We start from the raw sequence: 110,209 nt of genomic DNA on the forward strand, positions 1-110,209 counted from the left end.
CCCTCCGTGAGGCCGCCGGCCGGTGTGCCCAGCGGCTGTGGTGGACCCAGCCGGTCGAGCACCGCCGGCAGCCCCGGGTGCAGCCGCTGCAGCAGGGCCGCGGGCGGATAGCCCTCGCCCGGCTGCCAGTGCGCTTTGTAGCCGGCCTGGCAGGCGCTGCGCACCTCGTGGCCGACAAGCTGCCAGACGATCCAGTCCCCGCCTTCGATGAAGCGGTCGGCGGCAGCGAAGACCTCCGGGGCCTCCTCCAGGACCTGCCAGGCCTTCGCCCACAGCCACTCCGACGATGTCCGGCCCCCGTACCAGCGCAGGCCCTCCCACCCTGAGGCATTGATCCTCTCCGCGTAGGGCTGGGCGGCGTGGTGCTTCCAGAGCATGGGCCAGGCGTGCGGCCGGTCTCGGAAGGTCTCCTCCAGGGCCAGCGGCGTGCCGTCGGCGCGGACTGGCAGCAGCGTGCACGAGGTGAAGTCCACGCCGATGCCGGTAACCTCTTCGCCGCCGCCGGCGGCCATCTGCCGCAGCAGCACCTCCAGTGCCTCCAGCCAGTCGCCGGGGTGCTGCAACGCCCAGTCGGGACCCAGGCGGGTTCCGGTAGGCAGGGCACGGTCGATGACGCCGTGGCGGTAGGGATGGACCGCCGTGGCCACCTCGCGGCCGCTGGCAACGTCCACCAGCACCGCCCGCGCCGACTCGGTGCCGAAATCGATGCCGATGCTGTAGCGGGCCACCGGCGTACCTCAGGCGAAGACGCGCGGCTCGATTCCGCTCATCCGGCAGAACCAGACCAGTTCCGCCACCCAGTCGCCGTAGACCCCGTGGATGTGGTTGGAGTCGTATTCTGCCAGGAACTGCTCGGCGGGAACGCGGAAGCGGGCGAACGCGTGCGGCCACTGCGGGGTGGTGGCCGCCACCTTCTCTGCCTCCACTTCCGGGGGGAACTCGACGAACTCTGCCGGGACGATGGCCATCCAGTACTTCCCGTTGCGCCGGGCCAGCCGGGCCAGCGTCACCTGTCCCGGGGCGGCCACGTGCATGACCGACGCTCCGCCAGCGGGGAAGTAGATGATGGCCGGGTAGAGGTGGACGCGCTTCAGGTTCACCGCCGGGTCGAAGGAGCGGCCGGCGAAGTAGGTGGCATGCTGCCCGGAGTTGCACAGGTCCCAGACGTCGTCGGCGGTGTCGTAGTGCCGCACGTCGGCGAAGAGCACGGGTGTCCCGGCCAGGTGCTTGAAGATCTGCATGGTCAGGGCGCCGTCGCTGTCCGCCTCGGTGGCGCAGACGATGGGCTCGTGCGGCCCCTCCCAGTCGTAGGGGTCGTTGAGGAAGGCCTCGGCCACGTCCACGGTGGCGAAGTGGGTGGTCATCTCCGGCTGACCCTTGATGCCGCAGAAGTCCAGCCGCCACTCGGCGACGAGCTGGCGCACGGCGTGGTAGGCCTTGATCTGGCGCCGCAGCAGCTCCGGCGTCAGCTTCTGGCCGTCGTAGTGGATGGTGGCCCCGTGGCGCTGCAGCCAGGCTATGGCCGCCTCGGCGCGGGCGTCGGGGACCTGTTCCGCCCGGCGCACGATCTCGAACTGGTCGATGTGCTCGATGTCGATGCCGAAGTCCCGCCGCCACTGGTCCAGGGCGGGGACGGCAGTGTACATGCCCATGGACCGCCCGCCCATTACCCCGTAGACCTGGCCGCGCAGCCGGTTCCGCGCCACCGCCGGGCGGAGGAACTGCTGGACCCGCCCGAAGACTGCGTCGTCGTCAATGTCACCCGAGACGCGGCCGTGGAAGACCCCTACCTGGTCCAGGCTGCCCGCCGCCGAGAGCATGGCCACCAGCCCCGGGTACTGCGGGTTGACATTGGAGAGGAGCAGGATCGGCCCGGGGACGAACTGGGCGGCGATGGCCGAGTAGTGCGGCCAGGCCCAGATGGCGTAGTTGAAGATGGTGGCCTCGACGCCCTGGGCCGCCAGGTACCTCCCTTCGCTCTGGGCCAGGTCGGTGGTCCAGACGATCTCCCGGCCCGTCACCACCTCCCAGCCGGCGGCGCGCAGCCGCGCCGCCAGGCGGTCCTGGAACTGCCGGGTGAGGGGGAGAAGCTCCTCGTGGACGTGGGGCCTGCCGTCGGAGAAGGTGAGGATGCCGACCTTCGGAGACCTCATGGCTGCCCTCCGCGGCTGCGCCCGACCGGCGGGAACGCATTGCTTGCCCCCGCCTCCAATCGCCGGGCCCGATTGTGATAACGATCTCATATTCCCATTCTGCCGCCGGGCCGCCGATTCCTTCCTCAAGAGTGTAATTCCCCGGACATGATGAGGATTGCATGCGATACAGCCTGCGGGGAGCAGTGCGGGAGGAAGCGGGCCGAAACGGGCAGAATATGAATGCTGATAGCGCTATCTGATCCTTCGATGGCCACCCTGAAGGACGTCGCGCGCAAGGCCGGGGTGTCCGTGGCCACGGCCGCCCGGGTGCTGGGCGGCTACGGCTACGCCAGCCTGCGTGCGCGGGAACGCGTGCTGCGCACGGCCCGGCAGCTGGACTACACCCCCAACGCCCTCGCCCGGGGGATGGTGAAGAAGCGGACCCACGCCATCGGGGTCATCGTCTCCGACAACGCCAACCCCTTCTTCGCCGCGGTGGTCCGCGGTGTGGAGGATGTGGTGCGGCGCCACGGCTACGCGGTCATCCTGTGCAACAGCGACGAGAGCCCCGAGAAGGAGGACCTCTACCTGCGCATCCTGCGGGAGAAGCAGGTGGACGGGCTGCTCCTGGCATCCAGCGGCCAGGCCACCCCCCACCTGCGCCGCTGGCTGCGCACCGGCCTCCCCCTGGTGTTGGTGGACCGGCGTCTGGAGGGGATCCGGGCGGATGCCGCCCTGGTGGACAGCGTGGAGGGGGCGCGCACCGCGGTGAGCCACCTGATCGCGCTGGGCCACCGCCGTATCGGCATCATCAGCGGCCCGGCCCGTGTCTTCACCGGGCGGGAGCGACTGGCCGGCTACCGGGCGGCGCTTGAGGCGGCGGGCCTGCGCGCCGATCCGGCCCTGGTGCGGGAGGGCGACTTCAAGCAGGAGAGCGGGTATCGGCTGGCGCGGGAGTTCCTGGGGATGAAGCGTCCACCCACGGCCCTTTTCGTGGCCAACAACCTGATGACCATCGGGGCCATGCTGGCCCTGAAGGAGGCCGGGGTGCGCATCCCCCAGGAAATGGCTATCGTGGGCTTCGACGACATGGACTGGGCGCCGATCCTGACACCCACCCTGACCGCGGTGGCCCAGCCGGCGTACACCCTGGGGACCAGCGCGGCCCAGTTGCTGATGCAGCGGCTGGAGAACCCTGCGCGGCCGGTGCAGGAGATAGTCCTCAAGACCCGCCTGGTGGTCCGCGAGTCCTGCGGCGCCGTCCTGCAGCGGCACTGACCGGGTGTACCGGCGCCGCCTCCAGCCCTGGCGGTGGAGGAGGCGCCGCAGCTGGGGCTCCTCTGGGAGGGTCAGGCGGAACTGGCCGCGGGAGTCGTGGAGCGGTCGGCACACCGCTGCCGGCAGGCCGCGGGCCTCTTTCGGCGATTGAAGGTCCCGCACTGGACGGCCCTGGCCCTCCTCCGTGCGGCTGCGCTGGCACGCGGCGAGGACCTCCCGCCATCCCGTCAGGAGGCGGCAGAGGCCCTGCGCGCGCTCCCCGCGGACTGCGCCGCGTCCTGGAACCCGAACGCCCGCCCCAAACGCGATTGCGGAGGTGACAGAGATGAGACGGCTCCTCCTGCTGGGAGGGCTCACGGCACTCCTGGTCTTCGGCTGGGCTGACCAGACCACGGCGTCCCATACCGGCCTGCTCTTTGGCGCGCCTGCCCGGGTCAATCTGACCATGACCGAGTACAGGTTCTCCCCGCAGACGATCACCGTGGAGGCGGGGGCGCCCGTCGACCTGGTCCTGGAGAACAAGGGGCTCCAGGCCCACGTGTTCATGGTCTATCCTCAACCCAAATCGCTCCCCAAGGGGACCGGCGCGTGGTGGGACTACGTGCTGGCCAACACCTACCTGCGGGACATGGGGGAGGTCATGGTCCACGTCCGCGGCGAGTTTGCCGTGGCCGGGACGCGCCTGTCCGAGGTGGCGGTGGAACCGGGAAAGAAGGTCACCCTTACCTTCACCCCGACCAGGAAGGGGACGTTTGAGATCGGATGTCACCTGGCCACGGGTGGCGGGGGCAGCCACTACACCGCGGGCATGAAGGGGACCCTGGTGGTGAAGTAGGCGCGATGCGCATCGCCTACGACGCCCAGGCGGATGCCCTTACGCTGGCGCTGACCGACGGAGAGGTTGTCACCAGCCGGGAGCTGGCTCCCGGCCTCATCGTGAACCTGGACGGACAGGGTCGTGCGGTCGCCGTGGAAGTGCTCGACGCCTCGAGACGGATCGGGCGCCAGGGCCTCCGGGAGATTGTGATCAACTTGCAAGATCTCTAGCCGGGGGAGAGGGCCTGCCGCGCGGCGTGCAGGTTGGCGGCGGGCGAGTCCACAAAGGTCACGCAGCCCGCGGCGATGATGAGACGGACGCCGCCCGTCTGGGCCACGGCGTCCTGCACCTGGACCGCCACGGCCGCGGGCGTCCCGCGGGAGAGGGTCTCCTGGTCCAGCCCGCCGGCCAGGCAGCCGGAGTAGCGCTGGCGGGCCTCGGCCAGCGTGGGCGGGGTCTGGCGGTCGTGCCAGTTGAGGGCGTCCACAGGGTAGTCGGTGACCAGGTCGAACATGACGTGGACGCCGTGCAGGTGCAGCAGGCGCAGCTCCGCCTGCGCGGCGGCATCCAGGACCTGCAGATCGTAAGGGCGGCCGAACTCCTCGTATTCCTCTTCTGTGAGGTAGTCTGTGGTGGCGCACTGGGTGGCGAAGAAGATGCCGTCTGCCCCGGCGTTGAGCGTCTCGGCGGCGAAGCGCTGTGTCACTTCGGTGATGGTGGTCAGCCCCTGGTGCAGCACCTCTGGCTGCTCGCGCAGGTAGCGCAGCAGGGCCTGGTCGCCGCACAGCGTCCGGGCGATGGTCAGCGGGCTGAACACCGTGGCCAGGATGACCTCCTCGGGCAGCGCCTCCCGGATCAGGTGCAGCGTGTGCAGCTCCCGGCCGTATACACCTGCGGTCACGTCCAGCGACCGCAGGCTGGCCCAGTCCGCGGCCTTCCTCACCGGCCGGTGGGTGTAGTGGCGCGTGCCTTCCCGGTTGGGACGGTAGCCGGCATGCAACCCCCAATCGTCGCCGTAGTATCCGCTGGCCGGCGTCACCTTGAGGAAGTCCCAGTCGTAGGTGGCGTAGAAGCGGACGTGTGCCGCCGCCAGCGTCTCCGCCCTGGTGTCCTCCCGGGGGAAGTGGCGCCACAGCGCCACGGGCGGCCGGTCCACAGCCTCCCCGCGCAGTGCGGCCCGCAGGCGCTCGCGCTTGGTCACGAATGTGCGCCGTAGCGGCGGCGCAGGTAGTGCAGGACCTCCCGGTCCACCAGGTGGTCCTGGCGCCACCGCTCCTCGAAGTTCTCCACGCTGCAGAAGCGGCGGAAGGCCTCCCGGGTGGCGTCGTCGTAGATCCCAGTCACCTCGCCCTTGTAGTAGCCCAGACGCCGCAGGATCCGCTGGACTTCACGGGCGGTCTCCCCGGCAAGCTCCGTGAACGTCCGCTGTGCCGCGGGAAAGTAGAGGCGGTGCAGGGTGAGCAGGCGTTGCAGCTCTTCCACCGGCGCCGGGTGGTCGTCCACCCGCAGGTCGATGTAGCGGTCGAGGTACCCGCCGTAGGATCCACCTTCCTTGACCACCAGCAGGGCGGCGGACTGCTGCCCGCGGCTGTCTCCGCCTGCGCGCTGTCCCGCGGCCAGTGCGGCCAGCAGCCGTTCCGGCAACGGCCCGGGCGTGCGGGCAAACGTCCCGGCCATGGCCTCGACCACGTCCGGGCCGACCAGGATGTTCCCCTGGCAGGTGAAGCCCTCTCCCAGCCGATGGCCCGCCCAGGGCAGACACTCCCTGCCGGTCCATGCCGCCGTCCGGCCGCGGGCGTCCACGATGCCCACCTGGCGGTGTTCGCGATTCCCGTCCGGGCCGACCAGTTGCTGCAGCGCCGCCTCCGCAGCCTCTCCTGAGGCCAGCAGGCGCAACCCCTGCGGACCGTAGCTCAGGTTGGCCCAGGCCTGCGTGGCGATGCCGCCCGCCCCCGCCTGCGCCCACGGGACCGCTGCGCCCACCGCCAGGAACTTGCTGGCCACAGCCACGCCGATCTCCCCGCTCTGTGGGTCGAGGGCGACGATGGAGAAGGTCCCCGGGCGAGCCTCAGCCGACAATCAACGACTCCAGATCCCTGGGATAGGCAGTAAGCACCTGGCAACCGTCCTCGGTGACGACGATGGTGTCGGAGTGGCGGAACCCGCCCACCCCAGGGATGTAGATACCTGGTTCCACCGACATGACCATGCCGGGTTGCAGCACGGTCTCGTCCCCCGGGGCGAAGAAGGGAAGCTCATGGTAGTCGATGCCGATGCCGTGGCCTGTGCGGTGGATAAACGCTTCGCCCAAGCCGGCCTCGGCGATCACGCGGCGCGCCGCTTGGTCCACCTCCCGGCAGCGCACCCCGGGACGGATGGCCGCCAGGGCCGCCTCCTGCGCCTGGCGCATCACCTCGAAAAGACGACGTTGCTCGGCGCTGGCCTTCTCCACGAAGATGGTCCGTTCGTCTTCGCTGTAGTACCCGTTGACCGAGCACCCGGTCCCGTGGATCACTACGTCCCCGGAGCGCAGGGTGCGACCGCTGGGAATGGCATGGGGGAGCGCGGTCTTCTCCCCGGAGACGGGGCGGGAGCTGGCGGCGACCTCATCCTCGGGGAAGCGTTTTGCCGCCTCTCGCAGCATCGCCGCGTTCCCCTCAGCCATGATGGTTACTTCCACGGCCCCCACGGTGCTGGCGTCCACCTCCACGGCCATGCCGTGCTCGGCCAGGGTGCATCCTTTGCGGATCAACTCCAGCTCCTCCTGATCCTTGACCATCCGCGCCGCCTCCACCAGCCCGCCGCCTGGGTGGACCTCACCGGCGGCGTCGCGCAGATAGGCGTAGCCCTCGTAGCTCAGCCCCGCCGGCTCGAAGCCCACCGCTTGCGTGAGTCCTCGCTCCCGCAGCACCTCTACGGCCAGGTCCAGTGCCAGGTGGAGGGGCGACTTCCCGCGCAGCCCGCCCAGGTGCAGATCGGAATAGATGCGGATGTCCCGCACGCGGGCGCGGGCCCTGGCGTGGGCAGCCTCGAGCTCGGGTACGATCAGCACCGGGTCCTCGCTAAGCACCAGCAGAACCGGCCGGCTATAGGTGACGGCGCGGAACCCGCTGAGGTAGTAGGTATTCGCCGGGGTGGAGACCAGCAGCGCCCGCAGGCCGCGCTCCCGGGCGCTTCCGTATACAGAGGCCAGACGATCGACCACGAGCAGTCTCTTCTGCCAGCAGCGGGTCTCCCCCTCTTGCTTCTCTCCGGCTCCGGGCGGATGGGGCCGGGCTCGAGGGGGTGGCTATAGACCCCGCTTAAAGTGCTGCATGTAGGGCCGGAAGCCCAGGCTCTTCCACAGGAGAATGGCTTCCGTATTGTTAATGGCTACCGTCAGTTCCACTGTCCTGACGTCTTCCTCGCGCAACCAGGTCAGCAGGTCGGTGACCAGGCGATGGGCGATCCCGCGGCGGCGGTACCCCTGCCTGGTGAATACGTCCTGAATGAAGCCCCGCCGCCGCTCGGCGAAGAAAGGCGGCAGCAGGGTGATCCGGGCGACGCCGTAGCCGACGATGCGGGCCTGCTCCCGGGCTACCAGCACGCGGGCGTCGGGCCGTCCCAGTAGCGTGCTCAGGTACCCGGCATAGGCGGGCCGCCAGCCCGCAGCCGGAGTAAAGGCCGGGTCGAGCTGGGCGTGAAAGGTAGCCAGCTCGCCCCAAAGGTCCAGGATCCCGTCGATGTCCTGCGGCCGCGCCGGTCCGATCTCCATGCGTGGCTGGACTTCGCGCGGACGCTGGGCCTTCCTGCCGCTACAGCCATGCCCGGGGTCGCTTCCCCGGGATGCGTCCGGGGGCCGGTCTGCGGCCGCGGCCCGGGTCCTCCCTCTGGCCCTGCAATCACATGTGCAAACAGCCACGGACCGTGGGTGCATACACACGTGAGCGCGAGACTAAACCTTTTGCCCCGACCGGAGGGTCTAGATGTACAAAGTAAGCTGTGGGCCGGAGGCCAGGCTCTGCAGCACGTCAGGAGGAAGCCGATGGCTGAGCCTTTACTGCGGGCGTTTCGTCCCTCAGCCGCCAACCCGTGGGATGCGGCCAAGGCGGCACACCTGCTGCATCGGGCCGGGCTGGGCGGCCCGCCGGAGGAGGTCCAGCGCCTGCTCGCCCTTGGCGTCGAGGCCGCCGTAGACGAGCTTCTGAACTACGAGCGCATCCCCGACCTCACCGAGGCGGTGGAGTTCAGCGAGCTGCGGCGGGCCTACGCCGACGCCTTCGCCCTCCGTCGCGCCGGCGGCAGCGACCAGGCACGGCGCGACCTGCAGGGCCGGATCAACCGGCTGCAGCGGGAGAAGCTGCAGGAGGTTCGGATATGGTGGATGGCCCGCCTGGTGGCCACGCCGCGCCCACTGCAGGAGAAGATGGTGCTTTTCTGGCACGGTCTGCTCGTCTCGGGGTTCCCCGATGTACAGAATCCAGAGTTCCTCTACATGCAGAACCACCTCTTTCGCCGACAGGCCACCGGCAACTTCAAGCAGCTCGTCCTTGAGGTCAGCCGTGACCCGGCCATGCTCACCTACCTGGACAACAACAGCAACCGCAAGGGGAAGCCCAACGAGAACTACGCCCGCGAGCTGCTGGAGCTGTTCACCCTGGGGGTGGGCCACTACACGGAGCAGGACATCAGGGAAGCGGCGCGGGCCTTTACCGGGTGGACGCTGCGGCCCACACCGAGCGGGGAGTTTGAGTTCTTCTTCAATGCGGGGCAGCACGACGACGGGCCGAAGACCTTCCTGGGGCGGCGAGGCCCCTTCGACGGGGCGGACATCATCGACATCATCTTCGAGCAGCCGGCCGCGGCCCGCTGGTTGCCGCGCCGCCTCTTCGAGTACCTGGTCTACCTCCAGCCGGAGGAGCACCTGGTGGACGAACTGGCCCGCATTTTCCGCCGCGAAAACTTCGAGGTCCGGCCGCTGCTGCGGGCGCTGCTCACCTCAGAGGTCTTCTATTCTCCCCGGACCCGGCGCAGCCAGGTGAAGAGCCCGGTAGAGCTGGTGGTGGGGACAGCCCGGGCGCTGCGTATGCCTCCCACTGCCGCTGCCGCGTTGTTGCTGGCTGCAGACCGGATGGGGCAGATGCTGCTTATGCCGCCTAATGTGGGCGGATGGCCGAGGGGTCGTGCCTGGGTGACCACCGCCACGATCCTGGAGCGGTACAACTTGGGCAGCCTGATCACCGAAGGCCGCATGCCCGGCCTGCCTCCGCGCCTCCTGGAGACCATTCGCCCGGTGGAAGTGACCGGACTGGTGCCGCCCACCGCGCGGACTGCCGGCGAGGTCCTGGCCGCCATCATGGATCGGTTGCTGCCCGGCGCGGCAATGGACCAGAAGCGGCAGTTTGCCCTCTGGCGTGCGCTGGGGGCTAACCGGGCCTCCGATCCAGTGGAGGCGACGCCCCAACGGGTGCGCAGCGTGCTGCACCTGCTGATGAGCATGCCGGAGTATCAGCTCACCTGAGGGCTGCGCGTCAGGCGCACCTTGCTGGCGCGCTTCGCAGCTGGGCAGGGAAAGGAGGAGGGACCGTGCGTCAGGGAATGACCCGCCGCGAGTTCGTCAAGAAGGGACTGACCATCGTCGCCATGGGGGCGACCGCCCCCTCGTTCCTCGCCCGCACCGCTCTGGCGTTGAACAATCCATGGGACCTGGCACAGGTACAGAGCCGGCCGGGGGTGCCGGATGAGCGCATCCTGGTGGTCATCCAGATGGGAGGGGGAAACGACGGGCTGAACACGGTGATCCCATTCTCCGACGACGCCTACTACCGGGCGCGGCCCACGCTGGCCGTACCGGCTAAAGACGTACTCCGTCTGACGGAGGCCACGGGATTTCACCCCAGCCTGGCTGCCCTGCGGGACCTCTACGACCGGGGAGCGGTGGCGGTGATCCAGGGAGTCGGCTACCCCAACCCCAGCCGCTCCCATTTCCGATCCATGGAGATCTGGCACACGGCGGATCCGGAGGGCCGGGTTGTGCGCTATGGATGGATCGGCCGCTACTTCGACAGCAAGTGTCCCGTCTGTGAGCAGCCCACGGTGGGGGTGAACGCGGGGCCGTCGCTGCCGCTGGCCATGCAGGCCTCCTCCGGTCAGGGCATCGCCCTGCAGACCCCCCAGACCTTCCAGTGGATGCCAAGTCAGCGCGGGATCGGGGCTGAGCAGGAGTGGGACCTCTTCCGCCTGCTCAACGCCCCCGGGTCCTCGGCTTCCGGCGAACCCGACACTATCGACTTCCTGCGGCATACGGCGATGAATGCGGTGCTCTCCTCGGAGCGCGTGCGCGAGGCCGTGGGGAAGTACCGTGGGGGCGTGGAGTATCCGAACAGTCGTCTGGGCGCCAGCCTGAAGCTGATCGCCCAGATGATCGCCGGCCACCTGCCGACGAAGGTCTACTACGCGCACATGACCGGCTTCGACACTCACGCGGCCCAGCGTGGGGCGCACGAGGCCCTCCTGCGCGAGCTGGCCGAGGCGGTGGCAGCCTTCCTGCGTGACCTGGAAGTGCAGGGCAATGCCTCCCGGGTGCTGGGGCTGGCCTTCTCGGAGTTCGGTCGGCGGGTGGCGGAGAACGGCAGCGGCGGCACGGACCACGGCACGGCCGCCCCCCTTCTTCTCTTCGGCCAGGGGCTGAAGGGCGGGCTGTACGGCCAGCAACCCAGCCTGACCGACCTGGTGGACGGGGATATGAAGCACGCCATTGACTTCCGCTCGGTCTACGCTACGGTGCTGGAGCGATGGCTGGGCGCCGATCCGGCGGCAATCCTGGGCGCCCCCTTCGAGCGGGTCCCGTTTGTCTGAACAGTTGACTCCGGGCGAGACCTGTGCCCTAACCGGATGACCCCCGGCGGCGAGACCTGTGCCCTAGACGGATGAGTCCCGCGGCGGGAGATGCGCCCGCTGCCGGGAGGGGAACCGCCCTGGCGCGCCCAAGAATGGTGAGTGTGACCTTCTCCCCTCTTGCCACCTTCGCCATGGACGTGGCCCGGCGCGGCGGCGCACACCTCCTCTCACTGCTGCCAGCCGCGCCCGATGCCAAGGGCATCGAGTACAAGGGCCCCACCGATCTGGTCACGCGGGCTGACAGGGAGGTGGAGGCCCTGATCAGCGAACGGGTGCGCGCCGTCTATCCGGATCATGGCCTCCTGGGGGAGGAGGGGACGGTGCGGGCGGGCGAGGACTACCGCTGGATCATCGACCCGCTGGACGGTACCACCAATTTCGCCCACGGCTTACCGTGGTTCGCCGTTTCGCTGGCCGTTGAACACCGGGGGACGATCGTCATAGGGGTGGTCTATCACCCGGCGACAGACGAGCTCTTCTGCGCCGAGCGAGGGAAAGGCGCATGGTTGACCACGCGGGGCGGGGAGCCAGTGCGGCTGGCCGTCTCCGCCACCGAGGATCTGGGGGCGGCGCTGCTGGCCACGGGGCTGCCCGGCCGGGAGCGCCGCCCGGCGCACCTGCGGACGATCCCAGTATTCCTGCAGCGGGCGCGGGAGGTGCGGATGACAGGCTCCGCCGCCATCCACCTGGCCTACGTTGCCGCCGCCCGCCTGGACGGGTTCTGGGAGCCGGGGTTGAACCTGTGGGATGTGGCCGCGGGGATGCTCCTGGTGGAGGAAGCCGGGGGCCGGGTCACCGACCTGCGGGGCGGGCCCTTTGGCGCGGGAGACATCCTGGCCACCAATGGGCGCCTGCACGGCGCCATGCTGGAGGTGCTGACTACCGAGGCCTGAGGGCCGTGCGCTACACTGGAGCTACGTCGGGCCCGTGAGGTGAGGACGATGGCCCTTCATCCGCAGGCTGTGGAGCGGCCGTGGGTCAGGTTTTATGACGACGGGGTGCCCGCACAGCTCACCTACCCCGACCTCCTGCTGCACCAGGTTCTGGAGGAAAGTGCCCGCAGGCACCGGCGCCTGACCGCGCTGCTCTTCTTCGGCCGCCGCATGACCTACGCGGAGCTGGATGCGCTGGTCGCGCGGTTCGCCGCGGGGCTGCAGCGGTTGGGCGTGCGCCAGGGGACACCCGTCTCCCTGCACCTACCCAACTGTCCTCAGTTCGTCATCGCCTACTACGGGATCCTCAAGGCGGGCGGCGTGGCCGTCCCGCACAACCCCCTCTACACGGAGCGGGAGATCGAGTACCAGCTTCGGGACGCAGGCGTGGAAGTGGCGGTGACGCTCACCCAGTTCTACCCGCGGGTGGCCGCAGCAGCACAGCGGGTAGGGGTGCGTCACGTGATCTACACCCCCATCCATCAGTACATGCCGCCGCACCTGCGGCTGCTCTACCCCCTCAAGGCCCGCCGCGAGGGACAGTGGGTGCAGGTGCGGCCTGCCCCCGGAGTGCTGCCGTTTGCCGCCCTGCTGGCGGAGGGGCGGCCGCAGCCGGTGACGGTAAGCCCCGATGACCCTGCGCTTTACCAGTACACCGGAGGGACCACCGGGGTGCCCAAGGCCGCCGTGCTCACGCACCGCAACCTGGTGGCCAACCTGCTGCAGGCCGTGGCCTGGTACGGCGGAGGTGAACATGCGGGGCAACGGGCCATGGCCGTTCTCCCCTTCTTCCACATCTACGGGATGACCGCGGTGCTGAACTTCTCCCTCCGCCTGGGGATGACCATCATCCTGATCCCGCGGTTCGACCCGGAGATGGTCCTGCGTGCAATTGACCGCTGGCGGCCCACGGTCTTCCACGGCGTGCCCACCATGTACGCGTCCCTGCTCAACCACCCTCGCCTGGTCCGCACCGACATGCGCTCCATCCGCACCTGCATCAGCGGTGCCATGGGCCTCCCCCAGGAGGTGCAGCGCCGCTGGGAGGCGGCTACGGGTGGCCGGCTGGTGGAGGGGTACGGGTTGACGGAGGCGTCCCCCATCACCCACTGCACGCCGGTCTACGGCCACCGGAGGGTCGGCAGCATTGGGGTCCCCTTCCCCGACACGGACGCGCGGGTGGTGGATGCGGAGAGCGGGCGAGTCCTTTCTCCGGGGGAGGTGGGCGAGCTGGCGGTGCGCGGCCCCCAGGTGATGCGCGGGTACCTCAACCGACCGGAGGAGACCGCGGCCGCCCTGCGCGAGGGCTGGCTCCTGACCGGGGACATGGCCCGGATGGACGAGGATGGATTCTTCTACATCGTCGACCGGAAGAAGGAGATGATCAACGTCGGCGGCCTGAAGGTCTTCCCCCGGGAGGTGGAGGAGGTACTCTACGAGCACGCCGCCGTGCGCGAGGCGGCGGTGATCCCCGCGCCCGACCCGCTGAAGGGCGAGGTGGTCAAGGCCTATGTGGCGCTGAAGACGGGCGCTACGGCCACAACCGACGAGCTCATCGCCTTCTGCCGGCAGCGGCTGGCGCCCCACAAGGTCCCGCGGGCCGTGGAGTTTCGCGACGCCCTGCCCAAGACGCTCATCGGCAAGATCCTGCGGCGGGCGCTGCTGGAAGAGGAGCGTCGCGGGGTAACGTAAGGCCTGCATGGCCGAGCCGAACCCACCGGGGTGGTCGCGGCTGGCGGTTGCGCTTGGCGCCCTCCTCCTCTACGCTTGCGGCCCGCCTGCGACCGCACCACCTGCCGCCCACAGGCGCCCCGTTTCCCCGGTTCTGCAGGCCACCTTTGTCACCGCCTGGGGAGGCGTCCCTCCCACCAGTCTCTTCAGCCACCCGGCCGGCGTGGCCGTGGACGGCACAGGCGCCCTCTACGTGGCCGACACAGGCCGAAACCGTATCCTGAAGTTCAGCCCATCGGGCGCACCGGCGGCGACGTGGAGAGGGGCCGGCGATGGGTCACTCCTGCACCGGCCGTCGGGGCTGGCCGCAGACGGGGCGGACAACATCTATGTCGCCGATACCGGCAACCACCGGATCATCAAGTTCACCCCGGCGGGGAGCGCCCTGGCCGTCTATGGCGGCCCGGGCGGGGAAGCGGGCCGGTTCAACGCGCCCGCCGCTGTGGCCGTTGATGCGGAGGGCAATCTCTACGTCGCTGATACGAAGAATCACCGCGTCCAGAAGCTAAGCCCCGCGGGGGCCGTCCTCAAGGTCTGGGGCGCGTACGGTTTCGCGCCGGGGCAGTTCAACGCTCCAGCGGGGGTGGCGGTGGATAGGGCAGGGCACATCTACGTGGCCGACACCTGGAACCACCGCGTTCAGAAATTTGCCCGGGACGGCGTGCTGCTGCGGCAGTGGGGGGCTCTTCCCGCCCAGGTGCTGAAGCACCCCCAGGCCCTGGCCGCCGACGGCAGCGGGCACCTCTTCATTGCAGACCAGGGTAACTTCCGCGTGGTCCGGGTGGACCGTCAGGGCGGGGTCGCCGCCGTCTGGCGGGTATCTCCGGCGGCGGTGTTGGAGGATGTGGCTGTGGACCCCGCTGGGGCGATCGCTGTGGCTCTGACTGAGCGCGGCGTGCCGCTCGTGCGCAGAATCAGTGCTGTTGGTGTTGCCCGCCAGGAACTGCGGGGGTTCGCGTCGGTCAGGGGCATCGCGGTGGACTCCGCGGGGACCCTCTACGTGGCCGACTGGCGAAACCAGGAGATCCGTCGCTTCGATGCTGCGGACCAACCCGCTGGCCGCTGGCGTGTCGAATTCCCCGGTGACCTCGCCGTCGACAGCCAGGGTCGCGTCTACGCCGTAGAGCGGGGACGGCACCGCATCGTCAGCTTCGATGCCACAGGACGGGTTCTGCAGGCCTGGAGGGGGCCGGCCGCCCTGGAGAGCGGCTTTCAAGACGGTTCCATCGCGGTGGACGGCAGGGGCCGTCTGTACCTGGCGGATCCCCTCTATCACCAGGTGCAGGTGTTCGCCCCCGGGGGCTGCTACCTCGGCCGGTGGGGCGTCTGGGGTCCGGCGACGGGACAACTCTACCAGCCTCGTGGGATCGCCGTCGATCAGGCCCGGAATGTCTATGTAGCTGAGCCTCTCCTGGACCGCGTGCAGGTGTTCAGGTTGAGGGGATTGCCCGAGTAGCTGCCGGTCAAGCTGGGGGAAGAACGGCCCGGGCATGGAATTGTATCAGCGGTGACCTCTTCCGTTGCGGCGTGCCATCTGGATCTTCGCACCCATCCTCCTGCTGCTGGTCGTCATTTCCCGCACCGCGGAGCTGAACACGCTGGCACGCATCTTACTCACCGCCCACCCGGGCTGGCTGGTGGCGGCACTTGGCCTGCAGGTGGTGTTCGCCCTCAACCAGGGAGCGTTCTACCAGGCGGTCTTCCGACTGCTGGACACGGCGGTGTCGCTGGGGACGGCGGTCTGGCTGGCGCTGGTGATGGCCTTCGGGAGCCTGGCCACGCCCGTGGGTGCCACGGCGGGGGTGGCCTTCTTCGTGGTGGCGGCCCGCGACCGCGGGCTGTCGCCGTCGCGCGCGTTGCTGGCGAGTCTGAGCTACTACTTCTTTGATTATGCTGCGCTCCTGGTCGTCCTTCTCGCCGGGGCGGCGGTTCAGCTGGTGCAGCGCGACCTGCAGCCGTCGCAGCTCACAGCCCTCGTGGTCTTTGCGGCGGTGATGGCGAGCGGCACGGGTCTGGCCATCCGCCTGATCGCCGTCCCGACGGCCCTCTCCCGCTGGATGATGCGCATGGCCGGCGTGCTTAACTGGGTGAGCCGGGGGCTGCGGCGCCCTCCCGCCATCTCCCGCGAGCGGCTAGCGCGGTGGGTGCACGAGGTGCAGGAGGTAGTGGCCGCAGTGCGGGCCCGTCCCCGCCACGCCCTTCGCCCCGCCCTGCACGCGCTGGGGGTGCAGGCTGTCGGCCTTGCTACCCTGAGCGTGGTCTTCCGGGCCATCGGGGAGGCGCTTCCCCCAGGGGTGCTGGTCGCCGGCTACGCTGTGGGTACCTTTCTCATGATCGTCTCCATCACCCCCTCCGGCGCGGGAGTGACGGAGGGAGGTATGATTGTTACCTTTAGCTCGCTGGGGGTCCCCCTGGAGACGGCGGTGGCCGGCGCACTGCTGTTCCGCCTGGTCGCCTTCTGGTTGCCCATGGTGGCAGGGTTCCTCTCCCTGCACGCCTACCCGGCCCGCGCCAGCGGTGGGGGTTCGGCCTAGGCGGCCGTTTCCGGGGAAGTCGGTACCTGTGGCGCCAGGTGGGCGTGGGAGAAGGCTCCGCTCTCTCTGGTTGGGACGCGGACCGCGTGCAGGCTGACGGTCCCTCTGCCAGCCCAGGAGATGCCGTGCAGGCCCGCGAAAGGGTTCCCGGGCCCCCGGCGGGATAGACGCCGGTTGCCCTCGAGTGCAGTGAAGACGGAGTGGTGACGATGACGTGGCTGCGCAGGCTGGGAGGGCTGTTCCGCGGCGGTGGGGGTGAAGAGGGCAATACCGGCGCCCTGGTCTTCTACGTCCGCTGTGACCACTGCGGCGAGGTCATCCGCGTTCGCGCCGATCGGCGCTCCGAGCTCCTTCAAGAGTTCGACCAGGGGGTCTCCGGCTACAGCCTGCACAAGGACGTCCTGGGGACGCGCTGCAATCGCGTGCTGCGGATGCACGTGGGGTTCGACCTCCAGTACCGGGTGATCTCGCAGGAGATCGAAGGGGGCCGCTTCGCCACGGCGGAGGAGTACCGTGCGGCGGCTGGAGGCAGGCCGGGCTGACAGATCCGGCCCAGCGGGCATCTGACACTCACAAGCGGCCTGGCTGACCACACCTGCAGGCTGAAGAAAGAAGGGAAGGGTACATGCCTCGATGGGTCGTCCTTCTCGCACTTCTCGGGATAACGGCTCTGCTCATCCCAATGGCGCCCCAGCCTGCGACTGCGCAGGCGGCGACCACGTTGATTCAAGGCCTGGGTGAAGAGCCCGAAAATATCGATCCCCAGCGGACGAACCGCTTCCACTCGCTCATTGTGCTCAGTTATGTCGTCGAACCGCTTTTTACGCTGGACAAGGACTTCAAGGTTGTGCCGCTGCTCGCTGAGTCCTACGCTTGGTCTGCAGACAAGAAGACGCTGCGCGTCGTTCTGAAGCGAGACCTGACATTTCACAACGGTGCTCCGGTGACCTCAGCCGACGTCAAGGCTACGTTCGAGCGGTATATCACCGTATCGCCGCTGTCGTCGTATCTCCGCCCTCGCACGGGCGGTATCGTGGGTATGGATACTCCTGATCCGCGCACCATCATCTTTCGCTTCGCCCAGCCCAAGCCGCTAGCCATGATCTCTGATCTGGCCGACGCGCACACGGGTATTCTGCCCGCATCGTTCATTGCCAGCACACCGTCCACAGACATCGGCATCCGGGCGCTCATCGGCACCGGACCGTTCATGTTCAAGGAGTGGATCCCGGGAGACCGAATCGTCCTGGAGCGGTATGACAAGTACCGCTGGGGTCCGGCCTTCTCCCCCAACCGCGGGCCGGCGTACTTCCAGCGAATGATCTTCCGCATCATCCCCGAGGATGCCACCATGACGGCGGAAGTTGAGGCCGGCAACGTGGACCTGACCTTTGACGTAACTCCTGCGGGACTGCAACGCCTGCGTGCCAACCCCAATGTGGTCGTGATGCAGGCGCCCACCTACAGCGTGCAGTACCTGGTTCTGAACATGGAGCGCTGGTTCTTCCAAAACGCCAAGGTACGTCAGGCCATCGCGCACAGCATCGATAAAGAGGCGATCGCCCGCGCTGCCTGGCTAGGAGTGGGCCGGCCGGTGGATGGGCTGATCAACGAGGCGACCATCGGCTACTGGCCGGGAGTGAAGCAATATGCCTACAGGTACGATGTAGAACGCGCCAAGGCGCTTCTTGCGGAGGCAGGATGGCGCCCGGGACCCGACGGGATCCTGCGGAAGGATGGAGACCGCTTCGAGGTTACGCTCATCACCTTCTCGAACATCGACCAGTGGCGCCGGGCGGGAGTTATTGTGCAGAGCCAGCTGAAGCAGGTGGGCATCGATGTGAAGGTGGAGACGGCGGAGGTGGGCGCGACCTACGACCGCGCCCGCGCGGGGGCCTTCGACATAGGCATCTTCCGGAACACCTGGTGGCTGGGCCAGCCGTACCTGTACTTCCTGACGCATTCGTCGAACATCCCCTCCAGCAATTTTTCACGTTGGCCCAACTCCTTGTTGGACAGGCTGCTGGAGACCGCCGGAAATGCCGTCGATGATGCGGAGAGAGAGCAAGCGCTGAACCGGGTGCAGCGGATCATCATCGAGTCTGCGGTCTGGGTACCGCTGGTGTCGAACACCAGCCTATTGGCTGCGAAGAAGTCTGTGGGCGGTCTGGAGGTACTGGGCTCCCACCCCTGGTGGCCGGTACACCTGCGCGCGCTGGCGCTGCGGCGGAAGTAGGTCTTTCCTGCGGAGATGATTCGCTACATCCTCCGCAGGTTGCTGGCGCTGATACCTGTGGTACTCGGGGTCACCCTCATCGTCTTCAGCCTGCTGCATCTGACGGGTGACCCCGTTCGCCTCCTCTTCGGACTGAATGTGCCGGAGGAGCTGGTCCAGCAACGTCGGAAGGAGCTGGGCCTGGATCGCCCCGTTCTCGTCCAGTATGTCCGGTGGCTGGCTCGCGCCGCGCGTGGAGACTTCGGATTGTCCATCACCACGGGGGACCGGGTGGCAGCCATGATCCGTCCCCGTATCTGGCCGACGCTGGAGCTGACGGTCCTGGCGCTTCTGGTGACGCTGGCGGTCAGCCTGCCGGCGGGAGTAATCTCGGCGATTCGCCGCAACACGGCTATGGACAATGTGTCCCGGCTGGCGGCTCTGTTTTGGGTCTCGATGCCCACCTTTTGGCTCGGTCTGCTGTTCATCTTGATCTTTGGAGTCTGGTTGGGCCTGCTCCCCATCTCCGGCCGCGCGGAGAATCCCTGGTCCTGGGAGGGGCTGCGCACGCACATCCTCCCCGTGCTTACCCTGGGATTGCCCCCGGCTGCGCTGTTCACTCGCCTAACCCGGTCCAGCATGCTGGAGGTCATCGGGGAGGAGTATGTGCGCACCGCGCGCAGCAAGGGGCTCGACGAGTGGAGCGTGATCGTGCACCATGCGTTGCGCAACGCCCTGATACCCATCTTGACGCTGGCAGGCCTGCGGCTGCCCTGGCTATTCGGCGGCGCCGTGATTACCGAAACCGTGTTCGCCTGGCCGGGCATGGGACGCCTACTGGTGGATTCCGTGCTCAAACGGGATTATCCGGTTGTTCAGGGCATCGTTATGTTCATGGCGGTTCTGGTGGTGCTGAGCAGTCTCATCGTCGATGTGCTCTACGCCTATGCGGACCCTCGCATACGATACGAGTAAGGTGGCGCCTCAGCCTGTACGCTCACCACTTCAGTGGTGGCTCAGGCGGATGGGACGTTCCCGCCTGACGGTCGCTGGGTTAGTCGTGGTCCTGGGCATTGTGATTGCGGCCCTCCTGGCACCCATCATCGCCCCTTATGATCCCGTTGCCCTGGACATCGAGGCACTGCTGGTACCGCCCGGAAGGGCGCACCCGCTCGGCACGGACGAGCTGGGGCGGGATATCCTTAGCCGCATCGTCTTCGGGGCTCGCTACGCTCTGCTCATCGGCGTGGCCGTGGTACTCATCGAGGCTGTGATCGGCATTGTGCTCGGCTCGTGCGCTGCCTATTTTGGTGGCTGGCTGGATGTGGTACTTATGCGCATTGTCGACATCATGCTGGCCGTGCCCACGTTAGTGCTGGCGCTGGCCATTGCTGGCGTTCTGGGCGGTGGGCTGGGGAACATGATCCTGGCTATCGGCGTCACGGGGTGGCGGGAGTTTGCGCGTCTGATGCGCGGCCAGGTGCTGGTCATCCGCACGTCGACCTACGTGGAGGCCGCCAGGGCGCTGGGGGGGCGTGATCTGCGGATCCTGGTGCGTCATATTCTGCCCAATGCCCTGGGCACCATCATCGTGTTCACGACGCTGGAGATGCCCACAGCGTTGCTCTGGGCTGCCTCCCTGAGCTTTCTGGGGCTGGGCGCGCAACCCCCCACCCCCGAGTGGGGCGCCATGGTGGCCGAAGGGCGGGGGTTCATCGGCCAGGCCTGGTGGGTGTCCACGTTTCCGGGCCTGGCCATCATGACCACGGTCCTCGGGTTCAACTTCCTGGGAGATGGGTTGCGCGACATGCTCGATCCGCGCACTGCCCGGATGGCGTAGGCCCGCCTGCGGAGCGGGTTGATGGGGACACCTGAAGATCTCCTGGCAGAGATTGCCTCTCGTGGCGATGAGGTCGTGGCACTGTGCCGCCGTCTGATTCAGGCCCCCACTGAGAATCCGCCCGGCGATGTGAGCGGGGCGGCTGCCCTCACTGCTGAGGCGCTGCGTAGCTGGGGGATCGATCCTGCGTGGCACGAGCCCTCACCGGGCCGCGTCTCCCTTGTGGCTGCCATAGGTCCACAGAGCGGGCGGACGCTGATCCTCAACGGGCATCTGGATGTGGTTCCTGCCGGGGATCCGAGCCGATGGACCCATCCGCCGTTCTCCGGGGATGTGCTCGATGGCTTTATCTGGGGACGTGGTTCTGTGGACATGAAGGGAGGTGTGGCCGCGCTGCTTGGCGCTGTACATGTCCTGACACGCGTGGATCTCCCCGGACGCATCATCCTGGTGCTGGTTGCCGACGAGGAAACTGGCGGTCGCTGGGGGACCCGGTGGTTGCTGGAACAAACCGGGCTGAGGGGGGATGGCTGCCTGATCGCAGAGCCATCAGGGCCTGAGGTGTCTACCATCGGTCAGCGCGGTGCCCTCTGGCTCCGCCTGCGAGCCTGCGGCACCCCGGCGCACGGCAGCTTGAGTCCCTATGTAGGAAGGAACGCCCTGGTCAGCATCATGGACGCCCTTCGGCCAGTGATGGACCTGGCTGGCCGCAGGGGGAACTGCCCGCCCGAACTTGCACCGATCCTCGCGGAGTCCAAGAGGTGGATGGCCTCGCATGTGGGCGAATCCGCAACCGCGGCACTCGACCACGTCACCGTGAACCTGGGCGTCCTGCGAGGGGGAACCAAGATCAACGTGGTCCCCGAGGAGGCCACCGCTGAGGTCGACATTCGCGTACCCTTGGGATGTTCAACGTCAGCCCTCCGAGCAGAGCTGACGGCAGCGCTTGAAGGAACCGGCGTGGAGGTGGAGACCCTGGACCTCGCCGAGCCTAACTTTACTCTGCCCGATGCGCATATCGCCGGGGCGCTGGCCGCCGGTGTCACCGAGATCCTGGGTAAACCCCCCGCCTTCCTCCTCCAATGGGCCACCAGTGACGCCCGCCACTTCCGCGCGGCGGGCATCCCTGTTGTCCAGTACGGCCCGTTCGGTCGGGGCATCCACGGCTACGACGAGGCTGTACCCGCTGACGAAGTCGTCCGCTGCGCGCAGGTCTATGCGGCGACCGCATGGGCCTTTCTCCGTTCCCGGGAGTTGCCGCAGGGTTCAGGTGGAAGGTGACCTAGTGGCCTGCCTGCAGGTCAGGTCCCCCAGGTCAGTACGCACGCACCCCAGGTGAACCCGCCGCCAAATGCCACCAGCACCACATGATCGCCCGCCTTCAGCCTCCCATCGCGGCGGGCTTCCCAAAGGGAGATGGGCACCGACGCTGCCGAGGTGTTGCCGTAGCGCTCGATGGTGCAGACGAATCGTTCCAGGGGCAGGTGCATGGCATGGGCCACCGCCTCGATGATCCGCTGGTTGGCCTGATGGGGGACGATCCACTCCACGTCGTCCAGGGTCAGGTGGGCCCGGCGGACGGCGGTCTCGATGGCCTGGGGCACCACCCGCACGGCGAGCTTGAACAGAAGCCGTCCGTCCATGCGCGGGTAGTGGAGTCGCCGCTCGATCACCTGGCGGCTGTAGGGCAGGCGGCTGCCGCCTCCGGGGAGCTTGAGGATGTCGCCCGCCGATCCGTCCGCGCCCAGCACCGTGGACAGCACGCCTCCGCCCTGGCGGGATGGCCCCAGCACCGCAGCGCCAGCCCCGTCACCCACCAGCACGCATAGCGTGCGGTCGGTCCAGTCCACCAGCTTGCTCAGGACTTCCGCGCCGACGACCAGCACGTACCGGGCGACGCCGGCACCAATGAGCGCCGTGGCGGTGGCCAGGCCGTAGATGAATCCGGAGCAGGCGGCGAGCAGGTCGGTTGCTGCGGCCTGCTTTGCCCCCAATCGCTCCTGCAGGATGCACGCCGTGGCGGGGAAGAGCATGTCCGGAGTAGTGGTGGCACAGATGATGAGGTCCAGCTCCTCCGGCCGAACGCCGGCGTCCGCCAGAGCGGCCCGGGAGGCGGGAAGCGCCAGGTCGGAGGCCGCCTGGTCCGGTTCGGCGATGTGACGCACCCGGATGCCGGTCCGTTCGACAATCCACTGGTCGGAGGTGTCGACCAGGCGGGCCACGTCGTCGTTGGTCATCTCCCGCTGCGGCACGTAGGTGCCCAGGCCCAGCACCGCCGCGCGGACCACAGACCGCGGTCGGTCCGTCGCCGGGGTACCGGTCAGTAGTCGCGGTGTTAGCTGACCAGACGCCATATCCCCCTCGATGGTTCCTCGTCGACCGCACCATCCCTGCTGCATGCCTGGAGCACTTTGGCCGCGGCGGGCCTCACGCCCGCCTTCGGTTCCGGCGGCGCTTCCCGGATGGTCCCACCGGGGAAAGACAGGCTGAGACGGGGGTGATCCGGGTGGGAGCGGCGAATCCAGCACTGCTGTGAGGGCAGGACCAGGAGGGACACCGGAGACGCCAGCGCCTGCTGCTGTTACACCTGCCCAGTGGCGGGAGCTCATCCGGCGTGGAGAGTGGACCAAACCCACGGCTGGTCTGGCCCCGGGTTATGCCCAGGCCAACCTGGTTGTACTCCCCAGGGCCCAGGCCTACGACTTCCTGGTCTTCTGTCAACGGAACCCCAAGCCCTGCCCCCTCCTGGAGGTCACAGACGCCGGGGATCCCCGCCCTCGGTACACTGCGCAGGGAGCAGACCTGCGTACCGATCTTCCCAGGTACCGGATCTACCAGCACGGAGTGCTTTCGGACGAAACGGGCGACCTGAGCGATCTATGGACCGAAGACCTCGTAGCCTTCCTGCTGGGATGCAGCTTCACCTTCGAGCATGCCATGATGCGTGCGGGCATCCCCGTACGCCACGTGGAGCAGGGAGTGAACGTCCCCATGTACGTCACGACGATTCCCTGCAGACCGTCCGGTCCCTTTGCCGGCCCCATGGTGGTCAGCATGCGTCCGGTTGCCGCTCACCTGGTCCCCAGGGCGGTGCAGGTGACGTCCCGCTATCCGCTGGCGCACGGAGGACCCCTTCATATCGGCGACCCGGAAGCCATTGGCATTCGGGATCTCCACAAGCCCGATTTCGGCGACCCGGTGCAGATACGCGCGGGGGAGGTCCCGGTGTTTTGGGCCTGCGGGGTGACCCCCCAGGCCGTCGCCCTTCATGCCCGCCTGGGCCTCCTCATCACGCACGCCCCCGGGCACATGTTCATCACGGACCTGCCGGATGAGGAGCTGGCCCTGGCGTAGGCCTGGGAGCAGTCAGGATCACTTGGTGATGGCAGTGTGTGGAGTCAGGAGAAGGGGCCTACTCCTCTGGGGGCGTGAGCTCGTTTAGCCGGTCTCGCTGGAGCGAGGCGAGGTCACGCTCGGCGGGATCGCCATAGCCGCCCCCGCCGGGAGTTCTGATGACCAGGGTATCGCCTGCCGAAAGGACGATGGTTCCCTTGCCCCGCAGCCGCTCCCACCGGCCATCTCCCCGACGCACCCAGTGGTCTCCCAATCCGCCGGGCCCACCGCCGGCCAGACCCCAGGGCGGGATGCGGGTGCGCTCCGCAAGGACGGAGACCGTGGCCGAGGGCGCCAGTAGCGTCCAGGACCGCTCAATGCCGCACCCGCCCCGCCATTTGCCCCGTCCCCCTGTCCCGGGTCGCAGCTCATACCGCTCGAACCGCACCGGGTAGTACTGTTCCATGGCCTCGACAGGAGTGTTGAGCGTGTTGGTCATATTGCAGTGGATCCCATCGACGCCGTCCCCTCCCGGCCTCCCACCCGAGCCTCCCCCGATGGTCTCGTAGTAGACCCAGACCCGCCCCCGACCCGGATCGTAGCCGCCCGCCATGACGTTGTTCATGCTGCCGTTGCTGGCGGCGGGGATGCGGTCCGGGATCGCTCTGGCCAGAGCCCGGAAGAGGACGTCGGCAATGCGCTGGGATGTCTCCAGATTCCCCCCGGCTACGGGTGCCGGCCGCTGCGGGTTCACCAGTGTGCCTTCCGGCGCGCTCACCGTGACGATTCGCAGGATCCCTTCGTTCATGGGAATGGATGGGTCCAGGATGCACTTGATGGCGAAGTAGACAGCAGAAAGCGTGACCCCGAACACCGCATTGAGAGGCGCGTCCACCTGGGGATCTGTCCCATTGAAGTCCACATGCACCTTCCCCCGGTCCACGGTGACGGCGACGCGGATCCAGGCGGGTTCCTGGCGAGTCCCCGTGTCCTCCAGACAGTCCTCCCCGCGGTAGACCCCCTGGGGCAGAGACGTCAGGTCCTGCCGGGCAAGGCGCTCGCTGTGGGCGATGATCGCCTCCCAGCTCGCCTGCACCACGTCGGTTCCGTACCGTCCCACCAGCTCAAGGATCCGGCGGGCTCCAAGGTTGTTGGCGGCGATCTGCGCACGCAGATCACCCATGGTGGTATCCGGAAGCCGTACGTTACTGCAGACAAGGGCCAGGACGTCGTGAGCCAGTTCGCCCCGCTGCAGCAGCTTCACCGGAGGGATGACCACGCCTTCCTGCAAGAGTTCAGACGCATCGCCGGTGATGCTCCCGGGAGCTCTACCTCCTACGTCCACGTGGTGGGCCTTATTGGCGCTGTAGGCAATGAGTTTTCCCTCGGCGAAGACCGGGGTGATCAGGGTGATGTCGTTAAGGTGCGTCCCGGCCAGGTGCGGGTCGTTGAGCATGATCACGTCACCGTCATCCAGGCGGATGCGTTCCCGGGCCAGGTGGGCCAGGACGTTCCTCACTCCCCAGGGCAATGACCCGAGATGCACGGGAATGTGCTCCGCCTGGGCGATGAGGTCTCCCCGGGCGTCGAACAGAGCGCAGGAGTGATCCATGCGCTCCTTGATATTGGGGGAGTATGCACTGTTCCGCAGCGCCACGCCCATCTCCTCCGTGGCGAATGTCAGCGCATTGCGCACCACCTCCACGGTGATGGGATCCACCCGCACGCCCTTCACCTCGTCCCCTGGTGGCCCGGCGCGCGCTGCAGGCGCAGGTTTCCTCCCTCGTCCACCGCGACCTTCCACCCCGGAGGGACCACGGTGGTGGCATCGTACTGCTCAATGATTGCCGGGCCCTCCACGTCCCGGGCAGGGTGGAAGAGCGGTCGCCAGTACACCGGGGTAGAGGCCCACCCGGTGGCCTCGAAGTACACGGGCCGCTCTGCCATCTGAGCGTCCCCTCGCGGCTGGAGGGAGGTCGGCGTGTGGGCCTGCGCAGGCCATAGCGCCGGCTTCTCGGTGATCCCCGTGGCGGTGAGCCTGAGGTTTACCACCTCCACCGGCTCGTTTTCCGCGGCGTATCCATAGACCTCCGCATGCCGCCGGTGGAAGGTCCGTGCCGCCGTGCGGAGGGCGTTGGTATCCAGCGCCGACCGGGCAGGGATGGTGATCTCATACGACTGGCCCAGGTAGCGGAGGTCCAGGTGCCGCTGCAGGAGCACTCGATCCTCCGGAATGCCCTCGCGCCGCAGCTGTGCGGCAGCGGCCCGTTCCAGCTCACGGAACGCCTTCTCCAGGACTGCGGGATCGGCCTGCGCCGCCAGGCAGATAGCGCTGCGAACGTAGTCGTGCTTGAAGTCGCTGACCACCAGGCCGAGGGCGGAGAACACCCCCGGGGCCGCCGGAATGACCACCTCCCGGACGCCCAGTTCCTCGGCCAGGAAGGCGGCGTGCATGGGCCCCGCGCCACCGAAAGCCACCAGCACCATGCTCCGGGGGTCGTACCCGCGCTCCAGGGACACCAGGCGGAGAGCCCGGACCATCTGGGTGTTGACGATCTGGAGCATGCCCGCGGCTGCCGCCACGGGGTCCAGCCCCAGGCGGTCGGCGATCTTCTCCCGCAGCACCTTCGCGGATAGGGATGGCACAACAGGCATCTCGCCACCGAGCAGCCCCTTCGGGTTCATCCTCCCCAGGAGCAGGTTGGCATCGGTGACCGTGGGATCTTCCCCTCCCAGACCGTAGCAGGCCGGGCCCGGGTAGGCGCCGGCACTCAGGGGCCCGCAGCGGAGTCCCCCTGCTGGGTCCAGCCAGGCGATCGTTCCTCCTCCCGCGCTGACCTCGGCCAGATCAATGAAGGGGAACCGGACGGGATATCCACTCCCCTTGACGATGCGGCCGCTATGCACCCTTCCCCCGACCTCGTACTCCGTCACCACCTGGGGAAGGCCACCGATGATCGCGCCGGCTTTGGCGGTGGTCCCCCCCATGTCGAAGCTGAGGATGGAGCTGGCTCCCAGCAGGGTGCCCAGGTGGGCGGAGGCCACTACCCCCGCTGCCGGGCCGGACTCGATGGTGGCCGCGGGCAGGGTGGCCGCTTCCTCTACAGTGGCCAGCCCGCCATTGGACTGCATGACGTGGATCGGGCAGGTCAGCCCGAGCTCCCCCGCCTTCTCCTTGAGGCGCCGCAGGTAGCTGGAGATCACAGGAATGAGCAAGGCATTGACCACCGTGGTGCTGGTGCGCTCGTACTCGCGGTACTCGGGGTTTACCTGGGATGAAATGACCACAGGAATGCGGGGCAGGTGTTCCTGCAGGATGCGCCTGGCCGCCACCTCGTGTGCCGGGTTGGCATAGGCGTGGAGGAAGCAGACGGCCACGGCCTCGATCCCTTCTTCCTGCATCCTCCCGGCGATCCGGCGCAGCTCCCCTTCATCCAGGGGAAGAACAACCTCACCCTGCGCATCCATCCTTTCGGGCACGGTGAACCGGTGTCGGCGTTCCACCAGGGGCGCAGGGCGCTTAAAGAAGAGGTCATAGAGGTCGGGCCGGCGCTGCCTGCCAATCTCCAGGACGTCGCGAAATCCCTGGGTGGTCACCAGCGCCCCCCTGGGCAGGCGGAGGCCCTTCTGCCCCAGCAGGAGGTTGGCGCCGATGGTGGATGCGTGGATGAGGACAGCAGAGGAGAGCACGGCCTCCCATGCCCTACCGGGGCCCGAGAGAAAACGCCGGATCGCTTCCATCACCCCTTCGGCCGGATCGGTGGGTGTGGAAGGGACCTTGATCAGGGATGTTTCGCCGGTGTGCTCGCGGAAAGCGACCAGATCCGTGAACGTTCCGCCGACGTCGACACCGATCCGTATCATGGAAGACGGTAGCTGGCAGGTCTGTAGCGAAGATGATTGTACAATATATGTAGTTCCCCATGCAGGAACGGCGGGGGACACGTCATGGGGTGAGGCGAAGCGAACGGACGGTCGGGATGAGTACGGGAAGGGGGGAAGCGGGATGAAAGCGATCTTCCGAGAGGGGTTTGGCCCTTTCCTGGCCATGTTCCTTCTGGGGTTGATGGTCTCGGTGCCACTGCGTGCCGGGCCTGCGGGAGAGGTTACGGTCGGCGCTGTCTACCCCCTCAGCGGTGCCCTGGCCTCCACGGCCAAGCTGTCCAGAGACGGCATCGAATTCGCCGTGGACATCATCAACAAACGCTACGATCTCGCCCTTCCCCTGGCCAGGAGCGAGGGGCTTCCCAACCTGGGTGGCGCTAAGATCCGGGTCATCTTCGGGGACACTCAGGGCTCGCCGGAGGTCGGGCGCGCGGAGACTGAGCGCCTGATCACCGGTGAAAAGGTTGTGGCCGTGGTGGGCGCATATCAGAGCGCCGTCACCGCCACAGCCAGCATGGCCGCCGAAAGGTTGAGCGTGCCCTTCCTCAACCCGGACTCCACCTCGCCTACGCTCATCCAGCGAGGGTTTGAGTGGTTCTTTCGGGCCACCCCTGACGACGACATCATGAGCAAGAACTTCTTCGACTTCCTCAAAGACCTGGAGACGAAGAAGGGCGTCAGGGTACGGACCGTGGCCCTGGTGTGTGAGAACACGTTGTGGGGGACCGACGTCTGCAAGTTCGAACGGAAGTACGCCAAGGACTACGGCTATGAGGTGGTTGCCGAGATGCTCTATCCGGCCCGCTCCACCGACCTGTCCAGCGAGGTGCAGCGCTTGAAGGCGGTCCGCCCCGACGTGGTCTTCATGGCCTCCTATATCTCTGACGCCATCCTCTACACCCAGACCATGCAGAAGCTGGACTTCAACACTCAGGCCATTCTGGCCATGGACGCCGGGCACGTGGATCCGGCTTACCTCAAGACGGTGGGCAAGAGCGGCAACTACGTCTTCAGCCGGGAAGTGTTCTCAGCCGACCTCGGGCAGCGCAAGCCTCTGGTGCGCCTGGTCAACGAAATGTTCAAGAAGCGCGCCGGTTACGACCTGGAAGGGACTTCTGCCCGGTCCTTCACGGCTATGTTCGTCCTGGCAGATGCCATCAACAGAGCGGCGTCGACTGAGCCTGCAGCCATCCGGAAGGCGTTGCGGGAGACCTACCTTTCCAGCGACAAGATCATCATGCCCTGGGGAGGGGTCCGGTTCGATGTTGCTACCGGACAGAACGTCCTGGGCCGCGGCATCATAGTGCAGATCCAGGACCTGAAATACTGGACCGTCTGGCCGTGGCACCTGGCCTCCCGGGACGTGATCTGGCCCATGCCCGCTTGGACACAGAGGAGGTAGCAGCGGGACGGCAGTGTGATCCTCCTCCAGGGCGTTGTCAACGGGGTCCTCCTGGGGCTGGTCTACGCCTTGATTGCGGCCGGCCTGAGCCTGATCTTCGGGCTCATGGAGATTGTCAACTTCGCCCATGGCCAGCACCTCATGCTGGCCATGTACGGAGCGTACTGGCTGGCTGTGTTGTACGGCGTGGATCCGCTGCTCTCCCTTCCTTTGTGGGCTTTCGCCCTCTTCCTGCTGGGCGTGGCCACGTACTGGCTGGTCATCGCTCGGGTGCTGCGCGCCCCAATGCTGGCGCAGATCTTCTCCACCTTCGGACTGGGGGTCTTCCTGCAGAGCCTGGCCCAATTCGTATGGTCTCCCGACTTTCGTCTGGTGCCCTCCCCTCTGGTGAAAGGACGGGTCGAGGCGTTCGGCCTGTTCGTAGGAATCCCGGAGCTGGTGGCCAGTATTGGTGCCGTGGTTGCTTTCTCCGTACTCTATCTCTTTGTCACGCGTACCGAGAGCGGCATGGCTCTCCAGGCTACCAGTGAGGACCGGGAGGCCGCGGCGCTGGTCGGCATCAACAGCCACCGCATGTTCGCTCTGGGGTGGGGGATGGGGCTGGCCTGCGTGGGCGTGGCGGGAGTACTCCTCAGCAACTTCTACTACATCTTCCCTGAGGTGGGGTTTCCTTTCGCTCTCATCGCGTACGTGGCCGTTGCCCTGGGAGGCTTCGGCAGCATTCCGGGCGCTTTCGTCGCGGGGATCATCATTGGCCTGACAGAAGTCCTGTCAGGACTCCTCATCGGTCCGGCGTACAAGTACCTGTTCGTGTTCCTGATCTACCTTGTCGTAGTGATCGTCCGACCTCAAGGACTTTTCGGGAGGTACTAGGTGGATAAGGGAGGGTCCAGGCCACCAGCCGACCCGGTTCCGTGGAAGGGCCTGTTGGCCTTCGTGGGAGTGGTGCTCCTGCTGGGATATCCTTTCGTCCTTACTGCTCCCTTCCCCCAGCACCTCATGATCCGCATCTTCCTCTTCGCCGCGCTGGCCCAGGCGTGGAATATCCTTGGCGGATACTGCGGCCAGATCTCCCTGGGACACGCGGTGTTCTTCGGGATCGGAGCGTACGCTTCGACCATGCTCCTGATCTACTGGCATCTCTCTCCCTGGCTGGGGATGCTGGCGGGGGTGGTTCTCTCCCTGGTCGCTACCTTAGTGATTGGCTACCCCACCTTTCGCCTTCGGGGGCACTACTTTGCCATTGCCACCATTGCCGTGGGAGAGATCGCCAGGGTGCTGGTGACCAACTGGCCTCTTGCCGGGGGCGCGGTGGGTCTCTATGTGCCCCTCCTGCGGGAGAGCCTGCGGACCTTCGAGTTCCACACCACCAAGGTTCCCTACTATTACATCAGCCTGCTCCTCTTCGTGGCGGTGACTGCCACCACAAGCTTCCTGGAGCACTCCCGTGCAGGCTACTACTTCCGGGCCATCAAGGCCGATCCCGACGCGGCCAGGAGCCTGGGCATTCCTATCCACCGCTACAAGCTTCTGGCCCTGGCTCTCAGCGCCGCCTTCACCGCCGTGGCCGGGTCCTTCTACGCCCAGTACGTCCTGTACATCGACCCTGAGAGTGTTCTCCCCCTGATGCTCTCGGTAATCATCTGTCTGGTAGCCGTGCTCGGTGGCGTGGGATCACTTTGGGGGCCTCTCTTGGGTGCCGTGGTGCTCATTCCCCTTTCCGAGGGCACGCGCGTCTACCTGGCCGGCATGGGGGGCGCGGGGAGAGCGTTCGACCTCATTGTCTATGGGGCGATGATCGTGCTGATGTCCGTCTTTGAGCCCACGGGCCTGGTGGGGCTGTGGCAGCGGGCACGGCGGGCCTGGAGGTGAGTGCTTGCGGTGACGGCCCTGCTTCGGGTGGATCATCTGAGCAAGCGGTTCGGTGGTCTGGTGGCCAATGACCGGATATCCCTGGAAGTTCACCAGGGCGAGATCCTGGGGCTGATTGGCCCCAACGGGGCGGGAAAGACCACACTGTTTCACTGCGTCTCCGGGTTCTACCCTCCGGACGGCGGAAAGATCTTCTTCCGGGACCAGAACATCACCGGGAAGTCTCCCGAGGAGATTGCCCGGATGGGGATCGCCCGTACGTTCCAGATCGTCCGCATCTTCAAGGAGCTCACCGTCCTGGACAACACCGTGGTAGGCGCACTGCTCCGAGCGAGCAGTGTGAGGGAGGCGAGGAACAAGGCAATCCGCGTCCTGGAGTTCACGGGTCTGGGGGACAAGACGGACGAGCCTGCGGCACACCTGACCATCGCCGACAAGAAGCGCCTGGAACTCAGCCGCGCCCTGGCCACGGATCCCGCGCTCCTCCTCCTGGACGAGGTCATGGCCGGGCTCAATCCCCAGGAGATCAAAGAGGCTGTGGACTTGATCCGTGCCATCCGGGCCAGGGGAGTGACTCTCTTCGTCGTGGAGCACGTGATGGAAGCCATTATGACCGTCTGCGACCGCATCGCCGTGCTGGACTACGGACGGAAGATCGCGGAGGGTCCGCCCGCCAGCATCGCTGCCAACGAGGACGTGATTAAAGCGTATCTGGGAGAGAGGTACCGTGCTGGAGGTTAAGGGCATCACCGTGGTCTACGACGACGTCCCGGCGGTGGTGGATGTGAGCTTCCACATCAGTGACGGGGAGATTGTCACCATCATCGGGGCCAACGGAGCGGGGAAGAGCACCATCCTCCGAGCAATCTCCAGCGTCCTTCGGCCCGTCACCGGGGAGATCTGGTTTGAGGGGCTGCGTATCGACAGGCTCCCTGCCAGCCAGCTCGTCCACATGGGCATCTCCCTGGTCCCTGAGGGGCGGCGCATCTTTGGCAGGCTGACTGTCCTGGACAACCTCATCCTGGGCGCCTATACGAGGCGGGACCGGGCGGTCAGAAGGGCCGCCCTGGACCGGATTTTCTCCCTCTTTCCGGTGCTCAGGGAACGCACGAACCAGCGCGCGGCCACTCTGTCCGGGGGCGAACAGCAGATGCTGGCCATTGCCCGCGCGCTGATGTCCGGGCCCAGGCTGCTCATGCTGGACGAGCCATCGCTGGGGCTGATGCCCAGGCTGACGGTCAGGATCCTCGAGGCCATTCAGGAGATCAACCGAGAAGGGGTGACGGTGCTCCTGGTGGAGCAGCGTGTGCGCGAAGCTCTGGAGATCGCCCACCGGGGATATGTACTCCAGACCGGGCGCATTGTTGCTGCGGGAACGGGTCCGCAGCTTCTGGCGACCGACCTGGTGCGGAAGGCCTACCTGGGATTGTAGAGCCCTGCGAGGCACGCCTTGGGCCGCAAGCCCGGCAACGGCAGGAATTGTCCTTACCGGGTGCGAAAGTCGGACTAGTCCCGTGGCAAGAACGTTGTTCCGCAGGGCGAAACAGGCCGGGCGCCGCCGCCGGGTCGCTGTCTCCCCCCTGCGGGCGGTGGACCGGGCGCTGCGGCTGCTCGATCTGATGGCCAATGGGTCGCCCCGGGTGGGCGTGAGCGAGCTGGCCCGGGCCACGGGGTGGAGCAAGGCCGTGGTCTTCCGCATGCTGCGCACCCTGGAGCTGCACGGCTACGTGGCCCGGGACGAGACGCGTCGCTACCTGCTGGGGACCAAACCCCTGGAGCTGGCGGGCGCGGTCCTGCGCCGTTCGGAGCTGCACCATGTGGCCCGTCCCGCGCTGCTGGCCCTGGCCGAGCGGACGGGCGAGTCCGTGGTCCTCACCGCGCCCACCCCCCGCGGAGCCATCTGCCTGGACACGGTGGACAGCCCGCAGCAGCTGCGGGCTAGCTTCCGCATCGGCCGGGTCATCCCCTGGCACGCCGGCGCGGCCGGGAAGCTGCACCTGGCCTACCTCCCGGCGCAGCAGGCTGACGGGATCCTGGCCCAGCCGCTGCGCCGCTTCACCGAGCGGACGATCACCGATCCCGGGCGGATCCGGGACGACCTGGCCCGCATCCGGGAGCAGGGCTACGCCTTTACCGTGGGGGAGCTGGACCCGGGCGTCGCCGCCATCTCCGTTCCCGTCCTGGACTGGCGCGGGGAGATGGTGGCGGCGGTCAGCCTGGGCGGCCCGGCATCGCGGTTCACGGAAGACCGGCTGCCCGCTCTCCTCCGGGAGGTGCAGCGGGCGGCCGAGGCCATTTCAGTCCGACTCCTGGGCGGCAGCTCCACTAGCGGAGGTGCCGGCCGGCAAAGGCAAGGGATCTCCCAGCGAAAGGAGGGAGGAGTGTGAAGCGGTTTGCAGGCGTGGTGTTGGTGTTGGCGGCGCTGCTGCTTGTGCCGGGGCGGGGGTTCTCCCAGGCTCCGGTGACGTTCACCTACATCGAGCAGCAGATCATCACCGCCAGCGATCCCGCGGCCGCCGTGGACGAGAGCAGTCTGATCGCGGCCATCAACCTCTACGACCCCCTGCTCTATCCCAATGTGGAGAAAGGGTCGATGGAGCCCCGGCCGCACGTGGCGGAGTCCTGGACCCTCTCGCCCGACGGCAAGGTCTACACCTTCAGGATACGTCGCGGGATCAAGTTCCACAGCGGCCGCGACCTCACCGCCGAGGACGTGGTCTTCTCCATGGAGCGCGCCCTGCGCATGAAGAAGGGATTCTCCTGGGTGTGGACGCCGGTCCTGGAGCCGGGACGGGTGCGGGCCGTGGACCCCTACACGGTGCGATTTGAGCTCAAGGATGCCTACGCGCCCTTCCTGGGTTCGCTGCTACTCTTCTTCATCCTGGACAAGGACCTGGTCATGCGCAACATCCGTCCGGGACCCTACGGCGAGTTCGGCGACTACGGGACCGCCTTCCTGGAGCGGGCCGACGCCGGCTCGGGCCCCTACCGAATGGAGCGCTTCGACCGGGCCACCGAGATGGTCATGGCCCGCTTCGACGGCTACTGGCGCGGGTGGAAGCCCAACCAGATCAGCCGCGTTTCCTTCAAGACGGTGACCGAGGAGGCGACGGTGAAGACCCTGCTGCTCTCGGGCCAGGCGGATATGGTGAACCAGTGGCTGACGGTGCAGGGTTTCCGGGAGCTGCGCCAGGCTCCGGGGATCGTGGTGAAGGAGGATCCCTCTGTCCAGCTCTTCCACCTGCAGATGAACACCAAGAAGCCCCCGCTGGACAACCTCAAGGTGCGGCAGGCCATCGTCCACGCCTTCGACTACGACACGGCCATCCAGCAAATCTTCGAGGGGGCGACTAAGGCCCGCGGCCCGGTCCCCGTGCGGGTGCCCGGGTGGAATTCCAAGCTGCCGGCGATGAGCCGCAACACGACCCGGGCGCGGCAGCTCCTGGCCGAGTCAGGAGTGCCCACCAGCGCCCTTTCCATTGAATACGCCTATGTGGTCACCCTGCCCCTGGAGCGGCAGATCGGGCTGCTGCTGAAGAGCAACCTGGAGCCACTGGGCTTCAAGGTGGAGATCCGCGGCGAGCCCTGGGCGCGCATCGTGGAGCTGGCCACCCGGGCCGAAACCACCCCCCACATCACCGCTATCTTCGACACCCTGAAGTACCCGCACGTGGACAGCCACACCTACGGAATGTACCACCCCTCCTGCTGGGGGACGTTCCGCTGCATGAGCTTCTACGAGAACCCGAAGGTGACCCAGGTCCTGGAGTCGGCGCGTCGGGCCACCAAGCCGGAGGAGCAGATGCGCCTCTACCAGGAGGCGCAGGCCATGATCGTGGCGGATGCGCCCAGCATCTATGTGGCCAATCCGCTGCACCGCATCGCTTTCCGGGACTACGTAAAGGGCTACCGCTACGTGGGGCTGCTGGGGTTTGACGTGGCCTACTACGACTTCACCATCGCCAGGTGAGCGGAGCTGCCGAACAGCCATGAGCTTTGGCACCTACCTGCTGCGGCGCCTGCTGCACATCATCCCCGCGCTGGTGGGGCTGTCCATCCTCATCTTTGTCCTCTCCCGGGTCATCCCCGGAGACCCCGCCCGGCTGGCGCTCGGCCCAGACGCCACCGCGGAGCAGGTGGAGCAGCTGCGCCGGGAGATGGGGCTGGACCGCCCGCTGGTGGCGCAGTACGTGCGCTACGTGGGCGGGCTCTTTCGGGGAGACTTCGGCTTCTCCCTGCGCACCCGGCGCAACGTGGCCCAGGACATCCGGGAGTTCCTCCCCGCCACCGTGGAGCTGACCACGGTGGCCATGATCATCGCCGTGGGGGTGGGGATGCCGCTGGGGGTGCTGGCGGCCGTGCACAAGGACCGCACCGCAGACCACATCAGCCGACTGCTGGCCCTGGGCGGAGTGGCCCTGCCGCGGTTCTGGGTGGCCATCCTCCTGCAGCTACTTTTCGCCTACTACCTGGGCATCCTCCCCACCATCGGCCGCGGGCCGGCCCCGCCGGTGCGCATCACCGGCCTGTTTCTGGTGGACAGCCTGCTCGCCCTGAACCTCCCCGCCTTCCTGGCGGCCCTGAAGCACCTCATCCTCCCGGCAGTGGCGCTCTCGCTGGGGTCGCTGGCGCAGATCGCCCGCCTGGTGCGGGCCAACATGATCGAGGAGATGCGCCGGGACTATGCCCTGGCCGCCCGCTCCTACGGCCTGCCCGAGCGCGTGATCATCTTCAAGTACGTCCTGAAGAATGCCTTCTCCTCGGCGCTGACGGTGATCGGTCTCTCCTACGGCTTCCTGCTGGGCAACGCCTTCCTGGTGGAAACGGTCTTCGCCTGGCCGGGGCTGGCCTTCTACGGGGTCGACTCCCTGCTCTTCAAGGACCTGAACGCCGTGGTCGGGGTGACCATCGTGGTGGGGGTGGCCTTCGCCTTGGTCAACCTCCTGGTGGATGTGGCCTACGGGTACCTCGACCCGCGCATCCGCTACGAGAGCTGAAGCCGTGGCCTGGGTGGCGGTGGCAGGTGGAGAGCTGCGGGCGACGCGCCGTGAGGAGTGGCGGCGCGCCTGGCACCGCTTCCGCAGTTCCACTCTCTCTCTGGTAGGGCTGGGGATCATTCTGCTCATGGGGCTGGCCGCCGCCCTGGCGCCGCTGGTCGCTCCCCACCCCGACCACGCCGGGGCCTTCGTCGACTTCGGGAACACCTTCCGCCCGCCCAGCCGGGCCTACCCCTTCGGCACCGACGATGTGGGGCGTGACATCCTCTCCCGCGTCATCTTCGGGGCGCGTATCTCCATGACGGTGGGGGTCATCGTGCTGGCCATCGCCCTGGTCATCGGGGTGACGCTGGGCCTCATCGCCGGCTACTGGACGGGGTGGTGGAGCAGCCTGATCATGCGGGTGACCGACGTCTTCCTGGCCATCCCCTCTATCGTCCTGGCCCTGGCCGTAGCGGCGGTGCTCAAGCCCACCCTGCTGAACGCCATGATCGCCATCGCCTTCACCTGGTGGCCCTGGTACACCCGGCTGGTCTACGGTGAGGTCCTCTCGGCGAAGCAAGAGGTGTACGTGGAGGCCAGCCGCTCCGTGGGGGCCAGCCCCTGGCGGGTGGCCTTCCAGGAGATCCTGCCCAACGTCTGGTCTCCGGTCATCGTCAAGCTCACCCTGGACATGGGGTTCGTCATCCTGGTGGAGACGGGGCTCAGCTTCCTGGGCCTGGGGGCTCAGCCGCCGACGCCGGCCTGGGGCACCATGATCGCCGAGGGGCGCATCTACATGCCCGGGTACTGGTGGATGGCCACCTTTCCCGGACTGGCCATCTTCGTGGCCGTCCTGGGCTTCAACCTCCTGGGGGACGGGCTGCGGGACGTCTTCGACGTGCAGATCGAGCAGTGGCGCGGCGGCGCGTGATCCCCGGTGGAACCGCTCCTTGAGGTCAGGGACCTGGTCATCGACTTCCACCTCTTCGAGGGGCGGGCCCGGGTGATCAACGGGGTCGACCTGACCATCGGCCGCGGGGAGAGCGTGGCCCTGGTGGGCGAGACGGGCTGCGGCAAGTCCATCACGGCGCGGGCAATCCTGGGCCTGCTCCCGCCCAACGCCCGGGTGGCTGCGGGACGCATCATCTTTGCCGGGCGCCCGCTGCTCGGCCTGCGGGAAGAGGAGCTGCGGCAGATTCGGGGGCGGCGCATCGCCATGATCTTCCAGGATCCGTCCACGGCGTTGAATCCGGTCTTCACGGTGGGCGAGCAGCTGCTGGACGTCCTCCGCTACCGGGATGGGACCGCCCCCGCGCGCCACCTGCGCGGGGAGGCGCGCGCCCGCTGCCTGGAGATGCTGCGGCTGGTGCGCATCCCCGACCCGGCAGGCACCCTGCAGCGCTACCCGGCGGAGCTCTCAGGGGGCATGCGGCAGCGGGTGCTCATCGCTCTGGCCCTGATCCAGGAGCCGGAGCTGGTCATCGCCGACGAGCCGGGGACGGCGCTGGACGTCTCCATTCAGGACCAGATCCTGCAGGAGCTGCGGGAGCTGGTGCGCACCCGCGAGGTCTCCATGCTCTACATCACCCACAACCTGGGTGTGGCCCGCATGGTCTCCGACCGGATCTACGTCATGTACGCCGGGGAGATCGTCGAAGCCGCCGCCACCCGCGACCTCTTCGCCCGCCAGCTCCACCCCTACGCCCAGGGGCTGCTGGCGGCGATTCCCCGACTGACGGGGTCCATCGGCGAAGGCATCGAGGGGCGGATTCCCGACTACGTCGCCCCGCCCCCGGCCTGCCGCTTCGAGCCGCGCTGTCCGTTCCGCATGCCGGTCTGCCGCGAGATTCGGCCGCGCCTGGTTCAGGTCGTGCCGGGGCGGTGGGTGGCCTGTCACCTGCACCCGGGGGCCCCCGCGTGAAGGACGCCGTCCTGCTGCAGGCGGAAGGGGTGAGCAAGGTCTTTCCCCTGACCGTGGGCCTGCTGCGCCGCCGTGTGGGCGAGGTGCGTGCCGTGGACGGGGTTTCCCTGACCATCCGCGCGGGGGAGACTCTGGCCCTGGTCGGCGAGTCCGGTTCGGGGAAGACCACGTTGGGCAAGGTGCTCATCCGGCTGCTGCCGCCCACGGCGGGCGTGATCCGTTTCGCCGGAGTGGACCTCACCCGCCTCCCCGAGTGGGCCCTGCGCCCGGTGCGCCGCCAGATGCAGATCGTCTTCCAGGACCCGGCATCCTCCCTGAACCCCCGGCGGCGGGTGAAGGACATCATCGCCGCGCCGCTGGAAGTGCACGGCATCGGCACCCCGCGCTCACGGATGCGCCGCGTGGCCGAGCTGCTGGAGCGGGTGGAGCTGCCTCCGGGGGAGTTCATGTTCCGCTACCCCCACGCGCTCTCCGGCGGCCAGCGGCAGCGGGTGGCCATCGCCCGCGCCCTGGCCCTGGAGCCGAAGTTCCTGGTGCTGGACGAGCCCACCTCCGCCCTGGACGTCTCGGTGCAGGCCAAGATCGTGGGGCTGCTGCGGCGGCTGCAGCGCGACCTCTCCCTGACCTACCTCTTCATCTCCCACGACCTGAGCCTGGTGCGCAACGTGGCTGATGTCATCGCTGTGATGTACCTGGGCAGGGTGGTGGAGCTGGCTCCCACGGCGGAGCTGTTCCGCGCCCCCAGCCACCCCTACACGCGGGCGCTCCTCTCCACCATCCCGGTGGTGGACGACGCCGAGCAGGCTCTGGTGCCGGAGCGGATCACTCTCAGCGGGGAGATCCCCAGCGCGGCCCGCGTCCCCCCGGGGTGCGCCTTTCACCCGCGTTGTTACGCGCGGGTGGCCGGGTGCGACCGCATTCTCCCCCGACTGGTGGAGACGGCGCCCGGCCACCAGGTGCGCTGCATCCTCTACGATCCCGCCTGCGGCGCCCCGGGGCTGCCCCGGGCGGTGGCGGCGATCGCGGAAAGGAGGAGTGAGGGAAGGCCATGAGCTGGATCGACCGGGAGGCGATTCTCCCGGGTACCCTGGAGATGTTCCGGACGAACCTGGGCGTGCGGCCGGGGGAGCGCATCCTGGTACTGGCGGACGTGCCTACGTCGGCGCAGTGGGTGCAGTTTGTCCCCGGGGACCTGGAGGTCATGCTCCGCCGCGCCGTCCTGGCCCGCCTGATGGCCGACCTGGCGCGGGAGCACCTCCCGCAGTGCGCGGTGACGTTTGCCACCTATCCCTCCACGGGACGCAACGCGGTGGAGCCTCCCCCGGAGACCGCCCGGCAGATGCTTCAGGCCGACGTGCTGCTGCTTGTGACTTCCTTCTCCCTCAGCCACACCGACGCCCGGGAGGAGGCCTGCCGTCGCGGGGCCCGCGCGGCCAGCATGCCGCGCTTCCTCCCGGAGATGCTCTATCCCGGCGGTCCCATGGCCACCGACTACGCGGCCATCGCTGCGGCCACGGAGAAGCTGGCGACGCTTATTACAGCGGCGCGGCAGGTGCGCATCACCACTCCTGCGGGGACCGCCATCACCTTCAGCGTGGAAGGCCGCGAGGGCCGAGCGGACCACGGGCTGTACACACAGCCCGGACAGTGGGGAAACCTGCCCGCGGGGGAGGCATACTGCGCGCTGCGCGAGGGGACCGCGGAGGGCACCATCGCCGTGGAGCCGGGGTGGCACGCCAGGCTGGCAGAGCCCATGCTGTTGCACTTCCGCGGCGGGGAGCTGGTAGGAATCGACGGGGGAGGTGCGGTGGGGGCGGAGATCGCCGAGATCGCCGACCTGGAGCGGCGTGACCCGCAGACTCGGCCGCGCCGCCTGCTGGGCGAGCTGGGGATCGGCACCAACCCCAACGCCCGGCGTACGGACATCACGGTGGAGGCGGAGAAGATCAAGGGGACGGTGCACCTGGCCATCGGCGACAACAGCCACATGGGCGGTACGGTCGTAGCCGACTACCACCAGGACTTCGTCCTGCCCCGCCCCGACGTCTGGTTCGACGGGGTGCCCATGATCGTCGGCGGCCGCTGGGTCCACCCGGCGCTGGAAGGCCTGTAGGCAGGAGGAGGCACACGCATGGAGTTCGTCCTGGGCACGGAAGCCCTGAGAGACTATCTCTCCTTCGAGCTGGCGGCGGCAGCCCAGAAGCTGGTCCGGGAGGTGATGCTGGTCAGGCCCGGGGAGCACGTGGCCATCACCGCAGACACCAGCAGCGACGGGCGGGTGGTGGAGGCCACAGCGAAGGCGGCCTACGCCGCCGGCACCCGCCCGGTGGTGCTCTGGTACCAGACCACGCTGGGCAGCGGGGTAGAGCCGCCGCGTCCTGTGGCTGCCGCCATCGCCGACTGCGACGTCTGGATCGAGTACGCCGTAGGCTACACCCTTTACTCGGACGCCTTCCGCCGGGCCATGGACCGGGGAGTGCGTTACATCTGCCTCTCCGGGATGGATGCGGAGATGATGGTGCGGACCATCGGCCGGGTGGACTACCCCAAGCTGGTGGCCATGGGAGAAAGGCTGCGCGCCCTGATGGCGGGAGCCCGCAAGGTGCACGTGACCACGCCGGCGGGTACGGACCTGGAGGCGGACAACGGCGGGCGCTTCGTCCGCCACTCCGGCAAGCTGGCCGACAGCCCGGGCGAGCCCATCATGCTGGGGGGACAGATCTCCTGGAGCCCCCTGGAGGAGAGCATCAACGGCCGGTTGGTCTTCGACGCCTGCATCTGGCCTCCCGCGGAGGTGGGGCTGCTGCGCTCCCCGGTAGCCCTGACAGTGGAGGCGGGGGTGATCACGCGGATCGAGGGCGGCAGCGAGGCCCGTACCTACGAGCGCTGGCTGGCCTCTTTCGGGGACCCCAACATGTACCGCGTGGCCCACTATTCCCTGGGGTTCAACCCCGGGGTGACCAGGCCGACGGGCCGCATAGTTGAGGATGAGCGGCTCTTCGGCTGCTTCAACGTGGGAATCGGCACCCAGGGACCGCAGCTGCGAGCGGTGGGGTGGAAGGCGGCTGCCCACACCGACGGCGTCGCCCTCAATCCCACCATCCACCTGGACGGCGAGCCGCTGGAGGTGGAGGGACGCTACGTCCACCCGGAGATAGCCGCCGCCTGCCGGGACATGGGCGTCCCGGGCTACTAGAGCATGTCCGTGGATTTTCGACCGGTTGGGTCCGGGTTCCCCGGAAATTCGGCTCAGCGAATTTCTGGAGTGGCCTGATGGCTGCCGTCCTCCACGTCATTCCGGTGCGGGCGCGGCCCGGGCGCGTGGAGCGGGAGCGGGCGCGCCTGGCCGCCTTCGTCCCCGGCGTGGCCGTGCACGTCATCGACCTGCCCCGGGGGCCGCAGGACCTGGAGTTCTTCGTGGACGACCACGCCGCCGTAGGGCAGATGCTGGAGGTCCTGCCTGGCTACGTGGCGGCGCACCGCATCGGCGCCGTCAGCATCGGCTGCTTCTACGACCCGGGGCTGTGGGAACTGCGCGAGGCGCTGGAGGTCCCGGTGGTGGGAATCGGCGAGGCCGGCCTGCTGCTGGCGGGGATCGTGGCCTGGCGCCTGGCCGTGCTGGTGGGAGACTGGAAGTGGGTTCCGAAGATGCAGGCCAACGCCCACGCTCTGGGTCTGGGCCACCGCATCTGCGCCTGGCGCTCCATCGACCGCTCCGTCCAGGCCATGCAGGACGATCCCGAGGAGACCTACCGGGCGGTGCGGCGCGCCGCGTCATACGCCCGGGACCAAGACCACGCCGAGGCGGTGGTCCTCGGTTGCGGAGCGTTGAGCGGCCTGGCGGAGCGCCTGCAGGAGGAGGTGGGCATGCCGGTCATCGACCCGGTCCCTGCCGGCGTGTTGCTGGCCTGTGCCCTGGCTTCCCTGGGGCTTCGGACGAGCAAGATCGGAGGGTACCGGCCCAGGGGATGAAGCTCCGAGCAGAAGACATCGAGCCGCTGGTCATCGGCGGTGCCCTCCTGGGCGGCGGGGGTGGAGGCGACGCGGAGAAGGGCCGCCGCTTCGCGCAGGTCGCGCTGTCCCTGGGCGCACCTGAGCTCGTCCCCCTGGAGGCGCTGCCCCCGGACGCCACGGTGGTCACGGTGGCGCTGGTGGGGTCGCCCGCCGCGGTGGAGCAGCACGTGGAGCCGGAGGACCTGGCGCGCAGCCTGCAGCTGCTCCAGGAGGCCTTCGGGATCCGGGTCGACGCCATCAACGGCAACGAAAACGGTGGGTTCGCCTCCACAAACGGGTGGGTGCAGTCGGCCCTGCTGGGTATCCCCATCGTGGACGCGCCCTGCAACGGGCGGGCCCACCCCACCGCCCTGATGGGGGCCATTGGGCTGCACCGGGTCCCAGGCTACCTCTCCCGGCAGGCCGCCGCAGGCGGGGCGGGTCCGCGCCACCTGGAGCTGACAGTATCAGGTTCTCTCGAGGTCGCCTCGGCAACGGTGCGGCAGGCCGCGGTGCAGGCGGGCGGGGTGGTGGCGGTGGCGCGTAACCCGGTGGATGCGGCCTATCTGGCCTCGCACGGGGCGCCCGGAGCGCTGGCCATGGCGCGGCGGGTCGGGGAAGCGATGCTTGCGGCCATGCCCGCCGGAAGTCAGGCGGTGTGGTCGGCGGCGGCCGGCGCCCTGGGCGGGCAGGTGGTCGACGTAGGTACCGTGCTGCAGGTGCGTCTGGAAACCAGCGGCGGGTTCGACCGGGGGACGGTCACGGTCCGCGGCGCCCGCACCTGGGAGATCACGATCTGGAACGAGTACATGACGCTGGAAGGGGATGGCGACCGGGAGGCCACCTTCCCCGACCTGATCGCCACGCTTGACGAGCGGGGGATGCCCCGCACCTCCGCAGAGCTACGCCAGGGGATGACTGTGGCCATCCTTACGGCACCGCAGGAGCGGCTGCTGCTGGGCGCGGGAGCGCGGGATCCGAACCTGCTGGATGCAGCGGGAGCAGTGGTGGGGAAGGACCTGCACCGGCACACTGTGAGGTGAGGGAGCAAGATGTGGAAGCAGACGGTTGAGGCGTACGAGCTGCTGGACGCGGCTTCCGTCACCGGGGAGACTGTGGCTGCAGCACTGCGGTTGCGGGGCCTGGACGTCCGGGTGCAGCACGTGGAGGGTGAGCGGGGTGCCACGGACCTCCTGCGGGTCTTCGTGCCGGGGACGCAGGGACGCTCCAGCGGAGGGGGTGCGCCCACACTGGGAGTCATCGGGCAGCTTGGGGGCATTGGGGCCCGTCCGGCGCGTCTCGGTCTGGTCTCCGATGCCGACGGGGCCATCACCGCCGTGGCCGTGGCCATGAAGCTGGGCGACATGCGGCAGGCCGGAGACGTCCTGCCGGGTGACGTGATCGTGACTACCCACATCTGCCCGGCGGCGCCCACCCGCCCGCACCACCCGGTGCCCTTCATGGACAGCCCCGTGGGCATCGACACGCTGGTCCGTCTCTCCGTCGACCCGGCCATGGAGGCGATCCTCTCCATCGACACCACGCGGGGGAACCGCATCATCAACACCCGGGGCATCGCTATCTCCCCCACGGTCAAGGAGGGCTACATCCTGCGGGTGAGCGAGGATCTCCTGGACGTCCTGCAGGCGGTCACGGGGCGCCTGCCGGTGGTCTTGCCTGTGACCACCCAGGACCTCACCCCGTACGGCAACGGCATCTTCCACCTGAACAGCATCCTGCAGCCGGCCACGGTCACCTCGGCCCCGGTGGTCGGCGTGGCCCTGACCGCGGAGGTGCCCGTCCCTGGCCCGGCCACGGGAGCGAGTCAGGCAGCGGACATCGAGCAGGCGGCGCGGTTCTGCCTGGAGGTGGCCAAGGCCTTCGGCGCCGGGCGCTGTTGCTTCTACGACCCCGACGAGTTCGGCCGGCTGGTGGGGCTGTACGGGTCGATGCGGCACCTGCAGGCTCCCCAGCCCTGGCCGGTGGCAGGTGGGTGGCCGTGAGCCGGCTGGGCGTCCTCACCATCGGCCAGTCTCCCCGCAGCGATGTTGTTCCGCTGCTGGCGGAGTGGCTGGGGGGAGAGGTCGTCGAGGCCGGAGCGCTGGACGGGCTGGCCGAGGTGGAGATCGCCGCGCTGGCACCCGCTTCCGGCGAGTACTTGCTGGCCACGCGGCTGCGCGACGGTCGTCAGGTCACCGTCAGCCGGGAGCGCATCCTGCCCCACATACAGCGGGCGCTGGACCGGCTGGCGCCGCAGGTGGACGTGGTCCTCCTCCTGTGCACCGGGGAGTTCCCCCCGCTGGCGAGCGAGCAGCTGCTTATTGAACCGAGTCGGGTGCTGCACCACGTGGTTGCGGGTGTTGCTGGCGGCCGCCGGCTGGGCGTGCTGGTACCCCTGCCCGCGCAGGTGGAAGAGGCACGTCGGCGCTGGCAAGCCGCTGGCCCGGTCGCCGCCGTGGCCGCGGCGTCGCCCTACGGAAACGCGGATTTTTCTGGTGCGGGGAGAGCGCTGCGGGAAGCGGGAGCGGAGCTCATCGTCATGGACTGCATGGGCTACACGCCGGGGCACAAGCGCCAGGTAGTCGCTGCTGCTGCTCGGCCGGTAGTCCTGGCCGGGACGGCGGTGGCCGCGGTGCTTCGGGAACTCCTGACCTGAGGGCGCCCCACCCATCACCTCCTGCCCCAAGTCCCCCGAATCCCCCAGAGGAAGATGCGAGCAGTCACCGGCCCAATGCCTTTAAACTCCTGGAGACGACGCCCGAGATCTCGCGGGCTCTTGGATTGCCTCAGCATGTTGGTGAGGGTCCCGTAGCGCTCCTTGAGGGTCCCGCAGACCTTCAACAGCTTGGTGGCGGTGGAGAAATCATATCTCACGTAGTGAGCGCGATCGAGCACCGCCACCAGCCTGTCCCAGCCCGCACCTAGAATGGCTTCGGGTGTGACCAGGCCCTCTTTCACAAATTCCTCATAAGCGCGTCGTGCCACGGTCTGCTGGATAGGCTTTCCGAAGAGCAGGCATGCCAGGAACCACTTGAACCGCTCGCCTTCATCCCTGGAGGTCAGGTTGATGCCCAGGTCAGCAGGCCAGAGGTTTCTCCTTCGTCTCTTCACAAGCCACCTGAATTCTGCTGGGGACGTTCCCCTGGGACGACCATCACGTACACCGGATTGCGGGCCCGGGGGGACGCGCTCGAGCCGCCGTCCAGCAGAAATGCGTGGGTGTACCCCCACAGGCGCATCAGCGCCTGTACAGCCGCCAGGTCCTGCCATGCCTCCAGGGAAGCAAACGCCGTGCCCCCCTCGACCCATAGAAGGGCGCGGCGGTGGGTGGTGGCGCGCATCACCCGAGCATCATACGTCCGGCCAAAGGTGCGACCCCCCACCAGCAACGGGCCGCCACGCATCTCCCACGCTGCCTGCGGGTCTGGCGTGCTGACCGAGCGCAGGCGCCCCGGATGGTAGGCGAGGATGGGCCAGTCGTCGTGAGCGCCCATCGGCCGGATCACCTGCGTTCCGATGCGTACGTACTCCACAGGTTCGCCCTGCCAGTGGTAGGGACCGGTGGTAACGTGGAGAGCGGCGTGGGTGGCTGAGCGCGCCGCAGCGATGGGCACGCCACCGGGCCAGTAGGCGAGGCGGATGGCGTGGCACCGATGGTCAAATACGTGTAGCCGGGCCGCGCGGGAGGCCCTGAGCACACTGGACCGGCATGGGGACGTCCGGCCTGCAGCGTGAGCGATGTCGTTGAGCTGCACCGCAGTTACGGCCAGGATCACGGAGAGTGCGCCCAAGCGGTACGCCGGCAAGGTAACATCACCTCCTTCTGCGTGCGCGCCTGAGGGCCAGGCGGACGGAGCCACCCGCCTCCTGTAACAGACGACGGGCGGGTGCGGCGTCCACCCCGGCCAGACCCATCACCAGAGCCACCTTGGTCTCTCCGCCGGCGCGGGCCAGCAGGGTCTCCGCCCCAGCAGGCGAGCGCCCCGTCACCTCCGCCACGATGTCCGTGGCGCGGCGGCGGAGCTTCTCGTTGAGCGGCCGCACGTCCACCATCAGGTCCCGGTAGACATGTCCCAGGCGGACCATCGCCGCCGTGCTCAGCATGTTCAGAACCAGCTTCTGCGCGGTACCGGCCTTCATCCGGGTGGAGCCGCGCAGCACCTCTTCCCCCACCTGGGGAGCAATGAGGATGTGACAGACCCGCGCCAGCGGGCTGCGCGTTGTGGTGGTGACCCCGATGGTGCGGGCGCCCCTCTGCCTGGCCTCCTCCACGGCTGCCACGGTGAAGGGCGTGCTGCCACTGGCAGTTACGCCCACCACCACGTCAGCCGGGCCCACCTTCAGGCGCCGCATCCGCCGGCGTCCCAGCTCCGCGTCGTCCTCCAGGGGAGAGGTGGCCCGGACGGTGGAGGCAATGCCGCCGGCCACCACCGCCTGCACCCTCTCAGGGCTCACCCCGAAGGTGGGAGGGACTTCCAGTGCGTCCAGCAGAGCCAGTCGGCCGCTGGTGCCTGCGCCCACGTAGATCAGACGCCCGCCGCCGCGCAGCGCCGCCTCCACGGCCCGGACCGCGGCGGCGATCCTGGGCAGGACCCGGCCCACCACGGGGGCCACCCGGCGGTCCTCCCGGTTGATGGCGCGCAGCAGCGCCGGCAGGCTCAGCGCGTCTAGGTCGCGTCTCATCCGGGCGTCTGCGGTCTCGTCAGGGCGCCCGGCCTTCGCCTCGCGGGGGGCAACGGCCCCGGGTAGATGGCGCCCAGGACCACCGGGTGCCGGGCGCCTGTGGCGCCAGGGACGCTGGTGGCCAGCCCCATCACCGCACCATGCGCCAGAATGGCGAAGGCGATCGCCTCCCTGGCGTCGCTGTCCACACCCAGCCCGGAGGTCGTCCTCAGCGGCAGCGGCGCCAGCGCCCGCGCCAGCCGGGCCATCAGCGTCGCGTTGTGCACACCGCCCCCGGAGACGACCACCCCGTCGGGCACATGCCGGGGGAAGATGAAGCGGCGGCGCGCGCTTCCCCCTTCGGTCAGGGCCCGCAACCTCTCCCCCAATCCGGCGGGGTAGGGCTTCGCCAGCGTGAGGCGCACCTGGACCCGGGCCTGCTCGCCTGCCTCCGAAATCTCCACGCCCGCCGCGTCGGCGGCATCCGCCGAGGTCCCGGAGATCAGGCCGATGACGGTGCGGGAGGGTTTGTCCGCCAGCGCCTCGAGCAGCCTTGCCAGCCAGCTCATCCTCGTCCCTGCGGCGGTGGCGTCCGCCGGCTCGCTCCCGCTTCCCGCGTTCGCGCCGACCGGCTCATCCCAGCGCCTCCAGCACGGCATCGTGCACCGCCCGCCGCAGCGCGTCGATGGCGGTAGCATCAGCCGGCGCCCGGGGGTGGACCCGGTTGGTCAGCAGCACCACTACCAGCGCCCGCTGTGGCTCCACCAGCAGGGATGTTCCGGTGAATCCGGTGTGCCCGAACGCCCGGGGCGAAGCCCGTTCGCCCATCCAGTCTGCGCCGAGGCGGCAGCGCCAGCCCAGCCCCATCCCCGTCCCCAGGCGCGATCCGATCTGATCCCGCACCGCCTCCGCCGCCACGCCTTCATCAAGTAGCCGCCCGCCAGGCGCCCACCCGCCGTGCAGCATCGCCTGCCCCAGCACCGCCACCTCATCCGCCGGGCCGAAGAGGCCGGCGTGCCCGGCGACCCCACCGAAGGTGTAGTGGCAGTTCCCGTCGTGCACCTGGCCCACGATCACCCCGTTCCTCCAGGCGAAGCCCTCCCCTTCAGCGCCCGCGACCCGCCGCTCGTACTCATTGCCCGCCTCCGTAGCCACGCAGCGCCCTCGCCAGCGAAGGGGAGGGCGGAATCTCGTCCACCGCCAGCCCAGAACCGGCGCGATGCACCGGGCAACGTAGCGGTCCAGCGGCATCCCGCCGATGCGGGCGACAACCTCTCCCAGGACGACGTACCCCAGGTCGCTGTATTCGAACCGCTCTCCGGGCGAGCCGTTCGCCGGCTGACGGCAGATGTAGTCCCAAGCCTCCCGGGCAGACCTGGTGTGCAGGTAGAGGCGGACCCACGCTGGCAGGCCGGCGGTGTGGGTGAGCAGGTGGCGCAGGGTCACCGCCTCCTTCCCCGCGGCACCGAAGGCCGGCAGGTAGTCGCGCACCGGGCGGTCGATGTCCAGGACCCCGGCCGCCCAGAGCTGCAGCACCGCCGTGGCAGTGACCGGCTTGGTCAGCGAGGCCAGGTCGAAGATCGCCCCGGGCGTCATGCCCCGCCGCCGGGGCAGCATCTGCGCCCACCCGTAGGCATGGTGGTGCACGACATGCCCGCCCTGTCTGACCTGCAGCACCGCCCCGGGGAAGATACCCTCCGCCATGGCCCGCTCCAGCAGCGTCTCGACGGCGTGCAGCTGAGCGCTGCGCACGCTCCTTTCCCCGGGAAGGTCACGCAGGCCTGGCATCAGCGGGACATCAGGAGGAGGTCCAGGTCGGGCGCAGCCGCAGGTCTAGCAGCTTATGCAGGCCGTCGTCCACCAGGTCGAACCCCAGGACCGCCAGCTTGAGCGCTAAGGTGCCGGAACCTGAGCCTGCGCCCCGCCCAGAGCCAGCAGCAGGGCTGCCACAACCGACATCCGCCATACGTTCATGGTTCACTTCCAGGGGCATCGTTCACCGCTACCTTTCACCGCCCCCGGCACCAACCCTGCTCTCCGCAGAGGGGGTGAGGACGACTAAGCCCCGGAGGTTTTGGTTCGAGAGGGTAATGTAACCGGCCTGAGGGAGACGACGCCCCCGCGAGCCCTGCGGCCCGCATCAGCCGTGCTACCCGCTTGCGCCCGCACCGCAGCCCGCAGGCCCGCAGCTCCGCCCACACCCGGGAGGCCCGTACGTCCGGCCGCTGCCCTCCCAGATGCCCCGCATCCGCTCCACCAGCTCCTGGTCCCCCTGCCGGCGTCGGCTCGGCCTACGACTTCGCCACGCGTAGTCCCCGCTGGGGGAGACTCTCGGCTCCCGGCACATCCAGGTCACCCCGTTCACCCTTTCCTGCTCCTACCTGGCCAAAGGGCTCTACGGCTTGGACGGTCTTTTGACCGAAGAAGGCGGCCGCTTCCTTCGGGGTCCCCGTGAAGTCTGTGCCTTCAGTGGAGCGGCCCGCCAGCCAGCTGTGGGAGAGCGCCGCGGTGGTGGTGGAGCCCAAGGGCCGGGTGGTGGTGCGCACGGGGTCAGTGCCCCACGGCCAAGGCCACGAGACGTCCTTCGCCCAGATCGCCGCGGCCCTGTTGCAGGTGCACCCGGACGACGTGGGCTGGCAGGACGGCCGGCTGTGGGTTCGGGGCGTGCCCAAGCGGGCGGTCTCGTGGCAGGTGGTGGCCGCCGCCGCGTACCAGCCGCAACGGCTGCCGCCGGACCTGGAGATAGGCCTTCCAGTACGATGACCAGGGGCAACCCCTGACAGCCACCCTCCCGAGTACGGGGTCTCGCGGGTGGTGCACGCGCCACCCCGGTCAGCGAGTTTCTGTCAGGCCACCGGTCGTTGCGGGGCTGGTGCGGGTCGTGCGCAGGACCCCGGGACCCGGAGGGCGTACGCATTCCCTGGAATGGCTGACGGCCCGCCTCGCGTGGCCCTGTTCGTCACCTGCCTGGTGGACCAGTTCGCCCCCGAGGTGGCACGGGCGACCCAACGGGTGCTGGAGCGGGTGGGGGTAGCGGCGGCGGTGCCGGCGGACCAGACCTGCTGCGGTCAACCCCTCCTGAACGATGGCTTCCCCGACCAGGCAGCACAGCTCGCCCGGCGGTGGATGCAGACCTTCGAACCCTTCGACGCGGTGGTTACCCCGTCCGGGTCGTGCGCCACCACCGTGCGGGAGTTCTACCCGCAGCTCCTGGCCACTGATCCGTGGGCAGGCCGCGTCCGGGCCGTGGCGCACCGCACCTACGAGCTGTCCGAGTTCCTGGTGCGGGTGCTGCGCGTCGAGGACGTGGGTGCCCGCTTCCCGCATCGCGTGGCCTTCCACGCCTCCTGCCACCTGCTGAGGAACTGCGGTGCGGCCGACTGCGCGCGGGCCCTCCTCCGTCGGGTGACGGGGCTGCAGTTAGTGGAGCTGGCCCACCCGGAGGCCTGCTGCGGGTTCGGGGGTCTGTTCTGCGTGAAGTTCCCGGAGGTGTCCGAGGCCATGCTGCGGGACAAACTGCACGACGCGGCCTCCACGGCCGCGGAGGCGCTGGTATCCACCGACCTGGGCTGCCTGCTGCACCTGGCAGGCGGTGGGAGCCGGCAGCGGATCGCCCTGCGCTGTCTACACCTGGCGGAGGTGCTGGGCGGGTTGTGACCCCCACCGCGGTCGGATTCCGGGAAGCGAGCGCCCGCGCGGTGCTGGATCCCACGTTGCGCGAGGCCATCCGGAGGGTGACCGACAACCTCGTCGCACGTCGCGCACAGGTGACCGCCGAGCTCCCACACTTCAATGCCCTGCGGGACCGCGCCAAGCGGATCAAGGAACATACGCTGGCCAACCTGGACCGGTACCTGGAGCAGCTGGAGGGTGCCGTGCACGCCCGAGGTGGCCACGTGCACTGGGCCCGGGACGCGGAGGAGGCGGCGGCGTGCGTGGTACGGGTCTGCCGCGAGGCGGGCGCCCGCCGGGTGGCCAAGAGCAAGTCCATGGTCACAGAAGAAGTAGAGCTCAACCGGGCCCTCCTGGAGGCCGGCATGGAACCCGTGGAGACGGACCTGGGCGAGTTCGTGGTACAGATCAGCGGTGACCGGCCGTCCCACCTCATCGCACCCATCATCCACAGGCGGCGGGAGGACGTGGCGGAGCTGTTTGCCCGCCACCTGGGTACCCCGCCGGACGCGTCCGTCCCGATCCTCACCGCGGCGGCCCGTGCCCACCTTCGGCAGACGTTCCTCGGAGCGGACGTGGGGATCACTGGCGCCAACTTCCTGGTGGCGGAGACGGGCACCGTGGTGGTGGTGGAGAACGAGGGTAACGCCCGGATGGTGACCACCCTGCCGCGGGTGCACGTGGCGGTGGCAGGCATCGAGAAGGTGGTCCCGCGGCTGGCGGATCTGGCGGTGTTCCTGCCCCTGCTGGTCCGCAGCGCCACGGGGCAGCGGCTTTCCGCGTACGTGTCGTTCCTCACAGGCCCACGGAGGCCCGGGGAGATGGACGGGCCGGATGCGTTTCACCTGGTGCTGGTGGACAACGGCCGCAGCCGGATGCTGGCCGACCCAGAGTTGCGGGAGGGCCTGCAGTGTATCCGCTGCAGCGCCTGCCTCAACGTCTGTCCGGTGTACGAGCGGGCCGGTGGACACGCCTATGGCTCCGTGTACTCGGGGCCCATCGGCGCGGTGCTGACCCCCGCGCTGACCGGCGGCCGGGGGCTGCTGGACCTGCCCTTCGCGTCGAGCCTGTGCGGGGCGTGCCGGGACGTGTGCCCGCTGCGCATCGAAATCCCCCGCATGCTGGTGGCCCTGCGGGCACGGGCGCGCTGGACGGCGGCAGCCAGCTGGGAGCGGAGGGCCGCACGGATGGCGGGCTGGCTGCTGTCCCGTCCGCGGCTGTACCGGTGGGCGTCGGCCGCCGTGCGGGCGCTGGAGCCCCTGGTCCGTCGCGTACCGGCAGGTCCTCTGCACCGCTGGGCGCGTGGCCGGGACCTGCCGCGCCTCAGCCCCACACCCTTTCACCGGGACTCACGAAGGTGAACAGCCGGGAGGAGATCCTGCGTGCCGTGCGATCCGCGCGGACGGGCGAGGCCCCGGACCTCCCTGCTCCGGAGGTACCGGCGGAGGCCGCGGAGTACCGTCGGCAGCTCAAAGCAGACCTACTGGGCGTGTTCGTCCGCCGTGCGGAGGAGCTGGGGGTCGGTGTGCACCGCCTGGACGATCCCGGACAGCTGGTCGCGGCGGTGGCGCGGCTGTGCGAGGGAAGGCGGACCTACGTGGAGCCGGCTCTACACGACCTTGGGGCCGCGCTGGGGGAGCTGGGGGTCCCCCTTGTGTACTGGGACCGGGTGGCGGAGGCGGAGGTGGGTGTTGCGGGTGCGGACTACGGGATCGCGGAGTCCGCCACCCTGGTGCTGCTGGCCCGCGCAGACCGGCCCCGTTCGGCGTCCCTGCTTCCACCGGTGCACGTGGCGCTGTTGCGGGAAGACCGGGTGCTCCCGGACCTTTTCGGCCTGGTGGAGCGGCTGGACGGGCTTCCGGCCGCGCTGGTGCTGACCAGCGGCCCCAGCCGGTCCGCGGACATCGAGATGAGCCTGGCGGTGGGCGTGCACGGCCCGGGGATCGTGCACGTGGTGCTGCTGCCGCCGGTCGGGCAGGAGGGGCGAGCGGGCCGGCAAACTAAAACCAGGCGGCACACCTGACCGACCGCGGCGAAGGAGGGAGCGTGAGGCTACAGCGACGCAGGCGCATCTACCTGGCACCGAAGCTCCTGATCATCCACGAGCCGGGCTACCTTCCCCCTCGACAAGCTCGGGGCAACGGTGTTTTCCCAGCTGGTGGCGGCGCGCTACGAGCGTGGCAGCATCGTCCTGACCTCGAACCAGACCTTTGGCGATTGGGGTAGGCCTTTGGACATCCAGAGGATGGCGCCGTGGATGGTGTGACGCTTGACGGCGGCGAACCCCTGTTCATTGAGACGGCCCGGCTTAAGCAGGATGCTCTCGGGCAAACAGATCTTGCCCACATCGTGCAGCAACGCCGCTCTTCGGACGACCAGCGCACTCTCCTCGGTCACACCTACTGCGGCGGCCAGCCGCACGCTCAAGGCGGCCACCTGCCGCACGTGCTCCTCCCGATGCCGACTGCTCGCCTCGACGGCCGCAGCTCCGTCCCCATGACCGTGTGGCCCTGGTGGCCCAGCACCTGCTGCAGGGAGATCCGGTGCGCCGCCTGGTCCTCGCTCACCAGGATCGTCCCCGTGGTCCCCATCTCTCCCCACTGTCCCCGTGACGCATCGATGCGAGGCCCGGAGAGCCTGGCATCCCCACCGGCTGGAGCAAACCCGAGGCGAGGATCCCGCGAGGCGAGAGAGGATGGGTATGCACACGGCTGAATCGTAGGCTACGCCCCGCGGCGGGCGGCGGCGACGGCGGCGTCGATGGCGGCGTAGTCAAGGGGAGCGGCGGCCCGCACCGCATCCGGCCGCCCGGCCAGCCAGCGCACCGTCGCCTCCAGGGCCGCCTCCGGGGAGACCACGTCGGTGTAACCCAGCTCTGCCCGCAGCCGCGTCGTGTCCAGCAGCAGGTGGGGCTGGATATGATAGGGGTCGATGCAGTAGGGCAGCGCCTGCGATGGGCGGTGAGGGGGGAGCAGACCCTCCGGTAAGTCGATGACCTCCCAGCGGTGGTCGAGGATGGCCGCCACCGCGTCGATGATCTGGCGGACGGTGAACTGGCCGGTATCCGCGGCGTTGCACACCCGTTCGTGCACCGGCGGCGCCTCCACCGCCAGAGCCACGGCGTGCGCCATGTTTTCCAGGTACCCGCGGCTGAAGAGGGCCTGCCCCCCGTTGGGGGCGATGACCACGGGCCGCCGGTCCAGGACCTGACGGACGTAGTACCACTCCCGGGGCGTGGTGTCTCCAGGTCCATACAGCGCCGGGTAGCGCAGGATGGTCAGGCGCACGCCACAAGAGGCCGCGGCGCGGCGCGCCGCTTCCTCCACCAGCACCTTGTCGTACCCGGCTTCCCGTCCGTACAGGTGGCGGACCGTGGCAGGGGGCGCGTCCTCGGCGATGGGCAGGGGGTGAGGATAGGGACGGTGGAACCACGCCGCCTCATAGGCGGCGTAGACATCGTAGCTGCTGATCACCACGTAGTGGGCGATCCGGCCGCCGAGGTGGCGCATCACCGACTCCACGTCCGTGTCGTTGATGGCGATCATGTCTACCACCGTCTCCACCTCCAGGGGCTCCACGGCCGCAGCGAAGGCCGCGGGGTCCCGCCGGTCGGCGAGCACCTCCCGGACCTGCGGAGGCAGCGGGGCGCGGTGAGTGCCGCGGTGCAGGCAGGTCACCCGGTAGCCGGCCCGGGCCAGGGCCCGCAGCAGATGCGGACCGGACCGTCTGGTCCCGCCGATGACCAGGACGTTCATCCGAGATCCGCGGCCAGGAGAGAGGTGAGCCCTCCTATGTGAGGCAGGGCCTCCAGGGTATGCACGGCCTCCCGCAGGCGGCTCACTCCCTTCCGACTGAGCGCCCGTCCCGCCAGGGTGGTGAACTTCTCCTCCACCTCCTCCACGGTCAGAGGGTTCCCCGGATCGCCGCGAGGAGATCTCACCCCGGCGGTGAGGCGCCTTCCGTCCCGCAGCACGACTTCCACCTCCGCCGGCCAGGGGGGTTGGCTGAGGGACCGGCGCCGGTGCAGCTCGTTGTAGGCCGCGGTGGCCCGCACCCGCACCCTGGGCAGAAGGTCGGCGATCCGCGGGTCCTGCAGCTTGGCCGCCCACGCCGTGGGCAGGTCTGTCTTCCCCTCCACCAGGGCTACGGCCAACTGGTAGGGGTGGCTGAAGATGGCATTGACGTGAGAGCGGATGTGGTAGCAGGTCCGGGCGGCGGACGAGCTGTTGGTGGTGACGGTGACGCTCTCCACCTCCGCAGGGTCCACCCCCTGCGCATGCAGCTTGAGCGCCGCCTCGATGGAGGCGTGCAGGTAACGGCAGGCCGGGTAGGGCTTCAGGTAGCACTCGGTCATCCGCCACCTCCTTCCCAGGTCCGCCGCCCCCTCCGGGGGCAGGTCTGCCCCCACGAGGCGCAGCAGGCCCCGTTCCCCTTCCAGGATGTCCACAGAGCCCAGGACGCCCCGCTGCGCCAGCAGCGCGGAGATGACCGCCCGCCTGGCCTCGTGCCCGGGACAGAGGTCTTTTTCCTGGCCTCCGCTGTGCACGTACTGGGCTCCGGCCAGCTGGAAGGATGCGGCCAGGCCCAGGGCCCCGGCCACCTGGTCCGCGGAGAGGCGCAGGAGGCGGCCCGCCGCCGCGGCGCCTGCCAGGGCACCGACGACGACGAAGTAGGGCAGGCGCACCGAGCCCGCCTCCACCGCCGCAAACAACGTGGCCGCCAGGTGGATGTACACCTCGTAGCCCAGCAGGAGGGCCGCCAGCACCTCCCTGCCGGAGGCGCCGCTGCGCTCGCCCACCGCCAGGCAAACGGGCACCAGCCGGTCATTGATATGTCCGCCCATGAAGTGCCCGTCGCTGAAGTCCAGGAAGTTGGCCAGCACGGCGTTGGCCATGGCCGCCTCCGCGCACGCCACTTTCTCTCCCGTACCTACCAGTGTGGCCTCGGCGCGGCCGGTGGCCTCGCGGGCGAGCCGGAGCACCCCGTCCACCACCGGATGCCGGGTGGCATACGCCCCCAGCATGATGCCCAGCGCGTCCAGCAGGTGCAGCTTCACCCGTTCGACCGCCTCAGGGGGGAACGCGTCCACCCTGGCCTGGGTGATGAACTCCGCCAGCTGGCGGGTGTACCCGGGTACCACGGAGACCTGGCTCACCCCACCACCTCCTCGATCAGCCGCAGGGCGTTGCCGCCGACGATCTTCTCGATCTCCTCGTCCCGATATCCCCGGGCCACCAGTCCGCGGATGATGTTCTTCCACTCCAGGGGCGATTCGATGCCGTACATGAAGTTGGCCGCCAGGGTGATACCCATACGCCTGAACTCCTCGGGCCGCTCCGCCTGCAGCTTGCGGTGCATCGCCACCTGGTCGTGGAAGGTGTTGTCCAGGCCGATGGCCACGTGCTCCACCCCCACCATCCGGGCCACGTAGTCCACATGGTCCAGCAGGTCGTCGATCCCCTGCTCCGGCTTGCTGGAGAGCTGATTGGGGATGGCCGAGATGCCCACCAGGCCACCTTTAGCGGCCACGGCGCGGATCTGCTCGTCGGTGATCAGGCGGGCGCACGGCGGGTTGAGGGCGCGAGCCCCGGTGTGGTTGAACAGAACCGGTGCCTCGGAGGAGGCGATGGCCTCCAGGGATGTCTGGATTCCGCAGTGCGACAGGTCGATGAGCACGCGCGCCGCGTTCAGCCGCCGCACCAGCTCCCGCCCGAAGCGGCTCAGACCGGTGTCCGTCTCCTCCCCGCAGCCGTCGCCGACAAAGTTGCGGGTGTTGAAGGTGAGCAGCATCATGCGCACGCCCATGCCGTAGAAGAGCTCCACTCGCTCCAGCTTGCGTCCTACGGCCTGTGGCTCCAGCTGGAACATCACCGCCTGCTGGCCGGCCCGCTTCGCCCGGCGCAGGTCCTCAGCCCGGGTGGCCACCACCATGCCGGGCTGGCGCGCCACCACGCTCTGGTAGCGGGCCAGCAGCTCCACCGCGTCGGCGAACTCCTCGGAGAGCACCGGTACCGCTTCGAAGAACCCGGTGACTCCGGTCTGGCGCACCAGGTCGTAGTCAAAGTGGAACTGTAGCGACCCGAAGATGTGAGTGTGCAGGTCGACGGTGACCAGGTCCTGGAAGAGACGCTCGGCCCGCTGGTGGTCCTCCGCGGGCAGCTTGATCAGCCGTTCCTCCAGCGGAATCCGCAGGTACTCCTCGCGGGTCAGCATGAGCGGCACCCCTCCTTTACGCTTTCTGTTCAGAGCTCCAGCCTGCCGTCACGTACAATCACCCTCGTGTCCAGCCGCACCGTGGGCTCCCGCATGGCGGCGTCCCGGTGGGTGCCCTCTGTGATTTCCCCGCCCAGGTGCGTGTTTTGCCCCAAGCCCACGTGGGCCGAGCCGGCCACCCGCTCGTCTTCCACCAGGCGGCCGCAGTAGCGGGCGAAGGGGTTGGTGCCGATGCCTAGCTCGGCCACCACTCGGGCGCCCGGCGGTTCCACAGCCCACTGCGCCTCCAGCCAGCGGGCGGCCTTGCCTTCGGAGATGGCGGCCACCCGGCCGGCTTCGACCGTGAGCACCGCCGGTTCTTCGACCAGCCCCAGCCCCTCGATGCTGCCGTCCAGCACCAGCCGCCCCTCGGCTGACCCCGGGACCGGGGTGACAGCCACCACGCCCGCGGGCAGCCCCGAGGCGGTACCTGGCCGGGTGGCTATTCCGTCCAGGGAGACCACCCGTCGGCCCTGGATGCGGGCACGGATGTCGGTGCCCGCCGGGGTGGAGATGGTCAGGGTAGCCGCGGTGGCAAACGCGGCGGCCACTGCGCGGGTGACCTCCCCCAGCCGGGGGTAGTCTGCCTCCGCCGCCCGCAGCAGCATGGCGTCGGTCACCCCGCACAGGGAGAGCAGGCGCGCTCCCGCCGCCAGCGCCTGCCGCCTCAGGTCGTGGGGGAAGATCCAGGGTGTGCACACAAGGATGGCGTCGGCCCCTTCCAGCGCCGCGCGCACCGCCCGCGGCACCTCTGCCGCGTCCTGCGCCGGCGGCAGCGCCACAACCACGGGCACAGCTCCCGCCTTCCGCACCGCCTGGACGAACCCGGCGTGCAGGCCCAGCGTCTCCTGGTGATCACGCAGGATGAGGACCGCCTCCCCGCGGCGGATGGCCAGGCAGTCTGCCACCACCCTGGCGCAGGCTTCCTGGAGCGTCATCCCGCTCCGGCGCGGCGCAGCGCCGCCAGCGCGTAAACGCGGGCGGCGGCGGCGACGTCCGCCAGGGCCACGTGCTCGTCCACCGCGTGAGCCTGCGCGGTCTCCCCCGGGCCGAAGAGGCAGGCCTCCGTGATGCCCACGCGGTCCTTCCAGTCGGCGATGTCGCCGAAGGAGACGGCGCCCCCAAGCGGCAGCTCCCGGCCAAGCGCCGCTCTGCCGGCCTCCTGCAGGGCGCGGACCAGCCCCCCGCCCGCCGGGAATTCGATGGGCTCGCGCCGCTCCGGGAATTCCAGCCGACGCAGCGCAGCGCCGCTGCGGTCGGCCTCTGCCTGGGCAGCCTCCCGCACCAGTGCCATCACCTCCGCTGTCGTCCGCGGCGGAGCGAAGCGAATATCGAAGACAAGCTCGCAGCGGTCCGGGACGGTGTTGGTCTTTTGCCCGCCGCGGATCGTCCCCACACTGACGGTGTCCCGGCCGAGCAGGGGATGGTTCTGCCGGGGGAGGGCGTAGACCGCCTTGATGATCCGCACGGCCGCCAGGATTGCGTTCACCCCTGCGCCGGACGCGGCGTGGGCACTCTTGCCGGCAACCTCCACCTGTGCCCAGACCCGCCCCCGGCTGGCGCAGCAGATGGTCAGATCGTAGGGCTCTCCGCCGACGTACGGCGCGGGGCGGAGGTAACCATGGGTGGCCATGTAGGTCTCCCCGTTGAACCAGCGGGCCTCCGGCGGATGCCACTCGTCCCCGGCCCAGGCCAGCAGCGCCACCGACCGCACCGGAGCCAGGCCCGCCCGCTTCAGAGCCCGAAGGGCTGCCATCATCGCTGCCAGGCTGCCCTTGCAGTCCGCCGCCCCCCGCCCGAAGAGCACGCCGTCGGCCACCTCGGCAGCGAAGGGGTGGTGACGCCACAGGTGGAGGTCGTAGGCGGGAACGACATCGGTGTGCGCCGAAAAGAGCACGCCCCACTCCGGGCGCTCGCCGGGCAGGAAGGCCAGGACGTTAGGTCGCTCCCACCCCTGGCCGACGTCCCCGGCCACCTCCACCTGCAGCCCCTGAGCGCACAGCTCCTCGGCGACGAAGGTGGCGATGGGAGCAAGACGGCCCGGTGGGTTGACGCTGGGGATCTGCACCAGCCGCCGCAGCAGCCAGAAGAGGTACTCCTCGTCCAAGCAGGCCAGGACGCGGTGAGCAGTCTGCATCTCCCGTCCCTAGCGGGCCACCCCGCAGTAGGCGACGACTGCCGCGGCGTAGATGCGGGCGGCCGCGATCAGGTCGGCCACGGCCACGTGCTCGTTGATGGCGTGCGCCTGCGCCGTCTTCCCCGGGCCAAACAGGCAGGCCTCCCTCAGTCCCACGGCGTCCTTCCAGTCGGCGATGTCCCCAAACGAGAGCGCCCCGCCCAGGGCCAGCTCGCGCCCCGCGGCCTCGCCCCCCGCGCGCAGGGCCGCCACCAGCGGCCCGGCATCAGGGAAGTCGATGGGCTCGCGGCGCTCCGTCACCGCCAGCTCGCGAAGCAGGAAGGTCGAGTCCGCGCGCAGGGCTTCCAAGGCGGCTCGCACCTCCCCCTCAATGTCCCGGGTGCTGCGCGGAGGGCCGAAGCGGATGTCGAAGGTCAGGCGGCAGCTGTCGGGGACGATGTTGGGCTGGACGCCTCCCTCGATGGTGCCCACGTTGATGGTGTCCCGCCCCAGGACCGGGTGTTCGCGAACTTCGATCCCGTAGACAGCGTCGATGACCTTCACCCCGTTGAGGATGGCATTGATGCCCTTGCCTGTGGCGGAGTGGGTGGACTCTCCTCCCACCTCGATGCGGAACCAGACCCGTCCCCGGCTGGCGCAGCAGATGCGCAGGTCGTAGGGCTCGCCGAAGATGCCTGCGTCGGCCCGCAGCCTGCCTGCCTCTGCCAGGTAGGCCAGCCCGTTGAACCAGCGCGCCTGCGGGGGCCGCCACTCGTCCCCGGCCCAGGCGGCCAGCACTACCTTCCCCGCCAGGGGCACCTTTGACCGGACGACGGCGCGCAGCGCCGCCATCATGGCTCCCAGGCTGGCCTTGGTGTCGGCTGCCCCCCGGCCGTAGAGCAGCCCGTCCTCGACGACGGCGGCAAATGGGGGATGACGCCACCGGGTCAGGTCGGCAGGAGGCACCACGTCGGTGTGCGCGGCCAGCAGCAGGACCGGCGAGCCCTCACCCACGGTGGCCAGCACGTTGGGCCGGGACCAACCCTCGCCGCTGTCGCCGTCCACCAGGGGAGACAGCCCGTAGCCGGCGAGCTCCCGGGAGACCACCTCGGCAATCTCCGCAAGCTGCAGCGGAGGGGCGACACTGGGGACCTGGATCAGCCGGCGGGTGAGGTCCAGGGTGTAATCGTCATCGACCTGCCCCAGGACGTGCCGGATGGCGTCTTCCATCTCGTTCCCTCCTACAAACCCAGGCGCGCGGCCATGCGGGGGTCCAGCGCGTCCCGCAGGCCGTCGCCGAAGAGGTTGAAGCCGAGCACGGTGACGAAGATGGCCAGCCCCGGAAAGGCCGTGAGGTGGGGCGCCACCCGCAGGTACAGCCGGCCCTTGCTGAGCATTGCCCCCCACTCCGGCGTTGGGGGCTGCGCTCCCAGCCCCAGGAAGCCCAGAGCCGCTGCGGAGAGGATCGCCGAGGCCACCTGCAGCGTGGACTGGACGATGAGGGGAGAGAGGCAGTTGGGCAGGATGTGCCGCAGGAGGATGCGGGAGTCGTGTGCGCCCAGGGCGCGGGCGGCTTCCACGTACTGCTGCTCCCGGATGGCCAGCACCAGGCCCCGGACCAGGCGGGCGTACACCGGCATCTGGGCGATGCCGATGGCAATCATGGCGTTGTAGAGGCTGGGGCCCATCACCGCCACGATGCAGATGGCCAGCAGCACCGGGGGGAAGGAGAGGAGTACGTCCACGAATCGCATGCACAGCAGGTCCACCCACCCGCCGCGGTAGGTGCCCAGCGCGCCCAACGCGGTGCCCGCGAGCAGGCCGATGCTCACGGAGACAAAGCCCAGGGTGAGGGAGATACGTGCACCGTAGAGGACGCGGCTGAGCAGGTCCCGCCCCAGCTCGTCGGTGCCCAGGGGGTGGGCGCGCGAGGGGGGCTGCAGCATCCGGTTCAGGTCCGCGGCCAGGGGCGGGTGGGGGCTGATGGCCCCGGCGAAGGCGGCGGCGAGTCCCAGGAGGATAAGGATGGCCAGCCCCGCCTTGGCCGCGCGATTGCGCAGGAAGGTGCGCAGCGCGCGGTGCTGCGCCCACCTGGCCCGTGGGACCGTGACACCAAGTGCTAGCATCCGGGTAGCCATCTCCGGGGCCTCATCCGTAGCGGATGCGGGGGTCGAGGAAGGCGTAGAGCACGTCCACCAGGAGGTTGATCAGGGCAAAGGTGGCGGCGAAGAGCAGGACACTGGCCTGGACAATGGGGTAGTCGCGCACCAGGACGGCGTCCACCAGCAGCCGCCCCATCCCCGGCCAGGCGAAGACGCTCTCCACCACCACCGAGCCGCCCAGCAGCGTGCCGAATTGCAGGCCCACGATGGTCACCACGGGAATAAGGGCGTTCTTCAGCGCGTGCCGGTAGGTGACGGCGACCTCGTCCACCCCTTTGGAGCGAGCGGTGCGGATGTAGTCCTGGCCCAAGACCTCCAGCATGCTGGAACGGGTCTGCCGGGCGATGATCCCCGCGGCCACCAGGCCCAGGGTGACCGCGGGGAGCACCAGGTGTCGTGGCGTCCCCATGCCGCTGGCCGGCAGCCACCCCAGGAGGACGCCAAACAGGAAGATGAGCATCAGGCCTGACCAGAACGCCGGCATGGAGACGCCCACCAGCGCCAGAACCATGGCGCCGTTGTCCCACCAGGAATACGGCCGCCGTGCGGAAACGACACCCGCCGTCCCCCCGACGACCAGGGCCACAGCCATGCTGGCGGCGGCGAGGAGCAGGGTAGCCGGGTACCTCCCGGCTATCTCAGCGGCAACCGGAACCCCGGAGGCCACCGACCGGCCCAGGTCGCCGCGCAGCAGGTTGGTCAGGAAGACCGCGTACTGCACAGGAAGGGGACGGTCCAGCCCCCAGGCGCGGCGGACCAGGGCGATATCCTCGGCGGTGGCCCACTGGCTGGCCAGTAGCTCCGCCGGATCGCCGGGGATCAGCCGGATGAGCACGAAGACGATCATGGAGACCCCCAGTAACATGGGCACCATGATCGTCAGCCGACGGGCCAGGTATCGGTGCACGTCGGTCCTAGCGGTCCAGCCAGGTCTTGTGCAGCTCGTCCACCATCTCGGTAACCGAGATGATGAAGTCCTTCACGTCGGCCTTCTTGGCGTGGATCTGCGGCTCCGTGTACAGGAAGATCTGCGGCGCGTCCTCCATGATGATCTCCTGGATCTTGCGCAGGGCGTAAAGCCGCTTCTCCGGGTCGGTGAAGAAACGCTGGGCCAGGACCAGCCGGGTAAGGTCGTCCCGGGCGTAGAACATGTTGTTCAGGCCACCGGGCGCCCAGGACTCCTCCGTGTAGTCCTTCACCGCCAGGTCGGCGTCCAGGGTGGGCAGCCCCCAGCCGATGAAGAACATCTGGACGATGCTCTCCTGGACCCCCTTGCGCAGCACCGCCTGGTAGGCGCCCCACTCCATGCGGATGATCTCCACGCGCACGCCCACCGCCGCCAGGTAGGACTGCACCGCCTCCACCACTTCCGTATCCAGGAGGTAGCGGCCCGGTGCATAGTGCAACGTGGCCCGGAAGCCGTTAGGGTAGCCGGCCTCCGCCAGGAGCTGCCGGGCCCTGGCCGGGTTGTACTCGTAGGTCTTGATGGGGAAGTAACCGTACCCGGTGTGGGGCACCGGTGAGTCGGTGATCTTGGCCAGACCCAGGAAGAGCTTGTCCACGATGGCCTTCTTGTCCACCGCGTAGTTAAGGGCCTGGCGCACCCGCTTGTCCTTGAAGGGGCCCCACTGCACGTTCATGCCCACGAAGATCTTCCGCTGCGGCGGCGGGGTGAGCACGGTGAACCGGGGATTGGCCCGCAGGCGGGCGGCGTCGCGCGGAGGGACATGGTAGATGGCGTCTACCTCGCCGGCCTCCAGGGCCATGACCCGGGCGGCCGTCTCCGGGATGGGCCGCATGACCAGGCCCTCCAGGTACGGGGTCCCGCCCCAGTACTCCTTGTTGGCCGCCAGCCGGACCTCCCGGCCCTTCAGGTGGTGCACGAACTTGAAGGGCCCGGTTCCCATGGGGGCGGTGAAGTAGTTGGCCCCCAGTTTCTTCACCTGGGTGGGGCTGTTGATGGCGATGGGGGCGTAGGCCAGTTGGGCCGGCAGCGGGGCGAAGGGGCCGGCCGTGACGATCTGCACCGTGGTCTCATCCACGGGAACGACGCGGTCGATCATGGTGAAGGCCGGCCGCGCCGGGGCCCGGGTGGCCGGGTCCAGGATACGCTCCACGTTGAACTTCACCGCCTCGGCGTTGAAGGGGGTGCCGTCGTGGAAGCGCACGCCGCGGCGCAGCTTGAACGTCCAGGTCCGGCCGTCCGGGGAGACGGACCAGGACTCGGCCAGCGCCGGCAGCACCTTCCCGCCCTCCGGACTGATCCTGGTCAGCGTCTCGCTCACCTGGAGGATGATCCCCAGGTTGGGGATCCCCGTGGCCAGGGCGGAGTCGAAGATGGGAGGGTCTGTCCCTAACGACAGGACGAGCCAGCCCCCGGGTTTGGGTTTGGCCGCCGCGCCCCACGCGCCCGGCGTGCCTGCCGAAAGCACGAGCAGGGCGACCAGGGCTGCCAGTACCGCCACGTGCGGGTTCTTCATGTTGTCACCTCCTGGTGTCACCTGGTGTTGTCACCTCCTGGCCGGCAAGTCTGTCCGCTAACGCCGTGTCTTCGGCTCAGAGGCTCTCCGTGTGAAGGCGCGCCGTCGCCCGCCGGGGCGGATGGCGCCATCCCGCCTCATCTCGGGACCCACCGGAGGGATTTGCCACTCATAGCTGCGTTTGAGCACATCAAGCTGAAGCGAGGTCTCGGTTTTGCGGATACCCCGGATCCTGGCCAGCTGACGGGTGAGGAAGTGTAGCAGAGCCTGATTTGAGGGGAAGATGGCCTCGATGATGATGTCGTAGGTGCCCGTGGAGTAGCCCACGTAGCGGACCTGGGGCATCGCCACCAGGCGGCGGGCAGCCTCCTCCAGCCGCGGGGGGTCCACCTCGATGCCGATGAGGGCGACGATGGGCAGGCCGATCTTGAAGGGATTGGCCACGGCGGCGATGCGCACAATGCCGTCTGCCAGCATGCGCTCGATGCGCCGCCGGATGGTCCCCTCGGCCAGCCCCAGGCGGCGACCGATCTCGCTGTTGGTCAGCCGGCCATCCTGCTGCAGGTGCAGCAGGATCTGCCGGTCCACTTCGTCGATGGCCCGGGAAAATGGAGACGAATTCCGCAACGATCCGGCCGTCATCCGCCGAATTCCGTCCTTGAGGCCACCCTGCAGTCCGAGTCCCGCCGAGTCAATCGGGCGCAGACCCGATTTTGGGTGGACAGGGCAGCCGCCCTGCAGGCATCGACGCAGACCGGTTCGCGGGGGCGCAGGTGGCCAGGCTCTCGACGAGGTGGGGCAGCCCGCCCGGCTGCAGGGCACACGGTGGGCGGGGGGCGGGCCCTCCCGCGGGCGGTGACGGTGACCCGATGTCCGGCTAGCCGAAAACCCTTCCCTTCCCCAGCAGCGCCCGCAGCGTGGTGATCTTCCCGATGTGGTAGCCGCGGTGGTAGAGGAGGAAGAGCAGCGCCTCACCCGCGGTGGCATAGCTGTGCGTGCCCTCCACCTTCCGGGCCAGGTCCCCTTCCAGCGCCAGCTGCCGCAGGCGGTCGTTCACCCTGTCAAGTACCGGGAGCACCGAGGCCAGCGGAGGGTAGTCGGCTTCGCCGCCGCTGCCGGCGGTGAAGAGGGGCTCGAAGGCAGGAGGCACCTCGACGGCCACCCCGCTACGCACCAGCGCCCGGGCATCCACCAGGGCTATGTGGCCTACCTGCCAGACGATGGGGGCAAGGCCCTGGGGACGGGCCCGCGCATCTTCCTCGCTGATGTCGGTCAGGACTCGATGGATCCGGTGCGCGGTGCCGTCAAGCATCTCTGCCAGCAATCCGCGTGGGTCGATCATGCATTCGCTCCTTCCGCCGCGGCGCGGCCGGGGGGCCGGATCAGCCCATCCACAGCCCGCCGTTGAGGCTGATCGTCTGCCCGGTGATGTATGCGGCGGCGTCGAAAGCCAGGAAGACGACCGCTGCCGCCACCTCCTCAGGGGTCCCGGCGCGCCCCACAGGACGCTCCGCCAGTGCCGCCGGGTCCACCCCCGTCTGGGACAGGAGGTCGGTGGGTATACCCGACGGCGCTACGGCATTTACCGTAATCCCCCAGGGGCCCAGTTCCCGGGCCAGAAACTTCGTCAAGCCCAGCAGCCCCGCCTTCGCCGCGGCGTAGTGAGCCCCGAGGCGGCCGCCGGTCTGTCCGGCGATGGACGAGATGTTGATGATGCGTCCCCATCGCTGAGCCATCATGGTCGGCAGTACCGCCCGCACGCAGAGGAAGGCTCCCTTCAAGTTGACGTCCACCACGCGGTCCCACTCCGCCTCGGTTAGATCGGTAGTGGCGATCCGTGAGGCAGTCCCCGCGCTATTCACCAGAATATCGATGCGACCCATCTGCCGGAGGACAGCCTCCACCATGGACGTTACGCGGGCGCTGTCGGCCACGTCGGCACGGACGGCGATGGCGCGGCGCCCCAGGCCGGTGATCTCGCGGACTGCGGCTTCTGCGCCGTCAATGCTGGTGTGGTAGTTCACCGCCACGTGGGCACCGGCTCGGGCCAACGCCAGCGCCGTGGCCCGGCCGATGCCCCGGCCAGCGCCGGTGACCAGAGCGACGCGTCCGTCAGCCACGGCAGGCCAGGGTCGCAGGCATCAGCCCGGGGCAGGGGTGCGCAGCAGCGCGGTGAGGCTGCGTACAGAGTCCAACTCGGGTAAAGCGTCGATCAGGGCGCCCAGAGCCATAGTCCGATCGCGGCCCAGGGCGGGCTCGCTCAGCAAGTGAAATTTCTCTCGAAGCTCCTCCTCCGTTAGCGGGCGTCCTGGATCGCCTCGAGGGCGGTCCACCCGCGCTTCCAGGCTACGGCCGTCCGTGACCGTTATGGTGACAGCCGCTCCGAGCTGCTGTGGGTAGGCGGCCTCGAAGTCCGGGTCGACCGTGACCCGCACGCGATCTGCCAGCGCCAGGGTGCGGGAATCGGTTAGCCGCTCGGGAGTGAAGGCATCGGGCCCGAGGCGGCCATCCAGCAGCATGACGGCAACCGTGTACGGCACGCTGAACTGAGCATCGGTAGGGCTGCGGGGGCGGGAGATGTTGTGGTACTCATCCTGCAACAGAGAAAATCCTCTTACCTCCACGCCGCGAACCGCTTCCCCCCGCACGCCGATGGCGAGGAGGTTGCGAATTCCATCGAGAACCGGATGCAGGAAACGGCATGCTGGGTAGGGCTTGAACTGCACCTCCTCGAGCAGGTAGGTCTCGCCCAGACGGTCCGTGAGATGAGCGATACGTGGCGTGGCCGCGGCGCCCATCTCCCAGAACCCCATGGTGCCGTCGAAGATTTGGGCCGGGCCGGTGAAGCCGCGCTGCGCCAGGCGCGCCGCCAGAATGGCGCTGTGCACCGTCCACCCGTACGCGGACTTGACCATCGAGCGCCCCTGCTCCGCCAGCGCGCGGTCTTTGCGCCCAAGCGGCACCGGCGCCGTGGCTCCCGCCAGGCCCAGCGCGGCGTTCACCTTCTGCGGGGGGAGCGCGAGGAGCTTCGCCGCCGCCGCGGCCGCTCCGTAGGTCTGCAGCGTCCCCAAATCCCACATGGCCGTGTACCGGGGGATCAGCGGCCGGGCACAGGCCACGACCCGCGCGGAGACCTCATAGCCTGCCACCAGTGCGGCCAGCAGAGCGGACCCGTCGGCCCCAACCGCCTCCCCCAGCGCCAGCACCGTGGGGACCACTGTAGCTCCGGGGTGGCCAAAGAGGGTATCGTCAAAGTCCAGGGCGTTGGCCATGGTGGCGTGAGCAAAGGCGGTCAGCGGCGCGGGCAGCCGGCTTTGGCTGAGGACGAGGGTGGCCTCCGGCGCTCCGCCCATCTCCCGCGCCAGGGCGGCAGCGTAGCGCCCCGGCTCGGTGCCCGCACCGCCGAGGATGCAGCCCAGGGTGTCCTGTAGGCAGCGCCGCGCCACCGCTATCACCGTCGGCGAGAGTGTGGCGACGGAGAGCTCGTGGACGAATGCGGCGATTCGATCCGTGGCGGTCATACGGACACCTGGGTACGGCCCTGTGGCGTGGCGAAATGGCATGCGGCGAGGACTCCCGGGACCACCGGACGCAGCGGGGGCCTCTCGGCCCGACAACGCTCCACGGCGTGCGGGCAGCGCGGCGCGAAGACACATCCACGTTCATGCGTCCCCGTCTCCGGCTCGCCGCGCACGGGCACCTCGCCCAATGGCTGGTCGGGGTCGGCCAGAGGAGCAGCTGCCAAGAGCGCCTGGGTGTAGGGGTGGCGCGGACGGCGCACCAGTTCTTCCGCGGCGCCCTGCTCCATGATATGGCCCAGGTAGAGGACGATGATCTCGTCGCAGAGGTAACGCACCGTGGCCAGGTCATGGGAGATGAACAGAATGGCCAGACCGCGGCGCTTTCGCAGGTCCGCCAGGAGGTTGAGGATGCCGGAGCGGACAGAGACGTCCAGCATGGAGACGGGCTCGTCCGCCACCAGGAAGTCGGGATCCACAACCACGGCGCGAGCGATGGCTACCCGCTGCCGCTGCCCGCCAGAGAGCTCGTGGGGGTAGCGGAGAAGAAAGTCTTCCGCGGGGCGCAGGCCGCAATCCGTGAGCGCCTGCACCACGGCGTCGCGGCGCGCCCGTCGGGGCACTCCCTGGATGACCAGTGGCTCCTCCACCGCGTCCATGACGGTGAAGCGGGGGTTGAGCGATTCGTAGGGATTCTGAAAGATGATTTGCGCCCGGCGCCGGAACTCCCTGGGGCTGCGGCGCAACCAGGCGGAGAGGGGGCGCCCGTCGAAGCACACCTCTCCCCCGGTGGGCTCCTGCAGGCCGACCACCAGTTCCCCCAGCGTGGACTTTCCCGAGCCGCTTTCTCCCACCACGCCGACGATCCGGCCGGGCGGGACGGAGAAGCTTACCCCGGACAGTGCAGTGATACGCCTCCAGGACGCCCCGACGAGCCCGCCACGCAGGAAGAAGTCCTTGTGCAGGTCGCGCACCTCCAGCAGGGACGCCGCACTTGCGCTGGTGGTAGCAGGGTGCTGCGGCCGCTGCATGCTCCTCATGCAGGCACCTGCTCCCAGAGCCGCTCGTCCTCGGCCAGGAGACGCAATGCTGGCGCCTCGGCGGCGCGGTGGCAGGCGGTGAGCCGGCCGTCTTCTCCGGGGAGCAGGGGCGGCGTGATGGTGGCGCAGACCCCCACAGCGAAGGGACAGCGCGGCTGGAACGGGCAGCCACGAACCTCACCCAGCAGCGACGGGGGCGCACCGGGGATGGAGATAAGCCGCCGGGCGCGGCGCAGGTCGGGGAAGGCGTTGCGCAGCCCCATGGTGTAGGGGTGGGCCGGGCGGTGCAGGACCTGCCGCGTGGGTCCCACCTCGACCAGGCGGCCCGCGTACATGACGGCGATACGGTCGCAGGTCTGCGCTACCAGGGAGATGTCGTGGGAGATATAGAGGACGGCCACGCCCAGTGCCCGCCGCAGACGGATCAGCTCCTTCACGATAGCGTGCTGCGTGATGACGTCCAGCGCCGTTGTCGGCTCGTCGGCGATGAGCACCTGCGGCTGCAGGGCCAGGGCCATGGCGATGACCACACGCTGCCGCTGTCCGCCGGAGAGCTGGTGGGGGTAGCTGGTGAAACGGTCCGCGTCCAGCCCCACGGCCTGCAGCAGGGACTCCGCCTGGCGGCGCGCGGCGACGGAGGAGATGGGGCGGTGCGCGCGGATGGCTTCGGCGATCTGGTCACCCACGCGGTGCACCGGGTTTAGGGCATTCATTGAGGACTGGGGCACCAGCGCTATGCGCGCCCAGCGGAGGCGACGCATCTGTTCCTCCCGTAGCCGCAGCAGGTCCGTCCCATCCAGCAGCACCCGGCCGCTGACCTCGGTCTGCGCCGGAAGGATGCGCAGCAGCGCCCGGGCCAGGGTGCTCTTCCCGCAGCCGGATTCCCCGACCACGCCCAGGGCTTCGCCGCGGTGCAGCGCCAGGGAGACGCCGTCGACAGCGGTCAGCGGGCCGGCCGGGGTGAGGTAGCGCACCATCAGGTCGCGCACCTCCAGCAGGGAGCCTGTGGCGCTCGGGTGGGTGGGCGCGCTCATGGCTCGCGCAGCCGGGCCACCGCGGGAGCTGTAGCCACCGCCGTGGCCTCCGGCGCCAGTGGGGCGCGTACCGCCGCGACGGTTCGCAGGCGGGGGTTGGCCAGCTGTTCGTAGGCGCGGCTGAGGAAGAAGATGGCCAGCACCAGCAGCATGATGCACACCCCGGGCGGCACCACCCACCACCAGGCCGCACGAATGGATCCGGTGAGGAAGGCCGTGTGCAGGACTTGCCCCCAGGAGACCAGGCGGGGATCCCCGAAGCCAAGGAAACTTATGCTGGCCTCCGCGGTGATGGCCCACCCCGCCGTAATGGCCACATAGAGGAAGGCCAACGGCAGGATGTTGGGGGTGATGTGGTGTCCAAGGATGCGCAGGTGGCCGGCCCCGGCGGCCCGCGCCGCCTTTACGTAGGGCCGCTCAACCAGGGAGAGGACCTGGGCACGGATGATGCGGGCGGGGGAGCGCCACATGATCAGCGTGATGGCCAGGATGATGTTCCAGATGCTGGGACGGAGAATTCCCACCAGCGCGATGATGAAGGGTTCGAAGGGCAGGGCATAGGCCACATCCACGGCGCGCATCAAGACGTCGTCTACCCAGCCGCGATAGTACCCGGCCACCACCCCGACGGCCGTGCCCACGGTGGTGACCAGGATCGCCGCCAGCAGCCCGACCAGCAGGGCTACACGCGTACCCAGGACCACCTGGCTGAAGATGTCCCGTCCCAGGTTGGTGGTGCCGAACCAGTATTCCCGGGAGGGCGGCTGGAGGAAGGCGACGCGGCCCTGCGGTGTGGTCAGCACCTCTTGCGGATCGTGCGGGGCGATCCAGGGAGCGAAGAGGGCCACCAGGGCAAAGAAGCCCAGAACGAAGAGGCCGAGGGAGGCCAGACGGTCGCGGCGGATGACGGTAAGGTGGGCCCGCCAGTCCATGGTCAGCGCACGGAGACCCTCGGGTCGAGGTAGCCGTACACCAGGTCGGTGAAGAAATTCATCACCACCACCATGGCGCCAAGCAGGAGGAACGCCGCCTGGGCCAGGGGGAAGTCGCGCCGCTGCGTGGCGGCCACGATCTCCAGGCCCAGGCCCGGCCAGGAGAAGACGTACTCGATCACGGCTATCCCGCCGGCGGCCAGGGCGATGTAGATGCTGGCAGCGGTGACCACCGGGAGGAGGGCGTTGCGTGCCGCGTGGTGGAACATGATGCGCCCCTCGGCGAGTCCCTTGGCCCGGGCCAGCTCGATGTAGTCTTCTCCCAGGACCTCCAGCATCGTGTTCCGCAGCAGCAGCAGCGGAAACCCCAGGAAGTAGAGGCCGGAGACTATCGCCGGCTGGACCAGGTGGGTGAGGAAGTCCCAGCTGAGGTACTTGTCCAGGACGCCGCTGGCCACATAGCCAGGGGTACGCAGGCCGGCGTGCGGCAGCCAGTCCAGGGTGAAGGAGAAGAGCATGATGGAGAGCATCCCCGTCCAAAACAGCGGTGCGGAGCGAAAAACCAGGGCCAGCGTCACCCCGCCCAGCTCCAGCCGGGAGCCGCGCCGCCAGGCCAGGAGCATGCCTCCCAGGATGCCCAGGGTGTAGGCAAAGAGGAAGGCCGCCGCAGCCAGGATCACGGTGTTCAGCAGCTTCTCCCGGACGATGCCCATCGCCGGCTGGTGGTAGAAGAATGACCGGCCGAACTCCCCACGCAGCGCATTGCTCAGGAAGTGCAGGTACTGTACCCACAACGGTCGATCCAGGCCGAAGCGCTGCCGCAGCAGCTCGCGCACGTCCGGCGGAAAGGAGGGATCCAGCAGCGCGTACGTCGGGTCGCCAGGCAGGAGGCGGAAGAGGACGAAGGTGATTGTGGCTATGAGCCACAGCGTCAGCAGGCTCTGGGCGAGGCGGCGGATCAGGTACCTGACGCGCATGGGCCGGGAAGGTCAGGCGATCCAGAGGTCCCTGGGGAAGGTGCTGAGTACCTCATGGCCGTCGGCGGTGACAACGACGACGTCCTCCAGGGCGAAGTTGCCGATGCGCCCGTCGGGCCGGTCGCTGAAGATGGGCTCCACGGTGAGCACCATGCCCTCCTCGACCACGGTCTCCCCGTCCATGGCGATAGAGGGAGGCTCGTGCACATCCAGGCCGACGCCGTGTCCCACGCGCTCGATGCGGGCGTGCTCGGCGAAGCCCATCTCCCGGATCACCTCCCAGCAGGCCTCGAAGATAGCCCTGGTAGGGATGCCCGGTCGTATGGCTGCCACCCCTGCTTGCTGCGCCGCCAGCTCGCAGGCGAAGAAGGCGCGCTGCTCGGGCGTGGGATCGCCGATAGCGGCCATGCGCATGAAGTCGGACCAGTAGTCCTTGTAGGTGGCCCCCAGGTCAACGACCACCAGGTCGCCGCGCTGCAGGGGCTTGTCGAACGGCTCCACGTTGATCATGCGGTACTTCAAGCGGCCGGAGCGCACCATGACGAAGCCGGGGCGGTATCCGGTGGCGGCCAGCTCACGGAAGAGGATGCCGGCCAGTTCGCGCTCGCTCATCCCCTCGCGCAGGGCAGCAAAGCCCACCTGGAAAGCCTGGGAGGTGGCCGCACAGGCGCGGCGGATGGCCTCAATCTCCGCGGGAGACTTGACGACGCGAACCTGCCACAGGGCGGGAGCTCCGTCGACGACCTTCATCTGCGGCAGGGCGGCGCGCAGGGCCTCGTAGTCTGCCTGCGGCATGGCCAGGCGGGTGCCGTAGCCCAGCTCCCAGCCCACCCGTGCCGCGGTCAGGTGCAGGTCCTCCAGTGCCCGGCGGATGGCCAGGATGGGGTCGGGGGGTGCTCCCGGCACGCGCACCCCACCCCAGAGTCGGACGTCCTCAATCCAGGAGCTCTCGTAGGCCACGAACTCCAGGGATTCGGGTACCACCAGCGCCGGAGGGCGGCTGTCCGCCGGTACAATCAGCCCCAGAGGACGGTGCTTCGAATCCCAGCCGATGGTCTGCAGCCCGCTGAGGTAGACCACGTTCTCCTTGGCCGTGAGCAGCAGGGCGTCCAGACCCTGCTGGGCCATCACCCGGCGGAGCCGCTCCAGCCGCTGCTGGTATTCCGCGCGGGGAAAAGGAGCGTAGGTGCCCCGCACCTGCGCGGCTTTGGTCTCACTCATCACCATGCCTCCTTCCGACCTCACCTGCCGCACCGCGGGCGAGATGTCCCGGGATACGCGTCCTTGGCCCTGTTGCGGTCAGCGGGCGGGCATGAGCAGTCGGCCCTGCGCGTCCCAGGTGTACCCGGCTTCCCGCAGTAGAGACCGCGCCCGCTCCATGTTGAACTCCGCGTACCGCACGTTCGGATTGTGCCAGAATTCGTTAACCGGGGCGATCATCCCCCGGCCGGGCTCGGCCAGGCCGCGCTGGATGACGTTGACGATGACGTCATAGTTCACCGTGTGGGCCAGCGCGCGGCGGAAGCGCACATCGCTGAAGGGCGGCTTGCGCAGGTTGAAGCCCAGGTAGAAGACGCCGAAATCGGGCCGGCGCACCAGGGCCAGGTGCGGCACCGTCTTGGCCTCCTCAACCTGCTGTGGCAGAAGCCGCCGCTCGTGCATGTCAATCTCACCCTTCTTCAGGGCCAGGAAGAGCGCATCCTGGTTGGCGAACTTCACCAGGATAAAGCCGCGGGCTCGGGGCGCGTTAAAGTGCTTCTCGTAGCGCACCAGCCGCGTCTCTTCGCCGCGGCGCCACAGCTCGAACTTGAAAGGCCCGCTGCCGATGGGCGTGGGGTTGGCCCAGTCCTGGGGGTGCTTCAGCCGCTCCCGTTCCACCACATCTCCCCAGACGTGCCGCGGGATTAGGTAGATCTGGGTGAAGGTGGCCTGGAAGAGCGGGGGAAACGGCTCGGCCAGGCGGAAGCGCAAGAGGGTGGGGCTGAGTATCTCCACCTCTTTGACTGGATCGAGGAAGGGCTTGAACAGGGGGACCGGCCAGCGCTTCTGGTAGTCATAGGAGAACTTCACGTCCTCAGCCGTCACCGGGCGCCCGTCGTGGAAGGTCATCCCGCTGCGCAGCTCTACCTCCACGGTGGTGGGATCCACCTGGCGCCAGCTTCGCGCCGCCCATGGCACCGGTTTCCCAGTAGGGTCCACGCGGGCCAGGGTATCGTAGATCAGGCGCATCACCTCGATGTTGGCGCCGCCCGCCTCCACGAAGGGGTTGGTGGACTCGATGTCGCTCACCCGGCCCACCTTGAGGATCCCGTCACCAGTGAGCGGCGTGGCCTGCACCAGGGTCCAGAAGTTGAAGATCCCGTAACCGATGGTAGGAACGTGGCCGCGGAACTTCTCCTTGTTATAGGCGTGCACCTCGACGGGATGGTAAAGGGTGATGGTAGGGACGTCGCGGGCCAGGATCTCCTGTAGCTTGAAGACAATCTCCCGCCGCTTGCGCACGTCGATCTCCGTCCGCTGCGCCTCCACCAGCCGGTCGTACTCCGGGTTGCGGTAGCCCATGAAGTTCGTGCCGCCGGGGACGTCCTGCGAGGAATGGAAGGGGCGGAAGAGCAGGACGTCGGGGTCGAGCCGCTCCGGCCGGGCGACGAAGCCAGAGATGAAGGCGTGGAAGTCCCAGGGCGGGGTGCTGATGCGCCGACTGAGGGCGGTGAAGTCCATGGGCACGACCTCCACCTCCAGCCCCAGGCGGCGCCAGTTGTTGCTGAGCAGGATGCCGCTCTCGTAACGCACAGGGTCGTAACTTGCGGAGGGAAAGACGAAGGTCAGGTCGGGGACCCGCGTTCCGCTCTGGGCGCGCAGGCTCGCCGGCCAAAGCAGCGGGATCAGCAAGGACAGGATCACCAGCTTGCGCATGACGTTCCTCCTCTCTCACTTGCGGAATACCTCTGGCCGCGTGGGGCTCATGCCCCTACGCGGGGGATGACCTCCTCGGCGATGCGCCGCAGGTTCGTCCGGTGATCGAAGTCGGGAAAGGCGTGGCTGCCGAAGCGTCCGCCTGGCATGAGGACGGCGAGCTGTCCCACCCCGGCCCGGGCCAGGGTCTGTACCCGCTCGGCCACCTCCCCCGGGGGCCCCACGATCGTCAGCGCGTCCGCCAGCGGCGGATCTACGAGAGGTGCTGCCCCCAGGGGTCCCCCGGCGCCATAGGCCTTCTTGAAGGCGGCGATTCGCTCGGCGGAGAGCCCGATGGCCTGCAGCACCTCCGGCGGCGCACCCCCCACGATGTGGGCCACGGTGGGGCGCAGCCGCTCCATGACCTCTGCCTTCCGGTCAGTGACGATGGTGGTAACCCAGCTCACAACTTCCAGGGCCTGCAGCGTGCGGCCGGCGCGCTGCGCCCCCGCGCGTACGTGGTCCAGAGCGAAGCGGAGCCCTGGCTCGCTGACCAGAGCCCCGATGATCACTCCGTCGGCGACCTCTCCGGCGGCCCGCAAGATCTGTGGCCCGCGTGCCGCCAGGTAGACAGGTGCCGGTGGCAGGGACGTTATCTCCAGGGCGACGCCCTGCATGGTCAGCGTGGGGCTGCGATAGTCCACCCGTTCCCCCGCGAGCAGACGCCGGATGGTGACCGTTGCTTCCCGGCAGCGTGCTGCGGCGCGGTCGGTAGGCAGGCCCAGGAGGTCCAGCAGCTCCTTCCGGTTGCCCGCCCCCAGACCCAGGATGAAACGCCCACCCGCCAGCTCGGCCAGCGTGGCGGCGGCACGTGCGGTCATGGCAGGGTGACGGGTGGTAGGATTGGTCACCCCCAGCCCCAGGGTGATGCGCGTGGTGCCCTGGGCGCAGGCGGCCAGCGTGATATAGGGGTCGCGGCAAAAGGTCTGGTCGGGCATCCACCCTACGGAGAAGCCCAGGTCCTCGGCCAGTCGGAAAAGGGTCACCGTCTCCGCAGGCGAACCGGTGGGCAGAGTAGCGAACCCGAAACGCATCAGGCTTCCCCCGCGCGCAGCGTGTACTCCGCGATCGTGTAGCGGCGTACCCTGTCCCAGTCCAGGCTTACCCCCAATCCAGGGCCGGTGGGCACCTGGAGCGCGCCGTCGGTGAAGACCAGCGGGGTCTGCGCCACGTCCTCCTGCAGGAGGAACTGCCCGCCCAGCTCGCACCCATATGTGACCGACGGCGTGCTGGCGGCAAAGTGCAGTCCCGCCGCCGCGCCCACCGGGCCCTCCAGTGCGCCTCCCACATAGGCGGCGATGCCAGCGGCGGCAGCCACGGTGGCCACCTTCTTGCTGTTGAGGATGCCGCCCGGGCTGCAGACATAAATGGAGAGGATCTGGGCGGCGCGGCGTCGGGCGATCTCCAGGGCGTCCTGCACCGTGGTCGCGCTCTCGTCGGCCATGATGGGCAGCTCGGTAGCCCGGCTGACCTCGGCCATCCCATCCAGGTCCCACCAGGCCACCGGCTGCTCGAAGAACTCCACGTCGTAGCGCTCCAGCCGCCGCGCCACGCGAATGGCCGTCTTCACGCTGTAGGCCTGGTTGGCGTCCGCACGCAGGCGCACCCCGGGTCCTACGGCCTCCCGGATGCGGCCCACCATCTCCACGTCCTCGTCGGGCTGGGGGCGGCCCAGCTTGACCTTGATGATCCGCCATCCCCTGGCCACCATCTCCTGCGCCTCCCGCACTCCCGCCTCGAAGTCGGTGATGGGGATGGACCAGGAGAGGGGGACGGCAGCGCGCACCATGCCGCCCAGCAGTACGTGCACAGGTACGCCCAGCGCTTTGCCCGCCAGGTCGAAGACCGCCAGGTTGACCGCGCTCTTAGCCCGCAGGTTCCACGGCACCGCCGCGTCCATGGCCTGCTGGATTGCTTCCACGTCCAGCGGCGAGCGGCCGAAGACCGCCGGGAGCAACCGCTGGCGCAGCATCTCCAGGACCGTGGCCGGGGACTCGCCTTTGAGCGAGACGCCCACCATGTGCGGCGCCTCGCCCAGGCCTTCTAGCCCGTCGTTAGTGGACAGGCGCAGAAGGACGTTCTCCTGGTGGAGGGTGGTGCCGATGGCCATCTTGTGGGCGCGGATCACCGGAATTCTGGTCAGCGTAACCACTGCATGGACGATCTTCATCGGTCTCCTCCGTGGCGCGCTCACCGCCAGCCCGTCTGCAGGAAGACGGGCAGAGTCTTGCGGTCCAGCCCGGCCAGGCCCAGCCGCTCAACCGTCCGTCCCACCGCCCAGTAGTCCACGCCCCGGGCGACGGAGGCCAGCCAGTTCAAGGCGTCGTTGATCGGAGTGGGCACGCCCAGGAGGCGGCCCAGGGACGACATGAAGACGCAACCACAGGGGATGTCCTCGTCGATGTAGCGCCAGTGGATGCGGTCGCGCAGGCCCATAGGCTCGCCCGGGCTGCGGTACACTGCCGGGCTGCTGCCGAACTCATAGTAGAGGTCATCCAGCGACGCCGGTGGCAGCCCCGCCGCTTCCGCCAGGGCCATCCGCTCGGCGTCGTGGGCGTCCATGGCCCGCAGCACCCCCGGGGTCATCCCTTCGTTCATCAGGGAGAGCCGGCCTTCCGCACGCTCGATGGCCGCGTAGTTCAGGATCATCGGCGCCGGGTGGATGATGAAGTTGGGGTTGTTCAGGCCCGTGTCCAGGACGTTGAGGCCGCGGCGCGTCTCGATGATGCCGTCCAGACGGGCCAGCAGCTCGTCGGTGCGCTCAGCCGGAAAGGCGGCGGTGCGCACCCTGGAGGGGAGGCGAATCTTCACCCGGGCGGGGCCAATGATGCGCGCGGACTGCGGCAGGGTCACGGTTTCCCCCAGCAAGGGCAGCGGGTCCATGCCCCCCTCGCGCCAGATCTTGGCCACTTCCAGGGAGCCCGCTGAGCCTGAGGCCAGGACGACGGCCTGCCCTGACCGGATATGGGGTGCGAAGAGTCGGGCGATGTCACCGTGGGCGTTGGCAGTGGTGAAGACGAAGAGCAGGTCGGCCTCGCTGGCCTCCGTTGCATCGGGCGTGATTCGAGCCAGCGGGACGAACCCCTCTCCCCGGTCGCCGGTGATCTCCACCCCACCTCGCGCGGACACTGGCTCCAGGCGGGAGGGCGTCCGACTGAACAGGGTTACGATCAGCCCCTGGCGGCTCAGCACCGCCGCCGCGGCCAGCCCTCCGGCCCCCGCCCCGATCACCGTGACCCGCACCACCGCCTCCCTTCGTCAGACCGGCAGGAGCTGCGCGCCGGGCGGGGCGACCAGCCGGTCCGGGGGCGCGCCCAGGCGGCGGGAGAGCTCGTTTGCCGTTTCGATCACGCGCCGCACGGCCTCGGCGATGGCGTCGTCGCCGTGCAGGTGGCGGGCGAACCCCACGCTCACCGCTGCGACAGTCGTGCCATGGTGGTCACGCACCGGCGCGGCCACGCCTACCATCCCTGCGATGCGCTCCTCTACGTTCAACGCGTATCCAGCCAGCCGCACAGCCTCCAGGTGCTGGCGCAGCCGTTGCGGGTCCACGATTGTGTGTGGCGTGAGGGCGGGCAGCGGATGGCTGATGAGTCGGTCGAGGACGTCGGGGGGTAGGTCGGCCAGCAGGACCTTGCCCGAGGCAGTGGCGTGGGCGGGTCGGCGGTCCCCCACCCGAGCCGTCATCTTCAGGCCCTCCGCCCCCTCGATGGCGGCGATGTAAAGCACCTCCATCCCGTCGAGCACGGCCATGGCGGCGGTATGCCCGCTGCGCCGCATCAGGTCGCGTAGCAGCGGGGTGCCTTCGCGGATGAGGGGCTCTTCGCTCTGGAAGACCCCGGCCAGCTCCATGATTCCGGGGCCCAGGCGGTATCGTCGGGACGACGGGTCCCGCTGCAGCAGGCGCCCATCTTGAAGGGTCAGCAGGATCTTATGCACGACGGCTTTGTGCCATCCAAGCTCCCGGCTCAGCTCGCTGACTGACCGCTCGGGATGGTCCTTTGTGAACGCCTGCAGCACGCGAACTGCCTTTTGAATAGAGTTGATCGTGTATGGGCGCCTGAGTGGCACCCGCACTCGTTGTGACTCTCCAGCCGGGCCCGGGCTGGCCATGGCTGCCCCCCTACCCCCTTCCCTTCATTGACGTGCGGAAGGGGTTAGTTCTAAAATAGGCCCAAACTATCGCTCCTTACAATACAATGTCTCTCTATAGGAGACAAACCAAAGAGGGGGGCGGCCAACCTGAGTGAGCTCATCTCGGGGCGATATCGCCGGCTGAACCCTCCGCAGAGGACGCTCTTCGGGCCCGACTTGAGCAATCCATCCCCGCGAGCCGTTCAGGGGCTCATTGCTTCCATTGAAGGAACGCACGACGCTGATTTCCTCCGGACGGTGGCGGAAGCTCGGGAGCTGGCCGCCGCAGTCTTTCAGCTCACCCAGGGAGAGGTGGCCATCCTGCCCGTATTGGAGGAGGCGGCCGCCGAGATCGTCTGCGGCAGTCTGCTGCCGGTGGCGGCCAGGGTCGTGGTGGGAAGCTGTGGCGCCTACGGAGAACGGCTGGCCTTCGCCGCACGTCGGCTGGGCCACACGGTGACACTGATAGAGGCAGCCCGGGGGGAAGCTGTTGCGCCGTGGACCCTGATCGACGCCGTCCGCTCCCTCCGGCCCGACGCCGTCCTCCTCATGCACGGTGAGGGGAGCACCGGGGTCCTGCAGCCCCTGGATGGTGTGGGGGAGGCCTGCCGTCGGGTAGGCGCGCTGCTGCTGGTGGATGCCTCCTTCACTCTCTCCGGTGTGGACCTGCGCACCACCGCATGGCAGATCGATGCGGCTTGGTCGGGGACGCAGCGCTGCCTCAGCGCCGTCGCCGGGCTTACTGTGGTGGCCCTAGGGCCGCAGGCGCTGGAACGACTGGCGCCCACTCCTTCCTCCGCCCTGCACCTGCGCCGCGCCCTCAGCGGTGACTACGAGACATTCCCCGCTCCGCTGCTTTATGCGCTGGTGGAGGTCCTCCAGCTGTGCAGCGACCAGGGCCTCGCATACCGCTTCGCTCGCCACCGCAACCGGCAGATGGCTCTCATCGCCGGCCTGCAGGCCCTTGGGCTGGAGATTGTGGCCGCGCCCGCGGCCCGCCTTCCCTCGGTGACGGTCGTGCGTGTGCCCGCGGGCGTTGACGGGGAGGCGGTACGGCGCGCGCTGCTGGGCCGCTTCCGGCTGGAGATCGGGGGATCGGTGGACGCAGCATTGGGTCCGGCCTGGCGGATCGGCGTCATGGGGCACTCCGCTGCCCCTGCCAACATCCTGCTGCTGTGCTCCGCGCTGGAGGTGCTCTTGGAGGAACAGGGCTGCCAGGTGCAGCGCGGGGCTGCGGCCCGTGCGGCCCTGGCTGTGCTGGAGTGGTGACCGCAGAAAGGGGGAGAGCATGGTGAAGCTGGCGCTGAGCTACGCCGCCTCAACCCAGCACCTGCCGTACTTCGTGCGGGCACTGGAGAACTGCTCCGTCCGGGATGGCGAGACCGTCCTCATCCACACCGACACTGAGTCCTACCCGCACTATGCCGCGGCTTTCCTGGGGGCAGCGAGGATCAAGAACGCTGATGCCTACCTCCTGGTCCACCCTGTGGACGTTCCGGAGAAGGGGGCGATCAAGGCCTGGCAGGCCGCCGATCTGGTGATCGACCTCTCCAGCGAGCAGCACGCCTACGCCGACATCCTGCGCGAGGCGTTGAGCGCGGGGACGCGTGTGCTGCGGGTGGGGCAGCCCTGGGACGTGATGAAGCGCCTCTTCCCCACCCCGGAGCTGAAGCGTCGCGTGATGGCCGGCGGGGCCATCATGGAACGCGGCACCACCCTGCGCATCACCTCCGAGGCGGGCACGGACCTCACCATCTTCAAAGGCAGGCGCTACACCATGAAGATCTGGGGCGGCGCGGACACCCCCGGGCGCTGGGACATCTGGCCCAGCGGGATGGTCTGCTGCGCCCCTGAGGAGGACAAGGCCGAGGGCACGCTGGTGGTGGACCGCGGAGATGTCCTCCTCAGTATGGCCCACTATGTTGAGGAGCCCATCACCATGCAAGTCCGCGACGGGCTCATCGTAGAGATCTCCGGCAAAGGGAAGGACGCCCACCTGCTCAAGACCTGGCTGGCCAAAAGCGGTCACCCCGATGCCTACCGCATCGCCCACGTGGGCTGGGGCTGCAACGACAAAGCACAGTGGGACCGTCTGGCGATGCACCCGCGCTTTGGGTTTGCCACCCAAGACAACGAGGCCTTCTACGGCAACATGCAGATCGCCTTTGGCTCCAACTACGGCATCTTCCCGGACGGCCGGACCAAGTGCCCTTCGCACATCGACTTCCCCTGTTTGCGCAACTCCTTCTGGGTAGACGACGTGCAGGTGATGGACCGGGGGAAGTTCCTCATCCCGGAGCTGCAATAGACGGTCGGCGATGAGCGAGTATGCCGAGCGCATCCGCCGCGCGACCGCGCAGCTCCGGCAGGCCGGAGCCGACCTGCTGGTCGTCGGGCCGTCCTCCGACCTGATATATCTCACCGGTCTGGTGGGCAACCCCAGCGAGCGGTTCAAAGTCTTGCTGGTCTCCGCCGCAGGGGAGACGGCACTGGTGCTGCCCGCCTTCGAAGTCTCGCTGGTCGACCACTTGCCGGTCCGCCCTGCCCTCTACCCCTGGGAGGAGACCGAAGATCCCCTCCCCGCGTTCCGCCGTGCGGCGCGAGCGCTGGGCGGCGGACGGAGGGTAGCGGTAGGGCCACAGCTCTGGTCCACCTTCCTGCTGCGTCTCCAGGGAGCGCTTCCCGACGCCGCATTCATGGACGGCGGGCCGCTGCTGGCGCCCCTGCGCATAAGGAAGAGCCCCGAGGAGCTGGAGCTGATGCGCACGGCGGCACGCATCGCCGACCAGGCCTACCTGGCATTGCTGCAGCAGCCGCTGGCCGGGCGCACAGAGCGGGAGGTCCTGGCCCTGATTCACGACGGGCTGCGCCGCGCGGGGATGGAACGCCTGGGGGGTGGGATCGTCGGCGCCGGGCCCAACGGCGCCTCGCCGCACTATAAGACCGCCGATCACAAGGTCGTTCCCGGCGATGCGCTGGTTATCGACTTTGGCGGACAGTACCGCAACTACTGGGCGGACATCACGCGGACGCCACACGTCGGCCCTCCGGGCGACGACTTCCGGTTCGTCTACCGCATCGTCCAGGAGGCCCAGCAGGCGGCGCTGGAGGCGGTGCGGCCTGGGGTGTCCTGCGAAGCCATCGACCGCGTGGCCCGGGACCACATCGCCCGCCACGGATTTGGTGAGTTCTTCGTTCACCGGACTGGCCACGGGATTGGGCTGGACGGGCACGAGGAGCCGTACCTGGTCCAGGGCAACTCGACGCCACTGGAGGAGGGGATGACTTTCAGCCTGGAGCCGGGGATCTACCTGCCGGGGCAATTTGGCGTGCGCATCGAGGATATCGTCGCCGTCACCGCCGACGGCGCCGAGCGCCTGAATACCTGCTCCCGGGACCTGACCGTCGTGACGTAGTGGCACGGGAGGGATGGGGGAGCAGTGGTCGCCCAGCCGCTGACGGTTCAGGCGCAACGCCCGGCCGGGGGGAGCGCGCTGGTCTGGCGGCAGTTGCGCCGCAACCGCGCGGCGCTGGCTGGCGGGGTGGTCCTCCTCCTGCTCCTCCTGATGGCCGTCTTCGCCAGCGCGGTCGCCCCGGTCGACCCCATCCTGATCAGGCCGGAGCAGCGGCTGCTCCCACCTTCCCGCACCCATCCCTTCGGGACGGACGAGCTGGGGCGAGATGTCCTCAGCCGGGTCATCTACGGCGCGCGCATCTCACTGACAGTGGGGCTTATCTCGGTCGGCGTGGCCCTGCTGGGCGGCGTGAGCCTGGGGCTACTGTCCGGATACCTCGGTGGGTGGGTGGACACCCTGGTCATGCGTCTGGTCGACGTCCTCCTAGCCTTTCCCGGGATCCTCCTGGCCATCGTTATCGCCGGGACACTGGGCCCTGGGCTGCGCAATGTCATGATTGCCGTCGGCATCTTCTCGGTGCCTACCTATGCCCGGGTGGTGCGGGCCACTACGCTGGCGGTGAAGGAGCAGGAGTACGTAGAAGCCATGCGCGCGCTGGGAGCTTCTGGTGTCCGCATCGTCCTGCGTCACATCTTGCCCAACGTGGTGGCCCCCATCATCGTCCTCTCCACCCTGGGGGTGGCCACGGCCATCCTCTCTGCGGCTGGCCTGAGCTTCGTCGGGCTGGGTGCGCAGCCGCCCACCCCCGAGTGGGGCGCCATGCTCAGCCACGCCCGGCCGTATCTACGCAACGAGTGGTGGATGCCCACCTTTCCCGGGCTGGCCATCATGGTCACCGTGCTGGCCATCAACCTGCTGGGGGACGGGCTGCGCGATGCCCTGGACCCCCGGCTGCGTGCCTGAGACGACCGCACTGAAGGAAGCGCGATGCGGTGATGCTCATGACTGGGCGGTGACCCGACCGTGCATGGCTATCTGCGTCGTCGCGCACTCTTGGGCTTCATCACCGTGCTTGGGGTGTCGGTTGGGGTCTTCCTGATGATCCACCTGGTCCCCGGAGACCCGGTGCTGGTGATGCTCTCGGAGTTTGCCTCACCGGCCGACCAACAGGCCCTGCGCCAGCAGCTCGGGCTGGACCGTCCGCTCTACATCCAGTACTGGCGCTACCTCAGCGGGGCTCTGCGCGGGGACCTGGGGCGCTCTGTGCGCAGCAACCGCCCCGTGGTCAGCGAGATCGCCTGGCGGCTGCCCAACACGCTGCGGCTGGCCGTGGTGGCCACGCTCCTGGCTGCGGCCAGTGGGGGGCTCGTCGGCGTCGCCTCCGCGGTACGGCGGAACACGCTGTGGGACCATGCCACGATGCTGGCGGTGCTCGCTGGCCTCTCCATGCCCAGCTTCTGGCTGGGGCTGATGCTGATGATCATCTTTGCCGTACGCCTGGAGTGGCTGCCGGTGGCCGGGTACGAGGGGTGGCAGTATGTGATCCTGCCGGGGCTCACCCTGGCGGCGGGGCCAGCTGCCGTGCTGGCCCGGCTGACCCGGAGCAGCATGCTGGAGGTGCTTAACCAGGACTTCGTCCGCACAGCCCGGGCCAAGGGCCTGCGCGAGCAGACGGTGGTGGTGAAGCACGCGTTGAAGAACAGCCTGATCCCGGTGGTTACCGTCCTGGGGCTGCAGTTCGGCCACCTGCTGGGCGGTGCCGTTATCACTGAGTCGGTCTTTGCCTGGCCAGGGGTGGGGCGCCTGGTCGTGGAGGCCATCCTGGCCCGTGACTTCCCCGTGGTGCAGGGGACGGTGCTGGTCATCGCGCTGGGTTTTGTGTTGGTCAACCTCATTGTGGACGTGCTCTACGCCTATCTCGACCCGCGGATCCGGCTGACCTGAGCCAGCCGAAGAAGGAGGGAGGATCATGCACGTACGAGGTCTGGTCATCATGGTTACCCTGCTGGCGGCGCTGCTGCTGCCGGCGGCCGGTGGCGGGGCCGTGGCGCCTCCGCCGCGGCCCGGAGGGCGGGTGGTGGTGGCCCTCACGGCGGGATGGGACCTGCTCGATCCCGCGGTAGCCGCCTTCACCTTCGCCCGGGAGATCATGGGGAATATCTTCGACCCCCTGCTCATCCGGGATCCGGATACCGGGGAGATCCGCCCCGGCGTGGCCTCCAGCTACACCGTCTCCCCGGACGGGCGGGTAATCCTCCTCAAGCTGCGCCAGGGGGTGAGGTTCCACGACGGCACGCCGCTGAACGCGGAGGCGGTGGCCTTCTCCATCAACCGGATCAAGGATCCGGCCCTGCGCTCCCCCTTTGCCGCCACCATCCTGGGGCCGGTGGAGCGGGTGGAGACCCCAGACCCCTTCACGGTGCAGATCACCCTCTCCACACCCTTTGCCCCATTCCTCGACGCGCTGACGGAGATCGGCCTGGCCCCCGTCTCCCCCACCGCCGTGCGTCGCTTCGGCGCCAACTTCGGGCAGAACCCTGTGGGCACCGGTCCATTCATTGTTAAGGAGATCGTTCCCAACCAGCGGGTCACCCTGGTGCGCAACCCCGACTACCGGTGGGCGCCTCGCTTCTTCCGCCACCCCGGCCCCGCCTATCTGGACGAGCTGGTGTATACCGTCGTCCCCGAGGACGCCACCCGGTTGGCTCAGCTGGTGCGCGGTGAGGTCCAGGTGCTCTACAACGCGCCGCCACGGGAGGTAGCGCGGCTGGGGCGTAACCCCAACTTCAGGGCCTTTTTCAAGAACCAGTCAGGCCTCCCCCGAGTAATTGTGCTGAACACCAGCCGCTGGCCGTTCGACGACCTGCGCGTGCGCCAGGCGGTGGCCCACGCTATCAACAAGGATGAGCTGCTGCGGGCCGTCTACGAGAACGTAGGCGCCGTGGCTAACGCCCCGCTCTCCCCGGCGACCTGGGGGTACAACAAGGCCGTGGAGCAACTGGCCCAACCCTACAGCCCTGACCGGGCGCGTCAGCTCCTGGCGGAGGCGGGATGGCGTCCGGGACCGGACGGCATTGTGGTGAAAGATGGGCGGCCGTTCCGCATCCGCCTGGGGACCATCACCGTGGCGCAGCAACTGCTGGACGCACAGGTGAAGCAGGCGCAGCTGCGTCAGGTGGGCATCGACGCCCAGATTGTGGCCATCGAACAGGCGCCCTATCTGGCCGGCATCCGCCGCGGGGAGTGGGAGATGGCTGGCATGCTTTTCGTCAGCGCTGACCCGGATGTGCTCTTCATTGTGGGGCACAGCAGCCAGATCGAGCGAGGGTGGAACACCGCCATCTACCGTAACGCCGAACTGGACCGCCTGCTGGAAGAGGGACGGGTGACCATGGACCCGCGGCGCCGCTTTGAAATCTACACACGCGCCCAGGAGCACTTGATGCGCAATGTGCCCTACATCCCCTTCTACGTCATCAGACGTGCCTTCCTGACCACCGGTAACCTGAACGGGTACGTCCTGGACGCCCGCGCGTTCCAGCTGTTTCACAACGCCTGGCTCGCCCGGCGTTAGGGCCGTGGGCCAGCGGGGGACGGGCGGCGGGGCGGGGCTGCGGCCTGCGTCCCGCCGCCTCCGGGTCATCGTCCCTGTCGGGCACGCCACAGGCGCACCCCTGTCTCCACAAACGTGGCCAGGACCTCGGTCTGATATGCGGTGAGGACCCCAAAGGGAATGCCCGTATTGTAGAAGTCCCTGGCCGCAGCGAAGGTCCCTGCCGGGTCCTTGAGGTAGTCCAGGTCGGAGACGGTGCCGCCGCACTTCTTCACCGTCGGGGCGCACCCCAGCCCGTAGAGGTCCGGCGGGTCTGAGCTCGTCCGCAAGGTGAGCACGTCCACCAGCATGAACCCGGTGACGTTGCCGGCCGGGTCAACCTGCCCCTCGATCACCGGCCGGATCTCCGCCTCCGCCCACCAGACATAGGCGGTCTCCATGTCCGTCTGGGTGACGCCGGAGGGATGGAGCTTTCCGAAGAGCTCCTTCTGGCGGCGCGCCTCATCCGGGCTGGTGATGAAACCTGCTCCCGCCGCCTCCACGCCGACGAAGACCTGCGCGGTGTCCCGCTCCCCGTGCCTGGACTGCCTGAGGTAGGTCTTGATCGCCTCCGGAAGCGTAGGGACGGCCATGCTGGCGACAATCTCCTGACCCAGGGCCAGGGTCGCCGGATGCGCCTTGAAACACGAGTTCACCAGGCGAAGCTGCCGACCGTCCGCGGTGTGCACGCGGAAGGGCAGGGGAAGGTAGCGGTCGTTGACGTCACCGGTGGGCCAGGGAGAAACTAGGGGGATGGCCGGGTCCAGAGGCGCGTGCAGGTCAACGGGAGCGCGGAAGACGCGGGGGAAGTTGGCCCGGTAGAGCTCCCGCCACCGGTTCACGTTCCCGGTGTACCGCTTGGCCAGGGAGGCCAGCGTATCCCCCTGTTTGGGCACGATCCACCCGCGGGTCACCACCGGGGTCACCTGGAACCAGTCGTTGACGCAGGCATAGGCCACCAGCAGCGAGTCGCCGGGCTGCATGGGCATGTAGCCGCCGGCAATGCCCCCGTGGAACTTGAGCACGTAGTCGCTGCCGGCCGGCGGGTAAAAGCGGTGCAGGTCGCGCATCGCCTCCATGACATTGGCCGGGCCGACGCCGGTAGTGAAGACGACGAAGCGCAGCCCTCCGATGGTCCCGGTGCAGAAGGTGCGGGCGTTGATGGTGCGGCACTGCTTGCCTTCCAGGCGACGGGTCAGGCCGGCGATCTCCCCGGCGTTGTCGCCCCCGAAGGCACCGGACGCCCAGGCGTCCACAGGCTGTACCCCGGGCGGAGCCTGGGCCCGCAGCGGAGCGGCCACGGATGCGGCGGCAAGCGCCAGCGAGAGCACGGTCACAGCGACAAGTACCCGGTTACCCATACCCACCCTCCCTTCGATGGCTCATACCAAAACCGCGACAGTCGCCAATGCGCGCCCCGGTGCCGGGGTGCGGCAGTCGGCCGAGTGGGGGATCGCCAGCCCGCAGATGGCGGCCGGGCCAACCCACGGGAAGTCTGGCCCGTCCAATGGAGGGGAAGAATTAATGCCAACAGGGCTCCCGGCCTCATGACCACCTCGGGAGGTACCATAGCCAGGACGAGGTAGATGCCTGGAGGTTTCTTCCTGCAGCGGTTTCCTCTCCTCCTGCTGCTGGTGGTGGCAGCAGCCGCGCCTGTGGTTGTGGCGCCGCAGACCACGCCCGCCCGTTCCGCTCCTCCCGTACCACCCTCGTACGCAGGACTCTATGAGCTACTCGATGCCCGCCTCCGGCTGATCGAGGAGGCCGTCAACGCCCGGGGCGCTGCCGGCCGCGATGTCATCTTCGCCGCCGAGCTGCTGCCGGCCAACGCTAACATCGGAGAGGCGCTCTTTCGGGAGCAGACCTGGCCGCTGGTGCTGCTCTATCTGGACCGGCTGCAGCGGTTGGGAGTGCGAGGCGTGAAGGTGGCGGTCAAGTACCCGGTGCTGCTGTCCGGGTTCCCCCGCGCCGCGGAATACCTGCAGTCCTACCGCCGGCTGGGCGAGGAGCTGCGGCGGCGGAACGTCAGGTTCCTGGCGCAGATGACGGACGGCTTCCGTCCTTCGGCCTTTAGCGCGCTGCCGGTGGAGCCCTACTACGCCGGCCTGACCTGGGAGCGCTACCGCCGGGAGAAGCGACAGATGGCGGAGACCGTCATCCGCGAGGTCCGCCCCGACTACCTCACGGTGCAGAACGAGCCGGGGACACAGGCGCAGAACACCGGTCTGCCCATGACCGTGCAGCACACCACCGACCTGCTGGAGTACGTCACCCGCGGGCTGGACGCGCGGGGGACGCTGGTAGGGGCAGGCGCCGGGACATGGGAGGATCTGGCTTATGCGCAGGCCCTGGCCCGGATCGTGGGGCTGGACTATCTGGACATGCACATCTACCCCATCACGCGGGACTACGTGGTGGACCGGGCCTTCCGCTTCGCCGATATCGCCCGCCGCGCCGGCAAGCGCCTGGTGCTGGGGGAGGCCTGGCTGTACAAGGCCAGCGACCAGGACCTGCGCACAGGAAGCGTGGCCGCCGCACCGGCACTGTTTGCCCGGGACGTCTTCAGCTTCTGGGAGCCGCTCGACGCCCGGTTTGTCGCGGCCATGGTCAGGTTCTCCCAGGTGGCGGGGACCGACTTCACCTCGTTCTTCTGGTCGCGCTACTTCTTCGGGTACGTGGACTACAGCGAAGAAAGAGCACGGCTGTCGCCGGGCGAGCTTTCGCGACTGGCCAACGCCGCGGCCGCCCGTAATCTCGCCGCCGACCCGCCGGGCCTGACCTACACCGGAGCCACCCTGCAGCGGCTGCTCACGCGCTGAGCGAAGCACAGCGCAATGGCGCTTCTCCGCCGGAAGAAGAGTGCCGGGCAGGAAGGAAGGCGCTAGCCTCGCGCCGTGCGGAGCATCTCCCGGACGCGCCGCACGGTGGCAGCTACCCGTTGTGGTGGCGGGAGATCGCCGCCTCGCCCGAAGATGGCTCCGCCCAGGGCCACGCCCGCTGCTCCCGCGCGGAGCATGGGCTCGATCCGGTCCAGACTCATGTTGCCGATGGCGAAGGCCCGCAGCCCGGGATAGGGTCCGCGCAGCGCCCGCAGGTACTCGGGGCCCAGCAGGCCGGCGGGAAAGAGCTTCTGCACGTCCAGCCCTGCGCGCAGCGCAAGCCCTACCTCGGTCGCCGTGGTCACCCCGGGCAGGTAGAAGGCCTTCGCTTCCCGGGCCACACTGGCCACATCTGGAAACAATCCCGGCGAGACCAGGTACGCGGCGCCTGCGTCCAAAGCGCGGCGGGCGTCCTCGGCGGTGATGACGGTCCCCGCGCCCAGCCGCACCTGCGGGGCGTACCTCTCTCCGATCCACTGGATCTGGTCGAAGGCTCCCCCCTCCACGGTGATCTCGACGAAACGCACTCCCGCGGAGAGCAGCACCTCCACCAGACGCCCCAGGGCGTTACGGGGGAAGCCCCGCAGGATCGCCAGCAGCCCGTCGGTCAGGAGCTCCGCACGCACGGACTGCGCGGTGCCGACACCGGTGTCCCTCATGTGTCCTCCAAGGAGATCCCGTGCTGGCGCAGGAAGGCGCTCCACTGGCCGGCGACGGCCTCTACGATCTGGGCCAGCCAGCGCTCCCCCTTTGCAGCGGTGGCGCGCGTGGCATCGCCGAAGACGCCGGTGCGGGCCAGATCCCCCATTCCGGTCGCCGTGTACCCGTAGTCCGGGGGGACCGGAGGGTAGTCGCTGACAGCCCGCTCCATCCGCACCAGGTCCGGCCGCACCGCCAGCATGAGCGAGGTCTCCACCTCTTCCGCGTGGAGCTCGTACGCCCCCAGCCAGGGGCGGCTTTCCGCCTCCTGCACTGCGCGGTCCAGCCCCAGGGGCGCGCCGTGCAGGATGGCCACCGAGGAGACCTCGGCCAGCTCCCTTACTGCGTACTTCAGCGGCCCCTGGTTGGCACCGTGTCCCGTGAGGATGAGCATGGCCCGCACGCCGCCGCGCTCCAGGCTGCGCACGATCTCCTTCACCACGTCCATAAACGTGCGCACCCCCACCCAGGCGGTGCCGGGGAAGCGGTGCCAGACCCAGGAGTAGGTGATGGGCAGGGCCGGCAGCAGGTAGCCGGCCGTGCGCTCGGCCACGCGGCGGCAGATCTCGGTGGCCAGGACGGTGTCGGTGTTCTGGGGGAGGTGGGGCCCGTGCTGCTCGGTGGCGCCCAGAGGGAGGATGGCCGCCGGTACACGCGCCAGGTACGCCCTAGCCTCCTCCCATGTTGCCGTCTCTGCCTGGAGATAACGGAGGTACACCACATCACCTCCCCTGCGGGGGATCCGTCTGCGGATCCGCTGCGCGGCCGCGACCGGCGTAGGCGGCATGTGCAGCTTCCAGGTCGGCGCGGTAGGCAGGGATCTTACGCCACCACAGGTCCGACACCGACAGCCCTGTGAGCGTTCCGGGCTCCAGCGCCGCCAGGAAGATGGCCGGCTCGTGCAGCACGGCCGGATCTTCCAGGTCGGTCCTGGCGGCGGGAGGCAGGTGGGCGAAGAAGCCGGTGTCCAGCTTTGTGTAGGGGCAGAGGCTGTTGACGTTGATTCCGTAGGTGCGCAGCTCCTTGGCCAGCACGTCGGTGAGCGCCTCCAGCCCGGCCTTGGAGGCACAGTAGGCAATATCGCCCGGCTGCCCCATGCGCCAGTGCCCCAGCAGCGAGGTGACGTTGATGATGTTGCCGCGCCGCCGGGCGCGCATGGAGGGGATGACGGCCTGCGCACAGATGAACGGGCCGGTCAGGTTCACCCGGAGGATGCGCTCCCACAGTTCCAGAGGCAGGTCTGCGGCCTGACGGTGATCCAGATCGGTGATGCCGGCATTGTTCACCAGGATGTCGACAGGCCCCAGGGCGGCTTCGGTTCGGGCCACGGCCTGGCGGACCGTCGCGGCATCGGTGACGTCGGCGACGCAGGAGATCGCCTCCCCGCCGCCTGCACGGATGGCTTCAACGGTGGCCTCAACCCCCTGGGGGCGCACGTCGACCACCGCCACCCTGGCTCCTTCCTGGGTAAAGGCCAGCGCCAGCGACCTGCCGATGCCACCTCCCGCACCGGTGATGAATGCCACTTTTCCCGTCAGCCGCATGGCCACCTCCCTACTGCAGCGCTCCCAGGGTCAGCCCGCGAGTGATGTGGCGCTGCACGATAAAGACCAGCACAAAGGCCGGCGCCATGGCCCCGGCGGAGACGGCGCAGATCAGCGGCCAGTCGAAGGACATGGTCCCTGCCAGCGAGGCCACCAGAGCGGGCACGGTGCGGGCCTCAAATGAGGTGAGGATGAACGCCAGGATGAACTCGTTCCAGGAGAATACGAAGATGAGGATGGCCACCGCGACGATCATGGGGAGACTGGGTGGAAGCACGGCGTGTCGCAGCGCCCCCCAGCGGGTGGCGCCATCCACCAGAGCCGCCTCCTCCAGCTCTACGGGCACATCCTCGAAGTAGCGCATGAGCAGCCAGATGGCGAAGGGCAGGTTGAAGGCCAGGTGGGCCAGCGTCACTGCCAGGCGCGTGTCCAGCAGCCCGAGGAGGCGCATCAGCATGTAGACGGGCACCACCACGCCAAACGCCGGGGCCATGCGCGTGGAGAGCACCCAGAAGGAGAGGTTGTCCTTGAGAGGACCTTGCAGGCGGGCCAGGGTGTACGCCGCGGGGACGGCCAGCACCAGGGCGATGATGATGTTTGTGGCGGCCACAAAGAGACTGTTGCCGAACGGTTGGAGGATGCCGGCGGTGAACACCTTCTCCCAGGCTTCCCACGTCGGGGTAAAGACGACCCGTGGAGGGAGTGCCAGGGCATCGTGCCGCGTCTTGAACGAGGAGAGCAGCAGCCAGGCCAGCGGAAACAGGACGAAGGCCAGGTAGACGGTGAGCAGGGTGTAGACCAGGACCGTCACCGCCCGGCGGCGGCGGCGTGCCCTGATGGAGACAGCTTCCGCCCGCAACGGGATCGCCGCGGCCGCTGGAATCGCCCTCCGGCGTACGTCAGGCGGCACGAGCCGTCCTCCGGATGAGGGCCATGGCCGCCATCACGGTGGCCACCATCATCAGGACGGCCAGCGCCGCAGCCTGGCCCAGGTCGAAGTAGGTAAAACCGGTCTTCCACCCCAGAATGGTCAGCGTCTGCGTCGCCGTCCCCGGACCGCCCTGGGTCATGACAAAGATGACGTCGAAGGTGTTGATCGCGTCCAGCACCCGCAGGATCAGCGCCACCACCAGGACGCCCCGGAGCAGCGGCAGGGTGATCTGACGGAGCTGGACCAGGAACCCGGCCCCGTCGATGCGGGCTGCCTCATACAGCTCGGAGGGGATGGCCTGCAGGCCGGCCAGGAGGATGAGGAACATGAACGAGGTCTTACTCCAGATGTCCGCCAGGACCACGGACACCATGGCCAGCGCCGGATCTCCCAGCGGCGCCCACCCCACCCCCAGCAGGCGGAACAGGTAGGCGCCGATCACCCCCACGTCGCTGCTCAGCAGGAACTTCCAGGCAAAACCCGCCACGACCGGCGGAACTACCAGGGGGAGGGTGAGCAGGGTGCGCATCACCCCCCGGCCGCGCAGGTCTTCGTTTAGCGCCAACGCCAGGGCCAGCCCCAGGATCAGACTGACTGTGGTGGTGGAGGCGACGAAGACGACGGTGTTCCCCGTGGCTTCGCGGAAGGACGGCGACTGCACCAGCACCCGGAAGTTCTCCAGGCCGACGAAGCCCCGCGGCGCCTGCACCTGCAGGCCGCGGACGCTCATCCACAGCAGGTAGACAGCGGGGAAGAGGGTGACCGCGGCCAGCGCCAGGACGGCGGGCGCCAGCATGGAGGCGCGCTCCCATCGGTCGCGGCCGGACCGGCCGGGTCGGGGGACGGCGGCAATCAGGGTGTCAGCCACAGGTCCATGGCAGCGCGCGGCACCCAGACGGCGCCAACGCCTTCACCACCCCGGGGGCCCGCGCGCCGGCGGCGGTCGGGCCCCCTGAGGTGGCGAGGTTGCCTACCTGTAGTAGCCGGCGCGGAACATGCGCTCCAGTGCCCAGGTCTGCAGGTCGCTGAGTACGTCGTCGATCTTGGCCCCGGCGATGGCCCGGGATGCGGCCGTACCGATCTTGTCCATGAACTCCACCAGCTCCGGGAAGTACGGGAAGTAGAACGGGTCGGACTGCACGATGGCGTTCTCCCAGACCTGCAGCTCCTCTCGACCCCAGGTCTCAATCAGCGGCGGTGTGAAGAGCACGGACTTCATGGTCACCCAGGGGAACCTGGTGCGGCTACTGAACTCCTCCATGGCCTTCTTCCCTGTGAGGTAGGCCAGCGTGTGCCAGGCCTCCTCCTTGTTCTTGGAGAAGCGACTCAGGCCCATGGAGAACGTCCAGAACGACTGGATCATCTTGCCTGAGGGTCCCTTGGGCGAGGGCGCCAGGCGACTCTCCTTGCGCACCTCCTCGATCTTGCTGGTGAGCCGGGCCGGATACGCATTGATGGCTGAGGGAAGCATGACCGCTGCTTTGCCCTGGTCCCACATGTTGAGCATGTCCACCCAGGTGTGGGTGGAGGCTGCGGGGGAGCCGTAGTTCTTCAGTGTGTTGACGAAGGCAGCGAAGCCAGGCTTGAAGTCGCCGGTGAAGATGGGCTTGGCTTTCCGGCGACGGATCTCCGCTGCCGTGGTCGGCCCGCCTTCGAACCAGGCGGCGTACCCGGCGAAGGCGTAGACAAACCCCAGCAGGTCGAGGCTGGGTTCCTCCCCGGGCGCCCCCCGCATGGTGACGGGGAACATGTCCACGTTCTCCTTCTTGAAGTTGTCCTTCAGAGTCCGCAGGACGCTCTCCAGCTCATCGGTGGTGCGCGGCGGGACGAGCCCGTAGCGGCGGAAGATGTCCCGCCGGTACATCAGACCGGGACCGAATGAATAGTAAGGCAGCCCGTAGAGTACCCCGTCGTAGCGGTTGGCGTCCAGGTACTTGGCGTACACATCCTTGAGGGCCACGTACTTTGAGGGGCTGCGCTTCATCCACCGCTCCAGGTCCTCCAGCAGCCCCGCGGAGCCGTAGGTCTGCACCGCGCCGTCGCTGCCCAGCAGCACCACGTCATACCGCCCGGTGCGCGACATCAGATCTGTCAGCACCTTCTGACGGACGGCCAGTTCGTCACCCCATTCGATCTGGATCTCGGCGCCGACCTCCCGCTCCAGCGCCCGCAGGGCCTCCGTCCGGTCTGTCCCCTTCGAGCCAAACAGCTCGGGCCAGGCGAAGCCCTGGGCGAAGGCGATGATGCGCACCGTCTTCTTCCGCTGCAGGGCAATCGCCGGCCAGCGGGAGGTCGTGCTGAGGGCCAGGGCGCCCGCGGCGCCGGCGCCCATCTTCAGCAGCCTGCGGCGGGTGATCTTCGCTTCCGCTTCGGTAAGAGGGCCGCCACGCGCGGGCCCGTCGCCCTTCAACTGGTCTGTCACGGCTCTCCCCTCCTCCCAAGGATGATTGAGGTCTTCCCGCTCACTTTGTACCGTCTCACCTCCTCCCCGGCTTGGCCGGATCCACGTGGCTCCTGTGCGGCTCACCCCTGACCGGCTGCCCCCGCGACGAGCCTGGCCAGGGAATGCGCCAGCTGGCGCGTGCTGGGGTAGAGCTGCCGGTAGAGGGCGTAGTACTCCTCGTACTGTCGCCCCCGCACCGCATCAGGCTCGACAGATCCCCGCAGGCCTACCATCGCCCGGCAGGCCGTCTCGAAATCCGCATGCACTCCACCGCCCACCGCGGCGATCACAGCCGCCCCCAGAGCTGAGGCGTCGTGCTCCGCCAGGACGTCCAGGCCGGTCGCCAGGACGTCTGCCAGGATCTGCACCCAGAGAAGACTGCGGGCCCCGCCCCCGCCGATCCGGATGCGGCTCGCCCGTGCACCCAGCGCGGCGAAGGCCTCGAAGGCATCGCGGAAGTTGTAGGCCACCCCTTCCATCACTGCCCGGACCAGGTCGGCCCGCCGGTGGGTGGAGGTGGCGCCGAAGAAGGCGCCGCGGGCCCGTGGATCCGCATGCGGGGTCGCTGCCCCGTCCAGGAAGGGCAGGAAGAGCAGCCCCCGGCTGCCCGGGGGGGAGCCCTCTGCCTCCGCGGCAAGGGTCCCGATATCCGACGCTGTGTCCTCCCGGGTACCCTTCTGCGTCCGGCTCAGCACCTCACCCAGCCAGGTCAGGCAGTAGCCCGCGGTCATCACCAGGCCGTGCCAGAAGTAGCCCCCGGGGACGGGCGCGGTCATGGCCCAGATACCCTGTGGCGCTGCGGACGGCTGCCCCGCCATGTAGAGGGCGATCTGTCCCGCCGTGCCGATCATGATGCACCCCAGGCCCGGGGCGATGGCGCCGGTGCCCGCCGTGATCGCCGCCATGTCCCCCGCTCCAGCCACAACCGGTGTTCCTGCGTCCAGTCCCAGGGCCTCGGCCGCCTCCGGCCTGAGGCGGCCGACCACCGTGGGCGACTCCACCACGTCCGGGAGGAGCCCGCGCGGGAGGCCCAGTCGATCCAGCACCTCCCCTGCCCAGCGGCGCCGGCGCATGTCCAGCAGCCCCGTCGCGCCGGCATCGGTCACGTCGGTGACTGCCTGGCCGGTCATGCGCCAGGTGAGCGTGTCCTTTGGCGCCACCGCCTTCCATGCTCGCCCCACGGTCTCCGGCTCATGCCGCAGCAGCCACAGGAGCTTGGCTGCCGCGTGCACCGCGCTCACCCGGCCAAGGGCGGTCTCCGCCAGAACGTCGGCAGCCCTGCGGTTGATCTCGTCGGCTTCCGGCGCCGCCCGCTGGTCCAGCCAGATGACCGCCGGACGCAGAGGGTCGCCCGCTCTGTCCAGCAGGACCACGCCGTTCACCTGCCCGGAGAGACCAAGCGCAGCCACCCGCCGCCTGGCCGCACCCTCTGCCAGCGCACCCGCCAGGGCGGCTCGGGTCGCGGACACGGTGGCCGCCCACCAATCGGAGGGATCCTGTTCCGCCCACCCCTCTCGCAGCCAGTGAATCTCGTACGACGCGCTGCCGCGTCCCACGACCTCGCCCTGCGGCGTGACCGCCATCACCTTGACCGCCGAGGTCCCCAGGTCGATCCCCAGCAAGAGGTCAGGCCCGGCAGGGACACTCACTGATCGCCCCTCACAGGCGTGTTCACACCTGCTCCCCACTGAAGAACCGGCGCGGATTGTGGATGAGCAGGTCGTCGATGGCCTCCTGCGGGATGCCGGCTCCGCGCATGCGGGGAACGAAGCGAGTGAGCACGTAGTCCAGCCCCGGGCCTCCGCCGTAGCTGACCCAGTAAGACGGACGGCCGAGATCGTTGCCCAGCAGGATCTGCCGGCCGTATCCGGCCTGGAGCATCTGCTTGAGCAGGGCGATGCGCGCAGCATCCGGACCGTACTTGGCCTTGCCGGCACAGTCGTATCCCAGGTATGCGCCGGCCCGCGCCGCCGAAGCGTGTACTTCGAAGTCCAGCAGCCGGTCCATGTGGCTCAGGCAGACTCTGTGCGGTGGCACGCCGTGCTGCCCGAGATATTCGATCTGCTCGGGCCCCATGGTCCCGGCTGTGGTGTGGGTGACCAGCGGCGCCCCCGTGTCCCGGTGCGCTGCCGCCGCCATGCGCAGCAGCTTGCGCCCGGCCTCGTCCATGAGGTTGTACTCGGTCCCCGCCTTGATCACCGCCGCGCGCACGCCGCTAGTGCCGATCCCCCGGGTCAGCTCGCGGACCATGCGCCGCACCGCCTCACCTTCGTCCAGCTCGTAGACCCACCGCCCCATGTACCAGGGGCGGTTGAACCCGGTCGTCACCAGCACGTGCACCTGCGGAGTGCGCTCGGCGATGCGCCGCAGTGCATCGATGTTGCGTCCGAAGTCCGCGGCGGTCATCTCTACCAGCGTCCGCCCGCCTGCGGCCGCCCAGCGGGCCAGCTCGGCGGCAGAGCGGGCCTCGTCATTCAGGGCAAAGTCGGGGTCGATCCGATGCAGCCAGGCGGGGGGCTCGACGTAGAGGTGCTCGTGGTAGTCCACCACCCCCAGGTCGTCGACGGCGACCTCGCCCAGAACGGTGGGGACAGTGCGTGCCACCCGGTGCCCTTCAACCCCTTCGGGCCACAGGTTCAGAGTAGCCGGCGTAGGGATGCGGAGGACCCGGCGTGTTTCCACGCAGCGGGCCCGGCCTGGAGATGGTGGCGCCCTCCGGAGCGTACCCGACCGCCGCCGAGATAGCCCGGGCGGTCTTCACCACCTGTGCGGCCAGGGGACTGTCTTCCAGCGGCCAGGGCATCCGCTCCGCAGGCCCCGCCACGCTGACCGCAGCGGCCACAGCACCCTCGTGGTTGAACACCGGGGCGGCGATACAGCGCACCGATACCTCCCGTTCCCCCCGATCGATCGCGTAGCCGCGCCGGCGGACGGACTCCAGCTCCTGCAGGAGGCGCTGCCTCCTGGTGATGGTGTGCGGCGTCTGGGCAACCAGCGGCACGGCGACCAGGTAGCGCCGGACCAGCTCAGCAGGGGAGAAGGCCAGCAGCGCCTTCCCCAGGGCGGTGCAGTAGGCCGGAAGCATGGCGCCGACGCGCGACTTCATGTAGGCCACGGGGGAGTGGGACAGCACGCGCTCGATGTAGACCACCTGCAGGTTCTCCAGGACGGCAAGCTGCACGGATTCGCCGCTGCGGTTGCGCAGTTCCACCAGGTGGGGAAGGGCCCGCGCCCGCAGGTCCAGGTGCGCCAGGAAGGCGTTGCCCACAACGAATGCCTTGACCCCTATGCGGTAGCGGTGGTGGTCCTGCTCGACGAAACCGTGCTCGACCAGGGTGGAGAGCAGGCGGTGGGCGGTTCCCTTGGGCAGGCTGGTCCGCTGACACAGTGTTGACAGCGTGGAACCTTCGGGCGACTCCCGCAACGTCTCCAGCAAGCAGATTGCGCGGCTGAGGGATTTGACCTGAGATCGCGCACCAGCAGACTGATTCCGCATTGTGGAACTTTGTCCGTAATGTAGAATCGCCTCTGACTTCTCCGGCAGGGCTGGCTCCTCCTGGTGAGCCTGCGTTGCATCCCGAGACGCGGCGGGCGAAGTCGATGCCCCGGCGGGGGCTTCACCGGCCCTCGATACGGAAGCGTGCGGGGTGCGCTGAACCTCTGCCGGAGCTAGCGCCGGCCCGGCTGTAGCCAGGGGAACCAGGGGCGCCTGCCGCGCGTCAGGTCGCGCGGCGGGGGGATCTTCTTCACGGGAGGGAAGTAGCCTGGCACTCTGGGTGGCTTCTGCAGGGGCGGCGGAGGCATACGGCAGCGTTTGGTGAAATGCTCGGCCCAGTCCGCACTGTCCAGCACGCTGCCCAGATCGTCGGCAACTTGGGCCAAACCCTGCAGGGTGGGAGATATGCCGCTCATGTTGGCGAGAATCGAGGCCACCAGGAACACCACCTCAAGGCTGAGCTGGCAGACGGCGCGGATCTTCTTGGGCGTGTCCTTCTCCTGGACACTCCGCTCGGTGCCCGCCTGGTGCTCACCGCTCTCAGTGGTGTCCTCGGTCCACCCCGTGGCCGGATCCAGGCTCCACCACCCCAGGCCGCCTTCCGGCCGCCCCCGGGGGCGCGACCCCGGCAGCAGGACGATCCTCCCCGCGCTGAGGGCGGCGGCGACCTGAAACCTCCCGTCGGGCGTCAGGAGCGATCCTGGATCCGTCCCCTGGCCGGAAAGCACGCGGATGGGGATGTCCTGGTCGACGGCGGCTTCGAAGAGCGCGCCCACACTCGTATCGGCGTCCTGCCCTCCGAAGATTGCCCGCTCGGCGGTGTGGTCGAGCACGCCGTTGTAGAGCCCGTCGTAGAAGCGGCCCTGGGCGGCCAGCGGATCCTCCGGCAACCGCAGGAGGCGGTACGCCTTGAGGGTGAGGTCCAGGGCCGGCCTGGGGCGAGAGCCCTCCCTGGCGGGCCGGGCGTGGGCGATGAAGATGTTGGGGAAGTCGATGGACCTGAGGGGCTGGGGGTTCACCGGCGAAGAAGGGAGCATCCCGCGGATCGCCGCGTAGCCGAAGCTCAGGGCGGCGAGCTGCCTGGCCAGCCCGACTTGGCCGAGGGGGTCATCAGCTATGGAGAGCACTGCGGCGGGGAGGGTGGGTGGAATGCCCCCTGAGATGACACCAAGCCCCAGGACGCCCTCCACCGCGTCCACCAAGGTCGTCGCCGCGCCGCCGCTTGAGCCGGCGTGCCGCGCGGCGGGGCCCAGCGCATCGGCCATCGTGTAGGTGACCGTGCGCTCCCCAGCCGGCCCGCGCACGCGGATGTCCAGCCACTCGCCGCTCGGAGACCCGCCACTCTCCCGTGCGGCTCCCAATCCGGGCAGGGGGAAGAGACCGCCTGCCGGTTGAGGCGCCCCCCCGAGCGCGAAGGAGGTGCCCTTGTAGAGGCGGTCGCCCACCAGCAGCAGGGGGACGGCGCGCTCGCCGTTGATCTCGTGAAACAGCCCGACGGGGAGCCCGGCCAGCGCTGCGGCCGTGGACCCGAACGTAAGGACGGTCTTCCGTACCCGCCGCCCCTGGCGCAGGGCCTCCACCTCCACTCTGAACTCCACCGTGTACGCGCACCGCTCAGGAAGGCTCTCCACCACCTGTTGGGCCAGCACGAGGCTGCGGCCGTAGCCCGCTGCGGGCGAGGGGTCGACATCCACCCACTGCCCCTGTTCCTCCACCTGCACCCAGGCGTGCTCCCTGGCTGTCCGGACGGCCTCTTCCCACTCCCGGGAACCCTTCGAAGGTGCCCGGAAGCCCGCCGCGTACAGCGCATCTCCCAGGAGGAGGAAGTGGCTGGCCGACCGCTCGACGATGGCGTCCAGAAGCGGCGATAGGCCGGATGGTGACTGCCGCGGCGCGAATCCCGAGCGCACCAGTTCCTCCGCCTGCGGCGATGAGAGTGTGCCCATAGCGAAACGGACCCGGCGCCCGGCCGCCTGCAGCAGGGTGGCCAGCAGCCACGCCCGATCCAGGGCGTTTCCGGCGCCGGCCAGCAGCGTCCCCGTCGGTCCGCGCATACACCCCGAATACGCCTCGAACCGCACCTCCTCCTGAACGAATCTGGCCAGCTCCCGTGGGTCCGTCCCCAGCTTCCTCTGAAGCGCCCCCGGATCGAGTTGCGAGAAGTCGATGCCGGAGCGGAGCCTGGCCAGCGCCCTGCGATAGGCCTGCGGCACGTTCGGCGAACTCGGTGGGAATGAGACGGGCTCGGCACCCGATGGGTGCTGGCCTGTGGGACGCTCGACTGCGGGATTCTCGGGCTGCGAACCGGGTGTGGTCCTGGCGGGGCCCTCGCGCTGCGGACCGGACGCAGGCAGAGCTGGCCCGACTTCACCGCCGGGGATCGGAGACGACTCGGGCGAGGGTGTGGGGGGTAGGGGCTGCGCAGCGGGCACGAGTGCTCCAGCACCCGAAATCGGGGGGCCCGCAGGCGAGACGAGGCCCGCCAGGGCCACCGCCAGGCTCATCCCCAGCGCCAGCACCTGCAGGGCCCACGCGCGCAGCTGCGGCCCGCGGATCCTCCACATGCCGACGAGGAATTGGACCAGCACCGCCACAGGGAGGAAGACAGCCGCGCTCACCGTGGCACCCTGAAGCCAGGAGGGGAGGCGCTTCCACAGGCTCTGGCCGTGGAAGAGGTCGGGGTAGGAGGCACCCTCCAGCGCGCCTGCTGCGAATGCCGCCGCTCCATAGAGGGCGAGGACGCCCAGCGCCGCCCGCACCGTCACCGGAAGGTACCGCATCCGCAGAAGGGAGACGCCCGCAAGGCCCACGGACGCACCCACGACCGCGGCCAGCACATTGGAGGTGGGCTGACCCAGCAGCACCACGCCGTGGGTGGTCCCCGCGGGGCGCCACGCCGAGAATGCCAGCGTGCCCAGAAGCGTGAAGAGTGCGAGCAGGCCTCTGGCCGCCCACCCCAACCTGCGCCAGAGCACGGCCAGCAGGACGAGACCCGCCACCGCGGCGCCGGTCAGGACCCACCGCTGCGGCGAACCGCTGAGGAACGTCTCCACAGCGGCGTCCAGCAACAGGAGCATGAGGACGACTGCGATGACGGCGCTGACGGCCTCTCGCCACGGAGACACGCCACGACCTGCCGGTCCCATCCCCCGCACAGAGAGCCTCAGGGGCCAAGCACCTGCACCCCGACCTCCCGTCCCTCCTTCTTCAGCACCACCTTGGTGAAGCCATTGAGCGCCACCCGCACCCCGGGCACGGTGATCGGCTCTCCGGCGGCGCGCACCACCACGGTGAAGATGCCCTCGGGGAGCTCGATCGGCCCCTGCCCGGTCAGCCCGCCTCCGACACGCCTGCCTGCCGCATCCAGCACGTCGTAGGGCACGGCCAGCGACTGCTGGATGGCCTGGGTCAGCGCCGCGGCGTTGGCGGCGTCGAAGAACATCCCGCCGGTGAGCCGGGCCACACGTTCCATGTCGCGCTTGGTGGCCGGGTCGGCCAGGGCGAACCCCACGATGTTCAGCCGCACCTTCAGCCCCGCGGCCAGCAGGGCCGAGACCGCCGCCGCCGGATCGCCCTTGCACTCTTCCTTTCCGTCGGTGACCAGGATGACCATCTTCTCCCCGGGGACCTTGCCGAAGTCCGCGGCCACCTGGCGGAGCGAGTAGGCGATAGGGGTCGTCCCCAGGGCACGGATGGCCTGTACGCGGGCGATCAGGTATCCCTTGTCGATCCTGCCGAAGGGGACCACCAGCTCGGAGTCCTTGCAGTCGCCGGGCCGGCCCTCGCGGATGCGGTGGCCGTAGACCCGCAGCGCCACCTGGACGTCATCGGGCAGCCCCTTGATGATCTGGACCACGACCTCCCTGGCGATGTCGATCTTGGGGCGGCCTTCCACCTTCTCCTTCATGGAGCCGGAGGCGTCCAGGATCAGCTCGATCTGGCCCGGCGCGGAGACCGCGGCCAGACGCTCCCCCGTGGCGGCCACGGCCAGGCCACCCGTCCCCCGGCTCACGCCAGCCCTGAGGGTGTAAGTGGAGATGGTCTTCAGCTCGTCGACGATCTGCTGGTAGACCCCCTTGAGATCCTCGCTGCTCTGGGCGAAGAAGAAGCGGCCGTTGGTGGCCATGGCCAGGTGGTTCATCATCCTGGCCGGGGTCGTGGAGATATCGGGCTTGAGCTCCAACAGTTCCGCGCCCAGGCCGATGGTGTAGAGGCGGATGCGGGTCTTTTCCACCAGTCGCCAGAACTGGGCGTACTTCACGGTACTGGAGGTGTCCGCGCCGTCGGTCATGACCACGATCGCCCGGTTGGCCCTCACCCCGGCCAGCAGCTCCGTGCCCCGGGCAACCGCATCGTAGAACCGCGTGCCTCCCCCGGCCGAGAACTTTCCGGCCGCGGCGGCCTTGAGCCGCTCCCGATCGCTGGTGAACCCCGGCAGCAGCACCTCCACGTCGCCGCTGAAGCGGATGAGGTTCAACCGCTCGGTGGGGCGGACCTGGTCCAGGGTAGCCTCCACCGCCTGCTGCAGGTGCTTGATGCTGTCCGACATGCTCCCGCTGGTGTCCCAGATCAGGACAATGGAGACCGGTGGCTCGGTGACCCGCAGGGTGTAGTCATCCGGACGCACCGCCCACGAGAACGCGGTCTGCGCCGCAGGGACCACGCCGGGGTCAAACCGCATCTGCTCTCTCCCGGTGCGGTCCAGCAGCGCGACCGAAGTGCGGATGTACGGCCGACCGGCGAGGTCCACGGTGAGCACCTGCAGACCGGAGCCGGGGACCGTGATTCTGAAGTGGTCCTGCTCGCCCAGCGGGTCGATGGTCCCGCGGGTGCGCCGCCCCAGCATCAGAGAATTGGCCTGGGCAGGCGTATTGTTGGGCTCCCGTTCCACATCCCCGCCGGCCTCGGCGGAGGTGGTGACACCGGGAAGGGCTTGCGCCGTCCCCGCCGCCTGCTCCAGCAGAATGGAGCGGTAGCCCGGCTCGGCACCCTCGATGAGTTTGACCTCGCCCAGGCTGGTCGTCGTCCCTCCGTGGTTGCTCAGGATCCGCAGGCGCACGAACCGCGCGGGCTGGCCGATGGTAAACGCCTGGTCGCGCGCCTCCCGCCGGAGCGTGAACTGGCCAACCTCCCGGAAGCCGTCGAGGGGGGTCTCCGTGGACACCGCGACGGTAAAGGTCTTCACCCATGTGGCGGGCTCCGCCGTCGTCTTCGGATTGAGGACGATGCGGTCGACCAGGGCGGCGCGCTCCCCGCGGAAGGCGAAGACGATCTCCTGCGGGAGATAGGCGTCGGTCGACTGCCAGCCCGCGGTCTCCACGCTGCCGTCGATGAGCCTGAGGGCGGCCCTCTCTTCACTGTCCTGAGAGGTGAAGCGCACGATGGTGCCGCCCAGCTCGGCCAGCGCCAGGTTCTTCGGGACGTCTGCCAGGATCGACGGCGCATCCGGGGCCTCTATCACCTTCACCTCGCCCGCCTGAGTGTAGGAGCCGCCGTGGTTGGAGAGGAACCGCAGCTTGACGTACCTGGCCCGCGTGGCCGGGGGCAGGGCGATCAGGTACTCGCCGGGACGGGGCCCCAAGCGGGCCCCCGCCACCCTGCTGAACCCCTCGGCGGGGCCGGTGGTGGAGGCCCAGACCTCCACGTGCCGCGGTGCCTTCGTCGGGTCGCTCAGCGTCTCCTGGGTCCGCGTGTCCACCACGACGGCCGCCACCTGCGCCTCCCGCCCCTGGCGGAAGGACAGCACCACCTCCTGGGGGGTGGTGCGGTCGCTTGACGACCAGCCGCGGGTGGTCCCGTCGATGAGGTTAGCCGCGGCCCACTCGCTGTCGTTGTATTGCGAGGTCCGGGATTCCACCTTCCCACCGAAAGCACGGTTGGCCAGGTTGAAGCCCGGGGGCGGAGGCGATCGGTCTGTGGGAAGGGCGGGCGGGTGGAGCGGGAGGACCTTGAACGGGACAGACTGCGGCGGGCCTCCGTCAACCGTTATGTCTACCCGGTAATCGCCCACGGGGAAGCCGGCACTGCCGGGGGGCGTGATGTACGTCGCATCACGCTCCCCGGGGTCCAGGTCGGTGTCGTCGCTTTCGATGACGTGCCCGGCGGGGTAGCCCTCTGCGTCCACCACGACCCAGCTGACCCGGACCGAGATGGCCTCGCTGTGCCGTGACTTGAGGACCACGTAGATCCGCTCCGCATCCTCGGGGAACTCAACCCCGGGAGAGACCGGCTCGGTGTCATCCGAGACACCCCGAGCCAGGATGGCCTCGACCCGCTCGGCTGCCGGGGGTCCCTTCGTTGCCGGAGTTTCCAGGGGTTTGGGCGTCGGGGGCGCCTGCGCTGTCTGGGCTTCCGGAGTTGCGGCCGCCGGGGGCGCCGGCGCTCCCGGGGTTTCCGGGAGTGTGACCTGCGGCGTCGTCGCCGGCGCCAGCCCGCCCCCGGCCTGAGGGGCCTGGGGGGATGGCAATGGGGCCGCTGCCGGCGACGGCCGAGCGGCTGGCGGCTGGGGTGGGCGGCCTCGCAGCTGCGGGGACTGGCGTCCACAGGCTGCAAAACTCACGGCCGCCGCGAGAGCGAGCACGACGCAAAGCGCCCCCTGCCGCCGCATCAGGCTTTCACCTCCTTCAGTTGTGCGGGCTCCCCACCTCCCTTTGTTGCAAGCATTCGACGCGCCAAGCGGTCTTCCTAGTATACTTGAAGAGGACAGTCCGCTGCCGCGGGAAGGCTATGCCCACAGCAGGGCGCGGGGAGCGCTGAGAACCGGGGAGTTCGGGTTATGGTCCTGGCGTCTGCGCTGCGGCCCGGCATGGCCATCCGTCTGGAGGGCGAAGTCTACAAGATCATCGCCGCCACCTTCCACTCCGGCGGCGGACAGATGGGCGGCGTTACGCACGCCAAGCTGCGCAACGTGCGCACGGGTGCGGTCCGCGAATGGCGGTTCCGGCCCGAAGAGACGGTGCAGGACGTCCCGATTGAGCGGCAGACCATGCAGTTCCTCTACGCCGACGACGAGTTCTGCCACTTCATGAACACCGAGACCTTCGAGCAGGTGGCCGTGGAGCGGGCCCGGCTGGGCCGGGCTGCGGCCTTTCTGACCGAGGGCATGGTCCTGCCGGTGGAGTTCCACCAGGACCGGCCGATCGGCGTGGTCTTCCCCGACATCGTTGAGGTGCGGGTGGCCGAGACCGCGCCCCCGGCTCACGGGACCGGCAACGAAAACGTATGGAAAGAGGCGAAGCTGGAGAACGGGCTCACTATTCAGGTCCCGCCGTTCATCGCGGCCGGCGAGTGGATCCGGGTGGACGTGGAGGCCGGGACCTACATCGAGCGGGCGAAGCGCAAGTAGCCAGCCGGCGTTTCGGCCTGGTGGATCTTCGGCCGCCCCAAAGCGCGGCCGGTCGGCTCGGTTCGGGCAGCCCGGCCGTGCTAAAATTCCACCGAGATGCCTTTCACTGTCCGGGACTTCGAGAGCTTGTTGCGGGCGCTGGATAAGCGCGCCGAATGGCGGGCCCAGCTGCGCCGCCTGCTGCTGACCGACGACCTTCTGTCGCTGCCAGAGATCGTGCGTCGGCTGGCGGGACACCTGGAGCAGCTGGCGGCGGCGCAGCAGCGCACGGAGGGTCGCTTGGAGCAGCTGGCGGCGGCGCAGCAGCGCACGGAGGGTCGCTTGGAGCAGCTGGCGGCGGCGCAGCAGCGCACGGAGGGTCGCTTGGAGCAGCTGGCGGCGGCGCAGCAGCGCACCGAAAGCCGTCTGGAGCAACTGGCCGCCGCCCAGCGCCGGACGGAGGACCAGGTCGCCCGGCTGGTTGAGGAGATGCGCCGCCTCGCTGAGGGCCAGAGAGAGATGGCCAGGCAGGTCGGTGCGCTCGCCGAGACCATTGGATTCACCCTGGAGGATCTTGCTCGCGAAGTTGCCCCCGCCTACCTGGAGAAGCACTACGGGATCCGCGTGGCAAAGCTGCAGCGCCGCTTCCTGACCCTGGATACAGAAGAGGTGGAAGTGGACCTCTACGGCGAGGGGACTCGAGACGGCGAGCGCATTGTGGTGGTCGGCGAGGTGAAGAGCCGCATCTACGGTCGGGACGTGGAAGCTCTTGGGCGGCGGATCCAGGCTCTCGCGGCTGCGTTGCCGGGGATCCCCGTGCCGGTGCTTTTCGGCTTCGTGGTCCACCCCTCCGCCATCGACGCTGCGGCGCGCGCCGGAGCAGTGGTCATCACCTCAGCCGGGGCACGAGGTTAGATCTACATCAGGTTGGACGTGCAGCGTCCTTCCAGGATCAGGGAAGGTTCGCCTCATCGGGTGCGCTATCCGTTTGCGTATTCTCTCAGTCGATGACCCTCAATCCCAGCACGTGGAAGAAAGTCACCACCAGGTAGACGCCGACCGCGAGCCGCAGCATCTGCAGGATGTGCGCAAGTCTGGGGGCCGACCGACCCGCCTGCGCCAGGGCCAGCGCCAGCAGCACGAGCGCCGCCGTCTTGATGGCCAGCGGCCACGGCGTCAGCACGATGGGGCGGAGGAGCACGTTGGCCTCATCAACCCCTCCCTCGACGGCGGTGTAAGTGAGGAGCAGATCGACCGCGTTCAGGACAGCCAGCACCCAGTAAGACCGCCAGATCTGGCTCAGAGGCCCGGCTCCGAACATGATGAATCCCTCGCACGGATCCGGTGCTGCCAGACTGCATGTCTGAAAAGGTGAAAAGGTCGTCTGCAGTCTCCTGTCCGGAGGGCGGTGCGTCAATCTATCGGGCGGGAGAACTTTGGCAGATATCGTTCGACGACAGCCGCAGCCGCGCGATGTTCCGCCAGGCTTGCGGCATTACAGGCAGATCTGCCGGCTGACCGCCCTGCAGCCTGGCCTCCCTGCCAGGAGCTGCTACAGCTGTACCAGGCGGACTTTCAGGATGCCGGGGAGAACCGTCAGGGCCTCCCGCACCGGGGGCGGTACCGGGTCGTCCAGCCCCAGAACCATGATGGCGCGGCCCCGGGGACGGTCCCGCCCCACCTGCATGTGGGCGATGTTCACGTCGGCATCACCCAGCAGGGTACCCACCCGGCCTATCATCCCCGGGCGATCCTCGTTCCACACAAACAACATGATCGTCGACGGGGCCAGGTCGACCCGATAGCCTTCCAGGTGCGTGATCCGCGGCTCGCCGCGGCCGGCGATGGTGCCGGCGATCAGGAACGCCTCCCCGGTGGTCTCCACTCGCGCCCGGAGCAGGCTGGCGAAGTCCTCGCTCTCCTCCCGTCGCGATTCGGTCAGGGCTATGCCCCGCTCCCGGGCCACCAGAGCTGCGTTGATCAGGTTGACCGGCTGATCCAGGACCCGCTCCAGCAGGCCAGCCAGGAAGCCGGACCGCAGCGGGGCGCTCTCCAAAGACGCCAGTTCCCCCTCGTACGCCAGCTCCACACCCTGCACCTGCCCGTCCACCAGCTGGCAGGCGATGGTCCCCATCGCCCGGGCCAGGTCCGCAAAGGGCCGCACCCGCTGCCAGGCCTCGTCCTGCAGCACCGGAGCATTCACCGCTCCCCGCACCGGTCGACCGGCCAGCGCGGCCAGGACCTGCTCGGCCACCTCCACCGCCACCCGGCGCTGCGCCTCCTCGGTGGATGCCCCCAGGTGCGGGGTCAGGATAACCCGGGGATGGCGGAGGAGGGGACTGTCTCCGGGCGGCTCCTCCTCGACCACATCCAGGGCTGCGCCCGCCACCACGCCTTCCTCCAGGGCGTCGAGCAGGGCGTCCTCGTCGATCAGCCCGCCCCGGGCACAGTTGACCAGCAGCACCCCGCGCTTCATGCGCGCGAACTGGGGCCGCCCCAGCAGGTGCCGGGTGCTGGCCGTCAGAGGGGTGTGCAGGGTCAGGACGTCGCTTGCCGCGAGGACCTCGTCCAGAGGGCGCAGCTCGGCCCCCACCCGCGCGGCCCGGTCGGCGGCCACGTAGGGATCGTGAACGACCACCCGCATGCCGAAGGCGACTGCCCGGCGGGCTACCTCGGAGCCGATCTTGCCCAGCCCGATGATACCCAGGGTCTTGCCGTACAGCTCCACTCCGGTGAACGCCTGCCGCCGCCACTCGCCCCGGACGGCAGCCAGGTGGGCGGCCGGGAGGTGGCGGGCCAGGGCCAGGAGCATGGCCATGGTGTGTTCGGCGGTGCTGACCGTACTGCTCTCCGGCGTGTTGATGACCAGGACGCCGCGGCGGGTGGCGGCATCCACGTCGATGTTGTCGGTGCCCACGCCGGCCCGCGCGATCACCCGCAGCCGCTGCGCCGCCGCCAGGGCCTCCGCGGTCACCCGCGTCCGGCTGCGCACGATCACCGCATCCACATCGGCCAGCGCCTCCGGCAGCTCCGCGGGCGACAACCCCTGGCGGACGACCACCTCGGCGTGTTGGGCCAGGCGCCGGATGCCCTCCTCGGCCAGTCCGTCGGCCACCAGGACCTTCATGGGTCCTTCTCCACGCGGTACGTCACGGCTCCAGGGGGGAACGGGATGGCCGCGGGACGTCACGGTCCCGGAGGGGAACGGATGGCCCAGCGCGGGCAGCACCTGCTCCAGTGCGCGTAGGGCGGCGGTGACCTGGACCTCCTGGACATATCCCATGTGGCCGATGCGGATGATCCGGCCCGCCAGCCGTCCCTGTCCTCCGGCCACCACCACGCCGTAGTCGGTCCTCAGACGGCGTACCAGTTCCCGCGCGTCCACCCCATCCGGCACACGCACGGCGGTCACGGTATCCGAGGCGTGACGCGGGTCGGCAAGTAGCTGCAGACCCAGGACGGCCACGCCCTGCCGCGCGATCTGCCCCAGGCGCCGGTGGTGCGCGAATCGCGCTGGCAGCCCTTCGGACAGAATCATCGGGATCGAGACCGACAGCGCGTGGAGTACGGAAAGGGGCGGGGTGAACGGCATCAGCGCCCTGCCGGAAGTGATCTCAGCCTGAGCCCGATCCCAGGAGAAATACCACCGGGGCATGCGGGCGGTCCGCGACGCCTCCCAGGCCCTGTCGCTGACGCTGAGGAAGACCGCTCCGGGAGGTGCCATCAGTGCCTTCTGCGATCCGGCCACGACCACGTCCAGTCCCCACGCGTCGGTGCGCAGGTCCACAGCGGCCAGCGAGCTCACGGCATCCACCAGCAGCAACGCCTCAAAGGAACGCACCACCCCGGCGATGGCCTCCAGGGGGTTGGTCACTCCGGTGGAGGTCTCGTTGTGGGTGACCAGGACCGCCCGCACCCCCGGGTGCGCGCGGAGCGCCCGCCGCACCTCCTCGGGATCGACGGCCCGTCCCCACTCCACCTCCAGAGGGATGACCTCCGCCCCAAATCCCCGGGCTACGGCGGCGAACCTCTCTCCGAAGGCGCCGCAGATCAGGGCCAGGACCCGGTCTCCGGGCGAGAGCACATTGACCACAGCCGCCTCCAGTCCGCCGGTGCCGGAGGCGGTGAAGGGCAGGACCGTACCGGAGGTCTGGAAGATCTGCCGCAGCCCGTCCAGCACCCCGGCCAGCACCTGCCCGAACTCGTCGCTGCGGTGGTTGACCATGGGCCGGCCCATCGCCTCCCGCACCTGCGGGGGCAGCGGGGTAGGGCCGGGAATCAGCAGGTGGGCGTCGTCCACTGTGCCTACGTTCAGGACACTCCAGATGCTCGGGCTGGGCGTCCTCCCGGACGCGGCGCGGTTTATGTTGCCTACGGACTACTCTACGGACCTCCGCGTCGGTTGGGAAGGGAGTACGTCCAATCTGTAGCTCTGGGACCAGCGGCTACTGGTCTACCTGTGTGTCCCCGTGATCAGGGGGAAGCACGTGAAGCTGCCTTTCCACTGTGTGGACTTCGGGAAATGGCTCGCCAGCTGTTCCCATTTCACCCAGGCGACGCGCAGCCGGAAGCACACGCCTGTCCAGTGCTCCGGCCGCCTCATTGTAATACTTGGCAGCACTGTCCAGGCGTTTGCCTAGTTCCGTAAAGTTCTGCAGGAAGGATCGGAGTCGCTCATGCAGCTGTCTTCCCTGTTCGGCGATGGCGCGGGCGTTTTCCGTTATCCGATGCTGCTGCCAGCCATAAGCTACGGCCTTCAGCAGTCCCAGGAGGGTGATGGGGCTGGTGAGGAGGATCCGCTGCTGAACCGCGAAGTCCAGCAGCCCGGGGTCGCGCTCGAAGGCGGCCCCCAGTGCGGCCTCGTTGGGGACGAACATCACGGTTAGTTCCGCTGACCGCCCAAACTGCTCCCAGTAGCGCTTGCTGGCCAACTGCTGGACGTGTTGCTTCAGTGCCTTGACGTGAGCGTCGAGTCTGGCCCCGCGTACTGGCTCGGAAGCGTCTATGGCCTCCAGGTAGGCCTGCATGGGAGCTTTAGCGTCGACGGGGATTACTCCGCCGCCAGGGAGGTGGACAATAAGATCTGGGCGCCCGCCGTCAACGGCCACCTGCTCGGTGAAGTCGATGTGATTCTGCATGCCCGCCAGCTCCACGATCCGACGGAGCTGGAACTCTCCCCATCGGGCCCGTGTGGCGGTGGACTTCAACGCGTGGTTCAGGGAGAGAGTGGCCGTCTGGAGGTCAGCATGTGTCTGAGCAAGCTGTCGGAGCTGCTCCTGAAGGCCCTGGTAAGCTCCCTCACGCTTCTGCTCCAGGAGCCTGATCTCTCCTTCCATCTGCTCCAGAGCCTTGCCGAGGGGCTCCACCAGCTTGGCCAACTGAAATCTTCCCGTCTGCCAGTCTCCGCGCGCCTCCTCCAACACGCTGCGCAGTTGATCGTTTACCCGACCGAGGAGTAAGTCGGAGTTGGCCCTGAGGACTTCTGCCGCGAGAGCCTGGAAGCGCTCTCGCATGATCTGATCTGACTGCTGGATCCAGCGCAGCTTCTCCTGGTCGGCCTCCGCGGTCTTTCGGACCTCCGTCAGTTGCACCAGGACGTCCGCGTGAGTCCGCCTCAGCTCAGAGATTTCTTGCTCGAGCTGGCTGGCCCGGCGTGCTTCTCGGTCAGAATAGGTTCGGACGATAGACCAAACGGCCAGGCCGCCCAGGACGAATCCACTAACGAAGGCTAGCATCAGGCTGATTTCCATTTTACGGCCCCATTTCAGGAAGTTCTGCTGCTCGCTCCGTCTGGATTTTTCCCGTTCAGTGGCGAAGTCAGACCCTGAGTGGCTGCAGGATCCCTCGAGCACGGGCCATCGCTGGGCTGCAGGCCCGTCGCTTTAATGGGGCCGCTATCTCTCAACGCCGGAAATGTCGCCCTCAAGGACCTGGAGGTCACTCGCGAGGTCGCTTCAATGGGGCCGCCGTCTCTCAACGGCGGAAATCTCGCCGTCCCCGGCCCAATAGGGCAGCCGATACAGGCTTCAATGGGGCCGCCGTCTCTCAACGGCGGAAATTGTTTTTGCAGTCGGCTACGTTTGATTACGGTTTAAAGCTTCAATGGGGCCGCCGTCTCTCAACGGCGGAAATCTTTTTCGAGAAGGTCGCTTTGATCGGGGCCGGAGTGCTTCAATGGGGCCGCCGTCTCTCAACGGCGGAAATCTGAGATTCTTAGTACCCGCAGGGCCACCCACCATTTGCTTCAATGGGGCCGCCGTCTCCC

99 protein-coding genes and 1 pseudogene are annotated in these 110,209 nt (G+C 68.7%); 46 read left to right on the top strand and 54 right to left on the bottom strand.

Annotated features, from left to right (window positions below; translation table 11 throughout):
• Both QN152_03815 and QN152_03820 read right to left on the bottom strand, forming a co-directional pair.
• On the bottom strand, positions 1–728 hold a 728-nt coding region (locus tag QN152_03815), incomplete at its 3' end, for a ribulokinase (protein ID MDR7538641.1).
• A 9-nt stretch (positions 729–737) separates the two neighbouring features.
• Positions 738–2,153 (bottom strand): L-fucose/L-arabinose isomerase family protein, encoded by a 1,416-nt coding sequence (locus QN152_03820; protein MDR7538642.1) that lies wholly within the window; start codon positions 2,151–2,153, stop codon positions 738–740.
• 249 nt (positions 2,154–2,402) lie between these two features.
• Here QN152_03820 and QN152_03825 point away from each other — a divergent pair, with 249 nt between their 5' ends.
• From QN152_03825 to QN152_03835, 3 genes are all read left to right on the top strand, one after another.
• Positions 2,403–3,413, top strand: coding sequence for a LacI family DNA-binding transcriptional regulator (locus tag QN152_03825; GenBank protein MDR7538643.1), 1,011 nt, complete (start codon positions 2,403–2,405; stop codon positions 3,411–3,413).
• A 325-nt stretch (positions 3,414–3,738) separates the two neighbouring features.
• Positions 3,739–4,248, top strand: a complete 510-nt coding sequence (locus QN152_03830; GenBank protein MDR7538644.1) for a hypothetical protein — start codon at positions 3,739–3,741, stop codon at positions 4,246–4,248.
• Positions 4,249–4,253: 5 nt separating this feature from the next.
• Positions 4,254–4,460: a DUF2283 domain-containing protein gene (locus tag QN152_03835; GenBank protein ID MDR7538645.1), complete on the top strand. Its 207-nt coding sequence runs from the start codon at positions 4,254–4,256 to the stop codon at positions 4,458–4,460.
• Here the strand turns inward: QN152_03835 and QN152_03840 are convergent.
• From QN152_03840 to QN152_03855, 4 genes are all read right to left on the bottom strand, one after another.
• Positions 4,457–5,431 (bottom strand): uroporphyrinogen decarboxylase family protein, encoded by a 975-nt coding sequence (locus QN152_03840; GenBank protein ID MDR7538646.1) that lies wholly within the window; start codon positions 5,429–5,431, stop codon positions 4,457–4,459. The genes QN152_03835 and QN152_03840 overlap by 4 nt on opposite strands.
• Entirely contained in the window at positions 5,428–6,309 is an 882-nt protein-coding gene (locus QN152_03845) for a DUF1028 domain-containing protein (GenBank protein MDR7538647.1), read from the bottom strand. The genes QN152_03840 and QN152_03845 overlap by 4 nt, the downstream gene beginning before the upstream one ends.
• Positions 6,299–7,435 (bottom strand): Xaa-Pro peptidase family protein, encoded by a 1,137-nt coding sequence (locus QN152_03850; protein ID MDR7538648.1) that lies wholly within the window; start codon positions 7,433–7,435, stop codon positions 6,299–6,301. The genes QN152_03845 and QN152_03850 overlap by 11 nt, the downstream gene beginning before the upstream one ends.
• 84 nt (positions 7,436–7,519) lie before the next feature.
• Complete coding sequence (locus tag QN152_03855; GenBank protein MDR7538649.1) at positions 7,520–7,984, bottom strand: GNAT family N-acetyltransferase; 465 nt, start codon at positions 7,982–7,984, stop codon at positions 7,520–7,522.
• Positions 7,985–8,254: 270 nt separating this feature from the next.
• Here QN152_03855 and QN152_03860 point away from each other — a divergent pair, with 270 nt between their 5' ends.
• The 11 genes from QN152_03860 (at position 8,255) to QN152_03910 (ending at position 21,642) form a co-directional block, all read left to right on the top strand.
• Positions 8,255–9,730 (top strand): DUF1800 domain-containing protein, encoded by a 1,476-nt coding sequence (locus QN152_03860; protein MDR7538650.1) that lies wholly within the window; start codon positions 8,255–8,257, stop codon positions 9,728–9,730.
• Positions 9,731–9,795: 65 nt separating this feature from the next.
• The gene (locus QN152_03865) at positions 9,796–11,067 is read left to right on the top strand and encodes a DUF1501 domain-containing protein (protein MDR7538651.1); all 1,272 of its coding nucleotides are present in this window, start codon (positions 9,796–9,798) and stop codon (positions 11,065–11,067) included.
• A gap of 134 nt (positions 11,068–11,201) precedes the next feature.
• Positions 11,202–12,002, top strand: a complete 801-nt coding sequence (locus QN152_03870; GenBank protein ID MDR7538652.1) for an inositol monophosphatase family protein — start codon at positions 11,202–11,204, stop codon at positions 12,000–12,002.
• 48 nt (positions 12,003–12,050) lie between these two features.
• Positions 12,051–13,733, top strand: a complete 1,683-nt coding sequence (locus QN152_03875; GenBank protein MDR7538653.1) for a long-chain fatty acid--CoA ligase — start codon at positions 12,051–12,053, stop codon at positions 13,731–13,733.
• A 7-nt stretch (positions 13,734–13,740) separates the two neighbouring features.
• A complete protein-coding gene (locus QN152_03880; protein ID MDR7538654.1) occupies positions 13,741–15,228 on the top strand; it encodes an NHL repeat-containing protein in 1,488 nt (495 codons plus the stop codon).
• A gap of 64 nt (positions 15,229–15,292) precedes the next feature.
• Positions 15,293–16,306, top strand: coding sequence for a lysylphosphatidylglycerol synthase transmembrane domain-containing protein (locus QN152_03885; GenBank protein ID MDR7538655.1), 1,014 nt, complete (start codon positions 15,293–15,295; stop codon positions 16,304–16,306).
• 203 nt (positions 16,307–16,509) lie between these two features.
• Complete coding sequence (locus QN152_03890; protein ID MDR7538656.1) at positions 16,510–16,848, top strand: hypothetical protein; 339 nt, start codon at positions 16,510–16,512, stop codon at positions 16,846–16,848.
• Positions 16,849–17,027: 179 nt separating this feature from the next.
• Positions 17,028–18,542 (top strand): ABC transporter substrate-binding protein, encoded by a 1,515-nt coding sequence (locus tag QN152_03895; GenBank protein MDR7538657.1) that lies wholly within the window; start codon positions 17,028–17,030, stop codon positions 18,540–18,542.
• Positions 18,543–18,557: 15 nt separating this feature from the next.
• The gene (locus QN152_03900; protein MDR7538658.1) at positions 18,558–19,496 is read left to right on the top strand and encodes an ABC transporter permease; all 939 of its coding nucleotides are present in this window, start codon (positions 18,558–18,560) and stop codon (positions 19,494–19,496) included.
• Positions 19,468–20,361, top strand: a complete 894-nt coding sequence (locus QN152_03905) for an ABC transporter permease (protein MDR7538659.1) — start codon at positions 19,468–19,470, stop codon at positions 20,359–20,361. Before QN152_03900 ends, QN152_03905 begins: the two co-directional genes overlap by 29 nt.
• A gap of 21 nt (positions 20,362–20,382) precedes the next feature.
• Positions 20,383–21,642 (top strand): ArgE/DapE family deacylase, encoded by a 1,260-nt coding sequence (locus QN152_03910; protein ID MDR7538660.1) that lies wholly within the window; start codon positions 20,383–20,385, stop codon positions 21,640–21,642.
• Positions 21,643–21,662: 20 nt separating this feature from the next.
• Here QN152_03910 and QN152_03915 read toward each other — a convergent pair whose 3' ends face one another.
• Complete coding sequence (locus QN152_03915; GenBank protein ID MDR7538661.1) at positions 21,663–22,649, bottom strand: beta-ketoacyl-ACP synthase III; 987 nt, start codon at positions 22,647–22,649, stop codon at positions 21,663–21,665.
• 244 nt (positions 22,650–22,893) lie between these two features.
• Here QN152_03915 and QN152_03920 point away from each other — a divergent pair, with 244 nt between their 5' ends.
• Entirely contained in the window at positions 22,894–23,715 is an 822-nt protein-coding gene (locus tag QN152_03920; GenBank protein MDR7538662.1) for a putative hydro-lyase, read from the top strand.
• Positions 23,716–23,773: 58 nt separating this feature from the next.
• On the opposite strand, the gene QN152_03925 is transcribed toward QN152_03920, so the two are convergent.
• Together QN152_03925 and QN152_03930 are read right to left on the bottom strand one after the other, a co-directional pair.
• Positions 23,774–25,420 (bottom strand): hydantoinase B/oxoprolinase family protein, encoded by a 1,647-nt coding sequence (locus tag QN152_03925; GenBank protein MDR7538663.1) that lies wholly within the window; start codon positions 25,418–25,420, stop codon positions 23,774–23,776.
• A 5-nt stretch (positions 25,421–25,425) separates the two neighbouring features.
• Positions 25,426–27,558 carry a hydantoinase/oxoprolinase family protein gene (locus QN152_03930; GenBank protein ID MDR7538664.1) on the bottom strand — a complete coding sequence of 711 codons (2,133 nt, stop codon included), beginning with the start codon at positions 27,556–27,558 and terminating at the stop codon, positions 25,426–25,428.
• Positions 27,559–27,700: 142 nt separating this feature from the next.
• Here QN152_03930 and QN152_03935 point away from each other — a divergent pair, with 142 nt between their 5' ends.
• The 17 genes from QN152_03935 to QN152_04015 all read left to right on the top strand — a co-directional run bounded on the left by QN152_03935 (position 27,701) and on the right by QN152_04015 (position 44,402).
• Positions 27,701–28,981 carry an ABC transporter substrate-binding protein gene (locus tag QN152_03935; protein ID MDR7538665.1) on the top strand — a complete coding sequence of 427 codons (1,281 nt, stop codon included), beginning with the start codon at positions 27,701–27,703 and terminating at the stop codon, positions 28,979–28,981.
• Positions 28,982–28,996: 15 nt separating this feature from the next.
• Positions 28,997–29,854, top strand: coding sequence for a branched-chain amino acid ABC transporter permease (locus QN152_03940; GenBank protein MDR7538666.1), 858 nt, complete (start codon positions 28,997–28,999; stop codon positions 29,852–29,854).
• Positions 29,855–30,853, top strand: coding sequence for a branched-chain amino acid ABC transporter permease (locus tag QN152_03945; GenBank protein MDR7538667.1), 999 nt, complete (start codon positions 29,855–29,857; stop codon positions 30,851–30,853).
• 9 nt (positions 30,854–30,862) lie between these two features.
• On the top strand, positions 30,863–31,594 hold the full coding sequence (locus QN152_03950) for an ABC transporter ATP-binding protein (GenBank protein ID MDR7538668.1): 732 nt from the start codon (positions 30,863–30,865) through the stop codon (positions 31,592–31,594).
• On the top strand, positions 31,581–32,285 hold the full coding sequence (locus QN152_03955) for an ABC transporter ATP-binding protein (protein MDR7538669.1): 705 nt from the start codon (positions 31,581–31,583) through the stop codon (positions 32,283–32,285). The genes QN152_03950 and QN152_03955 overlap by 14 nt, the downstream gene beginning before the upstream one ends.
• An 82-nt stretch (positions 32,286–32,367) precedes the next feature.
• The gene (locus tag QN152_03960) at positions 32,368–33,240 is read left to right on the top strand and encodes an IclR family transcriptional regulator (GenBank protein ID MDR7538670.1); all 873 of its coding nucleotides are present in this window, start codon (positions 32,368–32,370) and stop codon (positions 33,238–33,240) included.
• On the top strand, positions 33,237–34,823 hold the full coding sequence (locus QN152_03965; GenBank protein ID MDR7538671.1) for an ABC transporter substrate-binding protein: 1,587 nt from the start codon (positions 33,237–33,239) through the stop codon (positions 34,821–34,823). Before QN152_03960 ends, QN152_03965 begins: the two co-directional genes overlap by 4 nt.
• A gap of 19 nt (positions 34,824–34,842) precedes the next feature.
• A complete protein-coding gene (locus tag QN152_03970) occupies positions 34,843–35,850 on the top strand; it encodes an ABC transporter permease (protein MDR7538672.1) in 1,008 nt (335 codons plus the stop codon).
• A gap of 34 nt (positions 35,851–35,884) precedes the next feature.
• Positions 35,885–36,763 carry an ABC transporter permease gene (locus tag QN152_03975; GenBank protein MDR7538673.1) on the top strand — a complete coding sequence of 293 codons (879 nt, stop codon included), beginning with the start codon at positions 35,885–35,887 and terminating at the stop codon, positions 36,761–36,763.
• 6 nt (positions 36,764–36,769) lie between these two features.
• Complete coding sequence (locus QN152_03980; GenBank protein ID MDR7538674.1) at positions 36,770–37,753, top strand: ABC transporter ATP-binding protein; 984 nt, start codon at positions 36,770–36,772, stop codon at positions 37,751–37,753.
• A complete protein-coding gene (locus tag QN152_03985) occupies positions 37,750–38,805 on the top strand; it encodes an ABC transporter ATP-binding protein (GenBank protein ID MDR7538675.1) in 1,056 nt (351 codons plus the stop codon). Before QN152_03980 ends, QN152_03985 begins: the two co-directional genes overlap by 4 nt.
• Positions 38,802–39,866, top strand: coding sequence for a hypothetical protein (locus QN152_03990; GenBank protein MDR7538676.1), 1,065 nt, complete (start codon positions 38,802–38,804; stop codon positions 39,864–39,866). Before QN152_03985 ends, QN152_03990 begins: the two co-directional genes overlap by 4 nt.
• 18 nt (positions 39,867–39,884) lie before the next feature.
• On the top strand, positions 39,885–40,949 hold the full coding sequence (locus QN152_03995) for a hypothetical protein (GenBank protein MDR7538677.1): 1,065 nt from the start codon (positions 39,885–39,887) through the stop codon (positions 40,947–40,949).
• Positions 40,950–41,026: 77 nt separating this feature from the next.
• The gene (locus QN152_04000) at positions 41,027–41,725 is read left to right on the top strand and encodes an aspartate/glutamate racemase family protein (GenBank protein ID MDR7538678.1); all 699 of its coding nucleotides are present in this window, start codon (positions 41,027–41,029) and stop codon (positions 41,723–41,725) included.
• On the top strand, positions 41,722–42,789 hold the full coding sequence (locus QN152_04005) for a DUF917 family protein (GenBank protein ID MDR7538679.1): 1,068 nt from the start codon (positions 41,722–41,724) through the stop codon (positions 42,787–42,789). Before QN152_04000 ends, QN152_04005 begins: the two co-directional genes overlap by 4 nt.
• A 9-nt stretch (positions 42,790–42,798) precedes the next feature.
• Positions 42,799–43,749 carry a DUF1177 domain-containing protein gene (locus QN152_04010; protein ID MDR7538680.1) on the top strand — a complete coding sequence of 317 codons (951 nt, stop codon included), beginning with the start codon at positions 42,799–42,801 and terminating at the stop codon, positions 43,747–43,749.
• Positions 43,746–44,402, top strand: coding sequence for an AroM family protein (locus QN152_04015; GenBank protein MDR7538681.1), 657 nt, complete (start codon positions 43,746–43,748; stop codon positions 44,400–44,402). The genes QN152_04010 and QN152_04015 overlap by 4 nt, the downstream gene beginning before the upstream one ends.
• Before the next feature lie 14 nt (positions 44,403–44,416).
• Here the strand turns inward: QN152_04015 and QN152_04020 are convergent, their stop codons facing one another.
• The 5 genes from QN152_04020 to QN152_04040 form a co-directional block, all read right to left on the bottom strand.
• Complete coding sequence (locus tag QN152_04020; protein MDR7538682.1) at positions 44,417–44,857, bottom strand: DNA methylase; 441 nt, start codon at positions 44,855–44,857, stop codon at positions 44,417–44,419.
• Positions 44,854–45,552 (bottom strand): hypothetical protein, encoded by a 699-nt coding sequence (locus QN152_04025; GenBank protein MDR7538683.1) that lies wholly within the window; start codon positions 45,550–45,552, stop codon positions 44,854–44,856. Before QN152_04025 ends, QN152_04020 begins: the two co-directional genes overlap by 4 nt.
• Before the next feature lie 7 nt (positions 45,553–45,559).
• Positions 45,560–46,429: an N-acetylmuramic acid 6-phosphate etherase gene (locus QN152_04030; protein ID MDR7538684.1), complete on the bottom strand. Its 870-nt coding sequence runs from the start codon at positions 46,427–46,429 to the stop codon at positions 45,560–45,562.
• A complete protein-coding gene (locus tag QN152_04035) occupies positions 46,426–46,977 on the bottom strand; it encodes an anhydro-N-acetylmuramic acid kinase (GenBank protein ID MDR7538685.1) in 552 nt (183 codons plus the stop codon). Before QN152_04035 ends, QN152_04030 begins: the two co-directional genes overlap by 4 nt.
• 64 nt (positions 46,978–47,041) lie before the next feature.
• Positions 47,042–48,160, bottom strand: coding sequence for a serine hydrolase (locus tag QN152_04040; protein ID MDR7538686.1), 1,119 nt, complete (start codon positions 48,158–48,160; stop codon positions 47,042–47,044).
• Positions 48,161–48,877: 717 nt separating this feature from the next.
• Here QN152_04040 and QN152_04045 point away from each other — a divergent pair.
• The 5 genes and pseudogenes from QN152_04045 to QN152_04065 all read left to right on the top strand — a co-directional run bounded on the left by QN152_04045 (position 48,878) and on the right by QN152_04065 (position 52,304).
• Positions 48,878–49,171: a hypothetical protein gene (locus QN152_04045; protein ID MDR7538687.1), complete on the top strand. Its 294-nt coding sequence runs from the start codon at positions 48,878–48,880 to the stop codon at positions 49,169–49,171.
• Positions 49,172–49,333: 162 nt separating this feature from the next.
• Entirely contained in the window at positions 49,334–50,065 is a 732-nt protein-coding gene (locus tag QN152_04050; GenBank protein MDR7538688.1) for a (Fe-S)-binding protein, read from the top strand.
• Positions 50,062–51,441, top strand: coding sequence for a LutB/LldF family L-lactate oxidation iron-sulfur protein (locus QN152_04055; protein MDR7538689.1), 1,380 nt, complete (start codon positions 50,062–50,064; stop codon positions 51,439–51,441). Before QN152_04050 ends, QN152_04055 begins: the two co-directional genes overlap by 4 nt.
• 26 nt (positions 51,442–51,467) lie before the next feature.
• Complete coding sequence (locus QN152_04060) at positions 51,468–52,103, top strand: LUD domain-containing protein (protein MDR7538690.1); 636 nt, start codon at positions 51,468–51,470, stop codon at positions 52,101–52,103.
• A gap of 26 nt (positions 52,104–52,129) precedes the next feature.
• Positions 52,130–52,304 (top strand): annotated as a pseudogene (locus QN152_04065) (ATP-binding protein).
• On the opposite strand, the gene QN152_04070 reads toward QN152_04065, so the two are convergent.
• The 25 genes from QN152_04070 to QN152_04190 all read right to left on the bottom strand — a co-directional run bounded on the left by QN152_04070 (position 52,250) and on the right by QN152_04190 (position 77,659).
• A complete protein-coding gene (locus QN152_04070) occupies positions 52,250–52,525 on the bottom strand; it encodes an HD domain-containing protein (protein ID MDR7538691.1) in 276 nt (91 codons plus the stop codon). The pseudogene QN152_04065 and the gene QN152_04070 sit on opposite strands and share 55 nt — an antisense overlap.
• On the bottom strand, positions 52,504–52,671 hold the full coding sequence (locus QN152_04075; protein ID MDR7538692.1) for a hypothetical protein: 168 nt from the start codon (positions 52,669–52,671) through the stop codon (positions 52,504–52,506). Before QN152_04075 ends, QN152_04070 begins: the two co-directional genes overlap by 22 nt.
• A gap of 132 nt (positions 52,672–52,803) precedes the next feature.
• On the bottom strand, positions 52,804–53,835 hold the full coding sequence (locus QN152_04080) for an NAD-dependent epimerase/dehydratase family protein (GenBank protein ID MDR7538693.1): 1,032 nt from the start codon (positions 53,833–53,835) through the stop codon (positions 52,804–52,806).
• Positions 53,832–55,235, bottom strand: a complete 1,404-nt coding sequence (locus QN152_04085; protein ID MDR7538694.1) for an MmgE/PrpD family protein — start codon at positions 55,233–55,235, stop codon at positions 53,832–53,834. Before QN152_04085 ends, QN152_04080 begins: the two co-directional genes overlap by 4 nt.
• Entirely contained in the window at positions 55,232–56,293 is a 1,062-nt protein-coding gene (locus QN152_04090) for a membrane dipeptidase (protein MDR7538695.1), read from the bottom strand. Before QN152_04090 ends, QN152_04085 begins: the two co-directional genes overlap by 4 nt.
• Positions 56,294–56,322: 29 nt before the next feature.
• A complete protein-coding gene (locus tag QN152_04095) occupies positions 56,323–57,270 on the bottom strand; it encodes a hypothetical protein (protein MDR7538696.1) in 948 nt (315 codons plus the stop codon).
• Complete coding sequence (locus QN152_04100) at positions 57,267–58,469, bottom strand: M20/M25/M40 family metallo-hydrolase (GenBank protein MDR7538697.1); 1,203 nt, start codon at positions 58,467–58,469, stop codon at positions 57,267–57,269. Before QN152_04100 ends, QN152_04095 begins: the two co-directional genes overlap by 4 nt.
• A gap of 9 nt (positions 58,470–58,478) precedes the next feature.
• Positions 58,479–59,678, bottom strand: coding sequence for a M20/M25/M40 family metallo-hydrolase (locus QN152_04105; protein ID MDR7538698.1), 1,200 nt, complete (start codon positions 59,676–59,678; stop codon positions 58,479–58,481).
• Between the two features lie 11 nt (positions 59,679–59,689).
• Positions 59,690–60,586, bottom strand: a complete 897-nt coding sequence (locus QN152_04110; protein ID MDR7538699.1) for an ABC transporter permease — start codon at positions 60,584–60,586, stop codon at positions 59,690–59,692.
• 10 nt (positions 60,587–60,596) lie between these two features.
• The gene (locus QN152_04115; protein MDR7538700.1) at positions 60,597–61,517 is read right to left on the bottom strand and encodes an ABC transporter permease; all 921 of its coding nucleotides are present in this window, start codon (positions 61,515–61,517) and stop codon (positions 60,597–60,599) included.
• 7 nt (positions 61,518–61,524) lie between these two features.
• A complete protein-coding gene (locus QN152_04120) occupies positions 61,525–63,090 on the bottom strand; it encodes an ABC transporter substrate-binding protein (protein MDR7538701.1) in 1,566 nt (521 codons plus the stop codon).
• A gap of 57 nt (positions 63,091–63,147) precedes the next feature.
• Positions 63,148–63,732 carry an Lrp/AsnC family transcriptional regulator gene (locus QN152_04125; GenBank protein ID MDR7538702.1) on the bottom strand — a complete coding sequence of 195 codons (585 nt, stop codon included), beginning with the start codon at positions 63,730–63,732 and terminating at the stop codon, positions 63,148–63,150.
• Between the two features lie 235 nt (positions 63,733–63,967).
• Positions 63,968–64,432, bottom strand: a complete 465-nt coding sequence (locus QN152_04130) for a DinB family protein (GenBank protein MDR7538703.1) — start codon at positions 64,430–64,432, stop codon at positions 63,968–63,970.
• A 40-nt stretch (positions 64,433–64,472) separates the two neighbouring features.
• Entirely contained in the window at positions 64,473–65,210 is a 738-nt protein-coding gene (locus tag QN152_04135) for a 3-oxoacyl-ACP reductase family protein (GenBank protein MDR7538704.1), read from the bottom strand.
• A 21-nt stretch (positions 65,211–65,231) separates the two neighbouring features.
• Complete coding sequence (locus QN152_04140; protein MDR7538705.1) at positions 65,232–66,611, bottom strand: MmgE/PrpD family protein; 1,380 nt, start codon at positions 66,609–66,611, stop codon at positions 65,232–65,234.
• Complete coding sequence (locus QN152_04145) at positions 66,608–67,648, bottom strand: ABC transporter ATP-binding protein (GenBank protein ID MDR7538706.1); 1,041 nt, start codon at positions 67,646–67,648, stop codon at positions 66,608–66,610. Before QN152_04145 ends, QN152_04140 begins: the two co-directional genes overlap by 4 nt.
• A complete protein-coding gene (locus QN152_04150; GenBank protein MDR7538707.1) occupies positions 67,645–68,682 on the bottom strand; it encodes an ABC transporter ATP-binding protein in 1,038 nt (345 codons plus the stop codon). Before QN152_04150 ends, QN152_04145 begins: the two co-directional genes overlap by 4 nt.
• The gene (locus tag QN152_04155) at positions 68,679–69,614 is read right to left on the bottom strand and encodes an ABC transporter permease (protein MDR7538708.1); all 936 of its coding nucleotides are present in this window, start codon (positions 69,612–69,614) and stop codon (positions 68,679–68,681) included. Before QN152_04155 ends, QN152_04150 begins: the two co-directional genes overlap by 4 nt.
• 2 nt (positions 69,615–69,616) lie before the next feature.
• On the bottom strand, positions 69,617–70,591 hold the full coding sequence (locus QN152_04160; protein MDR7538709.1) for an ABC transporter permease: 975 nt from the start codon (positions 70,589–70,591) through the stop codon (positions 69,617–69,619).
• 12 nt (positions 70,592–70,603) lie between these two features.
• Positions 70,604–71,812 (bottom strand): Xaa-Pro peptidase family protein, encoded by a 1,209-nt coding sequence (locus QN152_04165; protein ID MDR7538710.1) that lies wholly within the window; start codon positions 71,810–71,812, stop codon positions 70,604–70,606.
• A gap of 78 nt (positions 71,813–71,890) precedes the next feature.
• On the bottom strand, positions 71,891–73,507 hold the full coding sequence (locus tag QN152_04170) for an ABC transporter substrate-binding protein (protein MDR7538711.1): 1,617 nt from the start codon (positions 73,505–73,507) through the stop codon (positions 71,891–71,893).
• A 47-nt stretch (positions 73,508–73,554) separates the two neighbouring features.
• The gene (locus QN152_04175) at positions 73,555–74,580 is read right to left on the bottom strand and encodes an LLM class flavin-dependent oxidoreductase (protein MDR7538712.1); all 1,026 of its coding nucleotides are present in this window, start codon (positions 74,578–74,580) and stop codon (positions 73,555–73,557) included.
• A complete protein-coding gene (locus tag QN152_04180; GenBank protein MDR7538713.1) occupies positions 74,580–75,716 on the bottom strand; it encodes an enolase C-terminal domain-like protein in 1,137 nt (378 codons plus the stop codon). Before QN152_04180 ends, QN152_04175 begins: the two co-directional genes overlap by 1 nt.
• Before the next feature lie 20 nt (positions 75,717–75,736).
• On the bottom strand, positions 75,737–76,789 hold the full coding sequence (locus QN152_04185) for an NAD/NADP octopine/nopaline dehydrogenase family protein (GenBank protein ID MDR7538714.1): 1,053 nt from the start codon (positions 76,787–76,789) through the stop codon (positions 75,737–75,739).
• 15 nt (positions 76,790–76,804) lie between these two features.
• Positions 76,805–77,659, bottom strand: coding sequence for an IclR family transcriptional regulator (locus tag QN152_04190; protein ID MDR7538715.1), 855 nt, complete (start codon positions 77,657–77,659; stop codon positions 76,805–76,807).
• Between the two features lie 198 nt (positions 77,660–77,857).
• Here QN152_04190 and QN152_04195 point away from each other — a divergent pair, with 198 nt between their 5' ends.
• The 6 genes from QN152_04195 to QN152_04220 are packed head-to-tail and all read left to right on the top strand — an operon-like array spanning position 77,858 to position 84,610.
• Complete coding sequence (locus QN152_04195) at positions 77,858–78,949, top strand: aminotransferase class V-fold PLP-dependent enzyme (protein MDR7538716.1); 1,092 nt, start codon at positions 77,858–77,860, stop codon at positions 78,947–78,949.
• A 19-nt stretch (positions 78,950–78,968) separates the two neighbouring features.
• Complete coding sequence (locus QN152_04200; GenBank protein MDR7538717.1) at positions 78,969–79,988, top strand: hypothetical protein; 1,020 nt, start codon at positions 78,969–78,971, stop codon at positions 79,986–79,988.
• 10 nt (positions 79,989–79,998) lie between these two features.
• On the top strand, positions 79,999–81,096 hold the full coding sequence (locus QN152_04205; protein MDR7538718.1) for a Xaa-Pro peptidase family protein: 1,098 nt from the start codon (positions 79,999–80,001) through the stop codon (positions 81,094–81,096).
• A 24-nt stretch (positions 81,097–81,120) separates the two neighbouring features.
• Positions 81,121–81,999 carry an ABC transporter permease gene (locus tag QN152_04210; protein ID MDR7538719.1) on the top strand — a complete coding sequence of 293 codons (879 nt, stop codon included), beginning with the start codon at positions 81,121–81,123 and terminating at the stop codon, positions 81,997–81,999.
• A gap of 60 nt (positions 82,000–82,059) precedes the next feature.
• On the top strand, positions 82,060–82,980 hold the full coding sequence (locus QN152_04215; GenBank protein MDR7538720.1) for an ABC transporter permease: 921 nt from the start codon (positions 82,060–82,062) through the stop codon (positions 82,978–82,980).
• A 25-nt stretch (positions 82,981–83,005) separates the two neighbouring features.
• Positions 83,006–84,610, top strand: a complete 1,605-nt coding sequence (locus QN152_04220) for an ABC transporter substrate-binding protein (GenBank protein ID MDR7538721.1) — start codon at positions 83,006–83,008, stop codon at positions 84,608–84,610.
• A 65-nt stretch (positions 84,611–84,675) separates the two neighbouring features.
• Here QN152_04220 and QN152_04225 read toward each other — a convergent pair whose 3' ends face one another.
• Positions 84,676–85,989 (bottom strand): hypothetical protein, encoded by a 1,314-nt coding sequence (locus QN152_04225; protein MDR7538722.1) that lies wholly within the window; start codon positions 85,987–85,989, stop codon positions 84,676–84,678.
• A gap of 225 nt (positions 85,990–86,214) precedes the next feature.
• Here QN152_04225 and QN152_04230 point away from each other — a divergent pair, with 225 nt between their 5' ends.
• On the top strand, positions 86,215–87,447 hold the full coding sequence (locus QN152_04230; GenBank protein MDR7538723.1) for a hypothetical protein: 1,233 nt from the start codon (positions 86,215–86,217) through the stop codon (positions 87,445–87,447).
• Between the two features lie 62 nt (positions 87,448–87,509).
• Here the strand turns inward: QN152_04230 and QN152_04235 are convergent, their stop codons facing one another.
• From QN152_04235 to QN152_04285, 11 genes are all read right to left on the bottom strand, one after another.
• On the bottom strand, positions 87,510–88,166 hold the full coding sequence (locus QN152_04235; GenBank protein ID MDR7538724.1) for a bifunctional 4-hydroxy-2-oxoglutarate aldolase/2-dehydro-3-deoxy-phosphogluconate aldolase: 657 nt from the start codon (positions 88,164–88,166) through the stop codon (positions 87,510–87,512).
• Positions 88,163–88,927 carry a creatininase family protein gene (locus tag QN152_04240; protein MDR7538725.1) on the bottom strand — a complete coding sequence of 255 codons (765 nt, stop codon included), beginning with the start codon at positions 88,925–88,927 and terminating at the stop codon, positions 88,163–88,165. The genes QN152_04235 and QN152_04240 overlap by 4 nt, the downstream gene beginning before the upstream one ends.
• A 1-nt stretch (position 88,928) precedes the next feature.
• Positions 88,929–89,750 carry an SDR family NAD(P)-dependent oxidoreductase gene (locus tag QN152_04245; GenBank protein MDR7538726.1) on the bottom strand — a complete coding sequence of 274 codons (822 nt, stop codon included), beginning with the start codon at positions 89,748–89,750 and terminating at the stop codon, positions 88,929–88,931.
• A 10-nt stretch (positions 89,751–89,760) separates the two neighbouring features.
• Positions 89,761–90,660, bottom strand: coding sequence for a carbohydrate ABC transporter permease (locus QN152_04250; GenBank protein ID MDR7538727.1), 900 nt, complete (start codon positions 90,658–90,660; stop codon positions 89,761–89,763).
• Positions 90,650–91,477, bottom strand: coding sequence for a sugar ABC transporter permease (locus QN152_04255; protein MDR7538728.1), 828 nt, complete (start codon positions 91,475–91,477; stop codon positions 90,650–90,652). Before QN152_04255 ends, QN152_04250 begins: the two co-directional genes overlap by 11 nt.
• A 174-nt stretch (positions 91,478–91,651) precedes the next feature.
• Positions 91,652–93,103, bottom strand: a complete 1,452-nt coding sequence (locus QN152_04260; GenBank protein ID MDR7538729.1) for an extracellular solute-binding protein — start codon at positions 93,101–93,103, stop codon at positions 91,652–91,654.
• Positions 93,104–93,204: 101 nt separating this feature from the next.
• Positions 93,205–94,773: a xylulokinase gene (gene xylB, locus QN152_04265; protein MDR7538730.1), complete on the bottom strand. Its 1,569-nt coding sequence runs from the start codon at positions 94,771–94,773 to the stop codon at positions 93,205–93,207.
• Between the two features lie 22 nt (positions 94,774–94,795).
• Positions 94,796–95,728: a hypothetical protein gene (locus QN152_04270; GenBank protein ID MDR7538731.1), complete on the bottom strand. Its 933-nt coding sequence runs from the start codon at positions 95,726–95,728 to the stop codon at positions 94,796–94,798.
• A 10-nt stretch (positions 95,729–95,738) separates the two neighbouring features.
• Positions 95,739–96,620: an IclR family transcriptional regulator gene (locus QN152_04275; GenBank protein ID MDR7538732.1), complete on the bottom strand. Its 882-nt coding sequence runs from the start codon at positions 96,618–96,620 to the stop codon at positions 95,739–95,741.
• Between the two features lie 173 nt (positions 96,621–96,793).
• The gene (locus QN152_04280; GenBank protein ID MDR7538733.1) at positions 96,794–99,745 is read right to left on the bottom strand and encodes a transglutaminase domain-containing protein; all 2,952 of its coding nucleotides are present in this window, start codon (positions 99,743–99,745) and stop codon (positions 96,794–96,796) included.
• Between the two features lie 38 nt (positions 99,746–99,783).
• A complete protein-coding gene (locus tag QN152_04285) occupies positions 99,784–103,086 on the bottom strand; it encodes a VWA domain-containing protein (protein MDR7538734.1) in 3,303 nt (1,100 codons plus the stop codon).
• 309 nt (positions 103,087–103,395) lie between these two features.
• On the opposite strand from QN152_04285, the gene QN152_04290 reads away from it, so the two are divergent.
• Both QN152_04290 and QN152_04295 read left to right on the top strand, forming a co-directional pair.
• Complete coding sequence (locus QN152_04290) at positions 103,396–103,965, top strand: elongation factor P (protein MDR7538735.1); 570 nt, start codon at positions 103,396–103,398, stop codon at positions 103,963–103,965.
• A 96-nt stretch (positions 103,966–104,061) separates the two neighbouring features.
• Positions 104,062–104,859 carry a hypothetical protein gene (locus QN152_04295; protein MDR7538736.1) on the top strand — a complete coding sequence of 266 codons (798 nt, stop codon included), beginning with the start codon at positions 104,062–104,064 and terminating at the stop codon, positions 104,857–104,859.
• A gap of 85 nt (positions 104,860–104,944) precedes the next feature.
• Here QN152_04295 and QN152_04300 read toward each other — a convergent pair whose 3' ends face one another.
• From QN152_04300 to QN152_04310, 3 genes are all read right to left on the bottom strand, one after another.
• The gene (locus QN152_04300; GenBank protein MDR7538737.1) at positions 104,945–105,265 is read right to left on the bottom strand and encodes a DUF5658 family protein; all 321 of its coding nucleotides are present in this window, start codon (positions 105,263–105,265) and stop codon (positions 104,945–104,947) included.
• A 231-nt stretch (positions 105,266–105,496) separates the two neighbouring features.
• On the bottom strand, positions 105,497–108,244 hold the full coding sequence (gene serA / locus QN152_04305) for a phosphoglycerate dehydrogenase (protein MDR7538738.1): 2,748 nt from the start codon (positions 108,242–108,244) through the stop codon (positions 105,497–105,499).
• A 145-nt stretch (positions 108,245–108,389) separates the two neighbouring features.
• On the bottom strand, positions 108,390–109,535 hold the full coding sequence (locus tag QN152_04310; GenBank protein MDR7538739.1) for a DNA recombination protein RmuC: 1,146 nt from the start codon (positions 109,533–109,535) through the stop codon (positions 108,390–108,392).
• Between the last annotated feature and the right edge of the window lie 674 nt (positions 109,536–110,209).

Source organism: Armatimonadota bacterium (assembly GCA_031459715.1).
Taxonomy (GTDB): Bacteria; Sysuimicrobiota; Sysuimicrobiia; order Sysuimicrobiales; family Humicultoraceae; genus Humicultor; species Humicultor tengchongensis.

Coding starts and splice junctions, on each gene's coding strand:
- QN152_04160 (MDR7538709.1), bottom strand. CDS start 70,591: ATGCGCGTCAGGTACCTGATCCGCCGCCTCGCCCAGAGCCTGCTGACG.
- QN152_04030 (MDR7538684.1), bottom strand. CDS start 46,429: ATGAGACGCGACCTAGACGCGCTGAGCCTGCCGGCGCTGCTGCGCGCC.
- QN152_04035 (MDR7538685.1), bottom strand. CDS start 46,977: ATGAGCTGGCTGGCAAGGCTGCTCGAGGCGCTGGCGGACAAACCCTCC.
- QN152_04010 (MDR7538680.1), top strand. CDS start 42,799: ATGTGGAAGCAGACGGTTGAGGCGTACGAGCTGCTGGACGCGGCTTCC.
- QN152_03830 (MDR7538644.1), top strand. CDS start 3,739: ATGAGACGGCTCCTCCTGCTGGGAGGGCTCACGGCACTCCTGGTCTTC.
- QN152_04180 (MDR7538713.1), bottom strand. CDS start 75,716: ATGAAGATCGTCCATGCAGTGGTTACGCTGACCAGAATTCCGGTGATC.
- QN152_04300 (MDR7538737.1), bottom strand. CDS start 105,265: ATGTTCGGAGCCGGGCCTCTGAGCCAGATCTGGCGGTCTTACTGGGTG.
- QN152_04075 (MDR7538692.1), bottom strand. CDS start 52,671: ATGGGGACCACGGGGACGATCCTGGTGAGCGAGGACCAGGCGGCGCAC.
- QN152_03855 (MDR7538649.1), bottom strand. CDS start 7,984: ATGGAGATCGGACCGGCGCGGCCGCAGGACATCGACGGGATCCTGGAC.
- QN152_04000 (MDR7538678.1), top strand. CDS start 41,027: ATGGCTGCCGTCCTCCACGTCATTCCGGTGCGGGCGCGGCCCGGGCGC.
- QN152_04290 (MDR7538735.1), top strand. CDS start 103,396: ATGGTCCTGGCGTCTGCGCTGCGGCCCGGCATGGCCATCCGTCTGGAG.
- QN152_04110 (MDR7538699.1), bottom strand. CDS start 60,586: ATGGCTACCCGGATGCTAGCACTTGGTGTCACGGTCCCACGGGCCAGG.
- QN152_03870 (MDR7538652.1), top strand. CDS start 11,202: ATGGTGAGTGTGACCTTCTCCCCTCTTGCCACCTTCGCCATGGACGTG.
- QN152_04155 (MDR7538708.1), bottom strand. CDS start 69,614: ATGGACTGGCGGGCCCACCTTACCGTCATCCGCCGCGACCGTCTGGCC.
- QN152_03880 (MDR7538654.1), top strand. CDS start 13,741: ATGGCCGAGCCGAACCCACCGGGGTGGTCGCGGCTGGCGGTTGCGCTT.
- QN152_03935 (MDR7538665.1), top strand. CDS start 27,701: ATGAAAGCGATCTTCCGAGAGGGGTTTGGCCCTTTCCTGGCCATGTTC.
- QN152_04100 (MDR7538697.1), bottom strand. CDS start 58,469: ATGCAGACTGCTCACCGCGTCCTGGCCTGCTTGGACGAGGAGTACCTC.
- QN152_04105 (MDR7538698.1), bottom strand. CDS start 59,678: ATGGAAGACGCCATCCGGCACGTCCTGGGGCAGGTCGATGACGATTAC.
- QN152_04235 (MDR7538724.1), bottom strand. CDS start 88,166: ATGAGGGACACCGGTGTCGGCACCGCGCAGTCCGTGCGTGCGGAGCTC.
- QN152_04225 (MDR7538722.1), bottom strand. CDS start 85,989: ATGGGTAACCGGGTACTTGTCGCTGTGACCGTGCTCTCGCTGGCGCTT.
- QN152_04200 (MDR7538717.1), top strand. CDS start 78,969: ATGGTGAAGCTGGCGCTGAGCTACGCCGCCTCAACCCAGCACCTGCCG.
- QN152_04230 (MDR7538723.1), top strand. CDS start 86,215: ATGCCTGGAGGTTTCTTCCTGCAGCGGTTTCCTCTCCTCCTGCTGCTG.
- QN152_03860 (MDR7538650.1), top strand. CDS start 8,255: ATGGCTGAGCCTTTACTGCGGGCGTTTCGTCCCTCAGCCGCCAACCCG.
- QN152_04145 (MDR7538706.1), bottom strand. CDS start 67,648: ATGAGGAGCATGCAGCGGCCGCAGCACCCTGCTACCACCAGCGCAAGT.
- QN152_04205 (MDR7538718.1), top strand. CDS start 79,999: ATGAGCGAGTATGCCGAGCGCATCCGCCGCGCGACCGCGCAGCTCCGG.
- QN152_03905 (MDR7538659.1), top strand. CDS start 19,468: ATGCGGACCCTCGCATACGATACGAGTAAGGTGGCGCCTCAGCCTGTA.
- QN152_04130 (MDR7538703.1), bottom strand. CDS start 64,432: ATGATCGACCCACGCGGATTGCTGGCAGAGATGCTTGACGGCACCGCG.
- QN152_04295 (MDR7538736.1), top strand. CDS start 104,062: ATGCCTTTCACTGTCCGGGACTTCGAGAGCTTGTTGCGGGCGCTGGAT.
- QN152_03930 (MDR7538664.1), bottom strand. CDS start 27,558: ATGATACGGATCGGTGTCGACGTCGGCGGAACGTTCACGGATCTGGTC.
- QN152_04095 (MDR7538696.1), bottom strand. CDS start 57,270: ATGACGCTCCAGGAAGCCTGCGCCAGGGTGGTGGCAGACTGCCTGGCC.
- QN152_04175 (MDR7538712.1), bottom strand. CDS start 74,580: ATGCGTTTCGGGTTCGCTACTCTGCCCACCGGTTCGCCTGCGGAGACG.
- QN152_04090 (MDR7538695.1), bottom strand. CDS start 56,293: ATGCTGACCCGCGAGGAGTACCTGCGGATTCCGCTGGAGGAACGGCTG.
- QN152_04255 (MDR7538728.1), bottom strand. CDS start 91,477: ATGCTGGCGCCCGCCGTCCTGGCGCTGGCCGCGGTCACCCTCTTCCCC.
- QN152_03835 (MDR7538645.1), top strand. CDS start 4,254: ATGCGCATCGCCTACGACGCCCAGGCGGATGCCCTTACGCTGGCGCTG.
- QN152_03990 (MDR7538676.1), top strand. CDS start 38,802: ATGAGCTGGATCGACCGGGAGGCGATTCTCCCGGGTACCCTGGAGATG.
- QN152_03970 (MDR7538672.1), top strand. CDS start 34,843: ATGAGCTTTGGCACCTACCTGCTGCGGCGCCTGCTGCACATCATCCCC.
- QN152_04150 (MDR7538707.1), bottom strand. CDS start 68,682: ATGAGCGCGCCCACCCACCCGAGCGCCACAGGCTCCCTGCTGGAGGTG.
- QN152_04275 (MDR7538732.1), bottom strand. CDS start 96,620: ATGCGGAATCAGTCTGCTGGTGCGCGATCTCAGGTCAAATCCCTCAGC.
- QN152_04220 (MDR7538721.1), top strand. CDS start 83,006: ATGCACGTACGAGGTCTGGTCATCATGGTTACCCTGCTGGCGGCGCTG.
- QN152_04140 (MDR7538705.1), bottom strand. CDS start 66,611: ATGACCGCCACGGATCGAATCGCCGCATTCGTCCACGAGCTCTCCGTC.
- QN152_03825 (MDR7538643.1), top strand. CDS start 2,403: ATGGCCACCCTGAAGGACGTCGCGCGCAAGGCCGGGGTGTCCGTGGCC.
- QN152_04170 (MDR7538711.1), bottom strand. CDS start 73,507: ATGCGCAAGCTGGTGATCCTGTCCTTGCTGATCCCGCTGCTTTGGCCG.
- QN152_04005 (MDR7538679.1), top strand. CDS start 41,722: ATGAAGCTCCGAGCAGAAGACATCGAGCCGCTGGTCATCGGCGGTGCC.
- QN152_03875 (MDR7538653.1), top strand. CDS start 12,051: ATGGCCCTTCATCCGCAGGCTGTGGAGCGGCCGTGGGTCAGGTTTTAT.
- QN152_04190 (MDR7538715.1), bottom strand. CDS start 77,659: ATGGCCAGCCCGGGCCCGGCTGGAGAGTCACAACGAGTGCGGGTGCCA.
- QN152_04165 (MDR7538710.1), bottom strand. CDS start 71,812: ATGAGTGAGACCAAAGCCGCGCAGGTGCGGGGCACCTACGCTCCTTTT.
- QN152_03820 (MDR7538642.1), bottom strand. CDS start 2,153: ATGAGGTCTCCGAAGGTCGGCATCCTCACCTTCTCCGACGGCAGGCCC.
- QN152_04080 (MDR7538693.1), bottom strand. CDS start 53,835: ATGAACGTCCTGGTCATCGGCGGGACCAGACGGTCCGGTCCGCATCTG.
- QN152_03995 (MDR7538677.1), top strand. CDS start 39,885: ATGGAGTTCGTCCTGGGCACGGAAGCCCTGAGAGACTATCTCTCCTTC.
- QN152_04245 (MDR7538726.1), bottom strand. CDS start 89,750: ATGCGGCTGACGGGAAAAGTGGCATTCATCACCGGTGCGGGAGGTGGC.
- QN152_03910 (MDR7538660.1), top strand. CDS start 20,383: ATGGGGACACCTGAAGATCTCCTGGCAGAGATTGCCTCTCGTGGCGAT.
- QN152_04125 (MDR7538702.1), bottom strand. CDS start 63,732: ATGACGGCCGGATCGTTGCGGAATTCGTCTCCATTTTCCCGGGCCATC.
- QN152_04050 (MDR7538688.1), top strand. CDS start 49,334: ATGGCTGACGGCCCGCCTCGCGTGGCCCTGTTCGTCACCTGCCTGGTG.
- QN152_03900 (MDR7538658.1), top strand. CDS start 18,558: ATGATTCGCTACATCCTCCGCAGGTTGCTGGCGCTGATACCTGTGGTA.
- QN152_04120 (MDR7538701.1), bottom strand. CDS start 63,090: ATGAAGAACCCGCACGTGGCGGTACTGGCAGCCCTGGTCGCCCTGCTC.